Source organism: Aminobacter sp. 01T433, assembly GCF_056398585.1.
Map to the genome: position 1 here is coordinate 1 of NZ_JBFTPR010000019.1, position 100,461 is coordinate 100,461.

The following is a 100,461-nucleotide window of genomic DNA, read 5'->3' on the forward strand; positions in this document are numbered from 1 at the left end:
GCGACGCACGCCGGGATGACCAGCGACGAGTTCCAAAAGATCGTTACCGATTGGATCGCGACCGCGCGTGATGGTCGGTTCAAGCGCCCCTACACCGAACTCGTCTACCAGCCGATGCTCGAATTGCTCGCCTATCTACGCGCCAACGGCTTCAAGACATTCATCGTCTCGGGCGGCGGCATAGAGTTCATGCGTCCCTGGTCCGAAAAGGTCTACGGCGTTCCACCGGAGCAGGTTGTCGGGTCGTCGATCAAGACGAGATTCGAGATGAAGGACGGTGCGCCAACTCTGTTTCGGCTGCCTGAGGTCAACTTTATCGACGACAAAACTGGCAAGCCGGTCGGCATCAACGAGCAGATCGGCCGCCGCCCGATCGCGGCCTTCGGCAACTCGGACGGTGACCTCGAAATGCTGCAATGGACGACGCTCACCGATGGTCCACGGTTCGGCTTGATAGTTCACCACACTGATGCCGAGCGCGAATATGCCTACGACCGAAAAAGCGAATTCGGTCACCTGGACAAGGCGCTCGATGCCGCCGCTGTCAACAATTGGACGGTCGTGGACATGAAGTCCGACTGGAAACAGATATTTCCGGGAAAATAGAGCCGGCGAGCATGATTGCTCGCATTCCGTGGACGGAAGGAGAATTCCAATGAACGTTGATCGCATCACGGACGACCACCAGCTGGGTCGCCAGAGATGTCTGCTCTGCGCCAATGGCAAAACTAGCATCTGCGACCCCATTGGGACGCAAGTGCGACGTCGATAGTGGTCGCAATGTCTGTTTTCAGGCAGTAGCAACAGTCACCTTAACGACCGCAATGGGGCGTTGCTGACATTCGAAATGGCTGGAAACGAAGGTCTTTGATGGGGCAATTTTTGAAACAGACGCCGGCCTACCGTGGACAAACGCTCGATGTCTGCGTCCCCAACCCATTGTTCCCGCTCATCTTTCAAAAAAACTTTCACCCGATTTATCCACGCCTCCAAAAGCCGGCTTAAGATCAGCCCATCTCCCTCAAGGGAAACCTGGTGCGCACCGGGTATCAGGTGAGGGGGACGGTGTCTTGGCCGGCGGCGCTGACGGTGGCGTTGCTGGGTGATGAGCCCCCAGGCCGAGGCCCTGCCAGCCGTTACGCGAAAATGCGTTGAACGGCACAAGGGTGGGGCAAGAGCACCGGCGGACGCATGGTGGCGTGCCGCATTCAGAATACTGAAGAAGGCGCGCCCCATGCGTCGGCTTCCCCTGACAAATCCGGCTGGTTCGCCAGGCCGGCGGTTTTCGTGCGCGCTCCCCCCAGCAAGAAGGTGTTTTGACATGAAACGACCAAGGCGAATGGACGACCGCCAAAGCATCATCGACGAGCGGCTGCCTTATACGGTGCGCAAAGTCGCAGGCCTTGCCGTGCGCATTGCCGCCACCCGCGACGGGGCGGCCTTGCGCTGCGCGCGGCGTGCCTGCCGCAAGGACCAATGCTGCCGCGCCGATCTCTACGGTTCCGAAGGCGCCCGCTGCACCGGCCGCCCCTCGGTCAAGGCAGCGTCCGAAGTCGAAGCGATGATGACCTTCCTCGCCGCCCTGTCGATGGGGGCCGTCGAGGTTTAGGCCTGCCGAAGGGCGAGGGCGGCGCTTACTCCGAAATGGTCTTCACGACTGTCGCGGCATGGATCCCCGGGATCTCCGCACTCGCTTTCGCTCGGCAGCGTTTGCCGAAGCGCGCTCGGATTGAAGCCGGTGGCGCTGCGAAAGGCGCGGCTGAAATTGGCTGGCGTGGAATAACCAAGCTCCGCGGCAATGCGGGTGATCGAGACATCCGTGTGCCGGAGCAGTTCATCGGCGCGCCGCGCCCGGGCAACATTGGCCAAGGAGCGAAAAGCCGATCCCTCGCCATTCAGCTCGCGCTGCAGGGTGCGGATGCTGATGCCCATCGCGCGGGCGGTGCTGTCGATGGAGATCGAGCCGCCGCGGACCTGAAGGCGGATATGTTCCGAGATCACGCCAAGTGTATCGCGTGGGGCAGCGCCGCGCCGATCACGCGCCACGTCGGCTATGGTGATAACAGGCGCTGCGGCTGGCGCAGCGCCGCGCGCGGTGAGGCAGCCCCGGTCGAATACGACGGCCAATGTCGGTGCATTGAAGACGACAGGGCAGTGGAACATGTCCTCGAAAGGCGCGGTGTGGCGCGGCCGCGGGATATCGAGCTCGATCCTGAGCGGCCGCCAGTTTTCGGACAGGAAGTGCCGGCAAACGCTAGACAGCGCGCCTGCCGCGACATTGGCGGCATGATCGTAGCCGGGGCGGCCAGCAAGCGCGAAGCCATAGCTGAAGCGCGCCTCGTCGCCACGGGTGACAAGGGCCATCGTATCGCCGGTGGAGTGGTAGGCGAGGGCTTCGATTGCCCGTTTGAACGCCGCGCCGAGCGTGTCGGCGGCGTAGATATATTGCCCATACATGCCGTAGTTGGCGACATCCATCTGCGGGGACATCAGCAAGCCGAAATTGGCCTCGCCGGCAACCCGCGCCGCCGTGTCGATCAGCCTCAAGCCCGCCGCTTGGGGGATGAAGCAGCTCTCGCCTTCGATCACTTCGAGGTCGACGCCGGCGGCGCGGACAGCCCGAGCCAGCGTCCGCTCGCCAAGCTCGCGCCGGATCAGCTGCGGCAGACCGTGCAAGGTGAGATTCGAAATGACCGGGGTCGTAGGCATTCGGCTACCCTCGAAGCATTTCTTCAGACTTGGCGCAAAATGAGTGGTGGCGCAACGCCGTGGCGGCCCAATAATGCATCTGTCGCGATTGACGACCTTAGGGAAGGCGACCCACAGTTGCAGTGGCCATTGGCGAGGAGAAGACAATCATGCGCATGACGAGACTGCTTTGTGCAACCGCTGCGGTGGTCCTAATGGGCTTGGGGGCCGCTTCCGCCGATACGGCGCCGAAGATGGCAACGCCGATACCGGATTCGATCATCACGCCGCAGACCTTGGACACCAGGCTTGGCAAGCTGAACTTTTTCGATGGCTTCCCGGATGAAGCCACTTCGGAGAAGATCTACGACAATCTCGATTTCATGCGTGGCGTCGACGCCTTTCTCAATGCCATGCCCGGTGCATCCGCCGAAGCTATCCGGATTGGCATCGCCAGTCAGGGCGCCGACGACAACCAATCCATCCTGATCTTCGAAAACCTCATGGACTCGCATTCGTTGTTCCTGACCGGCAACACCGAAAGCATCTACAATCTCATGTGGCTGGACACCAAGGCAGGCCCGCTGGTCATCGAAACACCCCCCAATATCCTGGGCATGGTCGACAACCACTGGTTCGAATATGTCGGCGATGTCGGCAATGCCGGCCCCGACAAGGGCAAGGGTGGAAAGTACCTGCTGTTGCCACCGGGCTATGAGGGCGAGATACCTGAAGGCTATTTCGTGCTCCGAACCGCGACTTACGGAAACCTGTTCTTCTGGCGCGGCTTCCTCGAAAATGGCAGCACCGCGACTGCGGTCGAAAACACCAAGAAGTTCGCCAAGGTCTATCTTCTTTCGGACGCCGGCAACCCGCCGCCGATGAAGATCATCAATTCCTCGGGCAAGGAGTACAACACCATCCATGCCAATGATTTCCATTTCTACGAGGAAGTGAACAACATCGTCCAATACGAGCCGAACGAGGCCTATCACCCGGAAGTGCTGGGACAGCTCGCCTCAATCGGCATCGAAAAGGGCAAACCCTTCGCACCCGACGAGCGGATGAAGAAGATCCTCACCGAAGCTGTGGCCGTCGGCAACGCGACGGCGCGCACCATCACCTTCAAGACCCGCATGAAGGACGCGTATTATTATCCCGACAGTGCCTGGTTCACCGGCTTTGTCGGCGGCAGCTACGAGTTTCTTCTGCAGCCCGGCGTTCGCTATCTGGATGCCCGCGTCCTGTTTCACTACTATGCGACGGGTGTCACACCGGCCATGGCGATAAAGCGTGTCGGCATCGGTTCGCAATACGCCGGTGCCACGACCGACAAGGACGGCAAGCCGTTCGATGGCGGCAAGACCTACAAGGTGCACCTGCCGCCAAACATTCCGGCAAAGGAATTCTGGTCGTTCGTTGTCTACGACAATCAGACCCGATCGATGCTGCAGACAGACCAGCAATTTCCCAGCATTGGCAGCGACAAGAAAGACATTGTGATCAACGCGGACTCCTCCGTCGATGTCTGGTTCGGCCCGACAGCGCCAGAAGGCCATGAGGCCAACTGGGTCCAGACAATTCCTGGCAAGGGTTGGAACGTTCTTCTTCGCCTCTATGGCCCCCTGGAGTCATGGTTCGACAAGACGTGGAAGCCGGGCGAGTTCGAACTCGACAGATAGGCAACGCGGACGACAACGCTTTGTCGGGCAAATCCGGGGGCACTCGGCCCCAGAGCAGACTGGATCGATTTGGCTGAGAGATGGCTGCCAGCGTGGCAGCCATCTAGTTGCTGCTTAGCCGGTATGTCCGGAAAGGGACAATTCCCGGCACAGACACTATCGTGGACAAATTCTTCGTCCATCGCTCCCAACCCATTGTTTCCGCTCACTTTTCAAAAAAACTTTCGTCCAATTTATCCACGCCTCCAAAAGCCGGCTTAAGATCAGCCCATCTCCCTCGAGGGAAACTTGGTGCGCACCGGGTATCAGGTGAGGGGGACGGTGTCTTGGCCGGCGGCGCTGACGCAGCATCCGAAGTCGAAGCAATGATGACCTTCCTCGCCGCCCTGTCGATGGGGCCGTGGAGGTTTAGGGGCTGGCAGGCCCCTCATCCCCCTGCCGGGACCTTCTCCCCGCAGGCGGGGCGAAGGAGGCTGGCCGCAACGCTGACGTCCCCCCTCTCCCTGTCCTTCACGGGGAGAGGGTAAGGGTGAGGGGCAAGATCGACTGGAAACGAGGCTAGATCACATTCAATTCCCGAAACGCCCGGCCCTCGGCAATGCGCTGGTAGCCGAAGGCGGAGCAGTCGATGGTGCGGTAGCCGCCATGGACCAGAAGCTCGGCCAGCGCCTTGCCCACCGCCGGCGCCTGCTGCAGGCCGTGGCCGGAAAAGCCATTGGCGAAGATGAAGTTTGTAACCTCGGGATGCGGGCCGATGACGGCGTTCTGGTCGAGCGCGTTGTAGTCGTAGTGCCCGACCCAGGCCTGCGTCGCCTTGATCGCCTCGAAGGCCGGCACGCGTGTCGCCAAAGCCGGCCAGATCACCTCTTCGAACAGCCCCCAGTCGGGGTTGAAATCGGTTGGATCAGCCGCCTGCTCGCCGTCCTCGCACTCGGCGCCGCCCGTGATGTAGACTGAACCCTCGGGGCGGACATAGACGCCGGAGGGGTCGACCATCAGCGGCATGTCGGCGAACTTGTCGCGCGCCTCGAAGACAAAGACGTTGCGCTTGCGCGGCTCGACCGGCAGCGCGATGGAGGCCATGGCCGAGACCTTGCCGGCGTTGGGCCCGGCCGCGTTGAACACCGTGCCCGCCTCCAGCCGCTCGCCATTGGCAAGGGTTACGGCGGTGACGCGGTTGCCCTCACGCTCGATGCCGGCGACCTCGGCGGTGATCAGGTCGACGTTTTTGGTTTTCAGCGCCTTGCGGAACAGGCCGAGCATGGCATGCGCGTCGAACCAGCCTTCGCCTGTGCGGCCATAGGCGCCGGCGGAAATGCCCTCGGTCGAGATCCACGAAAAGCGTTTTGCCAGTTGTTCGGCGTCCTCGAGCACGATGTCCGCACCTTCGGCCATCTGCGCCTCGTGGTTCGCCTTGAGGATCGGAAAACCGTTTTCACCGGCGAGGATCAGGTAACCGCCCTCGCGGAAGCCGATGTCGGCGTCGGGACCGAACTCGTCCTTGAGGCGCCTGAACAGGGAAAGCGTGAACTGCGACAGGCGGATGTTTTCGGGGATCGAGAATTGCTGACGGATCGAGGCGCAAGACAGCGTGGTCGCCGCATGGGCAAATTGCGGGTCGCGCTCGATCAGCGCGATCGAGCCGGTAAAACCCTCCTCGCGCAGATAGTAGGCGATCGAACTGCCGACGATCGCGCCGCCTGTGATGACCACGTCGTAGCGTGCCATGGAGTGTTCCCGTTCATTGATGGTGGAGCAGTTACGCCACCACCCCACAAGACCTTGCAAGGGCCAGCGTTGCCGGGCAAGAAGACCAGATGTCACATTCTGTCTCGCGCCCGCGCCGTTCGGTGCTTTATGTGCCCGCCACCAACGAAAAGGCGTTGGCCAAGCTCTCCTCGCTTGCCTGCGACGCCGTCATCCTCGACCTCGAAGACGCGGTGCTGCCGCAGGAGAAGGTTTTGGCGCGCCAAAGGCTCGGCCAGTTCCTCGCCCAGCGTGGGCCAGGCAAGCGTGAATTCGTCGTGCGCATCAATGCGCTGTCGAGCGAGTGGGGTGCTGACGACCTTGCGGCTGCGAGCGTATGGAATGTCGATGGCGTGCTGTTGCCCAAGGTCGCCACCCCGCGCGACATATTGGAAGCCGGCGACGTGCTCGACGACGCTGATGCGCCCGACGAGATGAAGCTGTGGGCGATGGTCGAGACGCCGCGCGCGCTGATCAATATCGGCGCCATCGCCGAACTTGGCCGCGATCCGGCCTCGCGGCTCGCCTGCCTGGTTGCCGGCACCAACGACATTGTCAAGGAAACCGGCGTTCTGATGACGCCCGACCGGCGCTACCTCATGCCCTGGCTGATGCAGATGGTGCTTGCCGCGCGTGCCGGCGGCCTCGACATGCTCGACGGCGTGTCCAACGATTTCCGCGATCTCGACGCTTTCGTGCATGACTGCGCCGAGGCATCCGCCATGGGTTTCGACGGCAAGACCGTCATCCATCCCGCCCAGATCGAAGGCGCCAACGCGGCCTTTTCGCCGTCGGTCGAAGCCCTTGCCGAAGCGCGCGCCATTGCGGACGCCTTCGCGCTTCCCGAAAACGCCTCGCGCGGTGTAATCTCGCTTGGTGGCAAGATGGTCGAGCGGCTGCATCTGGTCCAGGCCGAGAAGGTACTGGCTCGTGCGGCGATGATCGCTGAAATGACGGGAGACGAAAAATGAAACTCTACCGCTTCCTGACCGGCCCCGACGACGCCACCTTCTGCCACAAGGTCACCGCTGCCGTGAACAAGGGCTGGCACCTGTTCGGCTCGCCGACCTATGCCTTCGACACCGAAACCAAGACCATGCGCTGCGGCCAGGCCGTGGTGAAGGATGTCGAAGGCCACGACTACGAGGCCGGCGTCACCAAGCTCAGCGATTTTTGATCTTTTCGGGGGGCTGCCGCGCTATTCGGCGGCTTCCTCCAGCCTTTCCATGTCCTCGTCGGAAAGGCCGAAATGGTGCCCGATCTCATGGATCAGCACATGGGTGACGATGTCGCCCAGCGTCTCCTCGTTCTCGGACCAGTAGTCGAGAATGGCGCGGCGGTAGAGTGTCACGCGATTGGGGCCTTCGCCGGTCTGCGGGTTCCAGCGCTCGGCGATGCCGCGCCCCTCGAACAGGCCGAGCAGGTCGAAAGGCGTTTCCAGCGACAGGTCGTCCATGATCTCGTCGGTGGGGAATTCCGCCATCTGGATAACGACCTCGCCGGTCAGCTGGCGAAACTCCTCCGGCAGATGCGCATAGGCTTCGAGCGCCAGCAACTCCATCTCCTCGATCGAAGGCGAAAGCTGGTCGTGCCAGGCGCGGGTTTTGTAGATACGGGCCATTATTCTTCCTTTTGAGGGCATATAGCCGTTCACCGCAGCGCTTACGAGGCTTTTGCCGCCGAGCCGATAAATAAGCGGTGAGCAGCTCTTTCTGGGAGAGGAATAAATTCCCCATGAATCGGCTTGACTCTCATGGGCGGCTCTGGAATCTATAAGAACATAACAGGAACAACTAATCGAAGGCAGATCGACATGGCAACCAGCGCCGTGGCGCGGGACGTCGTTTTTGCCCTGCGTCAGAAAATAGCGAAAATCGAAGGCACGCTGCCCGAGCTGCTGGTGTCGCCCCCCGACAGCCCGGCGCCTTCAGGCATGCTGGTCCGTCGCAACGGCGTTGCCTCGGCGCGCGACCTCTTATTGCCGACCGGCGTCGAGCGGTTCGACGAAACCCTGGGCGGCGGGCTGCCGAAAGCGGCGCTGACTGAAATCCATGGCACCCAAACGCGCAATGCGGGGGCTGCCGCGGGCCTGGCTCTTTGTCTTGTCAGCCTCATGCTCAAGGCCTGCCGGAAACCGGGCGCGCTGGTGCTGTGGATCGGCACCGCGGAAATCTTCAGGGAGGCCGGGCTTCCTTATGCGGCGGGCCTGGAATGGCTTTTCGGCCTTGCGCCGGATCGCCTGCTTATTGCCGAAGCGCCCAAGCCGACGGATGCGCTGTGGATCGCAGAGGAAGCCGCCGGCATCGACGAGATTGCCACCGTCATTGTCGAGTTGCGCGGCAATCCGCGCGGGCTGGATCTCACAGCGACACGACGGCTCCACCGTCGCGCCCAGGAGGCCGGCCGGCCGGTGCTCCTGTTGCGCCAGTCGGCCGAGCCGGAACCGACCGCAGCACCCGTCCGGCTCATCGCCTCGCCGGCGCCAGCCTCGCTTCGGCGTACGATCGCTGGTCCGCTCGCCGGTTCCATCGGCCCGCCCGCCGTCACTGTCGAAATCGGCAAGAGCCGCGCCGCACTTGCCGGCAAATTCATTCTGGAATGGAACCCAAATGCACACACCTTCGAAGAAAGAAGAGACGGCCCAGAGAATCGTGTCGCTGTGGTTTCCCCATCTCGCGGCCGAACGGATCCTGCGGCGGCGGCTGGGACGGTCCTGGCGTTCAGGCCCGCGGCCGAGCCAACCCCTGGTGATCAGCCACCGGGAGAACAACGCCCAGCGCATAGCCGCCCTCGACGAGCAGGCTGAAGCGCGCAGGCTGAGGCCGGGCATGGGCATCGCCGAGGCGCGTGCCATGCATCCTGACATCGACATCGTCGAGGCCGATCCCGAGGCTGACCGCCGGCTGCTCGAAAGCCTCGCCGACTGGTGCGACCGCTACACGCCGCTTGTCGCGCTCGACGGCGAAAACGGACTGTTCCTCGACATCACCGGCTGTACCCATCTCTTTGGCGGCGAAAAAGCCCTGCTCGCCGACCTGATGGCACGGTTTTTCCACCAGGGCTTTGATGTCCGTGCAGGTCTTGCCTCCACGCCGGGAGCGGCATGGGCTGCGGCGCATTTTGCCGCCGGCCAAATCATTGCGCCTGGCGGCGAGCGCAACTTCTTCGCCCGCCTGCCGCTATCGGCGCTGCGGCTTGATCCGAAAACGAAGACAAGCCTCGAAAGTGTCGGGCTGCGCACCGTCGGCGCGATCATGGATGGACCGCGCGCGCCGCTTGTCCGGCGTTTCGGCGCAACACTCATCGAGCGGCTCGACCAGGGCCTTGGACATCTGGAGGAGGCGGTTTCGCCGCGCCTGCCGGTGGCGCCCCTTTCGGTCGAGCGGCATCTCGCCGACCCGCTTTCGCTGATCGAAGATGTCGAGCGGCTGGTCGGCCTGCTTGCCGCGACACTCAAGGTCGATCTCGAGCGTCGCGAGGAAGGTGCGCGCACGCTTGAGCTTTTGCTGTTCAGGGTCGACGGCATGGTCAGCCGCATCACAGTCGGGGCCTCGCGGCCGATCCGTGAAGCTGGGCTGGTGCGAAAGCTGTTTCATGAACGGCTGACCGCGCTTGGTGAGACCATCGATGCCGGCTGCGGCTTCGATCTCGTCCGCCTGTCGGCACTTTCGACAGCGCGTTTCGATGCGCGACAGGGCGATCTTGCCGGCGAGATCGAAGATGATGGAGAGGGGTTGGCGATCTTTGCCGACCGCGTGACGGCCCGGCTCGGCGAGGCCGCCGTCCTCGAACCTGTTCCCGCTGAAAGCCATCTGCCGGAACGTGCTGCTGCTGTCGTTTCTTATGCGCAGGAGGAAAACAGGAAGGCAGTCGCAAAACCTGGCAAGGCGCGGCGTAGCCCGGTCAGTCAGTCCGGCCGGCTGGAGCGCCCTATCCGCCTGTTCCGCTCGCCTGAGCCCATCGACGTTCCGTTGACCGAGGTGCCCGATGGTCCGCCACCGCATTTCCGCTGGCGTCGTGCCTTGCATCGCGTGGCGCGTGCCGAGGGGCCGGAACGCATTGCGCCCGAATGGTGGCGCGAAGGAAATGAGGCGCCAACGCGGGATTATTACCGGGTCGAAGATGCCGATGGCCGCCGCTACTGGCTCTACCGGCAGGGTCTTTACGGCGCGCAAGCAACGGCGCCGCGCTGGTTCCTGCATGGGGTTTTTGCATGAACATGGTCGCCGCCACGAATTACGCTGAATTCGGCATCCAGTCGAATTTCTCCTTCCTGCGCGGCGCCTCCGCACCGGAAGAGCTGGTGATCGCGGCGAAGTTTCTGGGACTTTCGGCGATCGGCCTTGCCGACTGCAACACTGTTGCGGGCACCGTACGCGCCTGGAAGATGGCCGAGACGGAAGGGCTTGCCTACCATCCCGGCTGCCGGCTGGTTTTTGCGGATGGCACGCCCGACATTCTTGCCTATCCTAGAGATCGCAAGGGCTGGGGCCATCTGTGCCGCATGCTCACCCAGGCCAATACCCGGCCTGAAAGCGAAAAGGGCGCGCCGCTTCTCTACCGGGAGGACCTTTTCGAGTGGGGTGATTTTCTATCGCTCGCCGTCCTGGCAGACGTTGCGGTTGCCTCGGAAGACGATGTCGCGCTTCTGCGGAGCCTCAAGGAACGTTTTGGTGCCTCCTTGTGGCTTGCGGTCGCTCCGGATTTCGGCGGTAATGATCGTTTCAGGATCGAGCAGGCGGCGGCCATGGCGGCGATCACTGGCCTGCCGCTGATGGCGACCAATGATGCGCTCTACCACGCGCCGACCCAGCGCCCGCTGCATGACGTTTTGACGGCAATCCGCCTCAATGTGCCGGTCACCGAGGCTGGCTTCGAACTCAAGGCGAATGCCGAGCGCCACCTGAAAGGGCCTGCCGATATGAGCCGGCTTTTTAGACGACATCCCGAGGCCCTGGCCGAGACGCTGCGGTTCGCCGAAAGCCTGCATTTTTCGCTGAAGGAACTCAAATACAACTATCCCGACGAGCCGACGGAATCGGGTCTTGAACCACAGGCAGAACTGGAAAGGCTGACCTGGGAAGGGGCTAAAAAACGCTATCCGGATGGTGTTCCGGAGAAGGTGCAAGGCATCATCCGGCACGAGCTCGGCATCGTCGAGGAGCTCAACTATGCCCGCTATTTCCTCACAGTCCACGACATCGTCCAGTTCGCCCGGTCGGAAGGTATCCTGTGCCAGGGGCGCGGGTCAGCGGCCAATTCCGTCATCTGCTTCTGCATCGGCATCACCGATGTCGGACCCGATATCGTCGATGTCCTGTTCGAGCGCTTCATCTCGGTCGAGCGTGGCGAGCCGCCCGACATCGACGTCGACTTCGAGCACGAACGGCGCAGCGAGGTGATCGAGTTCATCTACAAAAAATACAGCGCCAAACGCACCGCGCTCGCCGCTTCCGTTGTCACCTATCGCGGCCGCTCGGCATTGCGCGAGGTCGCCAAGGCGATGGGCCTGTCGGATGATGTCAGGGGGGCTTTGTCGGGCTCGATCTGGGGCTGGTATTCATCCGAGCTTGGCGAGAAGGAAACGGCAGCCGGTGGGCTCGACAAGGCCGATCCGCTGACCAGGCATGTGATCGAACATGCTAACGGCATCATGGGTTTTCCGCGTCATCTGTCCCAGCATGTCGGCGGCTTCGTCATCACCCGCGACCGGCTCGACGAGATCGTGCCGATCGTCAAGACGGCGATGGACGAGCGCAAGATGGTCGAGTGGGACAAGGACGACCTCGATGCCGTGGGCATATTGAAGGTCGATATCCTGGCGCTCGGCATGCTGACTTGCCTGCGAAAGGCCTTCGACCTGCTCGAAGCGCATTACGACGAGCGCGACCCGCATGATCGGCCTTACACGCTGGCGACGCTGCCGCCGGAGGACCCAAGGGTCTACGACATGATCTGCCGCGCCGACACGCTCGGCGTCTTCCAGATCGAAAGCCGGGCGCAGATGTCGATGCTGCCGCGCCTGCGGCCGCGCGAATTCTATGATCTCGTCATCGAGGTGGCGATCGTCCGGCCCGGCCCGATCCAGGGTGACATGGTGCATCCTTATCTTCGCCGCAGGATGGGCAAGGAAAAGGTCGAGTTCCCCAAAAAGGAACTTGAGGAGATACTGGGTAAAACGAAGGGCGTGCCGCTGTTTCAGGAACAGGCGATGAAGATCGCCATCGTTGCCGGCGGCTTCTCGCCGGGTGAGGCCGACAAGCTGCGCCGCGCCATGGCGACCTTCAAGCGCACCGGCACCATCGGCAATTACCGCGACCGGATGGTGGATGGCATGGTTTCGCGTGGTTACGAGCGCGACTTCGCCGAGCGCTGCTTCAAGCAGATCGAGGGCTTTGGCGAATACGGTTTTCCCGAAAGCCATGCCGCGGCCTTCGCGCTGCTCGTCTACGCCTCCTGCTGGTTCAAGGCCTACTACCCCGACGTGTTCTGTGCCGCGATCCTGAACTCGCAGCCGATGGGCTTTTACCGGCCGGCACAGCTGGTCCGCGATGCCGAGGACCATGGCGTCCAAATCCATGCCGTCGATATCAACCACTCCGATTGGGACTGCATGCTCGAACGCTCCGGTTTCGATCCCAAGCGAATCCGTGCCCGCCACGCCGAAATGCGCGATGTCATCAAGACCAGCCATGCCGTCCGGCTGGGCTTCCGCCAGATCAAAGGTCTCGGCGAAAAGAAGATGGAAACTTTCGTTGCGCGGCGCGGTAAGGGTTACATCTCGGTGCGCGATGTCTGGCTGCGTTCGGGGCTCGATGTCGGCGAGATCGAACTGCTCGCCCAGGCCGATGCCTTTCGCTCGATCGGCCTCGACCGGCGCGAGGCTTTATGGGCAGTGCGTGCGCTCGACGGCAAGAGTGCCGCCGAAATGTTGCCTTTGTTCGACCAGCCGGAGGTCCAACTGCCCGACAACGAGCCACAGATGTATCTGCCCGCCATGCCGCTTGGCGAGCATGTCATCCACGACTACCGTTCGCTCGGTCTTTCGCTGAAGGCGCATCCGGTGGTTTTCCTCAGGCAGAGATTGGACAAGGCCGGTATCACCCCGAACGGCCGACTTCCCTCCGTGCCGGACGGCAGGCGCGTCTCGGTGGCAGGGCTGGTGCTGGTTCGCCAGCGTCCCGGCAAGGGCAATGCGATCTTCCTGACGCTTGAGGACGAAAATTCGGTCGCCAACGTCATCGTCTGGGCGCGGGTCTTCGAGCGCTTCCGCGCTGTGATCATGGGATCGAAGTTCATCCGCGTCAGCGGCAAGCTGCAGACGGAATCGGGCGTGATCCACATCGTCGCCGACGAGATGGAGGACCTGACGCACTGGCTCGCCGCCATGTCGGAAGAGATGCAAATGTCAGCCGATGAAAAAGCACAAGCTTCACCTGTCCAGGCGAGCGGTACCAGGCAAAGCGCTGCCGACAAGGCCACCAAGGACCCGCGTGTCGTTCAAAGCTACGAGAGGCTTGCGCGCAAGGCCAGCAGCGTCATGCCCAAGGGGCGCAATTTCCAATGACGGGAGGTGCGAGATCAATCCGTAGGCGAGGTTTTTTTGGGTGCGGCCTCCGTGTCGAGAATTTGCCTGGCCTCGGAAGGCAGCATGACCGGAATACCGTCACGGACGGGATAGGCGAGGCGTGCGAGCCGGGACACCAGTTCGCCGCGTTCGGCGTCCCAGGTCAGCGGTCCCTTGGTCAGCGGACAGGCGAGCAATTCGAGCAGCTTGACGTCGATGTCGCGCTTGTTGGTGGTTTCAACCATCATTGCTCTCCAGCTGGCCCGACCTATTGCAGGCTCGAACCAAACTCGTCGTTTTCGCGCGCCAGCGCCATTTCGGTGATGGCGATCAGCGTCTCGGCGCGGGTCTTGAGATCGGGCGCTTCAAGCAGTGCCTGCTTTTCGGCGGCACCATATGGCGCCATCATCGATAGCGCATTGACCAGGATGGCATTGTCGGCGCGGCTGACGCTTTCCCAATCGGCCTCAAGCTCGTTGGCCTGCAGGTACGTACGAAAGGCCCTGAGCAGCGCTGGCCGGTCGACTTCCGCACCGGCCTTGTCCTCGGCGAGGTCGGCGGCGAAAGAGGTGATCTTGCATTGCCTGAACGGCGTCTTGACCATCAGTTCCTGGGCGACGCGGAAGCGGCACACGCCCTGCAGCGAAATCAGGTAGCGGCCGTCGCCGGTCTCGGAAAGCGAGGTGATGCGGCCGATGCAGCCGACGGGGCATAAGGACGGCTCGCCGTCGGGACGCAGCGTGCCGTCGAGCGAAGGCTGGATCATGCCGATCAGCCGGGACCCGGCCATCGCATTGTCGATCATCTGGAGATAACGCGGCTCGAAGATGTTGAGCGGCATGCGCCCACCCGGCAGCAGCAGCGCTCCCGTCAGCGGGAATACCGCCAATGTCGTCGGCAGATCGCTGTCGAGCCGGTAATGCGCGTTTCCTGCCTGCATCTTGTCCTCAGCTGGCTGCGGCCGTTGCGGTCAAACGCAAGGCCGCAGCAATACTGCTGTCACGAAAACAGCAGCGACGACAGCTTGCGCCGCGTGGCGAGCGTCACTTCGTTGGTAAACCCCCAGGCTTCGAAAAGCTTGAGCAATTGCGCTCTTGCGCCATCGTCGTTCCAGGTCCGGTCCGCCTTGACGATGGCAAGCAAGTTGTCGGCCGCTTCGGCGCGCTGGCCGTTGGCGTTCTGGATCATGGCCAGGTCGAAACGCGTCTGATGGTCTCCAGGATCTTGCGCCAGCTTGCGTTCGAGCTCGGCGGAATCGCCAAGTTCTGCCGCTTCTTCGGCAAGCGCGATCTTGGCGCGGACCGAAACAAGTGCTGCGGCGGATTTCTTGTCTTCCGGCGCACGCGCCAGCACCTCGTTTGCGCCAGCCGCATCGCCCGCCTCAAACAGAATATCGGCAAGTGCTGCGATCGCGTCGACATTGTCGGGCGCCTGTTCCAACACGGCATCATAGATCTGTGCCGCCGTCTGCAGGTCGCCGGCGTCGCGCGCTTCGGCCGCCGCCGCGAGCGCCTCGGCGATTTGCGGCGCCCCGCCATCCTTGCCTGCGATCTTGTCGATGAAGTCGCGGATCTGGCTCTCGGGCACCGCACCCATGAAGCCGTCGACCGGCTGGCCGTTCTTGAAGGCGATAACAGCAGGGATCGACTGGATGCCGAGCTGGCCGGCAATCGCCGGATGATCGTCGATGTTCATCTTGACCAGCTTCACCCGCCCGCCGGCGGACTGGACGACGCGCTCGATCACCGGGGTCAGCTGCTTGCATGGGCCGCACCAGGGCGCCCAGAAGTCGACCAGTACCGGCTGGTTGCGCGATTCCTGTATGACGTCGACAGCGAAGCCAGCGGTCGTCGTGTCCTTGATGAGATCGGCCGCCGGTGCAGCGCCATTGGCGGGTGCCGCGCCATACTGCACGTTGGTGGCGTACTGGCTGCTCATGCCGCCGAAGGGATTGCTTTCGTTGCTCATCTTCACTCTTCCGGTATGTCGTTCTCGCATGCGACTTGTTCGGCCGCGCGGCTGTCAGGCAACCATGTGGCGATCAGCCCGAGACTTTCAAGATAACAGCATCGTGGCCCGTTGCCTCGACGAAAAGCAAGAGGTCGCTGCTGGCGATGGAGGTGGTGGCCTCATTGGTCAGCGGGTGGGCGTTGATCACGGCGTTTTCCATCAGGGAACTGTCGAGGACCAGCTTGACCTTGCCTGAGCTGTCGTTGATCAGCCCGAAGACTGAGACCGAGCCGGGTGCCACGCCGAGCAGCTCCATCAAGGCCTCGGGCTTGCCGAAGGAAACCCGGCTCGACGCGCCGATCAGCTGATGGATCTGCTTGAGATCGACGCTCGCCTCCTCATCCACCGTGACGAGAAAGAAGTTGTCCTTCTTGTCCTTGAGGAAAAGGTTCTTGGTGTGCCCGCCGGGGATCGCGCCGCGCAGCGCCTGCGAATCCGCGACCGTGTAAAGCGGCGGGTGATCGTGCGTCTGGACGGTGATTCCGAGGGTGTCGAGGAAGGCCAAAAGCTCGGCCCTGGTCTTGGGATTCGTCGCGCCGGTCATGAAAGCCTTCGCCAAAAATTGCTTGGTGGGAGGGTTTATGGGCAAAGCCAGGGGCCAAGACAAGCCCGCCTTGTTCATCCACAGGCGCGGTTTCCGCGGAAATCCGGGCTTTCTCGGGCATTGGAAAAATAGCGAAAAAAGATCGCGTTTTCCCTGTTGCATTCACCGCGAGGTTCGGCCATATAGCAGCCGTTGCGGCGACGAGCCGTGCGAGCGGGTGTAGCTCAGGGGTAGAGCACAACCTTGCCAAGGTTGGGGTCGAGCGTTCGAATCGCTTCACCCGCTCCAGTTTTCCCAAGGGAAAACCAACATCAAAAGCGGCCACCTTCGGGTGGCCGTTTTGCTTTGCGCAATGCGCCATGTCTCCCACTGAACGGTTTGCGCAGTTGTCGCCCCATGCCTGATCTGGCGGCGGTTTTGACAATATTAGCCGCAGCTCATAGGCTGCCCCAAATCACGAGCGTCGGCTCCTTGCGGGAGCAAAGAGCCGTGCTGGTTCCTACGGGCACCAGTGGAACGCCGAAGCCTTTCGGCTTTCCAGGCAAGGTTCGGCAACAAGATGCATCCGGCGATCATGGTCCTGCCTTTGGCAGTCTTCACCTTTTCCGCGGCAATGGCGGACGAGAAGGATTTCCTCGAAACCCTTTCAGGAAACTGGCATGGCTCGGGTCAGATACGGCTGAAGCCCGAAGCAATGGCGATGAGCGTCTCTTGCAATCTCGATTCGCGCGCTGACGGTTCCGAACTCAATCTGGATGGTGCCTGCCGGGCTAAAGCTGTCTTTTCGCGCCATATCGGCGTCGACCTGATTGCCAACGGCCTGCATTATTCCGGTTCATATCTGGGGTCGATACGTGGCCCCGCTGAGCTTACCGGCACGCGATCAGGCGATACACTCAACCTCAAGGTCAGGTGGCCGGACAGAGGTTCTGGGCCACGCGTGGCAAGCATGCGGGTGGCGAATCTCGGCACAGGGCGCATGCGGATCGTGACGGTGGAAGCGCATCCCCAGACCGGCGAGCAGGTTGTGACGGCGCGGATCGAGTTCAGCCGAAACTAGATGGTGCAAGCCTGCCAATCGCCAGTCGCGGGCGATGCCATGGCGATGTGTGAAGCTGATGGAAAAGCCAGGTCAGATCGCGCGCATTGATCAATTCCCTCATTTGAGAGATAGTCGGGTCAGCGTTGCGTGGAGCCTTGGGCCTATGCGTACACCGGTTGCCAACCAGATCAGGAAGCGCAAGGCCGTCGCCGATGCGCTTGGCCGGCACAAGGTTTTCGTCAGCTCCCGGCTGTTTCGTGGCGACGGGCAGACCGTTTCGCGGGTGCTGATTTCCGGCCAGTACTACGACGTCAATGATGCCTTACTCGATAGGCTGATGGCCGGTGCTACCCCCAAGGAGCTCGAACTTGAGCCCGCGCCCGAAGATGCGGCGCTCTAGGCCGGGATGGCAGCGGAAAAGCTTCGCACCTACCGGCAAAAGCGCGATTTCACCAAGACGCGCGAGCCGCGCGGCGTCGAGCAGAGCGGCGAAGGCAACCGCTTCGTCGTGCACAAGCACCATGCCACCGCAGACCACTACGATCTCCGGCTCGAACTCGATGGCGTGCTGAAGAGCTGGGCTGTGCCGCGCGGGCCCTCGCTCAACCCGGCGGACAAGCGGCTTGCGGTCGAGACCGAGGATCACCCGCTGGATTATATCGATTTCGAGGGCGTCATCCCTCTGGGGGAGTATGGCGGCGGGCCGATGATCGTCTGGGACGCTGGTGTGTGGGCGCCGATGGAGGATGCACATTCGTCGCTGGAGAAAGGCGCGTTCAAATTCCGGCTATGGGGTGAAAAGCTCAAGGGCGGCTGGATGCTGGCACGGTTGAAGCCGAAACCCGGCGAGGACAAGCGCAACTGGCTGCTGTTCAAGGAGCATGATCCTGCCGCCGACGAGGGCGTCGATATTCTCGAAGCGCGGCCCGAAAGCGTGAAGACCGGGCGACGCATCGAGGAGCTGGTCGCTGCTCCCTCGAAAAAGCCGCCCACAAAACCTGGCGACCTCAAGCCCGGCAAGCTGGCCGGAGCGGTGCGCGCGCCGATGCCGGCGCGGGTCGAACCGCAACTGGCGACCGCTGCTCCGAAGCCGCCGTCGGGCGAGGGATGGCTGCACGAAATCAAGTTCGACGGCTATCGCACCATGGTGCATCTTGAGGGTGGCTCGGCGAAGCTGATCACCCGCAGCGGCATCGACTGGACGAAACGCTACGGCAAGCTGGCGTCGGCCTTTCGCGAGCTGCCTTGCAGCGACGCCGTCATCGATGGCGAGATCGTTGTGCTCGACGACAAGGGCATCAGCCGGTTTGCTGCCCTGCAAGATGCGCTCGCCAGCGGTCACGGCGAACTTCTGGTGTTTTACGCCTTCGATCTTGTCCATCTCAATGGCTGGGACCTGACCAGGACAGAGCTAGAGAAGCGCAAGGGCCTGCTGGAACAGTTGCTGGCAGGCCATGTCCACGCGCAGTCGGCGTTGCAGCTCAGCGGACATGTCGAGGGCGACGGCCAAGCGTTGTACGACCAGGCAACCGAGATGGGGCTCGAGGGCGTCGTGTCGAAACGGATTTCGGCGCATTACACCTCTGGCCGTTCGCATAGCTGGACCAAGACCAAGGCGCTTACGATCGGCGACTTCGTCATCGCCGGCTACACCATCTCTCAGGCGGCCGAGGGGCTGGCGGCACTTGCGCTTGGCGAATGGGTGGATGGCGAGCTGCAGTATCGTGGCAAGGTTGGAACCGGCTTCGACAGTGAGACGTTGGAGACATTGCTGCACCGGTTGGAAGGTCTACGCGAGGGGGCAGCGAAGCTCGATGGAGCGCCAAAGGAGGTCATCCCTGTGCGACCTGTGCTCAACGCCCGCATCCACTACGCCAATCGCACCACTGACAATGCGTTGCGTCATGCGGTGTTCAAGGGATTGCGCGAGGCCGAGCTGTCGGAAGCGCCGCAGGCTCCGCGCAAGCGGTTGATCACCGATGCCGACCTTGCCACCATCTCGATCACCAATCCGACACGTCGGGTGCTCGGCAAGTCCGGCCCGACGAAGCTCGACGTCGCCGTCTATTATGCCGCCGTCGGCGATTTCATGCTGCCGCATATCCTGGGGCGGCCGGTGTCGCTGTTTCGCTGTCCGACGGGTCAACCCAAGGACTGCTTCTTTCAGCGCCATGCCTTCAAGGGCATGCCGGCAACGATCGCATCCTTCGAGACCAAGAATTCAGACGACGAGAGCAAGACCTACATTTCGGTGGAGGACGCCAAGGGTTATCTGGCGCTGGCGCAGTTCGGCGTCGTCGAGTTCCATGTCTGGGGTGCGCTGCGCAAGCGTTTGGACAAGCCCGACCGGATGGTCTTCGACCTCGATCCAGGCGAAGGCATCAGCTGGCGCGAGGTCGTTGAGGCGGCCGTCCATGTCCGGGCCGAACTTGAGAAGATAGGGCTGGTGGCTTTCGCCAAGACGTCGGGCGGCAGCGGCATTCATGTCGTCGTGCCGACGACGGGCAAGCTCGGCTGGAAGCCGTTCCATCAGGCAAGCAGCGAAATCTCGTCTCGGATCGCCAAGACCGCGCCCGACACATTCACCACCGTGATGGGCAAGGACAACCGCAAGAAGCGCATTTTCATCGACTTCCACCGCAATGCGCGCAGCGCCACGGCGGCAGCTCCCTACAGCCTTCGCGCCCGCACCAACATGCCGGCGTCGACGCCGCTTAGCTGGCCGGATCTCGAGTCCATCGACGCTCCGGCGGATTTGAACTATTCTTCGCTTCCCGGACTTGTGGCCAAGTCAGGCGATCCTTGGGCGGACATATCAGATCACGCCCGGGACTTGCCGACCGAGGTCATCGCCAAGAGTAAGTCTTGACCAAGAGTATGTCTTGAATTGTGTCGCGTAGGAGACAAGCATGGCACCAAGGGCAAGTTGGAAGGGATATCTGAAGCTCAGCCTGGTCAGCTGCCCGGTACGGCTGTACCCGGCGACCAGCACGAGCGAGCGCATCAGCTTCAATCAGCTGCACAAGGACACGCATAACCGGATCAACATGAAACCCGTTGATCCGGAGCTTGGCCTTGTCGAGCGCTCAGACCTCGTCAAAGGTTACGAATACGAAGACAAGAGATATGTGGTCATCGACGAAGCCGACATCGATAGCGTCAAGATCGAATCCAACCACACGATGAACATCGAGGCGTTCGTCGACGAAGGCGACGTCGATGTGATCTACCAGGACGCGCCTTATTATCTGGCGCCTGATGGCGCGATGGCCGAGGAAACGTTTTCGGTGCTGCGCGAAGCGCTGCGCAAGTCGGGCAAGCTCGCCATCGCCCGCCTCGTCTTGTCGAGTCGCGAGCGCGTGGTGACCATCGGCGCACGCGAGAACGGCATGTTTGTCTGCACATTGCGCAATCCCAGCGAGGTGCGCGGCACGGCTGAATATTTCGGCAACATCCCCGCCGGAAATCCCGATCCCGAAATGCTTGAACTCGCCGAAGCCCTGATCAAGCAGAAGCTGACGACGTTTGATCCGAAGAACTACGAAGACCGCTACGAGATCGCCTTGATGAAGATGATCAAGGAGAAGCTGAAGGGCCACAAGCCGATCATTGCGGCAGCACCAGAGCGCGGCAATGTCATCAACCTGATGGATGCGCTGAAGGCCAGCCTCGGCCAGGCCAAGCCGCCGGCCAAGAGCAAGACCAAGGTCGAACCGGCTGAGAAGCCGGCAGCCAGGCTTGTGGCCGTTGGCGGTGGCAAGGCCGCGAAAGGCAAGAAGTGACGGCACTTTCGGGCAGGATATTCGGTCTGGTCGGTGCGCTTGCCGCTTTCCCCAGGCGGCTCGGCGTGCGTGAGGTCGCTCGCCAAGGCGGCGAGCTCCAGCACGGCATAACGCGACGTACGACCGATGTCGTACTCGGCAGGACATTGCTCGGCAAGCTCGACGAGGCGCAGCTGGAAGCACGGATCAATGCGGCATCGGGCTCGGGTCGTCCGGTGCTCAGCGAGAACGGGTTCCTGCGGGCGCTCGGCTTGCTGGACGCGGTCGAGGGCGCGGAAATGACCCGGCAGTCGCTGATCGATCAATCGCGCATCGTTCCTCGTGCCTTTGACTTCCTGTCGCTGTTCGACGCCTTTGAAAGCGACAGCGAGCCTTATGCGTTTCGCGATCTGATCCTCGCCAGGAAATATGCCGGGCTGCTGGCTGGTGGAGCCACATGGAGCGCGATCGCACGGTCGGTTCGCCGCTCGGGTGCAGTGGCCTCGCTAAGCGCCATGTCGCTTCATGCCGACGGCAAGGACGCGATCTACGCCCGCCTAGGTGCTGATCTCGCCGAACTGGACGGCCAGCGGCTCTTGCCGCTCGAACGAACCAGCGACGCCGAACTCGAAGACATGTTCGAGCTCGCCGAAGAGGCGGAAGAGGGTGGCCACTACGTCGAGGCGGCGGCGCTTTATGCGCGCTGCCTGGCGGCCGATCCGAGTGACAGCGTGGCTGCCTTCAACCGGGCAAACAGCCTGCGCGCGGCTGGCCTCAATCAAGAGGCGATGCAGACCTATCTCAGGGCGATCAAGCTCGACCCGAAATTCGTCGAAGCCTGGTTCAACCTTGCCGGCCTGTTTGCCGCCCAAGGCAAGGCGCATACGGCAAGGCGGCATCTCAAGAAGGCGGTGGCGCTCGACCCATCTTATGCGGACGCCGTGTTCAATCTCGCCAATCTCGAATATGAGGCGGGCGACCTTGCCGAGGCCAGGCGCTGGTGGTCGCTCTACCTCGAACTCGACGGCACGTCGGAATGGGCGAAGACCGCCGCCAAGGGCATCCAGTATGCCGATCTCCACCTCAGGGAACGGACGGCAAGCTAGATGGGCGTGAACTTTCTTTTCGACGGCGCGGAAGACGCACCTGTTACCGTGCTCCTGGCGCATGGGGCGGGTGCACCGATGGATTCGGCGTCGATGAATGCGGCAGCCAATGCTCTTGCCTTGGCTGGCTTTCGCGTGGCGCGTTTCGAATTCGGCTACATGGCGGCGCGGCGCACCGAGGCCGGACGCAAGCCGCCGCCAAGGGCTGAGACGCTGAACCCCGAATACAAGGCAGCGGTCGAACAGCTCGGCGCCAAGGGGCCGCTGATCATCGGCGGCAAGTCGATGGGCGGGCGCGTTGCCAGCATGGTTGCCGACGAGCTGTTTGCGTCGGGCAAGATTCTGGGGCTGTTGTGCCTGGGTTATCCCTTCCACCCGCCTGCCAAGCCGGACCAATTGCGCACCAAGCACCTTGCCAATCTCAAGACGCCGACGTTGATCGTGCAAGGTACGCGCGACGAGTTCGGCACGATCGAGGAGGTTCCGAATTACGAACTGTCCGACAGCATCGAGCTGCTGTGGCTTGAAGATGGCGACCATGATCTCAAGCCGCGCAAGAGCATTTCCGGCTTCTCCGCCGCCGATCACCTGAAAACGTTGGGCGATGCCGTGGCCGCATGGGCCGCGCGGCTCTCTTGATCCTTGGATGAAGATCGCGACCTTCAACATCAACAACGTCAACCGCAGGCTCGAAAACCTGCTGGCGTGGCTGAAGGAGGCCAAGCCCGATGTGGTTTGCCTTCAGGAGCTGAAGGCGGCTGACACACAGCTGCCGCGTTCGGCGATCGAGGCATCAGGTTATGGCGCGGTGTGGCGGGGGCAGTCGACCTGGAATGGGGTTGCGATCCTGGCACGCGGCGCTGAGCCGATCCTGACCCGGATGGAATTGCCCGGCGATCCCGACGACGGCCAAAGCCGCTACATCGAAGCCGCCGTCAATGGCGTGCTGATCGCCTCGCTCTATGCGCCCAACGGCAACCCGCAGCCGGGGCCGAAATTCGACTACAAGCTGGCCTGGCACGCACGGCTCAACGCCCATGCGGCGACGCTGCTGGCGGCCGACGTTCCGGCTGTGCTGGCTGGCGATTTCAACATCGCGCCGGAACCCCGCGACGTCTATGCGAGCAAATCTTATGACGACAACGCGCTGGTTCAGCCTGAAAGCCGCGATGCTTTCCGGCAGCTGCTCGACCAGGGTTGGATCGACGCCGTCCGCAAGAAATTTCCCGCTGATACGGTCTACACATTCTGGGACTACAGGCGGAACCGGTGGCCGCGCGATGCTGGGCTCAGGCTCGACCACCTGCTGCTCAGCAACAAGATGGCCAAGCGCCTGACCGGCGCCGGGGTGGATCGCGAGGTACGTGGCCGCGACGATGCGAGCGACCACGCCCCGGTCTGGATCAGCACGAAATAGGGCGGTTCAATTCACCGGCTGCGGCTCGGGGAACGTCCACTTGCCGTCGAGAACTTCCTGTCGAGGACGGTAGAGCCGCACGGTCTAGTTCCAGCCCTTCATGATGGGCAGGCAATTCGCGATCTTGCCGTCGCAGCCGCCGAACTGGATGGCGATCGCACCATCGTCGCTCTTCTTGGCTGTGATGTTGTTGAGCGAATAGGCGTTGTACGGGTTCTTCTCGTAGTAGCCCTCGCCATTGTAGAGGCTGACCGACCAGAAGCCGTCGACCGGCACATCCTTGACGTTCAGCTTGTAGACGGTGGTGCCGTCATTGTTGGCTGGCGTGATGTTGAGATAGGTGGCGTCCTTGTCTGGATTGCCGCCCCAACCGGCGGCGCTTCCGATCAGATGGCGGACAGGATCGACCTCGTCCTTCTTGCCGAAGGCGCCCTTGAAGTCAGGCATGGTCGTGGCAAGAACCAGCAACGCCTCGCGCACCTTCTTCTGGCTGGCTTGATCCCAGGCGGGGACCTCGAAGCTGCCTGGCCCACCCGGTTGCTCGAACTTGATGGCATCTTGCAAGGCATGGACCTCGGCGACGTCCTTGGGGTTCGCCGGATCGACCAACGTGCGAATGCCAACGATCACATAGCGCGTGCCGACCTTCGCCTTGTCCAACGTGTAGCTGCCCGCACCATAGGCAACCTCCGGGACATAATGATCTTCGCTGATCACCTGCATCGACATGAAACGCTCTCCCGCATCGGGGAGCGTAATGGTCACCGGCCCTGCGTCGAGGTCGAATACCGCCGCCGAATAGAGCGTGTCGCGGTTCGCGCGAACAACGGCCTGATGATCGATGTCCATCGGCTCGCGGCGATGATGGAATTTGCCTGGTCCGCTTGCATCGTTGACTGCGTTGCCGAAATAAAGATCGGTTTCGGCGCGGATGAAATTGTCGACGCCGACCGGTATGGTGTCCGCGGCCAGGGCTGTCGCTTGAGGGCTGCCGAACGCCGCCAGCGCGACGGCGAGTGTGCAAGCATATGCGATTTTCATATCCGATCTCCTGCTGTTCATTTTACCTGCTCCAGCGCCGGAGCTTTCCAGGTGCCATCCAGCGCTTCGGGCTTGGGCCAATATAGCCGCATCGCCATGAAGAAGGGGCCGGACGGCGCCGGCAGCCAGTTGGCTTCGTTGTCCGCGCCGGGGGACTGGTGCTGGATGTGGAGCGTGATGTCGCCGTCGGCGTCCTTCTTCAGGTCAGGCAGCATCGGCGAGTTGATCAGGTAGCGGTTGAGGGGGTTGGCCGAGAGAAGGCTGGACGGCAGCTCGTAAAGGGTCAGCGACCAGAAGGCGTTGGCAGGCGGCAATTGGCCGGGCGCGAAGCGAAGGGAGTAGCGGTTTGCGCCGCTTGTCGGCTTGCCATCAGCGTCGGTGAAATAGACGGGATAGATCGCCTCGTCCTTCGAATTGCCGTAGATGCCGAGCACCGCACCCGACATCCGCGCCATGTAGTCGCCATGCAGGAATTCCCGGGTTCCGAACGCATCGGCGCTGGACTGCTTGCCGGTATCGAGCTGAGTTGCCTTGTGTTCCTTGAACGCCGCCCAGGCGTCGGCCATGCCGTCGGTGACTGCCTTTTGTATCTCGGGCGAAAATGCCTTGAAATCGAAGGTCTTGCCGCCGCCGATATCGAGCTTTGCGAAACGTTCCATCAGCTCCGTTTCGGAGGGGTTCGTCGGGGCAAACTGCAGAATGAAATTCAACTCGGTGAAGAATTCCGGCGATGTCCTTTCGTTGTCAACGCTGAGCGGCTTGATGAAGTCGACAGCCTTTGGGGCTGCTGCCGGCGGCGGGTGGCGAAGGAAACTCGACAGCGGCTCGACCTTGTAGCCGGCTTGTATCTTCTTGACGTTTTCGATGTCGCCAGCGTTGAACAGCTGCGTGCGGTAGAGCACGAAGGCGAAATCCGTTTCGGAACGAATGACCTGCTTGATGCCGGCTGGCGTTTCGCCCTTCCAGCTCGGCCCGGCCAGCAGGAAGCTACCCGCCTCGTTGCCGGTGGCGCGGCTGCCGACATAGGCAAAATTGAATGTGTACTGGTCGATGAACTGGAGCGAATAATAGCGCTCCTTCTCAATCGCCGGCACCGTCAGCACCAGCGGCTCGGCACGCAGATCGGCACCGACGAAGGAATAAGGCGTGTCCGAATTGGGTGTCTGGATCGCCTTGTCGTCGGGCGTATAGACCCGCGCAGTGTTGGATATTTCATTCCACGGCGCCTTGAATTCAGGCCCGCTTTTGTCGATGAAATAGGAGTACTGGACGCGGTAGTTGTCGACCAGCGGGAAGCCGTAGATGGTGGCTTCCTTGGCGATGGCACGCGCCTCTTCCGGGGCGAGGGACTGCGCGTGAACCGTTCCGGAACTGGCGGCGGCGATGGCAACCAGACCTGCGGCGAGAAGCCGGCTCCGTCTCCAATCGCCAATCTTGAATCTCAGGCCCCGAACGAGCGCCTGTGGAGTTGGAGTGCACGAAGTCATGACCTCTCCCCAAGATGTTATTGCGCTTGGTTGTTAGCACGGCCCCTTTGCGCTCGCCAGCAAAGCTGGTTCGCCTTGAGGTCAGCTTTTCATGCCTCCGCAAGCATTCGTCGAAGTAGGGTTAGCGTATCTTTTACGGCGCCCAAAACAAACGGGCGGCGCACGAAGCGCCGCCCGAGTGTCCGATCATTGCCTTGGCGTCAGTTGGCGGCCGGCATCTTGCAGTCGGCGGCGTAGCTGTCGCTATGCGCGGTCAGCACCTTGGAGTCGGTCTTGAGCACCATCTTGCCGTCGGCGCCCTTCTCGGCCCTGAGCGAATACCAATCCTGCACCGGATGCTGGTTGGGGCCGAACTTGAACGAGCCGCGCACCGAAGGGATTTCCTGGGTCAGCAGCGCCTTGCGGAACGCCGGCAGGTCGTCGACGCCGGACTTTTCGAGGCCCGTGCCGATCAGCAGCGCTGCGTCATAGCCTTGCGCGGCATAATAAGTAATCGGACGATCGCCGAACTTGGCGCGCCATGCCTCGACAAAGGCCTTGTTGACCGGATTGTCGAAATCGTCGTTCCAGTGGCTGGTGACTTTCACGCCGGCGGCGGCGTCGCCGACAGCCTGGACGATGACCTGGTCGAGCGAGGCCGGATGGACGACCATCGGGATGTCCTTGAGCAGGCCGGCCTGCTGGTACTGGCGCATGAACGCGATGCCCAGCCCACCGGGCTCGAACTCGTAGACGACGTCGGGCTTGGCGGCGCGGATCTGCGCCATTTCGGCGGCGAAGTCGGTCTGGTCGAGGCCGGTATAGGTCTCGCCGACAACCTCTCCCTTATAGAAGCGCTTGAAGGCGCCCATCGTTTCCTTGCCGGCCTGGTAGTTCGGCGCGATCAGGAAGGCCTTCTTGTAGCCGAGCGACTGGGCGAGTGCGCCAGCGCTTTCGCCCTGGCTGTCGTCCTGCCAGGAGCTGACGAAATAATTGGGGTGGCATTCCTTGCCGGCAAAGGTCGCCGATGCGGTGTTGGCGCTGACATAGATGGCGTCGCCGTCGAGAATGTCGGGAAGTGCCGCGAAGGCGACATTGGCGAAGACCATGCCGGTGAACAGCTTGATGCCCTGCTCGGACAGCATCTTGTCGGCGATCTGCTTGGCGTTGCCGGGCTTCAGGGAATCGTCTTCGACCACCAGTTCGACGGCCTTGCCGCCGAGCTGGCCCTTGTTGGTGTCGATGGCAAGCTGGAAGCCGTCGCGGATGTCCTGGCCGAGATAGCCGGCCGGGCCCGAAAGCGTGGTGATCATGCCGATCTTGAGCGGGTCCTCGGCATAGGCCGCGCTCATCGTCAGCGCCAAAAATGCAGCCGACAAAATTCCCTTGAAATGCATCAGGTCAGTCCCTCCAGGTGAATGTGCCCTGACCGATCCGATGCGACTGCCGCGTCTCCCGATCGCGGTTTTGCGCAGCACCTTTGCGGCCAGCAGACGAAATAAGACGAGGAGGTCGCAGCGATGCGCGCGATCAGGCAGTTTGTCCGGCGCAAGGACGATGAGCGCTATCGCGCCAGCCTTGGCACCGGTCCAGAGATCGCAGGCACAACACGCTGCTCCTCCACGGTGTTGTCCAACGCCAAAACTTGGCGCAATCGCAGGCGCGGTAAATGGAAAACTCGTCGTCCAGACATGACGAGTAGGAATATCGGCGGATTGTTGATTGCTAATGCGTCATTGCGCGAGGTCGCGGGCGGTGCGGCGCAGCGTCTCGACCAGCACCTCGGCGGCAGGTGAAAGCCGGGCATTGGTGCGGGTGGTGATGCCGATCGGCATGGCGGTGGCGCGCAATGTCACCGGCAATATGGTGATGGCGCCGGCAGCGGCCTCGCGGCGGGCGACCTGGGCGGGGAAGACGCCGAGATAGTCGGCGTCGATCAAAAGCCCGCGATTGGTCAAAAGCGAAACGGAATCGACGGCATGCGGCGGCGGCTCGAGCCCTTCCTCGCGAAAGGCGATGTCGATCTGGCGGCGCAGGCTGGTTTCCTGTGGCGGCAGGATCCACTCCCAGCCGATCAGGTCGGCGAGGCTGACATGCTTGCGCTCGGCAAGCGGATGGCCGCGACGGGCGACCACGCAGGCGATGTCGTCCATCAGCACTTCCTGCACGACGTTGAGCCGGTCGCGCTGCTCGGACAGGCGCCCGACCACCATGTCGAGTTCGCCGGCGCGCAAGGCCGGGATCAGCACGTCGTTGGTGCCTTCGACGATCTTGACCACCAGCTTGGGCCGCTCCTTGCGCAGGCGGGCAATGGCTGTGGGCAGCAATTCGGCCGAGGCCGAAAGCAGCGTTCCGATGGCAACACGGCCGCCGGTGCCGTCGCGCAGGTCGGCGAGATGCTCCTCGGCATGCGCCAGCTGGGTGATGACGAGGCGTGCGTGCTCGGCCAGCGTGTCGCCGAACATCGTCGGCACGACGCCGCGATTGGTACGGTCGAACAGCCTTGCCTTGGTCAGCGCCTCGATTTCCTGCAGCGCCTTGGTGACGGCAGACTGGGTCATGTTCAGCCGCTTGGCCGCGCGCACGAGGTTGCCTTCCTCGACGATGGCCACGACCATGCGCAGATGGCGGATGGTCAGGCGGCTGGTCACGAGCTTCATTGCGGCATCATCCTCCCAATGACGATTGTGATTTTGATATTCCAAATCCTCATAGAAATATCCAGAGAATTCACTTGTTTGAATTTCCATTCGCTGGGACCTTGCCACGAGGAGGGGCTGGCGGCGCGAGGAACGTTGCCGGCTCACGGAGGTATTTGGGCCTGAGGTCGCACTTTGCGACCCGCGCAGCGGACGTCGGCAGCACCTGCCGCACGGGGAGGAAATTCACGACATGATGCAGAAAACCGGAGCCGGACGCCGCGCGGAAATAGCAGGCGCTGGAATTGGCGGCCTGACCACGGCAGCAGCCCTTGCCCAGCGCGGCTGGTCGGTGACCGTGCATGAACGCGCGCCGACACTCAGGACCTTCGGTGCGGGCATCTACATCTGGAGCAACGGCCTGCGCGTGCTGCAGGCGATCGGCGCCTACGACCAGGCGACGGTCGGCGCGCATATCGGTCCGCAGTTCCACACCCGCGACCACGACAACACGACCATGGAAGAGATTCCGATCAACGGCTCGGGTGATGCGAAGCTGATCACCATCCTGCGCGAGACGCTGATCAATTCGCTTGTCGACACCTGCCGTAGCAGCGGCGTCGAGATCCTCACCAATTCGGAAGCGGTGGGCGCGACGCCTGAGGGCGAATTGCTGCTCGCTGATGGTTCGAAGCGCAAGGCCGACCTGATCGTTGGTGCCGACGGCATCAACTCCAAGGTGCGCGATTCGCTCGACCTGATGATGTACCGCAAGCATCTCGGCTATGGCGCGATCCGCATGCTGATTGGGCGCGACGACGGCGACGTGCCGGCGGAAGACCGCGAGCGTTACATCGAATATTTCACCGGCACGCGCCGCATCCTCTATACGCCGGCGAGCGCCACCGATCTCTATGTCGCGCTGTGCTGCGCAGCCGACGATGCGGCGGCGCTGAAAGTGCCGGCCGACCGCAAGCTGTGGACGCAATCCTTTCCGCATCTTGCCAATCTCGTCGCCCGTTTCGGCGACGCGGGCCGCTGGGATGCCTTCGAGGTGGTCAAGCTCAAGCAGTGGAGCAAGGGACGCGTGGCGATCCTTGGCGATGCCGCGCATGCCATGCCGCCTTATCTCGGGCAGGGCGGCGGCTGCGCCCTGATGAACGGTCTTGGCCTTGCCGCAGCGGTTGACGAAGGAACCGACGTCGCCCAGTCGCTGGCCGATTGGGAAGCGCGCGAGCGCCCGATGACCGAGCACACGCAGGATACAGCCGAGCGGCTTGGCGACATGAATTTCTGGCCCGACGACGTCCGCTCGCAGGTCTTGAAGATCACCGGCAAAAGCCGCGAGATCGGCGCCGAGCGGATGAAGACGGCGCGCCACGCGCCGACCGCGACCAAAGCGCTGGTCTGAACCCACTGACATCAAGGGAAGCCTTGAGCTTGCCTTCAGAATTTCGGAGTCCGCACATGAAATCCATCGAGATCGGCGCCAACACTTTTTCCTATGACGATATCGGCGAAGGCCCGGTCCTTCTGCTGCTGTCCGGCTGGTGCCAGGATCACCGCCTGTTCAAGACGCTGGTACCGGAACTCGCCAAGACGAACCGCGTCATCCGCCTGGACTGGCGTGGCCATGGCGAGCACCGCCAGCATGATGGCGACTTCACCACCAGCGAGCAGGCCGACGATGTGGTCGCCTTCCTCGACAAGATGAACATCGACACGGTGGTGCCGGTTTCGACCTCGCATGGCGGCTGGGCCAACATCGAGATCACCGATCGCCTCGGTGTGGCGCGTATTCCGCGCTCGGTGGTGATCGACTGGATCCAGACGACGCCCGATGAGGCGTTCTTCTCGATGATCGACCACATCCAGGACCGTACCAACTGGGAAAACGGGCGTGGCGACTTCTTCAACTACTGGATCGGCGACACCGACAACCAAGACATCATCGGCCACGTCAATGACGAGATGGCCAAGTACAGCTTCGAGATGTGGGCGCGTTCGGGCCGCGAGATCGCCAAGGCCTATCGCAAATGGGGCAACCCGATGCAGCGCATGGCTGCGCTGAAGGAAAAGCGCCCGGTCACCCACATCTATTCGCAGCCCTTCGAGGCGGAATATGCGCAGGCGCAGCTCGATTTCGCGGCGAAAAACGACTGGTACATGCCCAACAAGCTGCCGGGCAAGACGCACTTCCCGACGCTGGAGCAGCCCAAGGTCGTGGCCGAGACCATCCGCGCTTTCGTGAAGTAGGAGTTTTGCATGAGCGCGCTTGCCGACGAAGCCAACTGGCCGCGAGAGACCATCGACCGCGACTACGGCGCGCGTGCTTCGGTCGCTCCTGAGGTGTTCGACGCCGAGATGCGCCATTATCGCAGCCGCTCGGAAGAGATGCGTCCTCACGCCTCGCATCTCGACGTCGTCTACGATGCCGAAAGTGGCCAGACCATCGACATCTACGGTGCGGGCGAAGGCCTGCGTCCGGTGTTCGTGTTCATCCATGGCGGTTATTGGCGCATGCTGTCCAAACACGATTCCGCCTTCATGGCCGGAATGCTGGCAAGCCATGGCATCGCCACCGCCGTCGTCGACTACAGGCTCGCCCCTGAGGTGACGCTGGACGAGATCGTGCGCGAGGTTCGCGCCGCCATCGCCTTCCTGGCCAAGAACGGCCGCGAATACGGCATCGACCCTGACCGCATCTATGTCGGGGGAAGTTCGGCTGGCGGACATCTGACGGGCGCTGTGTTGAGCCACGGCTGGCACCGGCAATTCGGCGTGCCCGAAAACGTCATCAAGGGTGCGATGCCGATCAGCGGCCTGTTTCACCTGGGGCCGATCGCCAAGTCGTTCGTCCAGGATTGGTTGTCGCTGGATGCTTCCGAGGTAGAGCGGCTGAGCCCGGTGGCGAACATCCCGGCCGTGGGCTGCCCGATCGTCGTTGCCTATGCCGATGGCGAGCCGGCCGGTTTCAAACGCCAGTCGGCAGAATATGACCGGCTCTGGCGGGAGGCGGGTTTTGGCTCGCAAATGATCGAGGTCGCCGGCCGCAACCATTTCGACGTGCTGCTCGATCTCGCCTCCGACGATACGATTATGTCGAAGGCGCTGGTCAAGTTGATCAAGGGCTAGCTGGTCTCGCGAGGCGTCAGCTGCTGGGCGTAGCGCCTTACGACGGCGGCGAAAGCGGAGACGGCGGGCGAGATCGAACGGCCGGTGGCGTGGATCATCACCACGTCGCGCGAGATGTTGGGCTCGATCAGTGGCTTGCCGACGACCTTGCGATGGCGGGCGGCCGCAAGCGCATAGGTCGGCAGCACGGCGACGCCGAGGCCGGCCTCGACGAGGGAGATTGCGGTCGTGATCTGCGTCACCTCATAGACTGGCTTCAGGGCAAGTTCCGCCGTTTCGAAGCCGACCTCGACCAAAAGCCGGATGCCGCTGTCACGGGTCAGGGTGATCAGCGGCTGGTCCTCCAATGCGCGCCATGGCACCGAAACAGCACTGTTGAACGGGCTGCGCTGGTCGCAAAACAGCATCAGGCTGTCGCGCACCAGAGGCAGGCGCTCGATGCCTTCTTCGGCCGGGGAGAATGTGCCCAAGCCGCAATCGGCCTTGCCGCTTCTGACGCTTTCGACGATCTGTTCGGTGCCGACGTCGGCGAGCTGGACCGCAATTCCGGGATAGCGCTTCTGGAAGTCGGCGATGGCCTGCGGCAACACGACGGCGGCGAGCAAGGGCGGGGCGGCGATGCGCAGGCGACCGCGCCTGCGTTCCGCCAGTTCGTGCACGCCTTCGACCGCGTGCTCCAGTTCCTCCAGAACCTTGGCGGCGGAGTGGCGGAATTCGCGCCCGGCGTCGGTCAGTTCGACGCGCCGCGTCGTGCGGTCGAACAGGCGCACGGCGAGTTCGGCTTCGAGATCCTTGATCGATTGCGAAAGTGCCGGCTGCGCGGTGTTCAGCCGTTCGGCGGCGCGCGAAAAATTGCCGAGATCGGCGACGGCGAGGAAGCTCTCGATCTGCTTGATGGTGATTTTCATGAGGCTTCCTGATCTATTGGAATTTCATCTCAATTAATAGCATGAATGATGATTGTCTTATAGATGGCGTCGGTGTTTTCTGAGCTGGGAGCAAGGCCTGCACTGCGGTGCGGGCGTGGAGGATTTCTTGAACGTGAAGGGCGCGATCAGCGACGCAACAAATGGCTGGATGGACCACAATGTCCGGCCGTACGCGCGATCTTCAAGTGCCGATCAATGCACGAAATTCTGGCTCGCCGTGCTCGGCAATGCGAGCGGCGATATTCAGGTGGATGACCTATGAAATATAGCAAGAAAGACGCCAAGGCCCATTCGCGGGCAACGATGAAGGGGATCTGGGCCGCCGGCCTGATGCCGTTCAAGCAGGACCTCGCCATCGATGAGGACGGCTTCCGCGGCAATATCGACCACTGGATCGAAGACCTCAAGATCGACGGCTTCTTCATTGCCGGCAAGCAGGGCGAGTTCTTCTCGATGTCGATCGACGAGCGCAAGCGCAGCTTCGATCTTGCCGTCGATGCCTGTGCCGGCCGCGCCCAGACCATCATGTCTTGCTCCGACCAGAACATGGACGTGGTCATCGACCTCGCCAAGCACGCGCAGAAATGCGGTGCCGACTACATCGTCGTGCATGCACCGGTGCTGCATTTCTTCAAGCAGCAGGACGAAACGCTGCTCAATTATTACCGCACCATCGCCGACAAGGTGGATATCGGCATAGCACTGTGGAGCCATCCCGATAGCGGTTATCTGATGAGCCCGCAGCTTTGCAACAAGCTCGCCGATATCGAAAACGTCGTCGCCATCAAGTACTCGGTGCCACGCCCGATGTACAAGGAACTGAATGCGCTCGCCGGCGACCGCATCCTGGTCAGCACGGCTTCGGAAGAGGAATGGCTGGACAATATCCTCGAGCTTAACTGGCAGCTTTATCTCTGCTCGTCTCCGCCCTACCTGATCCAGACCAAATACGACAGCCGGATGCGCGAGTACACGGACCTTGCCTTTGCCGGCAAAGCCGAAGAAGCGCGGCGCGTTCGCGACAGCCTCGACCCGGTGCGAGCCGCCCTCAAGGACACGCGCCCGGCCGAAAAGCCGCATTCGCACCAGAAATACTGGCAGCAACTGCTCGGGCAGACGGGTGGCCGTGTGCGCCCGCCGCTGCTCGAACTCACCGAGGAAGAAAAGCGCGTTACCCGCGCCGCTTTCGACAATTGTGGTCTCAAGACCACGGCCTGACCCACACCACCTACGCGCCCGCGCCGCCCAACCGGAGGAATGACCATGACCAAACGCCTCGCAGCGTTCAACTTCTCGAAATGGATCGACGAGCATCAGCATCTGCTCAAGCCGCCGGTCGGCAACCAGCTGGTGTTCAAGGATGCCGACCTGATGGTGACCGTCGTCGGCGGCCCGAACAGCCGCTGCGACTACCATGACGACCCGGTCGAGGAGTTTTTCTACCAGCTCAAGGGCGACATGCTGCTGAAGCTGCACGATACCACGACCGGCGAGTTCTATGACGTGCCGATCCGCGAGGGCGAGGTGTTCCTGTTGCCCGCGCACATGCGCCATTCGCCTCAGCGCCCACAGGAAGGCTCGATCGGCCTCGTCATCGAATCGCCCCGCCCCGAAGGCGCGCTCGACGCCATCGAATGGTATTGCTTCGAATGCAGCGCCCGGGTGCACCGCGCCGAGGTCGATCTGGAATCGATCGTCGACGACCTGCCGCCGATCTACAAGGCTTTCTACGAAGACGAAAAAGCCCGCACCTGCCCGAACTGCGGCACCCTCCATCCCGGCAAGGAACCGCCGGCCGGCTGGGTCAAGCTTTAGCTCTTTCGAACCTCGATATGGCCCGCCCCGATGCGGCGGGCCGGCTTACCCCAGGATTTTCCAAGGCATGAAACTGAAGTCTTCCATTCTGGCCCTTATGGCCGCGTCGCTGTTTGCCTCGAGCGCGCTCGCGCAGGACCCGGTCAAGATCGGCATGATCACGACGCTGTCGGGCTCCGCAGGCTATCTCGGCCAAGACGTGCGCGACGGCTTCCAGCTCGCCATCGACATGGAGGGTGGCAAGCTTGGCGGCATACCGGTCAAGGTGCTGGTGGAAGATGACGGGTTGAAGCCAGGCAGCGGCCGCCAGATCGCCGACAAGTTCCTCAACGACGAAGGCGTCAAGCTGTTCACCGGCATTGTCTTTTCCAACGTAGCGGGCGCCACGGTTCCCGAAATCGTCGATGCCGGCGCCATTTTCGTCAGCCCCAATGCCGGTCCCTCGGAATTCGCTGGCAAGGGTTGCAATCCGAATTACTTCGTCCTGTCCTGGCTGACCGACACGATGCAAGGCAGTGCCGGCCAGAACGCCAGCGACCTTGGCTACAAGAAGGCCTTCGTGCTGGCGCCGAACTACCAGGCCGGCAAGGACGCCATCACCGGCTTCAAGCGCTACTTCAAGGGCGAGATCACAGGCGAGATCTACACCCGTCTCGACCAGACCGATTTCGCCGCTGAGATGGCGCAGATCAAGGCGGCAAAGCCCGACGTGGTGTTCCAGTTCCAGCCCGGCGGTCTCGGCATCGCGTTCCTGCGCCAGTACCAGCAGTCGGGCCTGCTCGGGGCGGTGCCGATGGTCATCGCCGAACCGTCGATGGATCACGCGATCCTCAAGGCTGTCGGTGATGCGGCCGAAGGCCTGAATGTCTCCGGCGCCTGGAATACCGACCTCGACAACGAAACCAACCGCACGTTCGTGGCGAAGTTCGAAGAGACCTACAAGCGTACCCCGACCATGTATGCGGCGCAGGGCTACGACACGGCACTCGCCATCGCCTCGGCGCTCAAGCAGACCGAAGGCAATGTCGAGGACACCGAAGCCTTTCGCCAGGCCATGCTGAAGACCGAGTTCAAGACGACACGCGGCTCCTTCAGCTTCGGTTCCAACCAGCACCCGGTACAGGACTGGTATGCCATGCAGGTGGTGCGCGACGATGCCGGCAAGCTTGTGCTGAAGACCCGCAAGAAGCTTTTGACCAACCACGGCGATCCGTTTGCCGGCGAATGCCGGATGTGAGGCGGCCGATATGATGAAGGTCGTCAGGCGACATTTTCCGGAGCTCGGCATCGAACTGGAGCGGCTTGAAGCCGGTCCGGTCGCGGTGACGTGCATTCCCGACATGGCCAATGTCGCCTGGCCAGCCAAGGCGATCTTTGGCGGGCTTTCGCGAAACGATCTTGAAATTGCCGCGCAGCGGTCGCCGGCCGGCACCGTTGATCCCGCTGGCGAGACGGTAGCGCTGAGCTTCAACTGCTATGTCATCGAAACGCCCGACTATGTCGCGCTGATCGATGGCGGCATCGGCGATGGCAAGGAGCGGCCGCACCGGCCGGCCTGGCACCGCCGCGAAACCAAATTCCTCGACACGCTGAAGGCCATCGGCATCGCGCCCGAAGATGTCGACATCGTCATCAACACGCATCTGCACGCCGACCATGTCGGCTGGAACACCAGGCGGGAAGGCGAAACCTGGCGGCCGACCTTTCCCAATGCCCGCTATGTCGTATCTGAGGTCGAGCTCGCCCACTGGATAGCTGTCCACGAGGCTGAGCCGCTGGGCTACACATTGCACGGCGCCTTCGCAGATAGCGTGTTGCCTATTATTCGCAGCGTCGGCTTCGAGGCGGTCGCTTCAGATGCCGAGGTCGTGCCCGGCCTCACGCTGCGCCCGGCGCCCGGCCATTCGCCGGGTATGGTGGTGGTGTCGCTGGCAACAGGGGAGGGCCAGGTGCTGTTTCTCGCCGACGCTGTGCATCACCCGCTGCAGCTCGGCGACGACAGCATCGTTTGCAATTTCTGCGAGGACCCCAAGCAGGCACGCACGACGCGCATCGCGCTGCTCACTGATGCCGCGGCAGCCAATACGGTGCTTGCGCCTTACCATTTTCCCGCTCCTGTCTTCGGCCGGCTTGAGGCGGATGCGGCTTCTTTCAGGTTTTGTCCTCTCGAAATCGAGACGACAGCTAAGCCGGCAAATAACAACGCGCGCCCATAAGACGCCACCCAGAGGAGAACTGACCCATGAATTTCAGACGTGTCTTGCTTGCCGCTTCCGTCGCCGCCTTGGCGGCACTGCCGGCCTTCGCCGCCGACCCGGTCAAGATCGGCATGATCACCACGCTTTCGGGCCCGGCCGGCTATCTCGGCCAGGACATCCGCGACGGCTTCAAGCTCGCCATGGAAGATGGCAAGCTCGGCGGCGTGCCGGTCGAACTCGTCGTTGAGGATGACGGCCTCAAGCCCGGCCAGGGCAAGCAGATCGCCGAGCGCTTCCTCAGCGAAAACGGCATCAAGCTGTTCACCGGCATCGTCTTTTCCAATGTCGCCGGCGCCACCATTCCTGACATCGTCGACAGCGGCGCCTTCTACATCAGCCCGAACGCCGCACCTTCGAACCTTGCCGGCAAGGAGTGCAACGAGAACTATTTCGTCGTCTCCTGGCAGAACGACTCGCTGCATGAGAGCGCCGGACAGAACGCCACCAATCTCGGCTACAAGAAGGCCTTCGTGCTGGCGCCCAACTACCAGGCAGGCAAGGACGCCATCGCCGGCTTCAAGCGCTATTTCAAGGGTGAGATCGCGGGCGAAATCTACACCCGCCTCGACCAGACCGACTTTGCAGCGGAACTCGCCCAGGTGCGCGCGGCCAAGCCTGACGTGGTGTTCCAGTTCCATCCGGGCGGACTCGGCATCACCTTCCTGCGCCAGTACGAGCAGTCGGGCCTGATGAAGGAAATCCCCATGGTCGTGGCCGAGCCGTCGATGGACGGTGTGACACTTGCTGCCGTCGGCGATGCCGCCATCGGCCTCAACGTGTCGAGCCACTGGAACTCGGACTTCGACAACGCGGCCAACAAGAAGTTCATGGACGCCTGGAACAAGACCTACAACCGTCCGGTGACCTACTATGCCAGCCAGGGTTATGACGCGGCACTCGCCTACGCTTCGGCGCTGAAGGCGACCGGCGGCAATATCGACGACGCCGACGCGTTCCGAGACGCGCTGCGCAAGGCCGACTTCGAGTCGGTTCGCGGCAAGTTCGCATTCGGCCCCAACCAGCACCCGGTTCAGAACTGGTACGCGTTGAAGGTCGAAAAGGGCGCCGACGGCAAGCCGGTGTTGAAGACGGTCGGCGAGGTCTTCAAGGACCATGGCGACGTCTACGCCGCCGATTGCAAGATGTAGTTTCGGCCCGCTCGATGCTGCGGGCGGCACGATTGCCGCTCGCCATTTCTCCCAATTTTTCCCAATCGAAGCGATAGGCGATGACGCTCTTCCTCGAACAGATGCTCAATGGCGTGCAATTCGGCGTCATGCTTTTCCTGCTGGCGGCCGGCCTGACGCTGATCTTCGGCATCATGGGCGTCATCAACCTGGCGCATGGCTCGATCTATATGATCGGCGCCTATGCCGGCACGTGGGTAGCGGCTGAAACCGGTTCGTTCTGGCTCGGCATTCCAGCGGCCCTTGCGGCGGCTGCCGTCACCGGCGCTGCAATCGAATTCCTTGTCGTGCGGCGGCTTTATGGGCGTGACCATCTCGACCAGGTGCTGGCGACCTTCGGCTTGATCCTGATCTTCAACCAGACCATCACCATCCTGTTTGGACGCCAGCCGCTGTTCGTGTCGATGCCGGCCTTGCTCGACGGTTCGGTCGAACTGCTGCCGGGGCTGGTCTATCCGATCTACCGGCTGGCGATCATCGCCGTTGGCCTGCTGGTGGCGCTCGGGCTCTACCTCCTGATCAACAAGACGCGCATCGGCATGCTGGTCCGCGCCGGCTCGACCAACCGCGAGATGGTGCGGGCACTCGGCGTCGACATCCGGCTGCTCTACACGCTGGTGTTCGGCCTGGGTGCGCTGCTTGCCGGTCTCGCCGGTTTCATGGCTGGCCCGATCCTTGCGGTGCAGGTCGGCATGGGCGAGCAGATCCTGATCACGACCTTCGTCGTGGTGGTGATCGGCGGCGTCGGCTCGATCCGTGGTGCCTTCTTCGCCAGCCTCATCCTCGGTATCGTCGACACCGGCCTGCGCGCCTATCTGCCTGGCCTTCTGCGCCAGGTCATGGTCGGTCCGGATGCGGACGCGCTCGGCGCCGGCATCTCGTCGATGGGCATCTATCTGCTGATGGCGCTCGTGCTTCTCATCAGGCCAAAGGGCCTGTTCATCCGAAATTCCTGAACTAGGCGCTGACTGGCCCATGGAAAAATCACTCAAGCGACCTGCCTTGCTTGCCGGCGTGCTGATCGCGCTGATCGCATTGCCGACGGTCGCCGACGCAACCGGCTACGCCGCGCTGACGTCGCTGGCGACACGCGTGCTGATCTACGGCATTGCTGCCGCGAGCCTCAACTTCGTGCTCGGCTATGGCGGCATGGTGAGCTTCGGCCACGCCGCTTTCTTCGGCATCGGCGGTTATGTCGTCGGTATCCTCTACCAGCACTACGCGCTGGGCGAGCCGCTTTTCGGCTTCATATCAGGAACCAACCAGCTTCTGATCACCATTCCGGTGGCGCTGGTGGTCTCCGGCATCATGGCGGCGCTCATCGGGGCCTTGTCGCTGCGCACCGGCGGTGTGCAGTTCATCATGATCACGCTGGCCTTCGCGCAGATGCTGTTTTTCCTGTTTGTCTCGCTGAAGACCTATGGCGGCGATGACGGGCTGATCATCCGCCGTGCCAACGAGCTGCCGGGCCTCAACATGCGCGACAAGCAGACCGTCTATTATGTCTGCCTGGCGATCACGGTGCTGTTTTTCGTGATCTTGTGGCGCATCGTCAATTCGCGCTTCGGCAACGTCATCGTCGGCCTGCGCCAGAGCGAAAAGCGCATGGCGGCGATTGGCCTTCCCGCCTATCGCTACAAGCTGATGGCCTTCGTCATCTCCGGCATGGGCTGCGGCCTTGCCGGGGCGCTGATGGCCAATTTCCTGCGCTATGCCAGCCCCGACATGATGCACTGGACCAAGTCGGGCGAACTGATGGTGATGGTCATCCTGGGCGGTGTCGGCACTTTGTTCGGACCGCTGCTCGGTGCAGCCGTGTTCATCGTGCTTGAATCCATCCTCGCTTCATGGACGGAGAACTGGCAGCTGGGCCTTGGACTGATCCTGCTGTTTGTCGTGCTCTACACCCAAGGCGGCGTCCAGGCGCTCGGTGCCCGTATGTTCGGGAGGCGCGCATGACCACTCCTGTCCTCAACGTCCAGGGCATGGTCAAGCGCTTCGGCGGCCTGCTTGCCACCGACCATGTCGATTTGACCGTGAGGCCCGGCGAGATCCACGCCTTGATCGGCCCGAACGGTGCCGGCAAGACGACGCTGATCTCGCAGCTGATGGGCGAGCTCAAGCAGAACGAAGGCACCATCGAACTCGCCGGCCAGCCGATCACCACCTTGCCGACCGCAAAGCGCGTGTCGATGGGGCTGGCGCGCACCTTCCAGATCACCTGCCTGCTGCCGGACTATACGGTGCTCGACAATGTCGCCATCGCCGTCCAGGTGCGGCAGGGCCACAGCTTCCGCTTCTGGGGCAATGTCAGGCACGAGGCCGAGCTGCGTGAAGATGCGCGCAGCTACCTCGCAGGTGCCGGCCTTGCCGACCGCGCCGACGAGCTGGTCGCCAACCTGTCGCATGGCGAGCAGAAGCAGCTCGAACTGGCCGTGGCGCTCGCCACCAAGCCTCGCCTGCTTTTGCTCGACGAGCCAATGGCCGGTCTCGGCCATCTCGAAAGCCAGCAGATGATCGAGATGCTGCGCGGCCTCAAGAACCAGGTCTCGATGCTGCTTGTCGAGCACGACATGGAGGCGGTGTTTGCGCTCGCCGACCGCGTCTCGGTGCTGGTCTATGGCCGCATCATCGCCACCGGTTCGGTCGACGAAATCAGGGACAATCCCGAGGTCCGAACGGCCTATCTGGGCGAGGGAGACGAGCTATGCTGAGCGTCGCCAAATTGCAGTCGGCCTACGGGCGAAGCCAGGTGCTTTTCGATGTCGCGCTGGAGATCGGCGACGGCGAGGTGGTGACGCTGCTCGGCCGCAACGGCATGGGCAAGACAACCACGGTCAAATCGATCATGGGCCTGCTCAAGCCGCTGTCGGGCGAGATCAGCTTCGGTGGCCGCGATGTCCGCGGTGCCATGCCCGAGACGGTGGCGCGGCTTGGCGTCGGTCTGGTGCCCGAGGGACGCCAGGCGTTTTCCACGCTGACGGTGCGCGAAAACCTCGTTGCCACCGCTGCCAATCGCCTCGGCCGCAAGAATGCCTGGACGCTTGAACGCGTCTACGCGCTGTTTCCGCGCCTGCGCGAACGTGCCGGCCAGGCAGCGGGCACGCTGTCGGGCGGCGAACAGCAGATGCTGGTCGTCGGCCGCGCGCTGATGACCAATCCCAAGCTGCTCATCCTCGATGAAGCGACCGAGGGCTTGGCGCCGGTCATCCGTGCCGAGATCTGGGCTTGCATCGAGGCGCTGAAGGCGGAGGGGCAGTCGATCCTGTTGATCGACAAGAACCTCAACGTGCTGAAGCGGCTCGCCGATCGCCACTACATCCTGGAAAAGGGCAGGACAGTCTGGTCGGGAACCGGCGAAGACCTGACCCGCAACGCCGAACTGGTGCAGCGCTATGTCGGCCTCTGAGAAGCGGCAACGCCGGTTGCGGATATGCTTCGTTGGCTGGGGCGCGATTGCCGGCCGCGTTGGCGAGCTGCTCGCCGAGCGCAAGCCGGCGGGCGTCGAGATCGTAGCCGTCGCTGTCCGCGATGTCGGACAAGTGCGCGACAATCTCCCCGAAGGTGCGCGGTTGATCTCAAGCACAGACGAACTGGCAAGGCTCGACGTCGACATGGTGATCGAAGTTGCAGGCCGCCCCGCCGTCGCCATCTGGGGCGAGGCGGCTTTGCGGCATGCGGCAAGCTTTGTCGTCTCCTCGACGAGCGCATTCTGCGACGACGCACTCCACGAGCGGCTGCTTGCCGTGGCACGCGAGACCGGGAGCCGTATCGTCATGCCATCGGGCGCACTCGGCGACCTGGGCGCGCTGGCCGCAGCCTCGATCCTGCCGATCGACGAGGTGACGCACACCATCGTCAAGCCGCCGCTGGCATGGCAAGGCACCAAGGCGAGTGAGCTCGTTAACCTCGACAAGCTCACGGAGCGCAGCGCGTTTTTCACCGGCACGGCGCGTCAGGCGGCCAACGCGTTCCCGCAGAATGCCAATGTGGCCGTCATTTCCGCTTTGTCGGGTATCGGCCTCGACCGTACGCGCATTGTGCTGGTGGCCGACCCGGCAGCCAAGCGCAACGTCCACGAGGTCAGCGCCTCAGGCGCCTTTGGCCGGCTTGATCTGCGCCTTGAAAACGAAGCGCTCAAGAACAATCCGAAATCATCCGAGATGACCGCGCTCAGCCTTGTCAGGCTTATCGAAAACCAGCTTTCCCCCCTTGCGCGCTAGCCGCCAGGGACAATGGAGACTTTCATGACGAACACCTATCCCGACCTCATGCTTTACATCGGCGGCTCCTGGCGCAAGACGGTCGACACCCAGCCTGTGCTCAATCCGGCTGACGAAACCGTCATCGGCGCGGTGCCGGTCGCCTCGCGCGCGGACCTCGACGACGCGCTCGACGCTGCGGCGAAAGGCTTCAACGTTTGGCGCAAGACCTCGCCGGCAAGGCGCGCCGAGGTCATCCTCAAGGCTGCCCAGCTGATGCGTGAACGCATCGAAGAGATCGCCTATGCCATCACCGTGGAGCACGGCAAGCCGCTCGCCCAGGCTCGTCTCGAGGTCATTCGCGGCTGCGAGTTTTTCGAATGGGACGCGGCGGAAGGCCAGCGCACCTATGGCCGCGTCATTCCCAGCGAGCCGGGCATCAAATACATCGTGCATCACCAGCCCATCGGCACGGTTGCGGCGTTTTCGCCGTGGAACTTCCCGATGAGCCAGCCGTCGCGCAAGATCGCAGGCGCGCTAGCCGCAGGATGCTCGATCATCCTGAAAGCCGCCGAGGAAACACCTGCGGGCGCTTTCCATATCGCGCGTGCGTTCCACGATGCGGGCCTGCCCGCAGGCGTCTTCAACCTCGTCTTCGGCGTGCCTGCGGAGATTTCGGGCTATCTCATTCCCCAGAGCCAGGTCCGGCTGGTCGCCTTCACCGGCTCGACCGCCGTTGGCAAGCACCTGACCGAGATGGCGGCGCGCCACATGACGCCGGTGCTGATGGAACTCGGCGGTCATGCGCCTGTCATCGTCTGCGACGATGTTGATCCCGTCGCTGCCGCGATCACCTCGGCGGTGCGCAAGGCGCGCAATTCCGGGCAGGTCTGCACCTCGCCTACGCGCTTCTTTGTGCAGGAGCGTATCTATGAAGCCTTCACCAAGGCGTTCGCCGAGACGGCCCGCGCCATCACGGTGGGCAACGGGCTGGATTCTGCCACCCAGATGGGGCCTGTGGCCAACCATCGCCGGATCGAGGCCCTGGAAGCGATGGCGGCGGACGCCCGCGCCAAGGGTGCCCGCGTTCTGACAGGCGGCGAGCGGCTCGGCAATCGCGGCTATTTCTTCCCCGTCACCACGATCGCTGACCTGCCGGACGACGCGCGCGCCATGCGCGAGGAGCCGTTCGGCCCGATGGCGCTGATCAATCCCGTGCGTTCCGTCGAAGAGGCTATCGAAAAGGCCAACGCGCTGCCCTTCGGCCTGGCGGCCTATGCCTTCACGCATTCGGCCCGCATCGCCGACCAGCTTGCGGACGGGATCGAGGCGGGCAATGTCTCGATCAACACGCTGGAGGCGTCCGTTCCCGAAACGCCGTTCGGCGGCGTGAAGGAAAGCGGTTACGGCCGTGAAGGCGGCCTCGAAGGGCTGGCGCAGTACACCGTCATCAAGAATGTGTCGCACCGCATGACGATCGCCTGACGCAGGCGGGACAGGACGGCCGGTGCCGGCGAGGCATCGGCCGTCGGGGATCATGCTCTCGCGATCCCGGTCAGTCCAACGCGCGGTCGAGGTGGGTGTAGCCGCCGTCGACGAACAGCCACTGGCCGGTGGTGTGGCTGGCGCGGTCCGACAGCAGGAAAAGCACCGTGTCGGCGATCTCTTCTGCCGTGGTCATGCGCTGTCCCAGCGGAATGCGCCTGGTGATCTCGGCAAGGCGCGCCTCGGGATCGTCGAAGGTCTTGAGCCACTTCTCGTAGAGCGGCGTCATCACTTCTGCCGGAATGACAGCGTTGACGCGGACACCGTCGCCGCGCAGCGCTGCCGCCCATTCGCGCGTCAAGGATAGCTGCGCGCCCTTGGCGGCGGTGTAGCCGCTGGTGTTGCCCTGGCCAGTGAGTGCTGTCTTGGACGAGACGTTGACGATCGATCCGCGTGCCGCCTTGAGCCAGTGCAGGCAGTGATGCGCTGTCGTGTAGTAGTGGACCAAATTGCGTTCCAGCGACTCGCGGAAGGCTTCCGGGCCGGCTTCGAGGCCGATGCCGTCATTGATGCCGGCATTGTTGACCAGCCCGTCGATGCGGCCGAAAGCTTTTGCCACCTTCTCGACGGCCGCGCCGATCTCGGGATCGTGCATCAACTCGACCTGGACGAACATCGAGCGCGGCGATGCCGCCTTGAGTTTCGCGGCAAAATCTTCGGCCAGCGGGCTGCGGCCGAAGACGACGGGAATGGCGCCTTCAGCGGCAAGGCCAAGCGCGACCGCGCCGCCGATGCCGGCACCGCCGCCGGTGACGATGATGACCTTGTCCTTCAGCCCGAGATCCATCTCCGTCAGCCCTTGAACTGATAGTCTTTGAGCGTCGCCGGCTTCATCTCGATGGAGAAACCTGCCGCCGTTGGGGGTAAATAGGCGGCGTTGCGGACGATGCAGGGTTCCTTGAAGTGCTCGTGCAGGTGGTCGACATATTCGACGACACGGCCCTCGCGGGTGCCGGCGATGCAGATGTAATCGATCATCGACAGATGCTGGACGTATTCGCACAGTCCGACGCCGCCGGCGTGCGGACAGACCAGCAGATCGTACTTCGCAGCCATCAACAGAACGGCGAGGATCTCGTTGACGCCGCCGAGACGGCAGGCGTCGATCTGCACCACGTCAATGGCGCCGCGCATGATGAACTGCTTGAACATGATGCGGTTCTGGCACATCTCGCCCGTGGCGACCTGGACGGGCGCCACGCCTTCGCGGATCTTGCGGTGGCCCTCGACATCGTCGGGATTTGTCGGCTCCTCGATGAACCACGGCTTGGCGAAGGCGAGGTCGCGCACCCAGTCGATCGCCTGATCGACTTCCCAGACCTGGTTGGCGTCGATCATCAGCTGGCGATCCGGCCCCAGCACTTCACGCGCGATGCGCAGGCGCCTGATGTCGTCGGCCTTGTCGCGCCCGACCTTCAGCTTGACGTGGTTGAAGCCGGCATCGACCGCCTCGCGGCAGAGACGGCGCAGCTTCTCGTCCTCATAGCCGAGCCAGCCGGCCGAAGTGGTGTAGCAGGGATAGCCTTCGCGCTCGAGGATGGCGATCCGCTCGGCCTTGCCAGGCGCTTTGTCGCGCAGCATGGCGAGCGCTTCGTCAGGCGTGATGCAGTCGGTGATGTAGCGGAAGTCGATGCAGCGCACGAGTTCTTCCGGCGACATGTCGGCGACCAGCTTCCATACCGGCTTGCCCGACATCTTGGCCCAGATGTCCCACACCGCGTTGACGACGGCGCCGGTTGCGAGGTGGATCGCGCCCTTGTCGGGCCCGATCCAGCGCAACTGGCTGTCGGAGGTGACATGGCGCCAGAAGGCGCCCATGTCGGCTGCGACCTTGTCCATGTCCAGCCCGACGACGAGGTGGCGCATCGCTTCGATCGCCGCGCAGCAGATCTCGTTGCCACGGCCGATGGTGAAGGTCAGGCCGTGACCTTCAATGCCGGGCGTGTCGGTTTCCAGGATGACATAGGCCGCCGAATAATCGGGGTCCGGGTTCATCGCGTCGGAACCGTCGAGATGCTTCGAGGTCGGGAAGCGCAGGTCGAGCACCCGCATGTCGATGATGCTGGTCATAGCAGGGGTCCCTAATGGTTCAGGCGGCGATGACGCGCTGCCTCTGGGTGCCGAGGCCTTCGATGCCGAGATGCATGGTCTGGCCGGCTTTGAGATAGACGGGCGGCTTCTGGCCAAGGCCGACGCCGGGCGGTGTGCCGGTGGAGATGACGTCGCCGGCCTGCAGGCTCATGAAGCGGCTGAGATAGGCGACAACCTGCTGGACCGAGAAAATCATCGTCTTGGTCGAGCCGTCCTGGAAGCGCTTGCCGTCGACGTCGAGCCACATCTTGAGGTTTTGCGGGTCAGCGATCTCGTCAGCAGTCACCATCCACGGGCCGGTCGGGCCGAAGGTGTCGCAGCCCTTGCCCTTGTCCCAGGTGCCGCCGCGCTCGATCTGGTATTCGCGCTCGGAGACGTCGTTGATGACGCAATAGCCGGCGACATGGGACATGGCGTCGGCCTCGTCGATGTAGCGGCCGGGCTTGCCGATGACGACGCCGAGCTCGACCTCCCAGTCGGTCTTGACCGATCCGCGCGGGATTTCGACGTCATCGTCGGGACCGACGATGGCGGACGTCCACTTGTTGAAGACGATGGGTTCGGCGGGGATCGCGGCTCCCGTTTCGGCGGCGTGGTCGGCGTAGTTGAGGCCGATGCAGATGAATTTTCCGATGCGGCCGACGCAGGCGCCGAGACGCAGGTCATCCTGGGGCGTGCCGGCGACGAGCGGCAGCGTCTGAGGATCGATGCCGCGCAGACGGGCGAGGCCTTCAGGTGTCAGCACGTCGCCGGCGATGTCGTCGACGACGCCCGAGAGGTCGCGGACGCGGCCCGCGGAGTCGAGGATGCCGGGCTTTTCGTTGCCCTTGGGGCCGTAGCGGAGCAGTTTCATTACAATCACCTTGTTTGGAAGAAACCGGAGGCGGCGAGCCGCCTCCGGGTGGTTTGGACAGGATCAGTCGTACAGGACGGCTGCGATCTCAGGCTTATCGATGTTGGTCTTGTCGTAGTAGTAGAAGCCGGTGTCGATGTTCTTTTCGACTGCTTCACCCTTGGCTGCCTTGACCGCCGCTTCGACGGTCTTGTAGCCGATGCCGACCGGGTTCTGGGTGATGGCGCCAGCCATCTCGCCGTCGCGGATCGCCGCCTTCTGCTGGGCGCCCGAATCGTAGCCGATGATCACCAGCTTGCGGCCCAGTTCCTTGGCGCCGTTGACCACGCCGATGGCCGAGCCTTCATTGGCGCCGAACATGCCCTTGAGGTCGGGGTTGGCCTGCAGGATCGCCTTGGTGATCTCGGTCGACTTGAGGTGATCGCCCTCGCCATATTCGATGGCGACGATCTCGACCTTCGGGTGGGCTTCCTTCATGCGGTTGACGAAGCCGTCGCGGCGGTCGATGCCGGTGCGGCTGGTCTGGTCGTGCACGACCAGTGCCACCTTGCCTTCGTCGCCGATCAGTTCGGCCATCTTGTCTGCGGCAAGGGACGCGGCGGCGATGTTGTTGGTCGAGGCGGTGGCGACCGGGATATCGCCTTCGACGCCGGAGTCGAAGGCGACGACCGGGATCTTGGCGTCCTTGGCCTGCTGCAGCAGCGGCAGGGCAGCCTGGCTGTCGAGGGCGGCGAAACCGATCGCTGCCGGCTTCTTGGCGAGGGCGGCGGCCAGCATGTCGATCTGGCGGTCGACCTGCGTTTCCGAATCCGGGCCTTCGAAGGTTACGGTGACGCCGAGATCGGCGGCGGCCTTGTCGGCGCCCGCCTTCACGGCCTGCCAGAACTGGTGCTGGAAGCCCTTGGAGATCAGCGGGATGTACATCTTGTCCTGGGCCATTGCCATGGTCGAGCCGTAGCCGAGGATTGTCATGGCGCTAAGGGCGCCGAGCACAGTGCGTCTGGTGAACATGTTTCCTCCGATTGAACTTTGGTTGATCGTTTCTGGTGGAGCGTTTTCGCTCTCTTGTTGGTGTTGGCGCAGGGCGATGCACTGCGCGAAGCAAGCCTTCCTCAAAGCCTGCGGCGCCGCAGAATGTCGGTGTAGACGGCGAGAATGATGATCGAGCCGGTGACCACGGTCTGCCATTCCTGGGCGACCGAAAGGATGCGCAGGCCGTTGGCGAGCACGGAGATGATGAGCGCGCCGATGAGCGTGCCGATGATGGTGCCGCGCCCACCCGAGAGCGAGGTGCCGCCGATGACCACTGCTGCGATGGCGTCAAGCTCGTAGCCCTGGCCGAGCGCGGGCTGGGCCGAATTGAGGCGCGAGGCGATCAGCAGACCGGCGACGCCGCAGATGCTGCCGGCGAGCGCATAGACGGCGATCTTCCAGCGGTCGGTGTTGACGCCCGACAGGCGCACGGCCTCCTCGTTGGAGCCGAGCGCGAAGGTGAAGCGGCCAAGGATGGTGCGCTCGAGGATGAAGCTCGTGGCGATCGCCACCAGAAACAGGATCAGCACGCCGTTGGGGATGGGCAGGCTGGGAATGACCGTGCCGATCAGCGAGCCTTGCGAGATCTGGGTGAATCCGGGTGTTCCGTTGAAATAGATCGGACGCGTGCCTGAGATGACCAGCGACAGGCCCTTGAGGATCAGCATCATGCCGAGCGTGGCGATGAAGGGCGGGATCTTGAGCTTGGCGACGAAGGTGCCGGACAAGGTGCCGCTGCAAGCGCCTGCAAGGATAGCGGCTAGCACGCCGAGGCCCAGAGGCATGCCCCAGAAGGTCAGCACCACGCCCGCACAGACGGCGCAAAAGGTCATCAGCGTGCCGACCGACAGGTCGATGCCGCCTGTGATGATGACCAAGGTTGCTGCAATCGCCAGCACGCCGTTGACCGACGTTGCCTGCAGGATGGCGATGATGTTGGAGGTCTGCATGAAGTTGGGCGAGGCGAGGCTGAAGACGAGGATCAGCGCGATCAGGCTGGCGAAGGCAAGCAGCCTGTGGGCGCCGGAGAATTTCGAGCCTGTCGAGACAATTCCGGTGGACGCGGTCGCGCTCATTTGGCCTCTCCCTTAGCCGGCTTGTTATTTTGGTTGGCGCCTTCGCCGCGCAGCGTGGCGAGGTGCATGATCTCTTCCTGGCTGGCGCCACCAGGCAAAATGCCGGTCAGCCTGCCCTCGCACATGACAGCGATGCGGTGGCTAAGCCGGAGCACCTCGGGCAGTTCGGACGAGATGACGATGATGGCGCGGCCCTGCTGGGCGAGCGCATTGAGCAGCTTGTAGATTTCGTTCTTGGCGCCGACATCGATACCGCGCGTCGGTTCGTCGAAGATCAGCACCTCGCAATCGCGCAGCAGCCATTTGGCGATGACGATCTTCTGCTGGTTGCCGCCGGAAAGCAGCCGCACTTCCTGGCGGTCGGACGGGGTCTTGATCGCCAGCTGGTCGATGTAGCGGCTTGCCGCATCGTGCATGGCGGCTTCTTTCAGCAGGCCGCCGGGACCAGTGAAGCGGCGCAGGCTCGCCAGCACGACATTGTTGCGCACGTCCATGCCTGTGGCGAGGCCGAAATGCTTGCGGTCCTCGGAGAGGTAGCCGATGCCGGCGCGCACGGCATCCTGCGGCTTGCGGATGTCGGCCATCTTGCCGTGCATGAAGATGTCGCCGCTGTCGCGCCGGTCGGCGCCGAAGATGGCGCGCGCGACCTCGGTGCGGCCGGCACCCATCAGGCCGGCGAAACCGAGGATCTCGCCCTTGCGCACGGAGAAGCTGACGTCGCGGATGACCGCGCCGCGACGGAGGTTCCTGACATCGAGCACGACCTCCGAATTGGCATGATCGGGCATGTGGGGGCGGTCTTCGGTGAGGGCGCGGCCGACCATCATCGAGATGATCTTTTCGACCGGCGTCGTTTCGGCCGGCACCGTGCCGATATATTCGCCGTCGCGCATGACGGTGACGCGGTCGGCGATGCGCTTCAACTCATCCATCTTGTGCGAGATGTAGACGATGCCGACGCCCTCGGCCTTGAGCCGGGCGATGATGGCGAACAGCTCGGCGATCTCGGCATCGTTCAAGGCAGCCGTCGGCTCGTCCATGATCAGCACGCGCGAGCGGTAGGACAGGGCCTTGGCGATCTCGACCATCTGCTGGCGGGCGATGGTCAGCCCGCCGACCAGCGTGCGCGGATCGAGCTTCAAATGCATGCTGGCGAAGATTTCGGCGGCCTGGGCGTTGAGCTTGCCTTCATCGAGCAGCAGGCCGGCGGCCTTGCGCGGCTCGCGGCCGATGAACATGTTCTGCGCCGCCGTCAGATGCGGCATCAGGTTGAGTTCCTGATGGATGATGCCGATGCCGAGGTCCTGCGCCTGGCGTGGCGAGTTGATCTCGACCGGCTTGGCGTCGAGCAGGATTTCGCCAGCGTCGCGCCGGTAGATGCCGGCGAGGATCTTCATCATCGTCGATTTGCCAGCACCGTTCTCGCCCATCAGCGCGTGGACTTCGCCCGAGCGCAGTTCAAGCTGGGCGTTGTGCAGCGCGCGCACGCCGGGGAACGACTTCTCGATGTTCTTCATGACGACGAGGGCGTTCATGCGCGTCCTCCTTCGATGCCGTAGAAGCGCTTGGCCGTCGCCGAGAGGATCTGTTCCCGTTCGTTCGCGCTGAGACCTTCGAGCAAGAGTTCGGTGACCGCGATCCAGAAGCCGAAGCTCCCTGCCAGGGTCAGGACCGGCCAGTCCGATCCCCAGACGATGCGGCGCGGACCGAACCAGGCCAGCAGCTTTTCGACTGTAGGCCGGAGAGCCGCGACGGCTTTTTCGGGTGTGGAGCGGCGGTCGGCGGGCAGCTCGGTGAGCAGGCCGGAAAGCTTGCAATGCACCTGTGGGTGACGTGCAAGCGCTGCCATGCCTGTCTCCCACATAGCGAGGCGCGGATCGTTGGCTTCAGCCGCAAGTGCAGGCTTTGCGGCATGGTCGATGATGACGGGAAGGTCGGGGTTCGCATCGACGAAACGTTTCAGCCCAGCGAGTTGTTGGGGCATGACCAGGGCGTCGAAACGCAGGCCGAGCCGCTTCAACGCGGCGATGGCTTCAGCAAGCGGGCGGGTGGCGATCCAGTCGGGATCGTCGAGATCCTGGAGCATCGGCCGCACGCCCTTGAAGAGCGGGTTTTTCGCGAGGCGCTCCAGCGACGCAATGCTATCGGGCAAAGACAGATCGACCCAGCCGACGACGCCTGCAACTGCTGTGTCTTCGCGGCCCTGATCGAGCAGGAACTGTGTTTCCGCCTCGGTCGGGGCCGCCTGGACCAGGATACGCTGGGCGATGCCAGCGGTGTCGGCGAGGGGACGCATCTCGGGCGGGCCAAAGTCGCGATAGATCGGCGCGAGATGAGCGGCATCAGGCGTCAGCCAGCCATAATCGCCGCGGTGAAGCGTCCAGTAGTGGCAGTGGCCGTCGATCCTTTCGATCATGGCCGCCGCCCCGCCTAGATGGTGACGCCGCCGTCGACCAGGACAGCCTGGCCGGTGACGAAGCGGGATTCATCGGACAACAGGTAAACGACCAGCGGCGCGATGTCGTCAACGGTCGCCAGGCGGCCGATCGGCTGGCGGGCGATGAAGTCCTTTTCGGCCTGGACAGGGTCGGCGGCAGCAGCGATGCGGCCGCGCAGCGAGGGTGTGTCGACAGTGCCGGGGCAGAGCGCGTTGCAGCGCACGCCGCGCCTGACATAGTCGGCGGCCATGCCCTTGGTGAAGCCGATCACCGCAGCCTTGGTCGCGCCATAGAGCAGGCGGTTGGGGAAGCCTTTGATCGACGAGGCCATCGAGGCCATGTTGAGAATGGCAACGCCACCGGTCTTTTCCGCCTGCTCCAGCATGCCGGGCAGGAAGGCCTTGGTGGTGCGGTACATGCTCTTGACGTTGAGGTCGAAGCTGAAATCCCAGTCTTCGTCGCTGCAGTCCAAGATGGTGCCGTTGTGCACGAAACCGGCGCAGTTGAAGAGCCCGTCGAGGGCTGGCTGCTGCTTGGCGAAGGCTGCGACCGCATTGCCATCACGCACATCGAGACGATGGGTCTCGATGCGGCTACTTTCGGCCGCGAGTGCCGCCAACGCCTCGGCGTTGATGTCTGTGGCAATGACGTGGGCGCCCTCTTTGGCGCAGGCCAGCGCACTGGCGCGGCCGATGCCTTGGGCGGCGGCGGAAATGAAGATGCGTTTCCCGCTTAGTCGCATAACCGTTGCCCTCCCAGCAAACTGCTTGCGTCTGTGTATATACGAACATACTATTCATAAATGAACCGACCTTGCAACGGGAAATGTGGGGCGGTCGACTGGGAGGATTTCGAGCGATGCCCAAAAGGCCAGCTTACGCCGCAAACGACCAGGACAAGGACGAGCGCTACCGGGCGCCGGCGCTCGACAAGGGGCTCGACATCCTGGAACTGCTGTCCGAGCAGCCGGGTGGGCTGACACGCGCCGAAATCGTCAAGGCGATGGGCCGGGGGCCAAGCGAAGTCTACCGCATGCTCGAACGGCTGGTGGCGCGCGATTATGTCAGCCGCTCACCCGAAGGCGACCGCTACGCCCTGACCATGAAGCTGTTCGTGCTGGCCCACCGGCATCCGCCGGTTCGGCGCCTTGTGGCGCGGGCGCTGCCGCTGATGGACGGCTTTGCCAGCGATGCCGGCCAATCCTGCCATCTGGTGGTGCCGGAGGGTGGGGCGGCACTAGTCGTGGCGCATGCCAGTTGCCCAGGCAATTGGGAGTTCGGCATCAGGATCGGTGCCCATATCGACCTGCTTGCGACGGGGTCGGGCCAGACCCTGCTTGCCTTCCAGGACGAGCACTCCCAGGCGGAGGCAACGATACGGTGGGAAGGAACCAAGCTGGCAATCGCCCGGGCCAAGCTAGAGCCGGTGCTCGAAGGCTACCGCAGGGACGGCCACCGCATCGCCGAAAGCCAGCAGATCAGGGGCGTCGACGACATCTCCGTGCCGATCCTGACGCCCGACGGCTATGCGATCGCGGTGCTGACCTGTCCCTATATTCAGCGGCTGGACGACGCCCAGGCCGATATCGACCAGACTCTCGTATTGCTCAAGGATGTCGCGGCGAAGCTGTCGCTTTCGTAGCGCATTTCCGCCCAGCTTAGCGCTGCCCCTCACCCTTACCCTCTCCCCGTAAACGGGGCGAGGGGGGCGTCGGCGTTGCCGCTTGTTCCTTCTCCCCGTTCACGGGGAGAAGGTCCGGTAGGGGATGAGGGGCGGCTCTACGTCAACCGAAACTGTCTCAAGCGTCCGGCGGCACCACGCCCTTGCGGACGGCAAAATCGGCGTAGAAGCGGCGTTCCTGCGTCTGGATGACGGCGTAGGCCTTCTTGGCCCGTTCATAAAAGGCGAAGCGCTCGATGCCGACCATCTTGGTGTCCGTGCCAGCGATCAACTTGCCGACCTCGCGCTGAACGTCGGGAAGTTCGTCCGGATTGCCGACGACCTCCATGCGGCCGAAGGCATCGTCGACGAAGGTGTCGACAGGCATCACCGACAGCACCGCCTTCATCACCCGGACAATGTCGGCGTCGATGCGCAGCGGGCGGCCGAACACCGTCTGGCGCGAGATCGCTTCGGCCGGGAAATTGGCGTCGGCGATGATCAGGTCATCGCCATGTCCCATCGAGCGAAGCACGTAAAGCACATCGGGGCTGAGCAGGGGATCGATGCCGAGTAGCATGGGCGGATACCTGATGATGCGGGTTGCTGATCGGCTGCAATGTGCAGGCGCGCGCGGCAACAGGCAAGCGAAAGCCTTGGTGCATGACCCCGAAAATCGGAATCGATTTTCGGAAAGGATCATGCACCAATTCAAGGCGTTACAGCGTCCTTTGCGCGTCCAGAGGCCGCGCGGCGCTGTAGGTCAAGGCTCGCGGACAAAACCCTCGCTGGCGACCAGAAGATTGCGCGTATAATCCTTGGTGACATTGCGGGAGGCGAGATCGCCGGCTTCGAGCCGCTCGACCTCCGCGCCGCTTTGCATCACCATCAGCCGCTCGCACATATGGGTGATGACGCCAAGGTCGTGGCTGACCATGACGAAGGTCAGCTTGCGGTCGCGGCGGATCTGCTCGAGCAAATTGAGCACTTCGGCCTGCACCGAGGCGTCCAGTGCCGATGTCGGCTCGTCGAGCAGGAGCACCGAAGGTTCGAGGATCAGCGCGCGGGCAATCGCCACGCGCTGGCGCTGGCCGCCGGAGAGCTGGTGCGAATAACGGAAGCGGAAGCCGGAGCCGAGGCCAACCTCGTCGAGCGCACGCTGGATGCGTTTGTCGATGTCGGCAAAGCCGTGGATCGCCAAGGGCTCGAGCAGCAGCCGATCGACGGTCTGGCGCGGATGCAGCGAACCGTAAGGGTCCTGGAACACCATCTGCACCTGGCGGTAGAATTCCTTGTCACGCGTCTTGCCGAGACGCTTGCCGCCGACGTCGATAGTGCCCGAGGTCACGGGTGCCAGGCCTGCTAGGGCGCGCAGCAGCGTCGACTTGCCGGAACCGGATTCGCCGACGAGGCCGAAGGATTCACCTTGTGCAACCGTCAGGCTGACGTCCTTGAGCGCGATGAACTCGTCATAGACGACGCGCAGGCGATCGATGGAAAGGGCAGGGATCACAGCAGCCACTCCGGCTGGCGGTCGAGCACTGGCAACGGGTGCCGGCTCGTGCCGATCTTGGGCATGCAGTTGAGCAGGCCTTGGGTGTAGGGGTGCCTGGCCTGCGACAGCTCGGAGGCCTTGAGCTCCTCGACGACCTTGCCGGCATACATGACGATCACCCGGTCGCAGAAGGTCGAGACCAGGCGCAGATCGTGCGAGATGAAGATCAGCCCCATGCCACGGTCGATGACCAGCCGGTCGAGGATGCGCAGGATGTCGAGCTGGACGGTGACGTCGAGCGCCGAGGTCGGCTCGTCGGCGATCAGAAGCTCGGGGCCGGCGATCAGCATCATGGCGATCATGGCGCGCTGGCCCATGCCGCCCGACACCTCGTGCGGGTAAAGGTCGAAGACACGCTTGGGGTCGCGGATCTGCACCGCCGAGAGCATGTCGAGCGCGCGCTCGCGGGCCTCCGACTTGGCGATCTTTTCATGCGTGCGCAGGGTCTCGACGATCTGCCGGCCGATGGTCATGACAGGATCGAGCGAATATTTCGGGTCCTGCAGGATCATGGCGATGCGATTGCCGCGCAAGGCCCGCCGTTCGGCCGCCGATGTCTTCAAAAGGTCGATGCCAGCGAATTCGAGCCGCTTGGCCTTGATCTCGGCCTGCTGCGGCGTCAGCCCCATGATGGCGCGGCCGGTCTGCGACTTGCCCGAACCGGACTCGCCGACGATGCCGAGCCGCTCCTGGCCAAGCGCGAAGGAGACGCCGCGCACCGCCTCCACCACACCTGTGCGGGTGGGGAAGGATACGCGGAGGTCGTCAACATGCAGCAGCGTGCTCATTGGCCACCGCTGCGTGTGTCGAGCGCGTCGCGCAGGCCATCGCCCAGCAGGTTGAAGCCGAGGCTGACGATGAGGATGGCAGCACCGGGAGCGGCCGCGACCCACCACTGGTCGAGGATGAAGCGGCGGCCCGAGGCGATCATCGAGCCCCATTCCGGCAGCGGCGGCTGGGCGCCGAGACCAAGGAAGCCGAGGCCTGCGGCGGTGAGGATGATACCGGCCATGTCGAGCGTGACGCGCACGATCAGCGAGGAGATGCACAGCGGCATGATGTGGCGCACCACGATGCGCATGGGCGAAGCGCCCATCAGCTTGACTGCCGAGATGTAGTCCGAGCTGCGCAGGGTCAAAGTTTCGGCACGGGCGATGCGGGCATAGGGCGGCCAGGAGGTCAGTGCGATGGCGATGATGGCGTTGCCGATGCCGGGTCCAAGCGCTGCGACAAAAGCCAATGCCAATATCAGCTTGGGGAAGGCGAGGAAGATGTCGGTGATGCGCATCAAGACCGCATCGACCCAGCCGCCGGCATAACCAGCGGCGGTGCCAACTAGCAGGCCGACGGGTGCGGCGATGATGGCGACCAGCGCCACCACCTGCAAGGTGAGGCGCGAGCCGTAGATCAGCCTGGAAAGGATATCGCGGCCCTGGTCGTCGGTGCCGAGCCAGTATTCGGCGCTGGGCGGCATCAGGCGCGCATTCTTGAGGTCGCCGATATAGGGCGAGTAGGGCGCAAGCAACGGCGCGAAGGCGGCAATGAGCAGCAGCGCCAGGATGATGAACATGCCGACGACGGCGAGCTTGTTTGCGGTGAAGCGGCGCCAGGTCAGATAGGCTTGGCCGAGCCGAGCCTGAAGGCGCGACTGCGGCCTGTCGGTCAAAAGCCATTCGCGGCGGGTCAAAACAGCGTCGCTCATCGTATCCGCGTCCTTGGGTCGAGCAGGCGATAGAGCAGGTCGGAAAACAGGTTGAGCGCGATGAACACCGAGCCGATGACAATCGTGCCGCCCAGGACCGCGTTCATGTCGGCGTTCTGCAGCGAATTGGTGATGTAAAGGCCAAGGCCGGGCCAGGCGAAGACCGTTTCGGTCAGCACCGAGCCTTCGAGCAGGCCGGCGTAAGACAGCGCGATCACGGTGACCAGCGGCACGGCGGCGTTGCGCAGCGCATGGCCCCAGATGATCCGGGTTTCCGACAGGCCCTTGGCGCGGGCGGCCACGATGTATTCCTGGCTCAGCTCGTTGAGCATGAAGGACCGTGTCATGCGGCTGATATAGGCGAGCGAGAAATAGCCAAGCAGCGAGGCCGGCAGGATGATGTGGGAGAAGATGTCCTTGAATGCCGCCCAGTCGCGGTTGAGGACAGCGTCGAGCAGGTAAAAGCCGGTGATCGGAGTGAACGTATATTCGAACACCACGTCGATGCGGCCGGGGCCGGAGGTCCAGCCGAGGCGGGCGTAGAACACCAAAAGCGCCAGAAGCCCCAGCCAGAAAATCGGCATCGAATAGCCGATCAGGCCGATGATGCGCACGATCTGGTCGGCGAGGCTGCCACGCTTGACGGCGGCCAGCACGCCAAGCGGGATGCCGAAGGCCGCACCGATGATGGTGCCGACGGTCGCCAGTTCCATGGTTGCAGGAAAGACGCGGCGGATGTCGGTCATGACAGGGTTGGTGGTCAGCACCGAGGTGCCGAAATCGCCCTGAAGCACGCCTTTCACATAGAGGTAGAACTGCTGGTAGTAGGGCAGGTTGAAGCCCATTTCGATGCGCGTGCGCTCAACGACATGGGCAGGCGCCCTGTCGCCGACAATCGCCAGCACCGGATCGATGGGAACGACACGGCCAATGAGGAAGGTAACGGCCAAAAGGCCAAGATAGGTCGTCGCCACGATCACCAAAAAACTGGCGATCGAGCCTGCGAGAGCAGAGGCGCGCCTGTTGGCGCGCCTCGCTTGGGTCTGATTTTCCATGCTGGTCAACGGATCGATCCTTTTCGGATCAGTCCTTGGTCACGGGAGCGACGAAGTTGGAGTCGAAGTTCGGCCCCAGCTTGTAGTTCTTGACGTTGCCGCGCAGGCCAGCGACCTCGGTCTGCTGGAAGATCATCACGAACGGGCTGGTGTCGAGGGCAGCCTGCTGCAGTTCCTTGTACATGGCGGCGCGCTTGTCGTTGTCGCGCTCCAGAAGGGCTGCCTTGGTCTTTTCGGTGAGCTCCGGAACGTCCCAGGCATTGCGCCAGGCCAGCGTCTTCACCGTGCCGTCGTCGGCATTGTTGGGGTTGGAGGTGAAGGTTTCGGCGTTGGAGTTCGGATCCCAGTAATCCATGCCCCACTGACCGATATACATGTCGTGGTTGCGGGCGCGGTACTTGGTCAGGGTCTGCTTGCCGTCGCCGGGGATGATCTCCAGCTTGATGCCGGCCTGGCCGACGGTCTGCTGGAAGGCTTCAGCGATGCCCGTTACCGGCTGGGAATTGCGCACGTCCATGGTGACGGTGAAGCCGTCCTTCAGGCCTGCCTTCTCCAGCAGTTCCTTGGCCTTGGCGACGTCGTAGGTGAACGGGTTGGAGTCGAGCGCGCCGAGCACGCCCTTGGCCTGATAGGTCTGGCGGATTTCGCCGATGCCCTTGATCAGGGTCGAACCGATGGCGTCGTAGTCGACCAGGTACTTCAGCGCCTGGCGCACTTCGGGCTTGGCCAGGTTGGGGTTCTTCTGGTTGAGGCTGATGTAATAGACCGTGCCCTTGGGCGCGCTGGTCGTGGCCAGGTCGGCGTTCTTCGAGATCGCCTCCAGGTCACCCGGCTCGAGATTGCGGGCGACGTCGATGTCGCCGGCTTCGAGCATCAGGCGCTGGGTGGCGCTTTCCTTGACGTGGCGGTAGATGACGCGGGCAAGGGCTGCCTTTTCGCCGTAGTAATTGTCGTTGCGCTCCAGCACGAGGATCTCGTTGGCGCGCCAGTCGCGGATCTTGAACGGACCCGAGCCGGCATAACCTGTTTTAAGCCAGCCATTGCCGAAGTCGTTGTCGAACTTGTACTCGTCGGTCGGGGTGACAGGCGCGACATGCTCGAGCACCAGCTTCTTGTCCATCACGGCACCGACCGTGGCGGTCAAGCAGTTCAGCACGAAGGACGGCGCATAGGATTTGTCGACGGTGAAGACGAAAGTGCTGTCGTCGACGGCCTTGGCTTTGTCTGCGACGTTGTCCTTGGTCAGGCCGAACTGGGTGAGGATGAAGGCGGGGCTCTTGTCGAGCTTGACGGCGCGCTCGAACGACCAGGCGACGTCGGCGGCGGTGATCGGGTTGCCCGAGGCGAACTTCAAGCCGGGCTTGAGCTTGAAGGTGTATACCAGGCCATCGTCTGATACAGTCCAGCTCTCGGCGACGCCGGGGCGCACCTTGGTGGTGTCGCTGGCGTCGAGACGCACCAGCATGTCATAGGCGTTGCCGAGGAATTCGGCTGGGCTGAGCTCGAAGGATTCAGCCGGGTCAAGCGTGATGGTGTCGTCGATGGCCCAGGCCTGGACCAGCGTGTCGGCCGGTGTCACCGCAAGCGCGGGCGAGGCAAAAACCATCGCCGACAAGGCAGCGCCAGCAAGCATCAGGCGGAAATGCCCGTTCATTTTACCGATCATCATTTTTTCAGTTCCCCAAGTTGACGGTTATTTGTTGTTAGGCCGCCGTTTCGTGCCAGGCCGAGCGCAAAACCCTCAGCCAGTTGTCACGGCATATTTTCGCCAGATCGGCGTCACCATATCCAGCGTTCCCAAGGGCCGCAACGAGCTTCTGCAGGCCGCCTGCGTCGCCGATCTCGCCGGGCACGGTGCAGCCGTCAAAGTCCGAGCCCAGTCCCACGCCGTCGATACCGACATGCTCGACGAGATAGTCGACGTGGCGGATCATGTCGGAGAGCGGGGTGTCCACGCTCTTTGCGCCATCCTCGCGCAGCATGGTGACGGCGAAGTTCAGCCCGACCAGGCCGTTGCTTTCGCGCACGGCGGCGAGTTGCTTGTCGGTCAGGTTGCGGCTGATCGGCGTGATCGCATGGGCGTTGGAATGGCTGACGATCAGCGGCTTGTCGGACAGCTTGGCGACGTCCCAGAAGCCCTTTTCGGTGATGTGGGCGAGATCGATGGCGATGCCGATGCGATTGCATTCCTTGACCAGCCGTTTGCCGGCTTCGGTCAGGCCGGGGCCGGTGTCGGGGCTCGACGGGAAGGCAAAGGGAACGCCATGGCCGAAAACGGTGTTGCGGCTCCATACCGGGCCGAGCGAGCGCAGGCCAGCGGCGTAGAACACGTCGAGCGCGGCAAGATCGGCGTCGATCGCCTCGCAACCTTCCATATGCAGCACGGCGGCGAACTTGCCTTCGGCTTGTGCCGCGTCGATGTCGGCGCCGCTGTGGCAGATCTTCCAGCCGCCGGCGCGCTCGATCCTGAAGGCGATCGAAGCCATGTCGAGAGCGATGTCGAGCGAAGGCGCGCGTTCGAGCGGCTTGCACAGCGGAATGGCGTAGTGGCCGTTTTCGTCGCGCACTTCGTCGGGCATGTTGGCCGAAGTGATGTAGATCGCGCACAACCCGCCGGCGAGGCCGCCCTTTTTGGCGCGCGCCATGTCGATATGGCCCTGCGCGGTGCCTTCGGTGAACTCCGCGACCGGGTCAGCACCCTTGGCGGCGTTGTTCCACAACCGATAAAGCACGTCGTTGTGGCCGTCGAAAACTGCCTGCATTACCCACTCCTGTCTGCGGCGGCAGTTGAATGATGTGCGGCAGGGCAAGTCAACCTGTCGCCTGGGCGAGCTTTGCGCCGGTGCCGCAATTCCGCTTGGTTCGGGGTGCCCAGGACCAACAGGAATCTCGGCCTGGACCATTAGGGCGTGGACATATAATTCGCCCCCGAAAATGCACGGAAATTTTGGCTCACGGTTCGCGCCGGCGACTCGTGGCGGGTGACCTTGCGGCAGTCTGCGTCCTTGTACGGCATTGAGTTCTGACGAAAATTTGTGCAGGCCACCGCAGGCGGCCCCTTGGCCGCTCGCCGAATTGCAATTTCATTGATTAGGTTAGGAAGTTTTATATGTCAGAAGTCAGTCTTCTCGATCATGCACTCGTGCGCCTTGATGAGGCGGCAAAACACCTGAACGTCGACGCCGACGTTATCGAGAAACTGAAATTTGCCCGCGAGACCACCAAAGCCCGTCTGATGATCCGCATGGACGACGGCTCGCGCAAATCCTTCATCGCCTGGCGCTGCCGCTATGACGACACGCGCGGACCGACCAAGGGCGGCATCCGCTTCCATCCGGAATCGACCGCCGATGAGGTCGAGATGCTGGCCTTCTGGATGACCTTCAAATGCGCCGTGATGAACCTGCCTTATGGCGGCGGCAAGGGTGCCGTTCAGGTCGATCCGCGCAAGCTGTCCAAGGCGGAGCTGGAGCGCCTGTCCCGAGCCTACATCCAGGCTTTTGCCCGCATCATCGGTCCCGACCGCGATATCCCAGCACCCGACGTCTACACCAATTCGATGATCATGGGCTGGATGGCCGATGAGTATGCGCAGATCGTCGGCCAGGCTTCGCCCGCCGTCATCACCGGCAAGCCGCTGGCGCTGGGCGGTTCGCTCGGCCGTGGCGACGCCACCGCGCGCGGCGGCTTCTATCTCGTGCGCCACCTCGCCGATGAGCTCGGCCTCAAGGGCAGCCTGCGCATCGCCGTGCAGGGTTTTGGCAATGCCGGCCAGCACATTGCGCGCCTGCTTGCCTCGGACGGCCACAAGATTGTTGCCGTTTCGGATTCCGAAGGTGCGGTGCAGGCGGCCAACGGGCTCGACCTCGACCGGCTCTTCGTTGCCAAGGACAGCGGCCGTTCGGTCGTCACGACCGCCGGCCACGCTGGCCATGAGCTGCTCGACGGCAATGCGCTTGTCGGCGTCGATTGCGACATCCTGGTGCCGTCGGCGCTGGAGAACATGATCCGCATCGACAATGCCGACCAGGTCAAGGCGCGCATCGTGCTCGAACTGGCCAATGGCCCGGTCACTGCGGAAGCAGACGAGGTCCTGGAGAAGAAGGGCATCGTCGTCCTGCCCGACATCCTGGCCAATGCCGGCGGCGTCACCGTCTCCTATTTCGAGTGGGTGCAGAACCGCCAGGGTTATTACTGGCCGATCGAGGAGATCCACGAGCGCCTGCGCACCATCATGGAGCGCGAGGGCCGTGCCATCTGGGACGTCGCCCAGGCCAAGGACGTTTCGGTGCGAACAGCGGCTTATGTGCATGCGCTCGCGCGTCTCGGCGAAGCGATCGAAGCACACGGCACGCAGAACTATTTCGCGAGCTGATCCAAACCGTTCACGCCGCCGGATCGAAATGGTCCGGCGGTGATCTGGCCCGCCACTTTCCGGTTGAAGCGCCGAAATCGTACGGCTAGGGCTTTTGCAAAGAAATCTCCCACAACCCTTGCCTTCAAGGCACAACCGGCGGCCCGACAATGTCCTTCATTCCCGATTGGTCGACCATCATCCAGTTTGCCATCGCGACCTTCATCATCGCGATCACCCCTGGACCCGACATGACCTTGTTCGTCGGCCGGGCGCTGTCGGAAGGCCGCAAGGCAGGCTTTGCCTGCATGGCGGGTGCGATGACCGGCATCGTCTTCCACACCACGCTGGTGGCGCTCGGGCTGTCGGCGCTGATCGTTGCTTCGCCGCAAGCCTTCATGGCGCTCAAGATCGTTGGTGCCGGCTATCTCGTCTGGCTCGCCTTCCAGGCGGTCACCAAGGGTTCGGCGTTTTCGCCCGATACCACCAAGCGTGCGCCGCGCTCGGTGTTCCAGAACTGGGCGACCGGGCTTGGCATCAACCTGCTCAACCCCAAGATCATCCTGTTTTTCATGACCTTCCTGCCGCAATTCGTTTCGGCGCACGACACCAACGCACCGGGCAAGCTGTTTTTCCTCGGCGCGATGTTCATCATCCTGTCGCTGCCGCTTGTCGCGCCGATGGTGATTGCCGCCGACAAGTTCGCCGGCCTGCTCAAGAAAAGCCCGCGCGTCACCCGTATCGTCGACTATCTGTTTGCGGGCGTGTTTTCGGCCTTCGCGCTGAAGATCCTTACGGCGCAGGCGAAGTAGGCCTGGGACCCAAGACACCGGCAAAGCGGCCGGTGACGAACCAGTAGGCGATGCCGCCGATCAGACCGCTGCCGATGATCGAAACCGGCAGCAACGGGTCTTGGTAGGCGAAGCTTGGGTCGCCCGCCTGGTAGGCAAAGCCTAGGAACACCAGCGCGACGAAGCCGCCACCGAGCGCGTAAAACAGCCAGTCGCGCTTGCCCAAAAGCTCAGCCAAAACCATGACGATGACCGCCGGTACGAAGGCGAAATAGGCGACGAACAGCGCGGTGAAGGGAATGGTGAAGACCATCGACCCAGTGGCGACCTCGGGCGGCATGTCGGGGGCCATGAGGCCGGCAGCACCGAGGAAGATCACGTTGAGAAAGGCCCCGGCGGCAAGCGCCGCCGCGAGATAGCCCAGCACCATATGGGCGAATTTGCCGAGATAGAGCAGGAAGCGGCTCACGCCTCGCCGTGTCCGGCGATCATCATCGCTTCGAGCGCCAGGCGCTCGGTCTTTTTCATGCGCTCGGATTCCGACTTGAGCTGGCCGCAGGCGGCCAGGATGTCGCGGCCGCGCGGAGTGCGGATCGGCGAGGCATAGCCGGCATTGTTGATGTAGTCGGCGAACTTCTCGATCGTCTCCCAATCCGAGCACTGGTAGTTGGTGCCGGGCCATGGGTTGAACGGGATCAGATTGATCTTGGCGGGTACGCCGCGCAACAGCTTGACCAGCGCCTTGGCGTCTTCGAGGGAATCGTTGACGTCCTTGAGCATCACATATTCGAAAGTGATGCGGCGCGCGTTCGACAGGCCGGGATAGCTACGGCAGGCCTCGATCAGCTCCTTGAGCGGGTACTTCTTGTTGATCGGCACCAAGAGGTCGCGCAGATCGTCATTGGTGGCATGCAGCGAGATCGCCAGCATGACGCCGATCTCCTCGCCAGTGCGGAAGATTTCCGGCACGACGCCTGACGTCGACAAGGTGATGCGCCTTTTCGACAGGGAAAGCCCGTCGCCGTCGGACGCGATCAGCAGGGCCTTCTTCACCGCCTCGAAATTGTAGAGCGGCTCGCCCATGCCCATCATGACGATGTTGGAGATCTTGCGGCCCTCGGCCGGCACGATGGCGCCGTCGGGAGTATTGCGGTCGGGGAAGTCGCCGAGCCGGTCGCGCGCCGTCATCAGCTGCGTCAGGATTTCTTCGGCCGTCAGGTTGCGCACCAGCTTCTGCGTGCCGGTGTGGCAGAACGAGCAGGTCAGCGTGCAGCCGACCTGGGACGAGATGCACAGCGTGCCGCGGCCTTCCTCGGGAATATAGACGGTCTCGATCTCGACAGGACGGCCCGCACCGCGCGGCGGAAAGCGGAACAGCCACTTGCGCGTGCCGTCGGACGAAATCTGCTCTTCGACGATCTCGGGCCGCGCGATGGTGAAGTGCTTGGCGAGTTCCGCGCGCAGGTCCTTGGAGATGTTGAACATGTCGGCGAAGTCGGAGACGCCGCGAACATAGAGCCAGTGCCAGAGCTGCTGGACGCGCATCTTGGCCTGGCGTTCGGGAACGGTACCGGAGGCGACAAGCGCTTCGGCAAGCTCCTCGCGGGTGAGGCCGATCAGCGACTCCTTGACGGGCGTCGCCGCGCGGGCGCGCAACGCGTCTCGGGTAGCATCGGTGGTAAGGTCGAGCGAAAGGGTCATTCGGTCCCAGGTCGGTTGATATCGCAGCTTATGTAGGATTTTGGGGCGACATATCACAGGTCTGTCGCCGCGTCACGTTTTGGCGGCCATGCATTTGTGCCGCAGCTTTGCAATCTGTTAGGCATTGGCCGGGATGCTGGGCCGATGAGCAACATCCTCCACATCGTCCTGGTGGTGCTCGCCGTCAACGGCGCGGCGTTCTTGGCCTTCTGGCGCGACAAGCGACTGGCCCGCAGTGGCGCTCGGCGCATCTCCGAAAAAACCCTGCTTTGGCTCGCATTCGCCGGCGGCAGTATCGGCGCGCTGTCAGCCCAGCATTTGTTCCGGCACAAGACACGCAAGGAGCCGTTCCGCAGCAGACTCTATGCGATCGTCGCATTTCATGCGGTCGCCGTCGTCGCGTTAGCGATCTGGCTGGTTGCGCCTCATTGGGTGGAAGGTCTCTTGAATACGGTAAGAGGCCGGGCGGTTTCGTAACCTATTGTTACAGGGCACATAGTCCAGCAGGCCCGTGTGGAAAGCCCTCAAGGCGACCTTCGGGATCAAGGCTTAGGGCGATCGAGCCGTCGCTGTAGAAATCGGTAAACAGAAAATGGCCTGTAAACTTCAGGCGAAACGTTTGATCTTCAAACGTAACGTCGACCATGTTTCCACGGTCGACTGTTGAAATGTGCAATTCACCTTTGGGCTCACTGCCATAGCAAGAAAGCGTGTAGCTGCGTCCATCCTTCAAAAAGAACGGCTCAGCAGTCTTGTATGAAGCAAACGCCGCCCCGACGAGTCCGGCGCTCACTATTGCTACGGTGACTAAAATGCGCATGAGAACGCCAAATGTAGTCACCTTTCATGATTTGGTTCTTACTTGCAGGTGGTGATCGAGGTCAGCGCTGCCGAAATGCCCTTGAGCGAGAAGACGTAGCTCGTCGGGTTGCCACGGCCTGACTTGGCCTGGACCTTCATGTCGGTTCCGCCTTTCATGGCGGCGATCAGGGCCGGCTCTTCGGCGGCGTTCTCGACCCAGGCCGACTTGCCCTTGGTGAACATCGAGAAGCTCTTGCCGTCGATGGTGACGGAGACCTTGGAGTTTTCCTGGAAATTGTAGCCGGCGATGAACTGCGGCTCGAACGACACCTTCTGGCCGGGGCGCTGGCTGACGAAGAAGAACATGTCGCCGTGGTCGAGCGTCGGCGGCTGCTTGTCGGTCGGCACCGTCAGCACGTAACAGACCTTGCCGTTCTGTGCCTGGTAGCTGTAGGTGCCCCAGGCGTTGTGCTGACCGATCTTGGTCGCCGACTGGGCGAGTGCCGGCATTGCCGACACGGCAAGCACCAGACCCGAAATTGTAGCTATCAAACCGCGCATCGCTTTTCCTGTACCTCAAATGGAGCGGGGCAGGCCGACTGCGCGCCCGCCCGTTCGCTTCATTTTGATTTAATCTGGGTTACCAAAGGGTGAATGACCTCGCATAAAGGAAATTCACCGCATGGAGCCCCGCCGAACTGCCTGTCATGCAACAGGCAACTTGTCCCTGAGGTGTTTGAAAACCACGAAAGCGGCAACAGTTTGACTTTTCGTTTCACGATGAAACAGGCGCGGCTTTGCCTTACCAGTCCTGCGACAGCGCTTCCTTTGCGGCAAGTCGGTGGGCTGGTGTCATGTGGGCGCGCACCGCCGTGATCGCAGCAGTCAGCACGGCGATGTCGTCGGTGAAGCCGAGGCCGAGGATCATGTCGGGGATGGTGTCGACCGGCAGGATGAAATAGCCGAGTGCTGCCAGAAGGATACCCTTGGCGCGGAGCGGGGTTTCCTTGTCGAGCGCGCAATAATAGGCCGCGACCACTTCTTCCATGAAAGGCACGTGACGGGCAGCGCGCTTGGCGGTGCGCCAGAATTTTTCGCGCACTTCGCCCTCGCTTGGCGCAGCATCACTCGTGCCGCCGCGGAAGCCGTCAAAGCCAGGGAACTTCACCATCCAGACAGACTCCTTTGTCCGAAATCGTTTGCCATGGATGTGGGAAGGTTGGTGTTCCACTGCAAGATGCGGCGCTCAGGAACCGAAATAGCTGTTCATGCGCTTTGCCAAGCTGAAGTCGAGTTCGGTCAGGCCGCCGGCGTCATGGGTGTTGAGCTTGACGTCGACGGTCTTGTAGACGTTCGACCAGTCGGGATGATGATCCATCTTCTCGGCGACCAGTGCCACGCGGGTCATGAAGGCAAAGGCCTCGCTGAAATTCTTGAACACGAAGCTGCGCGACATCGACAGCCCGTCAGTGGCAAGCGTCCAGCCGCCGAGCTCGGCGAGGGCTTGCTTCAATTCTTGCGGTCCAAGTTTCTCTCTGGCCATTTCATGCTCCCGTGGTAATCGAAGTCTTTCCTCACCAGCATAGCGCGGGAACGATGAGCGAGAAGCCGGTAAAATCCATCCTCTTCGTTTGCCTCGGCAATATCTGCCGTTCGCCACTGGCCGAAGGCGTGTTTCGCGCCGTGCTTGCCGAACGCGGGCTGGACGGCGAATACACCATCGACTCCGCCGGCACCGGCGGCTGGCATGCGGGGTCGGCGCCTGATCCCCGTTCGATCGCGGTTGCAGCCCAGCATGGCATCGATATTGCGGCCCAGCAGGCACGCAAGGTGGTGGCGCGCGATTTCGAACGCTTCGACTTGATCCTCGGCATGGATCGCTCGAATCTCGACGATCTGCGCTCGCTCGCCCCGGAAGGGTCCGTCGAACGTGTCGAGCTTTTCCTCGGCCATGCTACGGGCGGACCACAGGATGTGCCCGATCCCTATTATGGCGGCGAAGACGGATTTCTGGCGGTCTACCGCATGATCCGCGAGGCTTCTGAGGCGCTTGCCGACCGGCTCGATGCGCGGGCATCGACGCCGTTGAGCGGCCAAGCCTCCTCGACGATATAGGGGCCGCCGCCGACCGAATCGCGCGACGACATCAAGACGAAGCGGCCGACGCGGAAGGGCAGGGCGGAAAAATTGCCGCGCGCCGAAAGGTAATGCGCGACGTCGAGCGGGCTGGTGTTCCGCAGCCGTGCCAGCGTGACATGCGGGGTGAATTTGCGCGGATCGGACGGCACGCCGAGGCGCTTGCATATGCGTTCGATCTCGGCTTGCAGCGCATTCAGTTCCGGCGAGGGCATGACGCCCGCCCACACCGCATGCGGCTTTTTCTGGCCGAAGGCGCCGACGCCCGAGAGCGTGAGCGGGAAACCGGACCGGTCGACGCGATCGAGCGCATCGACGATCTCGTCGGCGAGGTGGCCTTCGATATCTCCGAAGAAACGCAAGGTGAGGTGGTAGTTTTCGACCTCGATCCAGCGGGCGCCGGGTAGACCGCCCCTGAGCAGGGACAGCGATAGTGCGGCATCGCGCGGAATCTCGAGGGCGGTGAAAAGTCGCGGCATGGCCAGGCTCCCTTCCTCGAATCGCAATTCGTAGCCTCAGCGAATCATCGATCGCCTCGGCGGGCAAGGGCTTTGTTAAGCACTTGCTGTTTCCAAGCCGCAGTTGCTTGTGAAGTGTGACAACGTTGCATTGTGCAGTTCATCTGGCTGCAATTGCTTTCTCCACCGTTGGCAAAGCGTTCTCGACCATGCGGTCGATGCCTTCGGCGCTGGGGTGCATGCCGTCTTCGAGCAAAAGCTTCTGGTCGGCGGCGACACCGTCGAGGAAGAACGGATAGAGCGTGACACCGTATTTTTCGGCGAGGCGCGGATAGATGCCGTCGAAGGCAGCCTGATAGTCGGCGCCGAGATTTGGCGCGGCGCGCATGCCGGCGAGCAGCACCGGGATGTTGCGCTGCTTGAGGCGTGCGATCATCGCATCGAGGTTGTTTTCGGTGATTTCGGGCGCGATACCGCGCAGCATGTCGTTGGCGCCGAGTTCGAGGATCACCAGTTGCGTGCCGTCCGGCACCGACCAGTCGAGCCGCGACAGCCCGCCGCTGGAGGTGTCGCCCGACACGCCGGCATTGGCGATCACCACATCGTGACCGCGGGCGCGTAGCGCTGCCTCCAGTTTTTCTGGAAAACCCTCGCCAGGGCCAAGGCCGTAGCCGGCCATCAGGCTGTCGCCGAATCCAACGATGCGGAAAGGCTCTGCCGACGCCGGCGCGCCAAGAGATGCCGCAAGCATAAACAGGGCAGCGGCGAATAGTTGTTTGAAAGCCATGAATTAGACCCGATATGACGAAGACAGTCCCCGCCCAACAGTTTTCATATAGGACAGATTTACCGTGACAGAAGCAGTCATCGAACTCAGAGACGTATCGCTGACGCTCGGCACGGGGGCTTCTTCAGTGCATGTGCTGAAAGGCGTGAGCCTCGATGTCGCTGCCGGAGAGGCGACCGGCATCGTCGGCCCCTCGGGTTCCGGCAAGTCGACGCTGCTGATGGTTCTGGCAGGGCTGGAGCGGGTCGATTCGGGGACGGTACAAATCGCCGGCGAGCTGCTCAATGGCCGCAGCGAAGACCAGATCGCCTCGTTTAGGGGGCGCAACATCGGCATCGTGTTCCAGTCGTTCCACCTGATCCCCAACATGACCGCGCTCGAAAACGTCGCCGTGCCGCTGGAGTTGGCCGGCAAGCGCGACGCCTTCGCCATTGCCGAGCGCGAACTGGCAGCCGTCGGCCTCGCCGATCGCGTGACGCATTATCCGGGCGAGTTGTCGGGCGGCGAACAGCAGCGCGTGGCGATTGCCCGCGCCTTGGCACCCGAGCCGCGCATCCTGATCGCCGACGAGCCGACCGGCAATCTCGACCAGACAACGGGGCGGCAGATCGCCGATCTCTTGTTTGCCAAGGCCGCCGAACGCGCAATGACGCTGGTGCTCGTCACGCACGATCCCGCCCTTGCCGCGCGTTGCGACCGCCAGGTGGCGATGCGCTCGGGGCGGATCGAGGTGCCGGCTGTGACCGAAATCGCTGAAAAAGTGCGGGCGTAGGCGCCCATGCTGAAAGATCTGCCTCTCGCCTTCCGCTTTGCCTCGCGTGAAATGCGCGGTGGCCTGCGCGGTTTCATGATCTTCCTCACCTGCATCGCACTTGGCGTTGCCGCCATCGGCGGGGTCAATTCGGTTGCGCGCGCCATCACCGCGGGTGTTGCCAGCGAGGGCCAGGCATTGCTCGGTGGCGATATCCGCTTCCAGCTCATCCAGCGCGAGGCGACCGGCAAGGAGCTAACATTCCTCGAAAGCCTCGGCACCGTGTCGCACAATGCCGGCATGCGTTCGATGGCGCGGCTGGAGGACGGTTCCGACCAGTCGCTGGTCGAGGCCAAGGCTGTCGACAGCGTCTACCCGCTCTATGGGGCACTGGTCGCCGAACCTGCCTTTCCGCGCGGAGAACTGTTCGCTGAAAGATCGGGCGTATTTGGCGCCGTGGCCCCGGACCTGCTGTTCGAGCGGCTCAATCTCAAGCTCGGTGACCGCATCAAGCTCGGCGGCTCGACCTTCGAGCTCAGGGCAAAGCTGGTCACCGAGCCGGACGCTGTCTCCGACGGCTTTGGTTTTGCGCCGCGCTTGCTGGTTTCGATGGAGGGGCTGACTGCTTCCGGACTGATCCAGCCGGGCAGCCTTGTCGAGCATGCCTACAAGATCCGCTTGCCGGTGGGCACGAGCGAGGCGGAGGTCAACGCCGTGCGCGAACGCGCCAATGCCGAATTCCCGGAGGCCGGCTGGAGCGTACGCACCCGCACCAATGCGGCACCGGCACTTTCGGCCAATATCGAGCGCTTCACCCAGTTCCTGACGCTGGTCGGGCTGACCTCGCTCGTCGTCGGTGGCGTTGGCGTGGCCAACGCCGTGCGCGCCTATCTCGACGGCAAGCGCGGCGTCATCGCCACCTTCAAGAGCCTTGGTGCCTCGGGCGGCTTCGTGCTTTCAGTCTATCTCATCCAGATCCTGCTGATCGCAACCGTTGGCGTCGTCATCGGCCTCGTGCTCGGCGCACTGATGCCGTTTGCCGCAAGTGCGGCCCTGCAGTCGGTCATCCCGGTGCCGGCTGAAGCAGGCGTCTATCCCGCAGCGCTCGCCATGGCGGCATTGTTCGGCGTCCTGGTCACGCTCGCTTTCGCCATCCTGCCGCTCGGTCGCGCCCGCGATGTGCCGGCGACCGCACTGTTTCGCGAGATGGGGTTCGAAGGCCGCGGCCTGCCCAGGCTGGTTTACATCGCGACGGCCCTGGGCATTGCTGTTGTGCTTGCGCTGCTGGCGATCTGGTTTGCCGGCGACCGCCGTATCGCCACCATCTTTGTCGGCGCCACGATCTTTTCGTTCCTGGTGCTGCGCGCCGTGGCCAGTGCCGTTCAATGGCTGGCGCGGAAAAGCCCGCGCGTGCGTTCGACTGCGCTTCGACTGGCCATCGGCAACATCCATCGGCCGGGCGCGTTGACGCCCTCGGTGGTGCTGTCGCTGGGCCTTGGTCTTACCCTGCTTGTCACGCTGGCGCTGATCGACGGCAATCTGCGCCGGCAGATCGCCGGCAGCCTGCCCGAGCGCGCGCCGAACTTCTTTTTCGTCGACATCCAGCCCGGCGAGGTCGACGCTTTCGCCAAACTGGTCGAGTCCGAGGCCCCTGGTGGCAAGCTTGTTCGCGTGCCGATGCTGCGCGGCCGCGTCATGGCGCTCAACGGCACCGATGTGCAGAAGCTCAACGTGCCGCCGGAAGGTGCTTGGGTGCTGCGTGGAGACCGTGGCCTGACCTACGCCAAGAACATCCCGGAGAATTCGACGCTGTCGCAAGGCGCATGGTGGCCGGCTGACTATTCTGGCGAGCCGCTGGTGTCGTTTTCGGCGCAGGAGGGGCGCGAACTCGGCCTCAAGCTCGGTGACATGGTGACCGTCAATGTGCTTGGCCGAAACGTCACCGCCAAGATCGCCAATTTCCGCGAAGTGCAGTGGGAATCGATGGGCATCAACTTCGTCATGGTGTTTTCGCCCAACACGTTTGCCGGTGCGCCGCACAGCTGGCTTGCCACGCTGACCGAGGACAAGGCAGCACCCGCAGACGAATCACGCATCCTCAATTCGGTCACGCGCAGCTATCCGGCGATCACCACGGTGCGGGTGAAAGATGCGCTTGATGTCGTCAACCGGCTCGTCGCCCAGCTGGGCACTGCCATTCGCGCCGCGGCCGGCGTCGCACTGATTGCCTCGGTGCTGGTGCTGGCTGGTGCGCTCGCCGCCGGCAACCGCGCGCGCATCCACGATGCGGTGATCCTGAAGACGCTCGGGGCGACACGGCGGACGCTGATCGCTGCGTTTTCGCTCGAATACATGCTGATCGGCCTTGCCACGGCGGTGTTCGCGCTTGCCGCCGGCGGGGTCGCCGCCTGGTTCGTCGTCGCCCGAATCATGACCCTGCCTTCGTATTTCCTGCCCGAGGTCGCGGTCGCAACGATCGTCTTCGCCCTGGTGCTGACTGTCGGTTTTGGCCTGATCGGAACCTGGCGTGTGCTTGGTCACAAGGCAGCACCAGTACTTCGCAGCGAGTAGAAAATGGCGCTTTGGACTGGACTTCGACGACATTTGTATGAGAAATGTGCCCTCACAGCGGGTTTCAAGCCGTAACAGGCCTTGTTTAGACCAGAAAGAACTATCATATTTCGCCAGAGGCATGCTGGAGTCCCGCCAGCGGCGCCTGGGTTTCGGCCTGACACCCGACGGGGCAGAAGCAACAGAGGAAACCATGTCCGACTTTAGAAATTACCAGACGCGCATGGCGACGGCAGGCAGCCGCACCGACGCGTCGATCGACGAAGGCCTGCGCGCCTATATGCTCAAGGTTTACAACCTTATGGCGCTTGGCCTGGCCATCACCGGCCTGGCCGCTTTCGGCACCATGATGCTGGCGACCACCAATGATCCGGCCACAGCCGTCGCAACCATGGGCAACGGCAAGATGCTGACCAGCCTCGGTGTCGCGCTTTACGGCTCGCCGCTGAAGTGGGTCGTCATGCTGGCACCGCTCGGCATGGTGTTTTTCCTGAGCGCCCGCATTCAGTCGATGAGCACCTCTGGCGCGCAGACCGCGTTCTGGGTCTTCGCTGGCCTGATGGGCCTGTCGCTGTCGTCGATCTTCCTGGTCTACACCAGCGCAAGCATCGTGCAGACCTTCTTCGTGACCGCTGCCGCCTTCGGCTCGCTGTCGCTGTTCGGCTACACGACCAAGCGTGATCTGACGGCCATGGGCTCGTTCCTGATCATGGGCGTGTTCGGCATCCTGATCGCGATGGTGGTCAACATCTTCCTGCAGTCGTCGGCTCTGCAGTTCGCCATCTCGGCGATCGGCGTGCTGGTGTTCTCGGGCCTGACCGCCTACGACACGCAGAAGATCAAGGAGATGTATTTCGACGGCGACGACGCACTCGTTTCCGGCCGCAAGGCGATCATGGGCGCACTCACGCTCTATCTCGACTTCATCAACCTGTTCTCGTTCATGCTGTCGTTCCTGGGCAACCGCGAATAATCAGCTCTGGACCACTCGTGTTTCGAAGGGCGGCCTAACGGCCGCCCTTTTCATTTGCGTCGATTTTTGCTCAAATGAAGGCAGATGAAACGGTTGCCTAAAAAATGAGCATTACAATACGACACGCCTTGCCAGGCGACCTCGATCAGATCACTGAGATCTATGCCGATGCCGTGCTCAACGGTACGGCGAGCTACGAGCTGGAGCCGCCGACGCGTGCCGACATGGGTGAGCGTTTCGAGGCGCTGATGGATGGCGGTTATCCCTATCTCGTTGCCGAACGCGAGGGTGCGATCGTCGGCTACGCCTATGCCGGGCCGTTCCGCGCGCGTCCGGCCTATCGTTTCATCGTCGAGGATTCGATCTACATCGCGCCCGAGGCCAAGGGGGCGGGGATCGGCAAGGCGCTGATGCAGGCGCTGATCGACGAGACGACCGCGCTCGGCTTTCGCCAGATCATCGCCGTCATCGGCGACGGTCATGCCGAAAGCGCGTCGGTGCGGCTACATGAGCGGCTCGGTTTCCATCACACAGGGCGCATGGACGGCTCGGGCTACAAGCACGGCCGCTGGCTCGACACGGTGTTCATGCAGCTGGCGATGAATGGCGGGGCCACTGTGCCGCCCGATGCCAATTCGATGCCCGAGCGCCGCTTCAGGGCAAAGGGCGGCAAGGGCTAACCCGATCCGCCGACAAGCGGCACGAAGCGCACGCCAGCCAGTGTCTTTTGGCTGTAGTCGTTTTCGCCTTGGCGCACGATCTTGACCAGTTGCTGGTCGCCGAGAGGCCCCAGCGGCAGGATCAGCCGGCCGCCGATGGCCAGTTGCTGCTTCCAGGCCGGCGGCACCTTGCGGGCCCCGGCCGCCGACAGGATGGCGTCGAATGGCGCCTGGCGCTCATAGCCCTCCGTGCCGTCGCCCGCGATCACTTCGACGGTGGTGTAACCCAGCTGTTGCAGCCGAGTACGCGCGGTGTCCGCCAGCGAGCCAACACGCTCGATGGTGATGACGCGGTCGGCGATCTCGGCGAATATGGCTGCCGCGTAGCCTGAACCCGTACCGATCTCCAAAACCTTGTCGCCGGATCGCAGTGCTGCCGCCTCGGCCATCAGAGCGACAATGTAGGGCTGGGAGATCGTCTGGCCGTGCGCAATCGGCAAGGCCGTATCTTCATGGGCGTAGTCGCGAAGCGGCATGGGCACGAATTCTTCGCGCGGCACGGCGGCCATGGCTTCCAGCACTGCCAGGTCGGTGATGCCGCGCCCGGCGATCTGGAATTCGATCATTCTGAGGCGTGCCGCCCGGTAGTCGATCATGGCCTGCCTGCCGTTGCCCATTAACTTGGGCGAGGGCGCAAGGTTCCGTCACGCCATGGCTGCCGCAGCGTCCGTATGATGGTGCAGCGCGACGGCTCGTGCTGCATTGCACAAAACGCAAAGCTCCTATGCAATATCAACACTTTAAATCCTGGCTCACCGGAGCTAGATATGGGTCATCGAATTTGTCGGACCTACCTCCTCCCAGGTTTCCGACGAATAGGTCAGCGCCTACCTCCTCCCAGACGCTGGCCACAAATACGACACCCGCCGGACCTCCTCCCCCGGCGGGTGTTGTTTTTTCAGCCCCTCCCCAAACATCGACACTTTCTTCCGCCAAATGCCGGTTTGCGCCGTGCTTGTGGTCCACATCAGGTCAAATTGCCGGACAGAACGCGTGCCGTGATGACTGGTGTGGCGTTTGGGTGGCCGAACAGGCTATAGGCAGTGCCAAGCGTCTCCTGGGCCTAGAACCCCGGAAGAACAAACGACAACGCCCCCGGCTCGCGACGATCCAAAAAACGCGCAATCAGCTTGGGGTGGGTGAGGAACGAGGAAAGGAATTCAGCATGAACGTGACCAGCGAAACCGCTGCCCTTCTCGAGCGGCTCGGCGTTGCCAAGGCCGATTTTACCGGCGGCGATCTGATCGTGCGCAGCCCCGTGACCGGCGAGCAGATCGGCGCGCTCAAGTCGATTTCGCCTGCTGACGCAGGCAAGGCCATCGAACTCGCCGACAAGGCGTTCAAGACCTGGCGCAATGTGCCGGCACCCAAGCGTGGCGAACTCGTGCGCCTGCTCGGCGAAGAGCTGCGCGCCGCCAAGACCGATCTCGGCCGGCTGGTGTCGATCGAAGTCGGCAAGATCCCGTCCGAGGGCCTGGGCGAAGTCCAGGAAATGATCGACATTTGCGACTTCGCCGTCGGCCTGTCTCGCCAGCTTTATGGTCTCACCATCGCCACCGAGCGTCCGGGCCATCGCATGATGGAAACCTGGCATCCGCTCGGCGTCGTCGGCGTCATCTCGGCCTTCAACTTCCCCGTCGCCGTGTGGTCTTGGAACGCAGCACTTGCCTTTGTCTGCGGCAATTCGGTGGTGTGGAAGCCCTCGGAGAAGACCCCGCTGACAGCGCTTGCCTGTGAAGCCATCTTCAAGCGCGCCGCTGCTCGCTTCGGCGATGCGCCGGAAGGCCTGTCGCAGGTGCTGATCGGCGACCGCGCCGTTGGCGAAGTGCTGGTCGACCACCCCAAGGTGCCGCTGGTTTCGGCCACCGGCTCGACCCGCATGGGGCGCGACGTCGGCCCGCGCCTGGCCAAGCGTTTTGCCCGCGCCATCCTCGAGCTCGGCGGCAACAATGCCGGCATCGTCTGCCCCTCGGCCAATCTCGACATGGCGCTGCGCGCCATCGCGTTTGGCGCCATGGGCACCGCTGGCCAGCGCTGCACCACCATGCGCCGCCTGTTTGTGCATGACAGCGTCTATGACGCGCTCGTGCCGCGCCTGAAGAAGGCCTATGAGAGCGTTTCGGTCGGCAGCCCCTTGGAGACGGCGTCGCTTGTCGGTCCGCTCATCGACAAGGCTGCCTTCGACGGCATGCAAAAGGCCCTCAAGGACGCCTCCGAACATGGCGGCAAGATCACCGGCGGCGCCCGCGTCGACCAGGGCCATGACGGCGCCTTCTACGTCAAGCCGGCGCTTGTCGAGATGCCCGGCCAGGTCGGGCCGGTGCTCGAAGAGACCTTCGCGCCGATCCTCTATGTGATGAAGTATTCCGACTTCGACGCCGTGCTCGACGCGCATAACGCCGTTGGCGCTGGCCTGTCGTCGTCGATCTTCACGCTCGACCTGCAGGAGGCCGAGCGCTTCTTGTCGGTCGAAGGCTCCGATTGCGGCATCGCCAACGTCAATATCGGCACGTCGGGTGCCGAAATCGGCGGCGCCTTCGGTGGCGAGAAGGAAACCGGCGGCGGCCGCGAATCGGGCTCCGACGCCTGGCGCGCCTATATGCGCCGTGCCACCAACACGGTGAACTACTCCAAGGCGTTGCCTTTGGCGCAGGGCGTGTCCTTCGACATCGACTAAGGGGCGACATCGACTGAGCTAAAGCGTCAAACCAATATCAAGCGTCGCCCGCGAGAGTGGGCGGCGCTTTTTCTTTGCGCCGTTCGGCCTAGGCACTAGGGGCGCAGCTTTCGGCGGCTTCAGTGCGCCAGATCAAAGAATTTGTCGCAGCGCTGTCTATTTTCGCGCCAGTGCCATCGATGCTATCAATGGCTTGTCGAAGCAAAGGGACGCGACGTTGGTCGTTTTTCGCCGCAAGGGATGGGGATTTGGGGTCGCGCTTGCCGCGGCGCTGATGCTTGTCTTGCAGACGGCGGCGAGTGCTTTAGCACTCGGGCAGGGCACGCCACCGCTCGACATCTTCGGCAATCCGCTGTGCATCACCAGCAGCATGGGCCACACGGCACCTGCCAAGAGCGACCATCCGAGCCTGCCTCAATGCTGCACGCTCGGTTGCAACCTGCTCTCGGCAGCGTTCTCCACGCCGCCCGAAGGCGTGGCTTTGGCGCTTTCGTCGCCAGCCCAGACTGTCGTTCAGTTCCCAGCAGCGCGGCTCGATCCTTCGACGGTACTGAAATACGTCCCAGGCAATCCACGCGCCCCGCCGCTGGCCGCCTGACCTTGCTTGCCGCGTCCGCGCGGATCATCAAATTTCGCTACTGAAACGAACTTTGCGCCACGAGCATTGGCGCGCCTATTCCATATCGGAGTCATCCTATGAACATGTCCGTCCGCGCTTTCGCGCGCCCGCTTTTCCGCAGCTTCGAAGAGCGCCTTGGCATCGTCGTCTTTGCCGCCATGCTGCTGTTTGCCTCGACCCATGCCTTGCTCGCCCATGGCTTCAAGGCAGGCGATCTCGAGATCGGCCACCCCTGGTCGCGCGCAACGCCAGCCGGCGCCAAGGTTGCCGCCGGCTATCTCACCCTCAAGAATAACGGCAGCCAGCCGGATCGGCTGGTCTCGATCCAGTCCAACGTTTCCGAAAAGGCCGAGATCCACGAGATGGCGGTCGACGCCAAGGGCGTGATGACCATGCGCCAGGTGACCGATGGCGTCGAAATCCCTGCCGGCGGTGAAGTCGCGCTCAAGCCGGGCTCCTATCACATCATGTTCATGGGGCTGAAGGCGCCGGTGAAGCAGGGCGAAAAGTTCTCGGGCACGCTGACCTTCGAAAAGGCCGGCACAGTCACGGTCGAATTCGCGGTCGACGCCATGGGCGGCCAGAGCCAAGACCACTCAAGCCACTAAGACCATGGGCCACTAAGACCATGGGCGCGCGCCATCCACTTCATCGCCAAGGCAGCATCGTGCTGCTTGATGGCGCGCGCCGTTGGCTTGCCGGCCTGATCGTTGCCGTTGTCGCCCTTTTGGGTGCGACGGCGGCGGCAAGTGCTCATGCCTCGCTGCTGCGTTCGACGCCGGTCGAAGGTAGCGTCGTCGGGCAAGCGCTCGCGCAGGTTACATTGACATTCAGCGAACCTGTGACGCCGCTGGTGCTGGAGCTCACGCGTCCGAGCGGCGGATCCGCCAGGCTTGTCGGGACGACCTCTGGGGCTGTCGTTGGTGTCGACCTGCCGGCGAACGACATGGCTGAGGGCACTTATCTGCTGTCGTGGCGGGTGGTGTCTTCAGATGGGCATCCTGTCGGCGGTGTCCTGACATTTTCGGTCGGCAGTCCCAGCGCGGCACCCCTTGCACCGGCCCTCGATGACAAAGCCCTTCACAGGGCACTTTGGGCTGCAAAACTCGCGCTTTATCTCGGCCTGTTCTTCGGCGCCGGCAGTGCCTTTGCCTTGGCGTGGCTCACGCCGAAAAGCCGTCATGGCAGCAGCGCGGCCACGGCATTCACCATGCTCGGCCTTGTCGCCGTACCTGTCTCATTCGGCCTGCAAGGGCTCGACGCGCTCGGCGCACCGCTGGGGATGTTCGGCCAGGCCGTGGTCTGGCAGGCGGCTGCGGCGACCAGCTACGGCTTCACCGCGACAATCGCCTTCATCGCATTGGCGCTGGCACTTTTGGCGCTGGTGGCAGAGGGCGTGCTGGCCCGCTTGCTTTCGCTGGCTGCCCTCGTTGGCGTGGGTGCCGCACTTGCCGCAAGCGGCCATGCCAGTGCGGCCGCGCCGCAATGGCTGACGCGGCCGATGGTCTTCATCCACGCGGTCGGCATCGCATTTTGGGCCGGGGCGCTTTTGCCGCTCGGTTTTATCTTCCGCCAGACGTCCGATGCCGGCGAGGCGTTGCGGCGTTTCTCGGCCACGATCCCTTGGGTGGTCGCAGCCCTGATCGGCGCAGGCGTCGTGCTTGCATTCATCCAGGTCGATAGCGTCGCAGCCCTTTGGCAGACCGCCTATGGACGGCTTCTGCTGGTCAAGCTTGCTCTGGTCGCGCCCCTGCTTGCTCTCGCCGCTTACAATCGCTGGCGACTGACCAAGCCGGCACTGGCAGAGCAAGTGGATGCGCAGCGCCTGTTGGTGCGCAACATTGTCGTGGAGACGCTGCTGATGGTGGCGATCCTCGGCGTTGTCGCGGGGTTCCGCTTTACGCCGCCACCGCGCGTTCTGGCGATCGAGGCCGCCGAACCGGCGGCGATCCACATCCACACCGCTGACGCCATGGCCGACCTCACCATAACGCCCGGCCATGCCGGCAAGGTCAGCGCCTCGATTGTGGTCATGACCGGGGATTTTGGGCCGCTCGATGCGCAAAGCGTCAGGCTCCGCCTCAGCCGCCCGGATGCGACACCGGTCAGTATGGCCGCGCGCAAGCCCGGCGACGGCACCTGGCGGGCCGACAATCTCGAACTGCCGGTGCCGGGAAAGTGGACGGTTGCGATCGATATCGGAATTTCCGAGACCAGCCGTGTGTCGCTGACGGGCGAAATCGCCATCCGCCCGTAGTCGATACGGACGATGCCGCACGCGCATCCTGACCTATGGTCCCGGCATTCGATTGCGAGAAATGCCCGGGAGTTGCGTGTGAAAATCCTTATCGTTGGCGGAACGGGCATGATCGGCGGGCATACGGCCGGTTACCTCAAGGCGCAAGGCAACGAGGTGGTGCTGGCGGCGCGCAAGCCTGCGCCCGAAACGACGCCGATGGCCGCCTATCCGACGATTTATGGCGACTACACCAAGGGCGATTTCTCCAAGGCCGATCTGGCGCCCTTCGACGGCATCCTGTTTGCCGCCGGCAACGACATTCGCCATCTGCCCAAAGGCGTGGACGAAAACGAGTTCTGGACCAGGATGCAGATCGAAGGCGTGCCTGCTTTCGTCGAGCTTGCGCGCCAGGCCGGCGTTCGCCGCGTCGTCCATATCGGCAGCTATTATCATCAGGTCATGCCGAAGCTGGTCGAGACCAACGCCTATGTGCGCGGCCGCAGCTTGGCCGACGAGGGCGTGCGCGCGCTTGCCACCGACGACTTCAACGTCTCGACACTCAACCCGCCGTCGATCGTCGGTTATGTCCAGGGCCTGCCGGCCAAGCGCTACGAGACGCTGATGGCCTATGCGCGCGGCGAGACCGAGATGCCGATCTTCGCTCCACCGGGCGGCACCAACTACATGTCGGTGCAGTCTCTGGCCGAAGCGATCTGGGGCGCCTTCCAGCGCGCCGAGAGCGGCAAGGCCTATCTCGTCGGCGACGAGAACCTGACCTTCCAGCAGTATTTTCAGTCGCTTTTTGATGCCGTCGGCAACCCGCACCGGGTTGAGGAACGCAACGAAGAGCATCCGCTGCTACCCGACTTCTTCATCGTGCCTGGCCGTGGCAACATCCTGGCCTATGAGCCGGATGCCGAGGAAACGAAACTCCTGGGCTATCGCCGCAACGACGTGCAGCGGGCGCTTCGCGAGGTCTTTGCGCAGGTCTCCGGCAGCTAGCAGGAGGTAGGCATGGCAGACAATCAGGGCGCCTTGCTCATGGAGATCGCGCTTCGGCGCGTATCGGAACGTTACGCCTATGCCGTCGACACCGGCGATGGCGACTTGCTTGCGGCGCAGTTTACACCAGATGGCATCGTGATTGCGCCGCGCGGGACATTCGAAGGCCTCGAACAGATCCGTGGCATTCCGGCGATGGTCGCCAGCCGCTACCTCAAGACCTTCCATGCCGTGCTCAACCAGATGGTCGAGCCTGTCGAAGGCGGTGCGGAGGGCGAAACCTATTGCCTGGCACGGCACTATTTCCGCGATCCGGCCGGCCGCTACCTCTGCTACGAGATGACCATCCGCTACCGCGACCGCTTCGCCCGTACTTCGGACGGCTGGCGCCTGTCGCGCCGCGAACTGGTGGTTGTCGGCACCCACACCTACGAGGCGCAGGAAACGGCGAGCTAGGTGCATCGATCTTCAGGTGATGCCGGCCTGCAAATGGCGGCTCCCTGCGCTTCCGGTACTCACGTACCTAAACGTACGCTCCGTTCCGGTACTCGGGACCCACCATTTTCGGCTCGGCCTGACCTGAAGCTCGACACACCCTGGCGGTAGCGCCAATTTGCAGATTACGGAGGACAACATGCCGGACGAAATCTCCATCCTTGGCCTCGCCGGAAAAGTGGCGCTCGTGACCGGCGGCGGCGCTGGCATCGGCCGTTCTACGGCAGAGCTTTATGCCCGCGCCGGCATGAAGGTCGCGGTCGCCGAGATCGATCCGGATCGAGCGGCTTCAGTGCGCGAGGCGTTGGGGCCCGACCACCTCGTGGTCGAGGCGGATGTGCGCAAGGCGGCTGACGTCGCGCGGCTGATTGCTGCGGTGCGCGAACGTTTTGGCCGGCTCGACGTTGTCGTCAACAATGTCGGCGACTATCTCGGCTTCAAGACGCCGTTCGAGCAATCGACCGAGGAAGAGTGGACCGCGCTTTACCACGTCAACTTGCTGCACATGTTCCATGTCAGCAAGGCTGCAATCCCGCTGATGCGTGAGAGCGGCCCGGGCGGCAGCATCATCAATGTCTCGACCATCGAGGCCTTCCGCGGCATCCCGATGACGGTGGTCTATTCGGCATTCAAGGCGGCCGTCACCGGCTTTACCCAAAGCCTCGCGGTCGAGCTCGGCCAACATGGCATCCGCGTCAACGCGATTGCGCCCGAAACCACCAATTCAGCGCAAATCGTGGCGACGCCGCGCGTGCCGCAGGAAAACGTCGAGCATCTCAAGCGCTGGTTCCCAATCGGCCGCTTTGGCGAGGGTTCCGACTCGGCGGGTGCGGCGCTGTTTCTGGCTTCCGACGTGCTTTCAGGCTGGGTGTCTGGCACGACCATCCATGTCGATGGCGGCGTGCTTGCCGCCGGTGCGTGGATGCGCATGGCCAATGACGCCTGGACGCATCTGCCGGTCATCGAGGTTGACGGCTACACGCCGCGTCCCAACGCGCGCTGAGGCTGCACGACGAACCTCAGTCGGCACGCGACTGATTCGCGCGTGCAGCCTCCTTGCCGACGGTTTCGCGTTCCGGTTGCCAATCCCTGGCATATCTCCCACAAATGGGCATCTGGCGCGTCTGACGCGCGGAAGTTGCTGGAGCGGCCTTCTTGCGTCTAACCGGACGCGTAGCGCTCCACGGGTCAAGGGAGCAGGGCATGGCCGAGGGCAAGACCAAACGTTTTGAAGCGACGTTGACGGCGTTGCGGGGCATTCTGATCGTGGCCGCCGCATTGGTCGCGTTCTTCTATCCCATGCAGGCGGTGCAATTGCTGGTCATGGTCGGCGGCGGCCTTTTGCTCGTCGATGGTATTCTGGGGCTGGCGACAATCGATTATGCGGCGCCGCGGACAACCGGCCATTGGCTCGCGCTCGCCCGCAACCTGTTGTCGATCGCCGCCGGCGTGATCGTTCTGTGCAGCGGCTTGCTCGCCAGCGTCTTCACCTTGTCCTTCCTGGCCAGGCTTGTCGGCCTGCTTGCCCTCGTTGTCGGCCTGATCGAGATGGCGTCGAGCTTCCTCGACCGCGATCGCCAGACGCGGCTATGGCCGACGCTGGTCGGCGGCGCGGTCTATGCCGCTTTCGGCCTCGCGCTGATGTTCGTGCCCCTGACCAGTGCAGCGACCTTGATGCGCATCGCCACACTCCTGATGCTACTCTACGCGGCTTTGCTCTTTTACCGCGCCTGGCGTGTCCGCGTTGCCGTGTGATCAGTTCGTTAGAGCTTTCCGAATCGATTCCGATTTTCGGGGCCTATGCGCCGGCAAAACCGGTGAGGAAGGCTGTCAAATTGTCGCCAAGCGCGTCGCAGAGATAGCCGCCTTCCTGGACGATGACCGTGGGAAGGGCCAGCTTGGCGATTGCTTCGGCGATGCGCGAAAAGCCAGGCGTCGTCACCGACAGCCCGCCGAACGGGTCGCCTTCAAAGGCATCGAGCCCGAGTGCCACGACCAATGCGTCAGGTGCGAAGGCCTGGATGCGGCGGTTGGCGTGCGCGAGTGCTTCGAGGAACTCGGCGTCGCCCGATTTGCGCGGCAAAGGCAAATTGTAGTTGTAGCCGAGGCCTCCACCTTCGCCGCGCTCGTCGGCATGGCCCCAGAAGAACGGGTAGAAGCGGCTCGGGTCGGCATGCAGCGACACGGTCAAAACGTCGGGCCGGTTGTAGAAGATGCCTTGCGTGCCGTTGCCGTGATGCAGGTCGACGTCGAGGATGGCCACGCGTGCCACTGTGCCGCGCAGCCGCTGTGCGGCGATGGCCGCATTGTTGAAGAAGCAAAAGCCGCCGGCGACATCGGCAAAGGCGTGATGGCCGGGCGGACGGCACAACGCATAGGCCGCCGGTTCGCCCGAAAGCACGGCCTCGGTCGCGGCAACCGCACTCCACGCACTCCAGCAGGCGCTGTCAAAGGTTTCGGCCGAGATCGGGCAGGCGGTGTCGGCCATGTGGTATCCGGCCTGGCCGGCAGCCCCGGCCGGATAGGTGCCGTTGCGGGCGAGTGGGTGGATGTTGGGGATCACTTCGGCTGAGGCGCCTTCCATGCGCTGCCAGCGTTCGAAGATATGGGTCAGGAAATCGATGTATTCGGGCGTATGGACCGCCGCGATAGGGCCAAGGCCGTAATTCTTCGGGCGATGGATCGAGGTGCCCGCGCGGCGCGCGCCCGAAAGCAGGCGCTCGACGCGCTCGGGCTGCTCCGGATTGGGTTTTTGCGCGCCCATCGACAGGAAAGCCTTGGGATCGTGGCGCTTCTGCTCTTCGGCGTAGAAAGTCTTCATTTTGGCTCCCCGCTAGCTTCGCTCAGCGCTGTGAAAGTCCGTTCCTCGGCGATGTAAGAGCGTTGATCGCTCGTCCATTCAAAACCCAGCCTTTCATAGAAGTCTTGCGCGCGCGGGTTTGCCTCGTCGACCGAAAGCCGCATGTAGACGCTGCCCTTGCTGCGGGAAACTTTGGCGACATGCCGCAAAAGCTGCTCGCCAATGCCAAGATTGCGGAAATCCTCGTCGACGAACAGATCCTGGACAAACACGCCCGGGCGACCGTACCAGCTCGAAAAGATCGGGAAAAACAGGCACATGCCGGCAAATGCGCCGTCCGCCTCGGCAATAACCGCCTCGAAGGCCGGCTTTTCGCCGAAGCCGAAATGCTTGAGGTTTTCCTCGGTGCAGATCAGGTCCGCCTGGCCGATATGTTCGGCAAGGTCGACGATCGCCTTCATGAGCAACGGCACATCGTTTGACGTGGCTGGACGGATAGTGACGGTGGGCTGTGACTTGGTGGTGATGCTCATTCTCCCAATTCTGCTTTGGAAGCGGAATTGATAGCATCGGGGCGGCGATGACGAGCGGATTCAGTTTCTGGCCGCAAGGATATTGCCGCCATGGCCCCACGCTGCTGGGCTTACGCCTCGACGAGCTTCAACCGTTTGTCGAAGACGCCGAGCACGCGGGCCAGCTCATGGCCGCGCTTGAGGATCAGCCCGCCGGCGGCAACTACCGAAAAGGCGCCTTGCTTGCGGGCGAATTTCGGGTCCTTGACGATCTGGAACAGCGGGGTTTCGCTGGTGCGGCGGAAAACCGAGAAGACGGCGCGGTCGCTGAGATGGTCGATGGCGTAGTCGCGCCACTCATTGGCGGCGACCATGCGTCCGTAGAGCCTGAGAATCTGATCGAGTTCACGTCTCTCGAATGCCACTGGGAGGTCTTGGCGCTCCCTACGGGCCTCATGGAGTGGGATCAAAACCGCGGATGTCTCGCCATCCTCCGCCCCAGCACCGCGATCAGTCATCAATCGTTCCCTTGCAGAATACGACCTCGACGCGTGCATGCCGCCCGAAAATCGGAAACGATCTTTCGGAAAGGATCATGCCCAAACTCAAGCTGATACAGACTCAAACTGCTACAGCGTCCGTTGCGCGTCCAAGAGGACGTGCGACGTTGTTAGAATCGCGCATTCGCGCCCGAATTGCAAGCCAGGGCAGGGAATCAAGCCTGCCTGGACTGGGTCACGGAGGGTTACAGTAAAGGTAACGTCTGCAAGACAGGCTGTTGGAATTGGTGATGACTCGCCACATTCCTGCCGTTTTTTATCCGCGCTGGCGCCCCAATGTCCAACGATTTTACCCGTGTTGCCTGAGACGGTTCGGTCCGGCACCGGCTCGTAAACCCCAAGCCCCCCGCCCACGGGCCTGAGTCGGATCGAACCAACCTCGCCCTCCTTGAGGGCCAGGTGCGACGATCCCAAAATCTGAAGCCGACGTCTGGTAGCAAGCTGGCGTCGGCTTTTTTGCGTCAAAGTGCTGTGACCGGCTTGCGAACGACCGCTGCGCCGAGGATCGGGCCAGGCAGCCCATCCTTGCCGACCGCCTGCAGCAACACCGCGCAGCCGCCTTTCTTTTCCACTTCGCTCTTGGGCAGTTCGAAACGCTGTGCCTTGCCGTGCCACATGCCGGCTGTGTGCAGGTCTGTGACGGCATTCCAGTACGTGACGCTGCGGCCCTTGTTTTCGCCTTTCTGGAGGTCGACGACCTGCGGCGGCTGGTAGTGCACGACCACGACATGGGCGGCATTGTTTGCCCCTTTGGCCTCGCCGACGTCGATGGTGTAGGTGTCGCCACTTTCGGTGACCTTGACGTCGACATTCATGCCCTGTCCGGTCTTGGCAAGGTTGTCGAGCGCGCCAGTCACTTCCTCGCGCTTGGCCCCGTTGACATGGGTGCGGCCGTTGATGACGGCCTGGGGCGTGTAGACCGAGCGTGAGCCGAAGGCGCGCATATAGGCGTATTGGCGCTCGGTGTTGTCAGTGCTCGCCAGCTTGTCCTGCCAGCCGAGATAGTCCCAATAGGTGACGTGATAGGCAAGCGCCACGATGTCGTCCTGGGCGGCGAATTTCGCAAACAGCTCATCAGCCGGCGGACAGGAGTTGCAGCCCTGGCTGGTGAAGAGCTCGATAACGCCGAGAGGACGTGTCGTGGGTTCGGCATGCGTTGTGCCGGTAAACCCGGCAACGGCCAGCGCCACCGCTGCCAGCCGAAAAGATCTGCGAAACTCCATGACCAATCCAGTTCCTCGACCGGCGTCACCGGCTTTTTCTTTTGGTTGCCGAAATATGTGGCAGATGCGCCATTCAACGGGAAGTCACGTTGCGGTGAAATTTTAGCTAGATTGCATTTCCGCAGCGTCAGCTTCGGGCTGTGGAATTTCTTATCGAAAATACCCCGTTCGGGTTAGAATTCGGAAACCGGCGAGGGGGATTTCAATGCTGGAACAGCTCAGCCAACATCTCGACCTCTATTGCGAGCGTAGCGATATCGGGCTCTGGGCCGAACCGCTCAACGCCTTGAGCAATCTCGCCTTTTTCGCAGCCGGCCTGTGGGGTGTCTACGAAGCGCGGCGACTCAAGGCTGGTGCCTTCGCCGAAGTGCTGGGCTGGTGGGTGGTGGCGATCGGCGTCGGCTCGACGCTGTTTCACACCTTCGCCACCGAAGCCACCAAATGGGCCGACATCTTGCCCATCGCCGGTTTCACGCTTGCCTATACTTTGTTCAACCTGCGCCGCTTCGCCGGCATGGCGTGGCCGAAAGCGCTTGGCATCTTCTTTGGTTTCTACATAGCGGTCGGCTTTGTCACCTTCATGGTACCGGACTGGCTGCGCGCCGCCTCCAATGGCACCACCGGATACCTGCCGCCGTTTCTGGCGCTGATCTTCTTTGGCTGCGTGGTGATTGCCAAAGGCAACCGCGCCGGCTGGTACAACATCGCTGCCGCCGCGATCTTTGTCGCTTCTGTCACCTGCCGCGTCATCGACCCGCTGGTCTGCGACGCCATGCCGATCGGCACGCATTTCATGTGGCATATGCTCAACGGGCTGATGCTCGCCGTGCTGCTGGCCGCGACCACGCGTTATGGGAACCCTGGGTCGGCCGATCGGACGGGCATGCAAACCGTGCGCGCCTGACGACGGGCGGTCTTATCCGGCCAGGGACGTTGCTGGTTTCGAATGCTTCTCGGCCCAGGCGTCGAGCCATTCGGCTCCCTGCATCTCGATCAGGCGCGACGAGGTCCGGTCGAACTCGAAGGCTTCGTGGCCGCGCTTGCCGGCATAAAGCTTGTCGGGCGTCGCCGCCGCACTCAGCACCAGCCGCGCATGCTGGTCATAAAGCGTGTCGATCAGTAGGATGAAACGCTTGGCTTCGTTGCGGTTGGCTTCCGCCATGACGGGCACGTGATCGACGAAAACAGTCGGATATTTCGCCGTGATCGCCAGATAGTCGCGCGCCGCGAGCGGTTTTTCACACAGGTCGGCGAAGGAAAAGCGTGCGCATCCGTCGACCGCCGCCGGCACATGCACCTTGCGGCCCTTGACTGCGACAATGGCCGGCTCGGCGGCAACGCCGTGGGTCACCTTCGCCCAGGCCTTGTCCATCGCCTGGTCGGCCGTCTCGCCCAGCGGGGTCAGGTAGACCGGCACGCGGTCGAGCTTTTCCAGCCGGTAGTCGGTGTCGGCATCGAGATTGAGAACAACGGTGTTCTGCTCGAGCATGCCGATGAATGGCAAGAACAGCTGGCGGTTGAGTCCGTCGCGATAAAGATCGCGGGGCGCGACGTTGGAGGTGGCGACAAGCACGACGCCGAGGCCAAACAGCGCCGAAAACAGCCTGGACAGGATCATCGCATCGGCGATGTCGGTGACCGAGAATTCGTCGAAGCACAAGACCCAGGCTTCTTCGGCAAGGGCCGCGGCCACCGGTGGGATCGGATCGTCGTCGCGCGAGGTGCCGTTCTTGCGTGCCGCGCGCTGCTTTTGGATGCGGTCGTGCACATCGGCCATGAAGTCGTTGAAATGGACGCGGCGCTTGTGCTTGACCGGCACGAGCTCGAAGAACATGTCCATCAGCATGGTCTTGCCGCGGCCGACGCCGCCATGGACGTAGAGCCCCTTCACCGGCTCGTGGCGCGGCTTGCGCTTGGCAAACAGCCAACCCAGCGCGCTCGACTTGCGCGCCAGCCTTTTGTCGGAAATCTCGTCGATCAGCCGGTCGAGTGCGGCAACGATCGTCAGTTGCGCGGGATCGCGGCGGACGCTGCCCATTTCGACGAGATGGTCATAGCGCTGCCTGACGGTCGCATGGGTCTGTAGGCCGTCACGCAGGTGCATGGGTCACTCAGGCACGAATTCGTAAGTCCGCACTAGCGGTGGAGCGAGATCGGCAGGCCGTTCGAGGTCTGGCCGTCGAAGCGGCCTTCACCCGACGAATACAGCCTCGCCAGCGACGCGCCGCCTTCATCGTAAAGGGTCAGCTGCTTGCCGGCGACGTTCCACGACTTGACGCCGTCGATTGGTGCCGGGCAGCGCAGCGGGCCAGCGCGGAAACCCTGGCCGAACTTGGTCTGCGGCGTTGCCACCTTGCAGCTCTGGCCGGAAACCGAGGCGCTCCACACGCCGGCAACACTTGTTGCGGTCAGGTCGGGTGCGTTGGCGGCAGCCGCACCGCCGTCGGCGGGCAGGGCCGCGACCTGGGTCTGCTGCTGCGGTGCTGCCGGGAATTGCGATGCGCCTGCCGCACCAGGTGCTGAGGGCGGTGGCAACTGACCGCTGGTCACGGTGCCGGCGGGTGCTGCGGGCAGCGGGGCCGGCTGGGTGTCCATCGAGGAAAGGCGCGTGCTGTTACAGCCGGCAGCCGCCAAAAGCGCCACCAGCGATGCGGCCAGCAGGCCGGTTTTCGAAAAAGCCATTGCATTCCCTCCGTGGGGCAGTTCTGGGGGCGCCCCCGCGCGATCGACAGTTCGCCTGTAAAGCGGCGAAGTTGGCACAATTTCAACCGCATATGGTTAAAATAGGGTTTGCATTGGAATTTGTTGCAAAATTGTCGCAAGTCTTGGCCCGGCCCGCCAAGACTGGTAATTCGGCGATGTTTCCGCCATATAGGCGCCAAACAGCCGCGAGAAATTTCCACCATGGCCAATATGGCCCCATTCGCCAAGATGAACGGGCTCGGCAACGAGATCATCGTTGCCGACATGCGCGGTCGCGCGGACCGCGTTGCGCCTGCCGCAGCCGTGGCGCTGAACGCCGATGCGGCGACCAGGTTCGACCAGATCATGGCGATCCACGACCCGTGCACGCCTGGCACCGCCAATTATATCGAGATCATCAATTCCGACGGCTCCAAGGCGCAGGCCTGCGGCAACGGCATGCGCTGCGTCGTCCAGGCGCTGGCCGCCGAGACCGGGCAGAAGCTGTTCACCTTCGAGACCATCGCCGGCATTCTCAATGCCGAGGAGCATGACGACGGTTCGATCTCGGTAGACATGGGCGTGCCGCGCTTTGGCTGGCAGGACATTCCGCTCGCCGAGGAATTCCGCGACACGCGCGCCATCGAGCTGCAGATTGGGCCGATCGACGCGCCGGTGCTGCATTCGCCCTCGGTCGCCTCGATGGGCAATCCGCACGCCATCTTCTGGGTCGACAAGGATGTGTGGTCCTACGACCTCGAGCGTTTCGGTCCGCTGCTCGAAAACCACCCTGTTTTTCCCGAGCGCGCCAATATCTCGATTGCTCAGGTGACCTCGCGCGAGACGCTGAACCTGCGCACCTGGGAGCGCGGTGCCGGGCTCACGCTGGCCTGCGGATCGGCCACCTGTGCTGCTGCCGTCAGCGCCGCGCGCACCGGCCGCACCGGCCGCACCGTCACCGTCACCGTGCCGAGTGGCGGCACACTCAAGATCGACTGGCGCGCCGACGATCATGTCGTCATGACCGGCCCGGCCGAGTGGGAATTCTCCGGCAGCTTCGATCCGGCCACCGGCGCTTGGATCCGTGACCAGCAGGACGTCGCCTGATGGCAGTCGACGTCGTTACTTTCGGCTGCCGCCTCAACACCTATGAATCCGAGGTGATGAAGCGCGAGGCCAAGGCCGCCGGGCTGGAAGAGCTCAAGGGCGGCGCGGTGATCTTCAACACCTGCGCGGTCACCAGCGAAGCCGTGCGCCAGGCCAAGCAGTCGATCCGCAAGGCACGCCGCGAAAATCCAGACGCGCGCATCATCGTCACCGGCTGTGCCGCGCAGACCGATCCGGCCGCCTTTGCCGATATGGCGGAAGTCGACCTCGTGCTCGGCAATGAGGAAAAGCTCAAGTCGCACAATTACCGGGCGCTGCCCGATTTCGGCGTCAACGATTCTGAAAAGGCCCGCGTCAACGACATTTTTTCCGTGCGCGAAACGGCGGGCCATATGGTCGACGCCATCGAGGGTCGGGCGCGTGCCTTCGTGCAGGTCCAGAATGGCTGCGACCATCGTTGCACCTTCTGCATCATCCCTTATGGCCGGGGCAATTCGCGCTCGGTGCCGATGGGGGCTGTTGTCGAGCAGATCAAGCGGCTCGCCGGCAATGGTTACGCCGAAGTGGTGCTGTCGGGCGTCGACATGACCAGCTACGGTGGCGACCTGCCGGGGGCGCCGCGCCTCGGCAAACTGGTCAAGACGATCCTGCGCCAGGTGCCCGACGTGCGCCGGCTGCGCCTTTCCTCCATCGATTCGATCGAGGCCGACGAAGATTTGCTCGAAGCCATCGCCACCGAAAACCGGCTGATGCCGCATCTGCATCTGTCGCTGCAGTCGGGTGACGACATGATCTTGAAGCGCATGAAGCGCCGCCATCTGCGCGACCAGTCGATCCAGTTCTGCCAGGATGTGCGCAAGCTGCGCCCCGATATCGTCTTCGGCGCCGACATCATCGCCGGTTTCCCCACCGAAACAGACGAGATGTTCGAAAACTCGATCCGGATCGTCGAAGAATGCGGGCTGACCCATCTCCACGTCTTCCCGTTCTCGCCGCGCGAAGGCACGCCCGCAGCGCGCATGCCGCAGGTCCGACGCGAGATCGTCAAGAAGCGCGCGGCACGCTTACGCGCCGCCGGCGAGGCGGCCTACCAGCGCCATCTCGAAAGCCTGACGGGCTCGCGCCAACAGGTGCTTGTCGAGCGCGAAGGGCTTGGCCGCACGGAAGGCTTCACGCTTGTTGCGCTCGATCAGGGTGCGCCGGGCGAAATCATAGAGGTCGACATCGCCGGACATGACGGCGAGCGGCTCACAGCGGCACCGGCCGCCGCACGCGCGGCCTGACGAAAGCGACCGCATGGCATTCGGGTTCATCAAGAAAGTCTTTTCCTTCGGCAAGAAGGAAGCTCCAGAGCAGCCGGCCGAGGACGAGGTCCTGCCGCCGCTGAATTTCGACGCGCTCCAAGCGCTGAAGCCGACCGAAGAAGTGGTCGAGCAGGTCGCAGAAGCGCAGCCTGAAATCGAGCCCGCGCCCGTAGCCCCTTCGGTGCCTGAGGCGACCCCGCCGGACGAGCCTGCGCCTGAAGTGCCTTCGCCTGCACCTGAGAAGCCTGCCGAGCAGCCGGTCCCCGAACCGACCCCGGTCGAGCCCGAGCCGCTTCCGGTAGAAATCCCTGTTCCGCCGGCCGAGCCAGCCGAACCGGATCAGCCTGAAGAAATTCCCTACCAGCCGGAGCCGTCCGAAACGCCGCCGACGATGCGGGAGGCGGAGGCTGAAATCGCACCGGCTGTGTTGGTAGAGCCATCGCCGGCCGTCGTCCCTGAGATCGTCGAAACGCCGGTTCAGGTTGAGGCTGCCCGACCAGCGCCGAGCACTGCGGAAACAACCTCCTCTGGTCCATCGGACCATCTCCCTCTCAAGGGAGAAGAGGACGTCCGGCCGTCACCCGTCGCCGAACAACCGGCTGTGTCGCCCGCCCCAAAACCCGCAGCCGGCAAGGTCACGGTCAGCAAGAAGGTCGAGCAGAAGGCCGAAATCGTTGAGACTGTCGCGCCCGCGCCGAGGGTCAGCTGGTTCCAGCGCCTGCGTCAGGGCCTGTCGCGCTCGTCCAAGGAGCTGTCGGGCAACATCGCCGGCATCTTCACCAAGCGTAAGCTTGACGAAGACACGCTGCAGGACCTCGAAGACGTGCTCATCCGCGCCGATCTCGGCGTCGAGACGGCCCTTCGTGTCACCGACGCGCTGGCTTCCAGCCGTTATGGCAAGGACGTGTCCGACCATGAGGTCCGCTCGATCATGGCCGTCGAGATCGAAAAGGTCCTGACGCATGTGGCGCTGCCACTGGAGCTCGACCTGTCGCACAAGCCACACGTCATCCTGGTCGTCGGCGTCAATGGCACCGGTAAGACCACCACCATAGGCAAGCTCGCGGCAAAACTGACCGAGGGCGGGCTATCGGTGATGCTGGCCGCCGGCGACACGTTCCGCGCCGCGGCCATCGAACAGCTCAAGATCTGGGGCGAACGCACCAAGTCGCCGGTCATCGCCTCGAAGCTCGGGGCGGACGCCGCAGGCCTTGCCTATGACGCGTTCGAGAAGGCCAAGGAAGCCGGCTCGGATGTTCTGATCATCGACACCGCTGGCCGGCTGCAAAACAAGACCGAGCTGATGGCCGAGCTCGAAAAGATCGTGCGCGTGCTGGGCAAGCTCGACCCCGAAGCGCCGCATACGGTGCTGCAGACTGTCGATGCCACCACCGGCCAGAACGCGCTCAACCAGGTTGAGATCTTCCGCAATATCGCAGGTGTGAACGGCCTGGTGATGACAAAACTAGACGGCACGGCGCGCGGCGGTATTTTGGTCGCAATCGCCGCCAAACATAAACTGCCGGTCTATTTCATCGGCGTCGGCGAACAGGTCGACGATCTCGAACCCTTTTCGGCAAGCGATTTCGCCAAGGCGATCGCGGGAGTCGCCTGACCTATGAACGCACCGATCCTCGAACGTGATCCTTCGGACCCGACGACCAAGAAAGAAGAGGTCAGCCCGATCCTCAAGCTGGTGCTGGAGCTCGGGCCGCTTGTCGTTTTCTTCTTCGCCAATGCGCGCGGCGAATGGCTGGCGTCGCATTTCCCGACCTTGGCCGAGATGGGCGGGCCGATCTTCATCGCCACCGGCCTGTTCATGGCGGCAACCGCGATTGCGCTGATCGCGTCGTGGCTGCTCACCCGTTCGCTGCCGATCATGCCGCTGGTGTCGGGCGTCGTCGTCTTCGTCTTCGGCGCGCTGACGCTCTACCTTCAGGACGATATTTTCATCAAGATGAAGCCGACCATCGTCAATACGCTGTTCGGCGTGATCCTGCTCGGCGGCCTGCTCTTCGGCAAGTCGCTGCTCGGCTACGTCTTCGCCTCCGCCTTCCGGCTCGATGCCGAGGGCTGGCGCAAGCTGACCTTTCGCTGGGGCCTGTTCTTCCTGTTTTTGGCCGTGGTCAACGAAGTGGTGTGGCGCTCGTTTTCGACAGACGCCTGGGTCACGTTCAAAGTGTGGGGCATCATGCCGATCACGCTTTTGTTCACTTTTAGCCAGATGCCACTGATCATGCGCCATTCGCTGGACGATCATTCGTCGAAATAGGGGGAATCATGGAGTTCATCGCCGACCGCGAGTCCCTGCGCCAGCATTACCGGGCGCCCGGCGACGGCGCGGTGAAGAAGGAACTCCGCCGCCTCGATCATCACGCCAAAAGTTTCCTGGCGCGCAGCCCTTTCGTGCTGGTCGGCTCGTCCGACGACAAGGGCAATGCCGATGTCACGCCCAAGGGCGACAGGCCGGGTTTCGTTGCCGTGCTGGACGATGACACCATCGCCATTCCCGACCGGCCGGGCAACAACCGGCTCGATACGCTCGAAAACGTCATCGTCAATCCGGCGGTCGGCCTGCTGTTTCTCATTCCCGGCATGAACGAGACGCTGCGTATCAATGGCGAGGCGCGCCTCACCGCCGATCTCGCCTTGCGCGAACAGCTCGCCGCCGAGGGCAAGCCTCCGGTCACCGTCATGGTGGTTGCCATCAAGGCGGTCTACATGCACTGCGCCAAGGCGTTCATGCGCTCCGAGCTTTGGGCGCCTGGGACCTGGCCCGACCGGGCCAGCCTGCCGACATTGGGGCAGATGCTGCGCGACCAGCTGGCGCTGGCCGAAAATGCCGAGGCGCTCGATCGCTCGCTCGACGAGTCCTACCGTAAGACCATGTGGTAGCCTGAATAGGGCCGGCCCCGCAGGGGCGTTAAGTCTCGTTAACCCGTTATGCGCGTTACGCATTGCTGCATTGCAGCATCTTATTTTGCGGCGCGGCAATTCCTATGTCATCTTCAGATTGATCAGGGAGGTCATATCGCGCCGCGAAAAGCGGCATGATGAAAGGAACAAGCCATGTTTTTTGACAGCCTTCTGACCCGTGCCCGCGAAAGCGCTTCCAAGCGCAAGCACTACAAGCGCCTTGTCGCCGAAATCGACAGCTTCTCTGGCCGTGACCTGGCCGACATGCGCGCCGACCGCAGCGAGATGCTGTTCCAGGCCTACAAGCAGGTTTACGGCTGAGCTTCGGCTTAACCGAGCCACTCTATCCAGCGGCCGTGATAGTCGCAGCGGGCGAGCGGCCTCGTGGTGCCGCCCGGCCATGATGTCAGGCTGAGCGTGGCGTAGGGATCGCCCGCCGCAAGCGGCTCCATCCGGAGCCAATAGAGCGGCGAGCGCATCGTCGCTGCCTCGCCAGCCGCCTCCAGAAGCTCCAAAATCTTCGCTCGCGTCGCCTCTGGCATGTATTGCCACATGATCGAGTGGAACAGCACGAAGGCTGCATCCGGCCGTCGCGCCGAAAGCCGCTGCTCCAGAAATTCCGCGGCACCTTCCTTCGCCAATGCTGGCCGTGCCCGCTCGGCGAGGCCGATCGCGGCATCGAGACGCTCAAGTCGCAATGTCTGGTCGGCCCAGACATAGGCTCGAAGCCTCAGCCGCTGCGCCGGATCCGAAATGCGGATCGGCGCAATATCGCAGCCGGCCTGGTCAATGACCTGCAGTTCCCCCGATAGAGGCGGCACCGGTCCCCTGACATCGGGCGCGAGTTGCACCGGCGAGGCAACGTCGCCCCAATCCTTTTCCCCGTAGCGATAATGAAACCGGTCGAAGAGCAGGTTGAGCCCAGCACTTGAGCCGATCTCGGCCAGTTCCAGCGGCAGGCCGCTTTGCCTGGCAATCGCCAAAAAGCCCGGCAGCAGCATGGCAGAACGAGCGATCTCATTTGTCTGCGGCGCGCTTTCGAGTACCTCAAGCAGGTGGCCCTCGTTGCGTGCGAGGGCGCTTGGCATGGACGACGCGATGGCCAGATCATCGGCTGTCTCAGGCGGATAGATCTTTGCCAGCTCGGCGTCGGCGCCAGACAGCACCAGTGCGTGCAAGCCCCCGCAGAGCCTCAAGGCAAGCGCATCGGCGCGTGGATCGCCAGGCCAGCGAAGCACCTTGCGCCCGACCGCGCTTTGATCGTCGAGGACGTTGGCCAGCACCCGGCACAATCGCGCCGTGAATGGCGAACCGAGCTGATCGCAGGCATCGGCCTGATTATGGAAATGGACGCGGATGCGGGAGGCGAGATCGCTGTCGGGCATGGCGGGCAGACTAACCCGCGCCGCGACTTATTGGGAAGCGGCGACCGCTTTTTCGATCTCGGGCATCAGCGTCTTCGCTACGGCTTCGGGCGTCAGCGGGCCGACATGCTTGAAGGCGATCTTGCCGTCCTTGCCGACGAGGAAGGTCTCCGGAATCCCATAGACGCCCCAGTCGATCGCCGCGCGGCCGTTGGGGTCGACGCCGACCGCGTCGAAGGGATTGCCGAGATCGCCGAGGAAACGGCGCGCATTTTCCGCCTTGTCCTTGTAGTTCAGGCCCACGATGGTCAGGCGCTCGTCCTTGGAGAGGCCGACGATGACAGGATGTTCTTCGCGGCAAGGCGCGCACCACGACGCCCAGACATTGACCAGCGTCACCTTGCCGATGAATTCAGCCGAGTTCAGGCCAGGAAGCGAAATGCCTTCGAGCGGCGGCAACTCGGTCTTGGGTGCCGTGTGTCCGATCAGGGCCGAGGGCACGACCGTCAGGTCGCGGCCGGACAAAAGCTGCATCAGGAAAACGCCGGCGAGTGCCAGAAACAGCAGCAGCGGCAGCAGCACGACGAGTTTGCGCGGACGCGCCGATTGTTGCGGCTCGATGGTCATGATGCGGTTCCGCTGCGGTCGGAGCGACGACGGAAGCCGGCTGCCTCGAGTTCGGCCATTTCGCGCTTGCGGGCGCGCTGGTCGGCGAGGATCCACAGGATCAACCCGGCGATGGCGATCGCCGAGACACCATAGGCGGCGGCGACATAAAGAGCATGCGCGCTCATCGGGCACCCATCCGCTGGCAAAAATCCATCATGTCGCTGTTTCCGAACATGTCCTTCACTTAGCCGTGGGGGTGCCGCTAGGCAATCGGACGCCGCGCCGCACCGTCAGAGTTGAAGCGATCGTGATCAGTCGGTGCCCGAGCGCAAGGCGACGGCCGCTGCCAGCGGGCCGATGACGGCCAAAAACATGGTCAGCGCACATAAGATCATGAAGGGCGGGGCGAACGGGTCGGGATCGTTGACCGCGCCATAGGCCGCCGTCACGCCGAAGATCAGCACCGGGATGACCAGCGGCAGCACCAGTACCGAAATCAGCAGGCCGCCACGGGGCAGGGCGACGGTGACCGCAGCACCGGCTGCGCCGATGAAGACGATGGCGGGTGTGCCGACAAGCAGCGTGAGCGCCGCGGCCCCGATGCCGAGCGGCGACATGTTCATGAACAGCCCGAGCAGCGGGGCGGCGATGACCAGTGGCAGCACGCTCGCACTCCAGTGCGCCAGGCATTTGACGAACACCGTCAGCGCCAGCATGTGCCGGTCGGCGTTGAGCACCAGAAGGTCGAGCGAACCGTCCTCGCGGTCGGCCTGAAACAGCCGGTCGAGGCCGAGCAGGCTGGCGAGCAGGGCGCCGATCCAAAGAATCGCCGGCCCGATGCGGGCGAGCAGGTTGAGGTCGGGGCCGACGCCGAAGGGGATGGTGACGATCACGGCGAGGAAAAACAGCACGCCCGTCAGCGCCCCACCGCCGGAGCGGATGCCCATGCGCAGATCGCGAAGGTAGAGGGCTAGCATGAGGGGTGCCGCCTTTTCGTGCGGGCGCGGCGAGGGGGCGCGGAGTTTTCAAACATGCATCCGCCCCATCTCCAGCGTCTTTGCCCCACTCAGCCCCAGAGGCAAGTGGGTCGCGGCGATGATGATGCCGCCGGCGGCGCAATGCGCTTTCATCAATTCGCCGAATTGGGTTTCCGAGGCCTTGTCGAGGCCGGCGGTGGGTTCGTCGAGCAGCCAGACCGGGCGGTGGCTGATCAAAAGCTTGGCGATCGCGGCGCGGCGCTTCTGGCCGGTCGAGAGATAGCCGAAGGGCAGGTGGCCGAGGCCGCCAAGCCCGACATCCTCCAGCGCCTCACCGATGCCAAGCTTTCCGTTGCCGGCAAAGCTCTGCCAGAATTCCAGGTTCTCAGTGACGGTGAGGGCAGCCTTCATCGCGTTCTGGTGGCCAAGATAGTGGCAGGCTGCGGCAACCGTCGAAAACTCCTCGCCGCCGCCCTCGACAACGATTCGCCCCGATACATGCGGCAACAGACCGGCAACAACACGCAGCAGCGTCGACTTGCCGGAGCCGTTGGGGCCGGTGATGACAAGTGCCGCACCATCCTCGAGCGAAAAGCCCACGCCGGCAAAAACTGCCTCGCCGCCGCGTTCTCCGCTTAGATTTTCGGCGATCAGCCGCATCTTTTCCCCATCGCCGAAAGTCTTGTCGCCGTCACTTTGCGTTGCGGCAAAATAGGCGAATCTCGGTCTAGAACTATTCCAATAAATTCTCTATATGCCACACGACCATGCCAGCGGTCGGCATGGAAAGAGAATTTGCGCCGAACCAGCGCACGCGCCGCCTTGAACGGCTCGGGTTGCTTGGGACCGGACAGCGGAAATGGCCGTACCCGCACCTTTGCGCGTGATTGCATGCCATCGGAGTCCGTTCCCGTGTAGGCTGAACAGACAAGGATGGATCGCACGTGTCCAAATCACTCGACAGTTTTAATTGCCGCCGCACCCTTACCGCTGCTGGCACCGACTATGTCTATTACAGCCTCATCGAGGCCGAGAAGAACGGCCTGACCGGCATTTCGCAGCTGCCTTATTCGATGAAGGTGCTGCTTGAAAACCTGTTGCGCAACGAAGACGGCCGTACCGTCACCAAGGAAGCCATCCAGGCGGTTGCCGGCTGGCTGACCGACAAGGGCACCGCCGGCGTCGAGATTGCTTACCGTCCGGCCCGCGTCTTGATGCAGGATTTCACCGGCGTTCCCGCGGTCGTTGACCTCGCAGCGATGCGTGATGGCCTGGCAGCACTCGGCGGTGACCCGCAGAAGATCAACCCGCTGGTGCCTGTCGACCTGGTCATCGACCACTCGGTTATCGTCGACGAATTCGGCACCCCGCTCGCCTTCGCCCGCAATGTCGAGCTCGAATATGAGCGCAACGAAGAGCGCTACAAGTTCTTGAAGTGGGGCCAGCAGGCGTTCCGCAACTTCCGCGTCGTGCCGCCCGGCACCGGCATCTGCCACCAGGTCAACCTCGAATACCTCGCCCAGACCGTCTGGACGAACACCGAGGACGGCGAAATCACCGCCTATCCCGACACCTGCGTTGGCACCGACTCGCACACCACCATGGTCAACGGCCTGGGCGTGCTCGGCTGGGGCGTCGGCGGCATCGAGGCGGAAGCCGCGATGCTCGGCCAGCCGGTCTCGATGCTGTTGCCTGAGGTCATCGGCTTCCGCCTGACCGGCAAGCTGAAGGAAGGCGTGACCGCCACCGACCTGGTGCTGACCGTCACCCAGATGCTGCGCAAGAAGGGCGTGGTTGGCAAGTTCGTCGAGTTCTTCGGTCCGGGCCTGTCCAACATGACGCTGGCCGACCGCGCCACCATCGGCAACATGGCGCCCGAATATGGCGCGACCTGCGGCTTCTTCCCGGTCGATGTCGAGACCATCCGCTACCTCAACATGTCGGGCCGCGCTGAAAACCGCATCGCGCTCGTCGAGGAATATTCCAAGGCACAAGGGATGTGGCGCGACACCGGCTCGGCCGATCCCGTCTTCACCGATTTGCTCGAGCTCGACATGTCGACTGTCGTTCCTTCGATGGCTGGCCCCAAGCGTCCCGAAGGCCGCATTCCGCTCGAAGGCATCGCCTCGGGCTTTGCGACCGCACTTGAAGCCGAATACAAAAAGACCGTCGACCAGTCGAAGCGCTACGCCGTCGAAGGCGCTGACTTCGACCTTGGCCATGGCGACGTGGTGATTGCCGCGATCACGTCCTGCACCAACACCTCCAACCCGAGCGTGCTGATCGGTGCTGGCCTGCTCGCCCGCAACGCCAACCGCATCGGCCTCAAGCAGAAGCCATGGGTCAAGACCTCGCTGGCGCCTGGTTCGCAGGTTGTCGCCGAATATCTCGAAAAGGCCGGCCTGCAAAAGGAGCTCGACCAGATCGGCTTCAACCTCGTTGGCTTTGGCTGCACGACCTGCATCGGCAATTCCGGACCGCTGCCGGCGCCGATCTCCAAGACCATCAACGACAAGGGCCTGATCGGTGCGGCGGTGCTTTCGGGCAATCGCAACTTCGAAGGCCGCGTGTCGCCCGACGTGCAGGCGAACTATCTCGCCTCGCCGCCGCTGGTGGTTGCTTATGCGCTGGCCGGTTCGGTCACCAAGGACCTGACATCAGAGCCGCTCGGTGAGGATCGCGACGGCAACCCGGTGTTCTTGAGGGACATCTGGCCGACCAATGTCGAGATCGACCAGTTCATCGCCGAAAACGTCACCCGCGAGCTGTTTGCCCGCAAATATGCCGACGTCTTCAAGGGCGACGAGAACTGGCAGAACGTCCAGGCGCCGGAAGGCCAGACCTATGCCTGGGACGACAAGTCGACCTATGTGCAGAACCCGCCTTACTTCGTCGGCATGGGTGCAAAGCCAGCCAAGATCGGCAAGATCGAGGGCGCGCGCGTGCTCGGCCTGTTCGGCGACAAGATCACCACCGACCACATCTCGCCGGCCGGTTCGATCAAGGCGGCATCGCCTGCCGGCAAATATCTGGGCGACAATGGCGTTGGCGTTGCCGACTTCAACCAGTACGGCACGCGTCGTGGCAACCACGAGGTGATGATGCGCGGCACCTTTGCCAACATCCGCATCCGCAACCACATGCTGGGCGAAAACGGCCGCGAGGGTGGCTACACCTTCCACTATCCGTCCAAGGAAGAGCTGCCGATCTATGACGCGGCGATGCAGTATCGCGCCGAAGGCGTGCCGCTGGTTATCTTCGCCGGCGTCGAATACGGCAACGGCTCGTCGCGCGACTGGGCTGCCAAGGGCACCAATCTGCTCGGCGTGCGCGCGGTCATCGCCCAGTCCTTCGAGCGTATCCACCGCTCGAACCTGGTCGGCATGGGCGTGATCCCCTTCACCTTCGAAGAAGGTACGAGCTGGAAGACACTTGGCCTCAAGGGCGACGAGCAGGTGACGATCGACGGTCTCGAAACGATCAAGCCGCGCCAGAAGATGGTGGCCAAGATCACCTTCGCCGATGGTTCGGTGAAGGACGTTCCGATCCTGTGCCGCATCGATACGCTCGACGAGCTCGACTACTACAAAAACGGCGGCATCCTGCAGTACGTCCTGCGCGACCTCGCCGCGTAAGTTTTTCGCGCTGATCACGTGAAACAAGCCGCCGGAGTGCCAAGCTCCGGCGGTTTTTTGTTTTCCCTCGCCCCGTTTACGGGGAGAGGGTGGCCCGAAGGGCCGGGTGAGGGGCAGAGCCAAATTCGGCAAGTTCGAGCCGCCCCTCATCCGCCTGCCGGCACCTTCTCCCCGTAAACGGGGAGAAGGAGCCAAGCTTGTTCACTGCCACGCCCCGTTTCCGGTCTGGCTATTGCTACGGAAAAGTTCGGGAAGCGGGGCGCGAGGCCGTGCCTTCCGATAGTTGTTTAGTGGCGCGACGTTCGCGTCCCGCTCGGTGTTCTTGCCCCGCTCAGTCGCCTCGGCTTTCACCGCCAGCCGCCGCAAGGCCCGGGCTTGGGGGCTCATCACCCAGCAGGAGAACCGACCTCCCACCAGCCCGGCACCGGCGCTTCCCCCCGAGCCCGGTGCGCACCGG

At 63.0% G+C, this 100,461-nt stretch carries 101 protein-coding genes, 1 tRNA gene and 1 pseudogene; 56 read left to right on the forward strand and 47 right to left on the reverse strand.

The features are described 5' to 3' along the window. Together AC1DLV_RS24995 and AC1DLV_RS25000 are read left to right on the forward strand one after the other, a co-directional pair. The coding region (locus tag AC1DLV_RS24995) for an HAD family hydrolase (protein ID WP_476802745.1) at positions 1 to 606 on the forward strand (606 nt) is incomplete at its 5' end. A 733-nt stretch (positions 607 to 1,339) separates the two neighbouring features. Continuing rightward, positions 1,340 to 1,609, forward strand: a complete 270-nt coding sequence (locus AC1DLV_RS25000) for a hypothetical protein (protein WP_476836277.1) — start codon at positions 1,340 to 1,342, stop codon at positions 1,607 to 1,609. Here AC1DLV_RS25000 and AC1DLV_RS25005 read toward each other — a convergent pair. Then, positions 1,606 to 2,709 carry an AraC family transcriptional regulator gene (locus AC1DLV_RS25005; protein WP_476802747.1) on the reverse strand — a complete coding sequence of 368 codons (1,104 nt, stop codon included), beginning with the start codon at positions 2,707 to 2,709 and terminating at the stop codon, positions 1,606 to 1,608. The two genes, AC1DLV_RS25000 and AC1DLV_RS25005, sit on opposite strands and share 4 nt — an antisense overlap. A gap of 155 nt (positions 2,710 to 2,864) precedes the next feature. Here AC1DLV_RS25005 and AC1DLV_RS25010 point away from each other — a divergent pair, with 155 nt between their 5' ends. Continuing rightward, entirely contained in the window at positions 2,865 to 4,370 is a 1,506-nt protein-coding gene (locus tag AC1DLV_RS25010) for a DUF1254 domain-containing protein (RefSeq protein WP_476802836.1), read from the forward strand. A 558-nt stretch (positions 4,371 to 4,928) separates the two neighbouring features. On the opposite strand, the gene AC1DLV_RS25015 is transcribed toward AC1DLV_RS25010, so the two are convergent. Beyond that, a complete protein-coding gene (locus tag AC1DLV_RS25015; RefSeq protein WP_476802748.1) occupies positions 4,929 to 6,098 on the reverse strand; it encodes an NAD(P)/FAD-dependent oxidoreductase in 1,170 nt (389 codons plus the stop codon). Positions 6,099 to 6,187: 89 nt separating this feature from the next. Between AC1DLV_RS25015 and AC1DLV_RS25020 the strand changes: the two genes are divergently transcribed. Together AC1DLV_RS25020 and AC1DLV_RS25025 are read left to right on the forward strand one after the other, a co-directional pair. Continuing rightward, a complete protein-coding gene (locus AC1DLV_RS25020) occupies positions 6,188 to 7,087 on the forward strand; it encodes an HpcH/HpaI aldolase/citrate lyase family protein (RefSeq protein ID WP_476802749.1) in 900 nt (299 codons plus the stop codon). Next, on the forward strand, positions 7,084 to 7,293 hold the full coding sequence (locus AC1DLV_RS25025) for a DUF1737 domain-containing protein (protein ID WP_476802750.1): 210 nt from the start codon (positions 7,084 to 7,086) through the stop codon (positions 7,291 to 7,293). Before AC1DLV_RS25020 ends, AC1DLV_RS25025 begins: the two co-directional genes overlap by 4 nt. A 21-nt stretch (positions 7,294 to 7,314) precedes the next feature. Here the strand turns inward: AC1DLV_RS25025 and AC1DLV_RS25030 are convergent, their stop codons facing one another. After that, positions 7,315 to 7,737 (reverse strand): metallopeptidase family protein, encoded by a 423-nt coding sequence (locus AC1DLV_RS25030; RefSeq protein WP_109574121.1) that lies wholly within the window; start codon positions 7,735 to 7,737, stop codon positions 7,315 to 7,317. Positions 7,738 to 7,929: 192 nt separating this feature from the next. On the opposite strand from AC1DLV_RS25030, the gene AC1DLV_RS25035 reads away from it, so the two are divergent. Genes AC1DLV_RS25035 through AC1DLV_RS25045 form a run of 3 tightly spaced genes read left to right on the forward strand, consistent with a single transcriptional unit; the run spans position 7,930 to position 13,683 of the window. After that, positions 7,930 to 8,922, forward strand: a complete 993-nt coding sequence (locus AC1DLV_RS25035) for an ImuA family protein (protein ID WP_476802837.1) — start codon at positions 7,930 to 7,932, stop codon at positions 8,920 to 8,922. Beyond that, a complete protein-coding gene (locus AC1DLV_RS25040) occupies positions 8,864 to 10,333 on the forward strand; it encodes a Y-family DNA polymerase (protein ID WP_476802751.1) in 1,470 nt (489 codons plus the stop codon). Before AC1DLV_RS25035 ends, AC1DLV_RS25040 begins: the two co-directional genes overlap by 59 nt. After that, positions 10,330 to 13,683 (forward strand): error-prone DNA polymerase, encoded by a 3,354-nt coding sequence (locus AC1DLV_RS25045; RefSeq protein WP_476802752.1) that lies wholly within the window; start codon positions 10,330 to 10,332, stop codon positions 13,681 to 13,683. The genes AC1DLV_RS25040 and AC1DLV_RS25045 overlap by 4 nt, the downstream gene beginning before the upstream one ends. A 14-nt stretch (positions 13,684 to 13,697) precedes the next feature. Here AC1DLV_RS25045 and AC1DLV_RS25050 read toward each other — a convergent pair whose 3' ends face one another. The 4 genes from AC1DLV_RS25050 to AC1DLV_RS25065 form a co-directional block, all read right to left on the reverse strand. Further along, positions 13,698 to 13,928 carry a Trm112 family protein gene (locus AC1DLV_RS25050; RefSeq protein WP_476802753.1) on the reverse strand — a complete coding sequence of 77 codons (231 nt, stop codon included), beginning with the start codon at positions 13,926 to 13,928 and terminating at the stop codon, positions 13,698 to 13,700. Positions 13,929 to 13,951: 23 nt separating this feature from the next. Then, entirely contained in the window at positions 13,952 to 14,623 is a 672-nt protein-coding gene (locus tag AC1DLV_RS25055; RefSeq protein ID WP_476802754.1) for an LON peptidase substrate-binding domain-containing protein, read from the reverse strand. A 59-nt stretch (positions 14,624 to 14,682) separates the two neighbouring features. Then, positions 14,683 to 15,651: a thioredoxin gene (gene trxA, locus AC1DLV_RS25060; RefSeq protein ID WP_476802755.1), complete on the reverse strand. Its 969-nt coding sequence runs from the start codon at positions 15,649 to 15,651 to the stop codon at positions 14,683 to 14,685. A gap of 73 nt (positions 15,652 to 15,724) precedes the next feature. After that, positions 15,725 to 16,237, reverse strand: coding sequence for a prolyl-tRNA synthetase associated domain-containing protein (locus AC1DLV_RS25065; protein WP_476802838.1), 513 nt, complete (start codon positions 16,235 to 16,237; stop codon positions 15,725 to 15,727). 213 nt (positions 16,238 to 16,450) lie between these two features. Here AC1DLV_RS25065 and AC1DLV_RS25070 point away from each other — a divergent pair. The 8 genes from AC1DLV_RS25070 to AC1DLV_RS25105 all read left to right on the forward strand — a co-directional run bounded on the left by AC1DLV_RS25070 (position 16,451) and on the right by AC1DLV_RS25105 (position 23,563). Beyond that, positions 16,451 to 16,525, forward strand: a tRNA-Gly gene (locus AC1DLV_RS25070). A gap of 223 nt (positions 16,526 to 16,748) precedes the next feature. Beyond that, positions 16,749 to 17,297, forward strand: a complete 549-nt coding sequence (locus AC1DLV_RS25075) for a hypothetical protein (RefSeq protein WP_476802756.1) — start codon at positions 16,749 to 16,751, stop codon at positions 17,295 to 17,297. A 145-nt stretch (positions 17,298 to 17,442) separates the two neighbouring features. Further along, positions 17,443 to 17,679: a hypothetical protein gene (locus AC1DLV_RS25080; RefSeq protein ID WP_476802757.1), complete on the forward strand. Its 237-nt coding sequence runs from the start codon at positions 17,443 to 17,445 to the stop codon at positions 17,677 to 17,679. A 6-nt stretch (positions 17,680 to 17,685) separates the two neighbouring features. Beyond that, complete coding sequence (gene ligD, locus AC1DLV_RS25085) at positions 17,686 to 20,148, forward strand: DNA ligase D (RefSeq protein ID WP_476836278.1); 2,463 nt, start codon at positions 17,686 to 17,688, stop codon at positions 20,146 to 20,148. A gap of 40 nt (positions 20,149 to 20,188) precedes the next feature. Continuing rightward, complete coding sequence (gene ku, locus AC1DLV_RS25090; RefSeq protein ID WP_476802759.1) at positions 20,189 to 21,061, forward strand: non-homologous end joining protein Ku; 873 nt, start codon at positions 20,189 to 20,191, stop codon at positions 21,059 to 21,061. Further along, the gene (locus AC1DLV_RS25095; RefSeq protein ID WP_476802760.1) at positions 21,058 to 22,146 is read left to right on the forward strand and encodes a tetratricopeptide repeat protein; all 1,089 of its coding nucleotides are present in this window, start codon (positions 21,058 to 21,060) and stop codon (positions 22,144 to 22,146) included. The genes ku and AC1DLV_RS25095 overlap by 4 nt, the downstream gene beginning before the upstream one ends. Next, entirely contained in the window at positions 22,147 to 22,785 is a 639-nt protein-coding gene (locus AC1DLV_RS25100; protein ID WP_476802761.1) for an alpha/beta hydrolase family protein, read from the forward strand. A 7-nt stretch (positions 22,786 to 22,792) separates the two neighbouring features. Further along, positions 22,793 to 23,563 (forward strand): exodeoxyribonuclease III, encoded by a 771-nt coding sequence (locus tag AC1DLV_RS25105; RefSeq protein WP_476802762.1) that lies wholly within the window; start codon positions 22,793 to 22,795, stop codon positions 23,561 to 23,563. Between the two features lie 6 nt (positions 23,564 to 23,569). On the opposite strand, the pseudogene AC1DLV_RS25110 reads toward AC1DLV_RS25105, so the two are convergent. From AC1DLV_RS25110 to AC1DLV_RS25125, 4 genes and pseudogenes are all read right to left on the reverse strand, one after another. Further along, a pseudogene (locus AC1DLV_RS25110) lies at positions 23,570 to 24,604 on the reverse strand (DUF1254 domain-containing protein). Between the two features lie 17 nt (positions 24,605 to 24,621). Beyond that, positions 24,622 to 26,091: a DUF1254 domain-containing protein gene (locus AC1DLV_RS25115; RefSeq protein WP_476802763.1), complete on the reverse strand. Its 1,470-nt coding sequence runs from the start codon at positions 26,089 to 26,091 to the stop codon at positions 24,622 to 24,624. Positions 26,092 to 26,291: 200 nt separating this feature from the next. Next, positions 26,292 to 27,467, reverse strand: coding sequence for an ABC transporter substrate-binding protein (locus tag AC1DLV_RS25120; protein WP_476802764.1), 1,176 nt, complete (start codon positions 27,465 to 27,467; stop codon positions 26,292 to 26,294). 336 nt (positions 27,468 to 27,803) lie between these two features. Further along, positions 27,804 to 28,730: a LysR family transcriptional regulator gene (locus tag AC1DLV_RS25125; RefSeq protein ID WP_476802765.1), complete on the reverse strand. Its 927-nt coding sequence runs from the start codon at positions 28,728 to 28,730 to the stop codon at positions 27,804 to 27,806. A 232-nt stretch (positions 28,731 to 28,962) separates the two neighbouring features. On the opposite strand from AC1DLV_RS25125, the gene AC1DLV_RS25130 reads away from it, so the two are divergent. From AC1DLV_RS25130 to AC1DLV_RS25140, 3 genes are read left to right on the forward strand one after another with little or no spacing between them, the layout of a single operon-like run. Continuing rightward, the gene (locus AC1DLV_RS25130; RefSeq protein ID WP_476802766.1) at positions 28,963 to 30,120 is read left to right on the forward strand and encodes an FAD-dependent oxidoreductase; all 1,158 of its coding nucleotides are present in this window, start codon (positions 28,963 to 28,965) and stop codon (positions 30,118 to 30,120) included. 56 nt (positions 30,121 to 30,176) lie between these two features. Beyond that, a complete protein-coding gene (locus AC1DLV_RS25135; protein WP_476802767.1) occupies positions 30,177 to 30,965 on the forward strand; it encodes an alpha/beta fold hydrolase in 789 nt (262 codons plus the stop codon). Between the two features lie 9 nt (positions 30,966 to 30,974). Beyond that, entirely contained in the window at positions 30,975 to 31,844 is an 870-nt protein-coding gene (locus AC1DLV_RS25140; RefSeq protein ID WP_476802768.1) for an alpha/beta hydrolase, read from the forward strand. On the opposite strand, the gene AC1DLV_RS25145 is transcribed toward AC1DLV_RS25140, so the two are convergent. Next, positions 31,841 to 32,752, reverse strand: a complete 912-nt coding sequence (locus AC1DLV_RS25145) for a LysR family transcriptional regulator (RefSeq protein WP_476802769.1) — start codon at positions 32,750 to 32,752, stop codon at positions 31,841 to 31,843. The genes AC1DLV_RS25140 and AC1DLV_RS25145 overlap by 4 nt on opposite strands. A 127-nt stretch (positions 32,753 to 32,879) precedes the next feature. Between AC1DLV_RS25145 and AC1DLV_RS25150 the strand changes: the two genes are divergently transcribed. From AC1DLV_RS25150 to AC1DLV_RS25205, 12 genes are all read left to right on the forward strand, one after another. Then, positions 32,880 to 33,035, forward strand: a complete 156-nt coding sequence (locus tag AC1DLV_RS25150) for a hypothetical protein (RefSeq protein WP_476802770.1) — start codon at positions 32,880 to 32,882, stop codon at positions 33,033 to 33,035. Continuing rightward, complete coding sequence (locus AC1DLV_RS25155) at positions 33,032 to 33,991, forward strand: dihydrodipicolinate synthase family protein (protein WP_476802771.1); 960 nt, start codon at positions 33,032 to 33,034, stop codon at positions 33,989 to 33,991. Before AC1DLV_RS25150 ends, AC1DLV_RS25155 begins: the two co-directional genes overlap by 4 nt. 45 nt (positions 33,992 to 34,036) lie before the next feature. Next, complete coding sequence (locus AC1DLV_RS25160; protein WP_476802772.1) at positions 34,037 to 34,588, forward strand: 3-hydroxyanthranilate 3,4-dioxygenase; 552 nt, start codon at positions 34,037 to 34,039, stop codon at positions 34,586 to 34,588. Between the two features lie 67 nt (positions 34,589 to 34,655). Beyond that, positions 34,656 to 35,825, forward strand: coding sequence for an ABC transporter substrate-binding protein (locus AC1DLV_RS25165; RefSeq protein ID WP_476802773.1), 1,170 nt, complete (start codon positions 34,656 to 34,658; stop codon positions 35,823 to 35,825). Positions 35,826 to 35,835: 10 nt separating this feature from the next. Further along, positions 35,836 to 36,804 carry an MBL fold metallo-hydrolase gene (locus AC1DLV_RS25170; RefSeq protein ID WP_476802774.1) on the forward strand — a complete coding sequence of 323 codons (969 nt, stop codon included), beginning with the start codon at positions 35,836 to 35,838 and terminating at the stop codon, positions 36,802 to 36,804. A gap of 26 nt (positions 36,805 to 36,830) precedes the next feature. Next, a complete protein-coding gene (locus AC1DLV_RS25175; protein WP_476802775.1) occupies positions 36,831 to 37,994 on the forward strand; it encodes an ABC transporter substrate-binding protein in 1,164 nt (387 codons plus the stop codon). An 80-nt stretch (positions 37,995 to 38,074) separates the two neighbouring features. Continuing rightward, positions 38,075 to 38,989, forward strand: a complete 915-nt coding sequence (locus AC1DLV_RS25180; protein WP_476802776.1) for a branched-chain amino acid ABC transporter permease — start codon at positions 38,075 to 38,077, stop codon at positions 38,987 to 38,989. Positions 38,990 to 39,008: 19 nt separating this feature from the next. Further along, positions 39,009 to 39,992: a branched-chain amino acid ABC transporter permease gene (locus tag AC1DLV_RS25185; RefSeq protein WP_476802777.1), complete on the forward strand. Its 984-nt coding sequence runs from the start codon at positions 39,009 to 39,011 to the stop codon at positions 39,990 to 39,992. Then, complete coding sequence (locus AC1DLV_RS25190; RefSeq protein WP_476802778.1) at positions 39,989 to 40,747, forward strand: ABC transporter ATP-binding protein; 759 nt, start codon at positions 39,989 to 39,991, stop codon at positions 40,745 to 40,747. Before AC1DLV_RS25185 ends, AC1DLV_RS25190 begins: the two co-directional genes overlap by 4 nt. Next, on the forward strand, positions 40,741 to 41,442 hold the full coding sequence (locus tag AC1DLV_RS25195; protein WP_476802779.1) for an ABC transporter ATP-binding protein: 702 nt from the start codon (positions 40,741 to 40,743) through the stop codon (positions 41,440 to 41,442). The genes AC1DLV_RS25190 and AC1DLV_RS25195 overlap by 7 nt, the downstream gene beginning before the upstream one ends. Then, a complete protein-coding gene (locus tag AC1DLV_RS25200) occupies positions 41,429 to 42,256 on the forward strand; it encodes an aspartate dehydrogenase (RefSeq protein ID WP_476802780.1) in 828 nt (275 codons plus the stop codon). The genes AC1DLV_RS25195 and AC1DLV_RS25200 overlap by 14 nt, the downstream gene beginning before the upstream one ends. A 24-nt stretch (positions 42,257 to 42,280) precedes the next feature. Then, entirely contained in the window at positions 42,281 to 43,720 is a 1,440-nt protein-coding gene (locus AC1DLV_RS25205; RefSeq protein WP_476802781.1) for an NAD-dependent succinate-semialdehyde dehydrogenase, read from the forward strand. Between the two features lie 70 nt (positions 43,721 to 43,790). Here AC1DLV_RS25205 and AC1DLV_RS25210 read toward each other — a convergent pair whose 3' ends face one another. The 8 genes from AC1DLV_RS25210 to AC1DLV_RS25245 form a co-directional block, all read right to left on the reverse strand. After that, a complete protein-coding gene (locus AC1DLV_RS25210) occupies positions 43,791 to 44,567 on the reverse strand; it encodes an L-fucose dehydrogenase (protein ID WP_476802782.1) in 777 nt (258 codons plus the stop codon). A gap of 5 nt (positions 44,568 to 44,572) precedes the next feature. Then, the gene (locus tag AC1DLV_RS25215; RefSeq protein ID WP_476802783.1) at positions 44,573 to 45,850 is read right to left on the reverse strand and encodes an L-fuconate dehydratase; all 1,278 of its coding nucleotides are present in this window, start codon (positions 45,848 to 45,850) and stop codon (positions 44,573 to 44,575) included. 19 nt (positions 45,851 to 45,869) lie between these two features. After that, the gene (locus AC1DLV_RS25220) at positions 45,870 to 46,724 is read right to left on the reverse strand and encodes a fumarylacetoacetate hydrolase family protein (RefSeq protein WP_476802784.1); all 855 of its coding nucleotides are present in this window, start codon (positions 46,722 to 46,724) and stop codon (positions 45,870 to 45,872) included. A 63-nt stretch (positions 46,725 to 46,787) separates the two neighbouring features. Next, positions 46,788 to 47,735, reverse strand: coding sequence for a substrate-binding domain-containing protein (locus tag AC1DLV_RS25225; RefSeq protein ID WP_476802785.1), 948 nt, complete (start codon positions 47,733 to 47,735; stop codon positions 46,788 to 46,790). Positions 47,736 to 47,836: 101 nt separating this feature from the next. Then, positions 47,837 to 48,832: an ABC transporter permease gene (locus tag AC1DLV_RS25230; protein ID WP_476802786.1), complete on the reverse strand. Its 996-nt coding sequence runs from the start codon at positions 48,830 to 48,832 to the stop codon at positions 47,837 to 47,839. Next, complete coding sequence (locus AC1DLV_RS25235) at positions 48,829 to 50,367, reverse strand: sugar ABC transporter ATP-binding protein (protein WP_476802787.1); 1,539 nt, start codon at positions 50,365 to 50,367, stop codon at positions 48,829 to 48,831. The genes AC1DLV_RS25230 and AC1DLV_RS25235 overlap by 4 nt, the downstream gene beginning before the upstream one ends. Continuing rightward, the gene (locus tag AC1DLV_RS25240) at positions 50,364 to 51,248 is read right to left on the reverse strand and encodes an amidohydrolase family protein (RefSeq protein WP_476802788.1); all 885 of its coding nucleotides are present in this window, start codon (positions 51,246 to 51,248) and stop codon (positions 50,364 to 50,366) included. Before AC1DLV_RS25240 ends, AC1DLV_RS25235 begins: the two co-directional genes overlap by 4 nt. 14 nt (positions 51,249 to 51,262) lie before the next feature. After that, positions 51,263 to 52,012 carry an SDR family oxidoreductase gene (locus AC1DLV_RS25245; RefSeq protein WP_476802789.1) on the reverse strand — a complete coding sequence of 250 codons (750 nt, stop codon included), beginning with the start codon at positions 52,010 to 52,012 and terminating at the stop codon, positions 51,263 to 51,265. Between the two features lie 116 nt (positions 52,013 to 52,128). Here AC1DLV_RS25245 and AC1DLV_RS25250 point away from each other — a divergent pair, with 116 nt between their 5' ends. After that, entirely contained in the window at positions 52,129 to 52,911 is a 783-nt protein-coding gene (locus AC1DLV_RS25250) for an IclR family transcriptional regulator (protein ID WP_476802790.1), read from the forward strand. A gap of 157 nt (positions 52,912 to 53,068) precedes the next feature. Here the strand turns inward: AC1DLV_RS25250 and AC1DLV_RS25255 are convergent, their stop codons facing one another. From AC1DLV_RS25255 to AC1DLV_RS25285, 7 genes are all read right to left on the reverse strand, one after another. Further along, on the reverse strand, positions 53,069 to 53,509 hold the full coding sequence (locus AC1DLV_RS25255) for an RbsD/FucU family protein (protein ID WP_476802791.1): 441 nt from the start codon (positions 53,507 to 53,509) through the stop codon (positions 53,069 to 53,071). Positions 53,510 to 53,692: 183 nt separating this feature from the next. Next, entirely contained in the window at positions 53,693 to 54,442 is a 750-nt protein-coding gene (locus AC1DLV_RS25260) for an ABC transporter ATP-binding protein (RefSeq protein ID WP_476802792.1), read from the reverse strand. Beyond that, on the reverse strand, positions 54,439 to 55,272 hold the full coding sequence (locus AC1DLV_RS25265) for an ABC transporter ATP-binding protein (RefSeq protein ID WP_476802793.1): 834 nt from the start codon (positions 55,270 to 55,272) through the stop codon (positions 54,439 to 54,441). The genes AC1DLV_RS25260 and AC1DLV_RS25265 overlap by 4 nt, the downstream gene beginning before the upstream one ends. Next, entirely contained in the window at positions 55,269 to 56,186 is a 918-nt protein-coding gene (nikC, locus tag AC1DLV_RS25270; RefSeq protein WP_476802794.1) for a nickel transporter permease, read from the reverse strand. Before nikC ends, AC1DLV_RS25265 begins: the two co-directional genes overlap by 4 nt. After that, entirely contained in the window at positions 56,183 to 57,241 is a 1,059-nt protein-coding gene (locus AC1DLV_RS25275) for an ABC transporter permease (RefSeq protein ID WP_476802839.1), read from the reverse strand. Before AC1DLV_RS25275 ends, nikC begins: the two co-directional genes overlap by 4 nt. Before the next feature lie 28 nt (positions 57,242 to 57,269). Next, on the reverse strand, positions 57,270 to 58,907 hold the full coding sequence (locus AC1DLV_RS25280; protein ID WP_476802840.1) for an ABC transporter substrate-binding protein: 1,638 nt from the start codon (positions 58,905 to 58,907) through the stop codon (positions 57,270 to 57,272). A 37-nt stretch (positions 58,908 to 58,944) separates the two neighbouring features. Continuing rightward, the gene (locus AC1DLV_RS25285) at positions 58,945 to 60,003 is read right to left on the reverse strand and encodes a dipeptidase (protein ID WP_476802795.1); all 1,059 of its coding nucleotides are present in this window, start codon (positions 60,001 to 60,003) and stop codon (positions 58,945 to 58,947) included. A gap of 347 nt (positions 60,004 to 60,350) precedes the next feature. Here AC1DLV_RS25285 and AC1DLV_RS25290 point away from each other — a divergent pair, with 347 nt between their 5' ends. Then, a complete protein-coding gene (locus AC1DLV_RS25290; RefSeq protein ID WP_476781657.1) occupies positions 60,351 to 61,616 on the forward strand; it encodes a Glu/Leu/Phe/Val family dehydrogenase in 1,266 nt (421 codons plus the stop codon). A gap of 149 nt (positions 61,617 to 61,765) precedes the next feature. Beyond that, positions 61,766 to 62,407: a LysE family translocator gene (locus tag AC1DLV_RS25295; RefSeq protein ID WP_476802796.1), complete on the forward strand. Its 642-nt coding sequence runs from the start codon at positions 61,766 to 61,768 to the stop codon at positions 62,405 to 62,407. Here AC1DLV_RS25295 and AC1DLV_RS25300 read toward each other — a convergent pair. Both AC1DLV_RS25300 and rlmN read right to left on the reverse strand, forming a co-directional pair. Continuing rightward, complete coding sequence (locus AC1DLV_RS25300) at positions 62,388 to 62,855, reverse strand: hypothetical protein (protein ID WP_476802797.1); 468 nt, start codon at positions 62,853 to 62,855, stop codon at positions 62,388 to 62,390. The genes AC1DLV_RS25295 and AC1DLV_RS25300 overlap by 20 nt on opposite strands. After that, positions 62,852 to 64,087, reverse strand: a complete 1,236-nt coding sequence (gene rlmN / locus AC1DLV_RS25305; RefSeq protein WP_476802798.1) for a dual-specificity RNA methyltransferase RlmN — start codon at positions 64,085 to 64,087, stop codon at positions 62,852 to 62,854. Before rlmN ends, AC1DLV_RS25300 begins: the two co-directional genes overlap by 4 nt. 144 nt (positions 64,088 to 64,231) lie before the next feature. Between rlmN and AC1DLV_RS25310 the strand changes: the two genes are divergently transcribed. Then, the gene (locus AC1DLV_RS25310; protein WP_476802799.1) at positions 64,232 to 64,564 is read left to right on the forward strand and encodes a DUF1294 domain-containing protein; all 333 of its coding nucleotides are present in this window, start codon (positions 64,232 to 64,234) and stop codon (positions 64,562 to 64,564) included. Positions 64,565 to 64,571: 7 nt separating this feature from the next. On the opposite strand, the gene AC1DLV_RS25315 is transcribed toward AC1DLV_RS25310, so the two are convergent. The 4 genes from AC1DLV_RS25315 to AC1DLV_RS25330 all read right to left on the reverse strand — a co-directional run bounded on the left by AC1DLV_RS25315 (position 64,572) and on the right by AC1DLV_RS25330 (position 66,431). Then, positions 64,572 to 64,907 carry a hypothetical protein gene (locus tag AC1DLV_RS25315; protein WP_476802800.1) on the reverse strand — a complete coding sequence of 112 codons (336 nt, stop codon included), beginning with the start codon at positions 64,905 to 64,907 and terminating at the stop codon, positions 64,572 to 64,574. A 38-nt stretch (positions 64,908 to 64,945) separates the two neighbouring features. Then, on the reverse strand, positions 64,946 to 65,449 hold the full coding sequence (locus AC1DLV_RS25320) for an invasion associated locus B family protein (protein ID WP_476788153.1): 504 nt from the start codon (positions 65,447 to 65,449) through the stop codon (positions 64,946 to 64,948). Between the two features lie 241 nt (positions 65,450 to 65,690). Beyond that, positions 65,691 to 66,059, reverse strand: coding sequence for a YkvA family protein (locus AC1DLV_RS25325; RefSeq protein ID WP_476802801.1), 369 nt, complete (start codon positions 66,057 to 66,059; stop codon positions 65,691 to 65,693). A 75-nt stretch (positions 66,060 to 66,134) separates the two neighbouring features. Then, positions 66,135 to 66,431 (reverse strand): 4a-hydroxytetrahydrobiopterin dehydratase, encoded by a 297-nt coding sequence (locus AC1DLV_RS25330; RefSeq protein WP_476802802.1) that lies wholly within the window; start codon positions 66,429 to 66,431, stop codon positions 66,135 to 66,137. Positions 66,432 to 66,484: 53 nt separating this feature from the next. Here AC1DLV_RS25330 and AC1DLV_RS25335 point away from each other — a divergent pair, with 53 nt between their 5' ends. Beyond that, positions 66,485 to 67,003: a low molecular weight protein-tyrosine-phosphatase gene (locus tag AC1DLV_RS25335; protein ID WP_476802803.1), complete on the forward strand. Its 519-nt coding sequence runs from the start codon at positions 66,485 to 66,487 to the stop codon at positions 67,001 to 67,003. Here AC1DLV_RS25335 and thpR read toward each other — a convergent pair. Continuing rightward, positions 66,907 to 67,503: an RNA 2',3'-cyclic phosphodiesterase gene (thpR, locus tag AC1DLV_RS25340; RefSeq protein ID WP_476802804.1), complete on the reverse strand. Its 597-nt coding sequence runs from the start codon at positions 67,501 to 67,503 to the stop codon at positions 66,907 to 66,909. The genes AC1DLV_RS25335 and thpR overlap by 97 nt on opposite strands. Before the next feature lie 139 nt (positions 67,504 to 67,642). Continuing rightward, a complete protein-coding gene (locus AC1DLV_RS25345) occupies positions 67,643 to 68,269 on the reverse strand; it encodes an arylesterase (RefSeq protein ID WP_476802805.1) in 627 nt (208 codons plus the stop codon). A gap of 64 nt (positions 68,270 to 68,333) precedes the next feature. On the opposite strand from AC1DLV_RS25345, the gene AC1DLV_RS25350 reads away from it, so the two are divergent. From AC1DLV_RS25350 to AC1DLV_RS25365, 4 genes are all read left to right on the forward strand, one after another. Beyond that, positions 68,334 to 69,041, forward strand: a complete 708-nt coding sequence (locus AC1DLV_RS25350; RefSeq protein ID WP_476802806.1) for an ABC transporter ATP-binding protein — start codon at positions 68,334 to 68,336, stop codon at positions 69,039 to 69,041. 6 nt (positions 69,042 to 69,047) lie between these two features. Then, positions 69,048 to 71,591 (forward strand): ABC transporter permease, encoded by a 2,544-nt coding sequence (locus AC1DLV_RS25355; RefSeq protein ID WP_476802807.1) that lies wholly within the window; start codon positions 69,048 to 69,050, stop codon positions 71,589 to 71,591. A 193-nt stretch (positions 71,592 to 71,784) separates the two neighbouring features. Then, complete coding sequence (locus tag AC1DLV_RS25360) at positions 71,785 to 72,564, forward strand: Bax inhibitor-1/YccA family protein (protein ID WP_476781736.1); 780 nt, start codon at positions 71,785 to 71,787, stop codon at positions 72,562 to 72,564. Between the two features lie 104 nt (positions 72,565 to 72,668). Then, complete coding sequence (locus AC1DLV_RS25365; protein ID WP_476802808.1) at positions 72,669 to 73,244, forward strand: N-acetyltransferase family protein; 576 nt, start codon at positions 72,669 to 72,671, stop codon at positions 73,242 to 73,244. Here AC1DLV_RS25365 and AC1DLV_RS25370 read toward each other — a convergent pair. Beyond that, positions 73,241 to 73,879 carry a protein-L-isoaspartate(D-aspartate) O-methyltransferase gene (locus AC1DLV_RS25370; RefSeq protein WP_476802809.1) on the reverse strand — a complete coding sequence of 213 codons (639 nt, stop codon included), beginning with the start codon at positions 73,877 to 73,879 and terminating at the stop codon, positions 73,241 to 73,243. The genes AC1DLV_RS25365 and AC1DLV_RS25370 overlap by 4 nt on opposite strands. 569 nt (positions 73,880 to 74,448) lie before the next feature. Between AC1DLV_RS25370 and amaB the strand changes: the two genes are divergently transcribed. The 8 genes from amaB (at position 74,449) to AC1DLV_RS25410 (ending at position 82,070) form a co-directional block, all read left to right on the forward strand. Beyond that, positions 74,449 to 75,960 carry an L-piperidine-6-carboxylate dehydrogenase gene (gene amaB, locus AC1DLV_RS25375; RefSeq protein WP_476802810.1) on the forward strand — a complete coding sequence of 504 codons (1,512 nt, stop codon included), beginning with the start codon at positions 74,449 to 74,451 and terminating at the stop codon, positions 75,958 to 75,960. 217 nt (positions 75,961 to 76,177) lie between these two features. After that, complete coding sequence (locus AC1DLV_RS25380; protein ID WP_476802811.1) at positions 76,178 to 76,558, forward strand: hypothetical protein; 381 nt, start codon at positions 76,178 to 76,180, stop codon at positions 76,556 to 76,558. A gap of 98 nt (positions 76,559 to 76,656) precedes the next feature. Then, positions 76,657 to 77,187, forward strand: a complete 531-nt coding sequence (locus AC1DLV_RS25385; RefSeq protein WP_476802812.1) for a copper chaperone PCu(A)C — start codon at positions 76,657 to 76,659, stop codon at positions 77,185 to 77,187. 20 nt (positions 77,188 to 77,207) lie between these two features. Beyond that, positions 77,208 to 78,836 (forward strand): copper resistance CopC/CopD family protein, encoded by a 1,629-nt coding sequence (locus AC1DLV_RS25390; protein ID WP_476802813.1) that lies wholly within the window; start codon positions 77,208 to 77,210, stop codon positions 78,834 to 78,836. 78 nt (positions 78,837 to 78,914) lie between these two features. Continuing rightward, the gene (locus AC1DLV_RS25395) at positions 78,915 to 79,820 is read left to right on the forward strand and encodes an NAD-dependent epimerase/dehydratase family protein (RefSeq protein ID WP_476802814.1); all 906 of its coding nucleotides are present in this window, start codon (positions 78,915 to 78,917) and stop codon (positions 79,818 to 79,820) included. A gap of 12 nt (positions 79,821 to 79,832) precedes the next feature. Then, complete coding sequence (locus tag AC1DLV_RS25400; RefSeq protein ID WP_476802815.1) at positions 79,833 to 80,276, forward strand: nuclear transport factor 2 family protein; 444 nt, start codon at positions 79,833 to 79,835, stop codon at positions 80,274 to 80,276. A 178-nt stretch (positions 80,277 to 80,454) separates the two neighbouring features. Further along, positions 80,455 to 81,318, forward strand: coding sequence for an SDR family NAD(P)-dependent oxidoreductase (locus AC1DLV_RS25405; RefSeq protein WP_476802816.1), 864 nt, complete (start codon positions 80,455 to 80,457; stop codon positions 81,316 to 81,318). A 200-nt stretch (positions 81,319 to 81,518) separates the two neighbouring features. Then, positions 81,519 to 82,070, forward strand: coding sequence for an HdeD family acid-resistance protein (locus tag AC1DLV_RS25410; RefSeq protein WP_476802817.1), 552 nt, complete (start codon positions 81,519 to 81,521; stop codon positions 82,068 to 82,070). Between the two features lie 43 nt (positions 82,071 to 82,113). Here the strand turns inward: AC1DLV_RS25410 and AC1DLV_RS25415 are convergent, their stop codons facing one another. The 4 genes from AC1DLV_RS25415 to AC1DLV_RS25430 all read right to left on the reverse strand — a co-directional run bounded on the left by AC1DLV_RS25415 (position 82,114) and on the right by AC1DLV_RS25430 (position 85,410). Beyond that, a complete protein-coding gene (locus tag AC1DLV_RS25415; protein WP_476802818.1) occupies positions 82,114 to 83,136 on the reverse strand; it encodes a histone deacetylase family protein in 1,023 nt (340 codons plus the stop codon). Further along, positions 83,133 to 83,648 carry an N-acetyltransferase family protein gene (locus AC1DLV_RS25420; protein WP_476802819.1) on the reverse strand — a complete coding sequence of 172 codons (516 nt, stop codon included), beginning with the start codon at positions 83,646 to 83,648 and terminating at the stop codon, positions 83,133 to 83,135. Before AC1DLV_RS25420 ends, AC1DLV_RS25415 begins: the two co-directional genes overlap by 4 nt. Before the next feature lie 110 nt (positions 83,649 to 83,758). Next, positions 83,759 to 84,145, reverse strand: coding sequence for a DUF2794 domain-containing protein (locus tag AC1DLV_RS25425; protein WP_476802820.1), 387 nt, complete (start codon positions 84,143 to 84,145; stop codon positions 83,759 to 83,761). Positions 84,146 to 84,648: 503 nt separating this feature from the next. Then, on the reverse strand, positions 84,649 to 85,410 hold the full coding sequence (locus AC1DLV_RS25430) for a DUF1223 domain-containing protein (RefSeq protein ID WP_476802821.1): 762 nt from the start codon (positions 85,408 to 85,410) through the stop codon (positions 84,649 to 84,651). Between the two features lie 205 nt (positions 85,411 to 85,615). Here AC1DLV_RS25430 and AC1DLV_RS25435 point away from each other — a divergent pair, with 205 nt between their 5' ends. Then, positions 85,616 to 86,314 (forward strand): ceramidase domain-containing protein, encoded by a 699-nt coding sequence (locus tag AC1DLV_RS25435; protein ID WP_476802822.1) that lies wholly within the window; start codon positions 85,616 to 85,618, stop codon positions 86,312 to 86,314. A gap of 12 nt (positions 86,315 to 86,326) precedes the next feature. On the opposite strand, the gene zapE is transcribed toward AC1DLV_RS25435, so the two are convergent. Beyond that, positions 86,327 to 87,514 (reverse strand): cell division protein ZapE, encoded by a 1,188-nt coding sequence (zapE, locus tag AC1DLV_RS25440; RefSeq protein WP_476802823.1) that lies wholly within the window; start codon positions 87,512 to 87,514, stop codon positions 86,327 to 86,329. Positions 87,515 to 87,546: 32 nt separating this feature from the next. Further along, entirely contained in the window at positions 87,547 to 88,092 is a 546-nt protein-coding gene (locus AC1DLV_RS25445) for a protease inhibitor Inh/omp19 family protein (RefSeq protein ID WP_476781750.1), read from the reverse strand. Between the two features lie 222 nt (positions 88,093 to 88,314). On the opposite strand from AC1DLV_RS25445, the gene dapF reads away from it, so the two are divergent. From dapF to AC1DLV_RS25475, 6 genes are all read left to right on the forward strand, one after another. Continuing rightward, on the forward strand, positions 88,315 to 89,199 hold the full coding sequence (gene dapF, locus AC1DLV_RS25450) for a diaminopimelate epimerase (protein WP_476836279.1): 885 nt from the start codon (positions 88,315 to 88,317) through the stop codon (positions 89,197 to 89,199). After that, positions 89,199 to 90,482 carry a tRNA (N(6)-L-threonylcarbamoyladenosine(37)-C(2))-methylthiotransferase MtaB gene (gene mtaB, locus AC1DLV_RS25455; RefSeq protein WP_476802825.1) on the forward strand — a complete coding sequence of 428 codons (1,284 nt, stop codon included), beginning with the start codon at positions 89,199 to 89,201 and terminating at the stop codon, positions 90,480 to 90,482. The genes dapF and mtaB overlap by 1 nt, the downstream gene beginning before the upstream one ends. Before the next feature lie 13 nt (positions 90,483 to 90,495). Beyond that, positions 90,496 to 92,118: a signal recognition particle-docking protein FtsY gene (gene ftsY, locus AC1DLV_RS25460; RefSeq protein WP_476802826.1), complete on the forward strand. Its 1,623-nt coding sequence runs from the start codon at positions 90,496 to 90,498 to the stop codon at positions 92,116 to 92,118. A 3-nt stretch (positions 92,119 to 92,121) separates the two neighbouring features. Further along, positions 92,122 to 92,775: a septation protein A gene (locus tag AC1DLV_RS25465; RefSeq protein ID WP_476802827.1), complete on the forward strand. Its 654-nt coding sequence runs from the start codon at positions 92,122 to 92,124 to the stop codon at positions 92,773 to 92,775. Positions 92,776 to 92,783: 8 nt separating this feature from the next. Then, positions 92,784 to 93,398, forward strand: coding sequence for a pyridoxamine 5'-phosphate oxidase family protein (locus AC1DLV_RS25470; RefSeq protein ID WP_476802828.1), 615 nt, complete (start codon positions 92,784 to 92,786; stop codon positions 93,396 to 93,398). A gap of 174 nt (positions 93,399 to 93,572) precedes the next feature. Further along, entirely contained in the window at positions 93,573 to 93,740 is a 168-nt protein-coding gene (locus AC1DLV_RS25475) for a hypothetical protein (RefSeq protein WP_476802829.1), read from the forward strand. An 8-nt stretch (positions 93,741 to 93,748) separates the two neighbouring features. On the opposite strand, the gene AC1DLV_RS25480 is transcribed toward AC1DLV_RS25475, so the two are convergent. From AC1DLV_RS25480 to ccmA, 5 genes are all read right to left on the reverse strand, one after another. Then, positions 93,749 to 94,804 carry a DUF2332 domain-containing protein gene (locus tag AC1DLV_RS25480; protein ID WP_476802830.1) on the reverse strand — a complete coding sequence of 352 codons (1,056 nt, stop codon included), beginning with the start codon at positions 94,802 to 94,804 and terminating at the stop codon, positions 93,749 to 93,751. A gap of 27 nt (positions 94,805 to 94,831) precedes the next feature. Beyond that, positions 94,832 to 95,410 (reverse strand): DsbE family thiol:disulfide interchange protein, encoded by a 579-nt coding sequence (locus tag AC1DLV_RS25485; RefSeq protein WP_476802831.1) that lies wholly within the window; start codon positions 95,408 to 95,410, stop codon positions 94,832 to 94,834. After that, a complete protein-coding gene (gene ccmD, locus AC1DLV_RS25490; protein ID WP_476802832.1) occupies positions 95,407 to 95,577 on the reverse strand; it encodes a heme exporter protein CcmD in 171 nt (56 codons plus the stop codon). Before ccmD ends, AC1DLV_RS25485 begins: the two co-directional genes overlap by 4 nt. A gap of 126 nt (positions 95,578 to 95,703) precedes the next feature. Beyond that, positions 95,704 to 96,369 (reverse strand): heme exporter protein CcmB, encoded by a 666-nt coding sequence (ccmB, locus tag AC1DLV_RS25495; RefSeq protein ID WP_476802833.1) that lies wholly within the window; start codon positions 96,367 to 96,369, stop codon positions 95,704 to 95,706. Between the two features lie 48 nt (positions 96,370 to 96,417). After that, positions 96,418 to 97,029: a heme ABC exporter ATP-binding protein CcmA gene (ccmA, locus tag AC1DLV_RS25500; protein ID WP_476802834.1), complete on the reverse strand. Its 612-nt coding sequence runs from the start codon at positions 97,027 to 97,029 to the stop codon at positions 96,418 to 96,420. A 284-nt stretch (positions 97,030 to 97,313) separates the two neighbouring features. Here ccmA and acnA point away from each other — a divergent pair, with 284 nt between their 5' ends. Next, on the forward strand, positions 97,314 to 100,004 hold the full coding sequence (gene acnA / locus AC1DLV_RS25505) for an aconitate hydratase AcnA (RefSeq protein ID WP_476802835.1): 2,691 nt from the start codon (positions 97,314 to 97,316) through the stop codon (positions 100,002 to 100,004). Positions 100,005 to 100,461 lie beyond the last annotated feature (457 nt).

Coding starts and splice junctions, on each gene's coding strand:
- AC1DLV_RS25000 (WP_476836277.1), top strand. CDS start 1,340: ATGGACGACCGCCAAAGCATCATCGACGAGCGGCTGCCTTATACGGTG.
- AC1DLV_RS25005 (WP_476802747.1), bottom strand. CDS start 2,709: ATGCCTACGACCCCGGTCATTTCGAATCTCACCTTGCACGGTCTGCCG.
- AC1DLV_RS25010 (WP_476802836.1), top strand. CDS start 2,865: ATGACGAGACTGCTTTGTGCAACCGCTGCGGTGGTCCTAATGGGCTTG.
- AC1DLV_RS25015 (WP_476802748.1), bottom strand. CDS start 6,098: ATGGCACGCTACGACGTGGTCATCACAGGCGGCGCGATCGTCGGCAGT.
- AC1DLV_RS25020 (WP_476802749.1), top strand. CDS start 6,188: ATGTCACATTCTGTCTCGCGCCCGCGCCGTTCGGTGCTTTATGTGCCC.
- AC1DLV_RS25025 (WP_476802750.1), top strand. CDS start 7,084: ATGAAACTCTACCGCTTCCTGACCGGCCCCGACGACGCCACCTTCTGC.
- AC1DLV_RS25030 (WP_109574121.1), bottom strand. CDS start 7,737: ATGGCCCGTATCTACAAAACCCGCGCCTGGCACGACCAGCTTTCGCCT.
- AC1DLV_RS25035 (WP_476802837.1), top strand. CDS start 7,930: ATGGCAACCAGCGCCGTGGCGCGGGACGTCGTTTTTGCCCTGCGTCAG.
- AC1DLV_RS25045 (WP_476802752.1), top strand. CDS start 10,330: ATGAACATGGTCGCCGCCACGAATTACGCTGAATTCGGCATCCAGTCG.
- AC1DLV_RS25050 (WP_476802753.1), bottom strand. CDS start 13,928: ATGGTTGAAACCACCAACAAGCGCGACATCGACGTCAAGCTGCTCGAA.
- AC1DLV_RS25055 (WP_476802754.1), bottom strand. CDS start 14,623: ATGCAGGCAGGAAACGCGCATTACCGGCTCGACAGCGATCTGCCGACG.
- trxA (WP_476802755.1), bottom strand. CDS start 15,651: ATGAGCAACGAAAGCAATCCCTTCGGCGGCATGAGCAGCCAGTACGCC.
- AC1DLV_RS25065 (WP_476802838.1), bottom strand. CDS start 16,237: ATGACCGGCGCGACGAATCCCAAGACCAGGGCCGAGCTTTTGGCCTTC.
- AC1DLV_RS25080 (WP_476802757.1), top strand. CDS start 17,443: ATGCGTACACCGGTTGCCAACCAGATCAGGAAGCGCAAGGCCGTCGCC.
- ligD (WP_476836278.1), top strand. CDS start 17,686: ATGGCAGCGGAAAAGCTTCGCACCTACCGGCAAAAGCGCGATTTCACC.
- ku (WP_476802759.1), top strand. CDS start 20,189: ATGGCACCAAGGGCAAGTTGGAAGGGATATCTGAAGCTCAGCCTGGTC.
- AC1DLV_RS25100 (WP_476802761.1), top strand. CDS start 22,147: ATGGGCGTGAACTTTCTTTTCGACGGCGCGGAAGACGCACCTGTTACC.
- AC1DLV_RS25105 (WP_476802762.1), top strand. CDS start 22,793: ATGAAGATCGCGACCTTCAACATCAACAACGTCAACCGCAGGCTCGAA.
- AC1DLV_RS25115 (WP_476802763.1), bottom strand. CDS start 26,091: ATGACTTCGTGCACTCCAACTCCACAGGCGCTCGTTCGGGGCCTGAGA.
- AC1DLV_RS25120 (WP_476802764.1), bottom strand. CDS start 27,467: ATGCATTTCAAGGGAATTTTGTCGGCTGCATTTTTGGCGCTGACGATG.
- AC1DLV_RS25125 (WP_476802765.1), bottom strand. CDS start 28,730: ATGAAGCTCGTGACCAGCCGCCTGACCATCCGCCATCTGCGCATGGTC.
- AC1DLV_RS25130 (WP_476802766.1), top strand. CDS start 28,963: ATGATGCAGAAAACCGGAGCCGGACGCCGCGCGGAAATAGCAGGCGCT.
- AC1DLV_RS25135 (WP_476802767.1), top strand. CDS start 30,177: ATGAAATCCATCGAGATCGGCGCCAACACTTTTTCCTATGACGATATC.
- AC1DLV_RS25140 (WP_476802768.1), top strand. CDS start 30,975: ATGAGCGCGCTTGCCGACGAAGCCAACTGGCCGCGAGAGACCATCGAC.
- AC1DLV_RS25145 (WP_476802769.1), bottom strand. CDS start 32,752: ATGAAAATCACCATCAAGCAGATCGAGAGCTTCCTCGCCGTCGCCGAT.
- AC1DLV_RS25155 (WP_476802771.1), top strand. CDS start 33,032: ATGAAATATAGCAAGAAAGACGCCAAGGCCCATTCGCGGGCAACGATG.
- AC1DLV_RS25160 (WP_476802772.1), top strand. CDS start 34,037: ATGACCAAACGCCTCGCAGCGTTCAACTTCTCGAAATGGATCGACGAG.
- AC1DLV_RS25165 (WP_476802773.1), top strand. CDS start 34,656: ATGAAACTGAAGTCTTCCATTCTGGCCCTTATGGCCGCGTCGCTGTTT.
- AC1DLV_RS25170 (WP_476802774.1), top strand. CDS start 35,836: ATGATGAAGGTCGTCAGGCGACATTTTCCGGAGCTCGGCATCGAACTG.
- AC1DLV_RS25175 (WP_476802775.1), top strand. CDS start 36,831: ATGAATTTCAGACGTGTCTTGCTTGCCGCTTCCGTCGCCGCCTTGGCG.
- AC1DLV_RS25180 (WP_476802776.1), top strand. CDS start 38,075: ATGACGCTCTTCCTCGAACAGATGCTCAATGGCGTGCAATTCGGCGTC.
- AC1DLV_RS25185 (WP_476802777.1), top strand. CDS start 39,009: ATGGAAAAATCACTCAAGCGACCTGCCTTGCTTGCCGGCGTGCTGATC.
- AC1DLV_RS25190 (WP_476802778.1), top strand. CDS start 39,989: ATGACCACTCCTGTCCTCAACGTCCAGGGCATGGTCAAGCGCTTCGGC.
- AC1DLV_RS25195 (WP_476802779.1), top strand. CDS start 40,741: ATGCTGAGCGTCGCCAAATTGCAGTCGGCCTACGGGCGAAGCCAGGTG.
- AC1DLV_RS25200 (WP_476802780.1), top strand. CDS start 41,429: ATGTCGGCCTCTGAGAAGCGGCAACGCCGGTTGCGGATATGCTTCGTT.
- AC1DLV_RS25205 (WP_476802781.1), top strand. CDS start 42,281: ATGACGAACACCTATCCCGACCTCATGCTTTACATCGGCGGCTCCTGG.
- AC1DLV_RS25210 (WP_476802782.1), bottom strand. CDS start 44,567: ATGGATCTCGGGCTGAAGGACAAGGTCATCATCGTCACCGGCGGCGGT.
- AC1DLV_RS25215 (WP_476802783.1), bottom strand. CDS start 45,850: ATGACCAGCATCATCGACATGCGGGTGCTCGACCTGCGCTTCCCGACC.
- AC1DLV_RS25220 (WP_476802784.1), bottom strand. CDS start 46,724: ATGAAACTGCTCCGCTACGGCCCCAAGGGCAACGAAAAGCCCGGCATC.
- AC1DLV_RS25225 (WP_476802785.1), bottom strand. CDS start 47,735: ATGTTCACCAGACGCACTGTGCTCGGCGCCCTTAGCGCCATGACAATC.
- AC1DLV_RS25230 (WP_476802786.1), bottom strand. CDS start 48,832: ATGAGCGCGACCGCGTCCACCGGAATTGTCTCGACAGGCTCGAAATTC.
- AC1DLV_RS25235 (WP_476802787.1), bottom strand. CDS start 50,367: ATGAACGCCCTCGTCGTCATGAAGAACATCGAGAAGTCGTTCCCCGGC.
- AC1DLV_RS25240 (WP_476802788.1), bottom strand. CDS start 51,248: ATGATCGAAAGGATCGACGGCCACTGCCACTACTGGACGCTTCACCGC.
- AC1DLV_RS25245 (WP_476802789.1), bottom strand. CDS start 52,012: ATGCGACTAAGCGGGAAACGCATCTTCATTTCCGCCGCCGCCCAAGGC.
- AC1DLV_RS25250 (WP_476802790.1), top strand. CDS start 52,129: ATGCCCAAAAGGCCAGCTTACGCCGCAAACGACCAGGACAAGGACGAG.
- AC1DLV_RS25255 (WP_476802791.1), bottom strand. CDS start 53,509: ATGCTACTCGGCATCGATCCCCTGCTCAGCCCCGATGTGCTTTACGTG.
- AC1DLV_RS25265 (WP_476802793.1), bottom strand. CDS start 55,272: ATGAGCACGCTGCTGCATGTTGACGACCTCCGCGTATCCTTCCCCACC.
- nikC (WP_476802794.1), bottom strand. CDS start 56,186: ATGAGCGACGCTGTTTTGACCCGCCGCGAATGGCTTTTGACCGACAGG.
- AC1DLV_RS25275 (WP_476802839.1), bottom strand. CDS start 57,241: ATGGAAAATCAGACCCAAGCGAGGCGCGCCAACAGGCGCGCCTCTGCT.
- AC1DLV_RS25280 (WP_476802840.1), bottom strand. CDS start 58,907: ATGATCGGTAAAATGAACGGGCATTTCCGCCTGATGCTTGCTGGCGCT.
- AC1DLV_RS25285 (WP_476802795.1), bottom strand. CDS start 60,003: ATGCAGGCAGTTTTCGACGGCCACAACGACGTGCTTTATCGGTTGTGG.
- AC1DLV_RS25290 (WP_476781657.1), top strand. CDS start 60,351: ATGTCAGAAGTCAGTCTTCTCGATCATGCACTCGTGCGCCTTGATGAG.
- AC1DLV_RS25295 (WP_476802796.1), top strand. CDS start 61,766: ATGTCCTTCATTCCCGATTGGTCGACCATCATCCAGTTTGCCATCGCG.
- rlmN (WP_476802798.1), bottom strand. CDS start 64,087: ATGACCCTTTCGCTCGACCTTACCACCGATGCTACCCGAGACGCGTTG.
- AC1DLV_RS25310 (WP_476802799.1), top strand. CDS start 64,232: ATGAGCAACATCCTCCACATCGTCCTGGTGGTGCTCGCCGTCAACGGC.
- AC1DLV_RS25315 (WP_476802800.1), bottom strand. CDS start 64,907: ATGCGCATTTTAGTCACCGTAGCAATAGTGAGCGCCGGACTCGTCGGG.
- AC1DLV_RS25320 (WP_476788153.1), bottom strand. CDS start 65,449: ATGCGCGGTTTGATAGCTACAATTTCGGGTCTGGTGCTTGCCGTGTCG.
- AC1DLV_RS25325 (WP_476802801.1), bottom strand. CDS start 66,059: ATGGTGAAGTTCCCTGGCTTTGACGGCTTCCGCGGCGGCACGAGTGAT.
- AC1DLV_RS25330 (WP_476802802.1), bottom strand. CDS start 66,431: ATGGCCAGAGAGAAACTTGGACCGCAAGAATTGAAGCAAGCCCTCGCC.
- AC1DLV_RS25335 (WP_476802803.1), top strand. CDS start 66,485: ATGAGCGAGAAGCCGGTAAAATCCATCCTCTTCGTTTGCCTCGGCAAT.
- thpR (WP_476802804.1), bottom strand. CDS start 67,503: ATGCCGCGACTTTTCACCGCCCTCGAGATTCCGCGCGATGCCGCACTA.
- AC1DLV_RS25345 (WP_476802805.1), bottom strand. CDS start 68,269: ATGGCTTTCAAACAACTATTCGCCGCTGCCCTGTTTATGCTTGCGGCA.
- AC1DLV_RS25355 (WP_476802807.1), top strand. CDS start 69,048: ATGCTGAAAGATCTGCCTCTCGCCTTCCGCTTTGCCTCGCGTGAAATG.
- AC1DLV_RS25360 (WP_476781736.1), top strand. CDS start 71,785: ATGTCCGACTTTAGAAATTACCAGACGCGCATGGCGACGGCAGGCAGC.
- AC1DLV_RS25365 (WP_476802808.1), top strand. CDS start 72,669: ATGAGCATTACAATACGACACGCCTTGCCAGGCGACCTCGATCAGATC.
- AC1DLV_RS25370 (WP_476802809.1), bottom strand. CDS start 73,879: ATGATCGACTACCGGGCGGCACGCCTCAGAATGATCGAATTCCAGATC.
- amaB (WP_476802810.1), top strand. CDS start 74,449: ATGAACGTGACCAGCGAAACCGCTGCCCTTCTCGAGCGGCTCGGCGTT.
- AC1DLV_RS25385 (WP_476802812.1), top strand. CDS start 76,657: ATGAACATGTCCGTCCGCGCTTTCGCGCGCCCGCTTTTCCGCAGCTTC.
- AC1DLV_RS25390 (WP_476802813.1), top strand. CDS start 77,208: ATGGGCGCGCGCCATCCACTTCATCGCCAAGGCAGCATCGTGCTGCTT.
- AC1DLV_RS25400 (WP_476802815.1), top strand. CDS start 79,833: ATGGCAGACAATCAGGGCGCCTTGCTCATGGAGATCGCGCTTCGGCGC.
- AC1DLV_RS25405 (WP_476802816.1), top strand. CDS start 80,455: ATGCCGGACGAAATCTCCATCCTTGGCCTCGCCGGAAAAGTGGCGCTC.
- AC1DLV_RS25410 (WP_476802817.1), top strand. CDS start 81,519: ATGGCCGAGGGCAAGACCAAACGTTTTGAAGCGACGTTGACGGCGTTG.
- AC1DLV_RS25415 (WP_476802818.1), bottom strand. CDS start 83,136: ATGAAGACTTTCTACGCCGAAGAGCAGAAGCGCCACGATCCCAAGGCT.
- AC1DLV_RS25420 (WP_476802819.1), bottom strand. CDS start 83,648: ATGAGCATCACCACCAAGTCACAGCCCACCGTCACTATCCGTCCAGCC.
- AC1DLV_RS25425 (WP_476802820.1), bottom strand. CDS start 84,145: ATGACTGATCGCGGTGCTGGGGCGGAGGATGGCGAGACATCCGCGGTT.
- AC1DLV_RS25430 (WP_476802821.1), bottom strand. CDS start 85,410: ATGGAGTTTCGCAGATCTTTTCGGCTGGCAGCGGTGGCGCTGGCCGTT.
- AC1DLV_RS25435 (WP_476802822.1), top strand. CDS start 85,616: ATGCTGGAACAGCTCAGCCAACATCTCGACCTCTATTGCGAGCGTAGC.
- zapE (WP_476802823.1), bottom strand. CDS start 87,514: ATGCACCTGCGTGACGGCCTACAGACCCATGCGACCGTCAGGCAGCGC.
- AC1DLV_RS25445 (WP_476781750.1), bottom strand. CDS start 88,092: ATGGCTTTTTCGAAAACCGGCCTGCTGGCCGCATCGCTGGTGGCGCTT.
- dapF (WP_476836279.1), top strand. CDS start 88,315: ATGGCCAATATGGCCCCATTCGCCAAGATGAACGGGCTCGGCAACGAG.
- mtaB (WP_476802825.1), top strand. CDS start 89,199: ATGGCAGTCGACGTCGTTACTTTCGGCTGCCGCCTCAACACCTATGAA.
- ftsY (WP_476802826.1), top strand. CDS start 90,496: ATGGCATTCGGGTTCATCAAGAAAGTCTTTTCCTTCGGCAAGAAGGAA.
- AC1DLV_RS25465 (WP_476802827.1), top strand. CDS start 92,122: ATGAACGCACCGATCCTCGAACGTGATCCTTCGGACCCGACGACCAAG.
- AC1DLV_RS25470 (WP_476802828.1), top strand. CDS start 92,784: ATGGAGTTCATCGCCGACCGCGAGTCCCTGCGCCAGCATTACCGGGCG.
- AC1DLV_RS25475 (WP_476802829.1), top strand. CDS start 93,573: ATGTTTTTTGACAGCCTTCTGACCCGTGCCCGCGAAAGCGCTTCCAAG.
- AC1DLV_RS25480 (WP_476802830.1), bottom strand. CDS start 94,804: ATGCCCGACAGCGATCTCGCCTCCCGCATCCGCGTCCATTTCCATAAT.
- AC1DLV_RS25485 (WP_476802831.1), bottom strand. CDS start 95,410: ATGACCATCGAGCCGCAACAATCGGCGCGTCCGCGCAAACTCGTCGTG.
- ccmD (WP_476802832.1), bottom strand. CDS start 95,577: ATGAGCGCGCATGCTCTTTATGTCGCCGCCGCCTATGGTGTCTCGGCG.
- ccmB (WP_476802833.1), bottom strand. CDS start 96,369: ATGCTAGCCCTCTACCTTCGCGATCTGCGCATGGGCATCCGCTCCGGC.
- ccmA (WP_476802834.1), bottom strand. CDS start 97,029: ATGCGGCTGATCGCCGAAAATCTAAGCGGAGAACGCGGCGGCGAGGCA.